A 115,343-nucleotide genomic window follows, 5' to 3' on the forward strand; every position below is an offset into this window, starting at 1 on the left:
CAGGGGAGCATGCCAAGCCAGTAGCATGCGGCGCCATGAGTTCCCCCACCGGACCCGCACCCGGCCTGCCTGTACGAATGCCGCGACCTCGCCAGCCCGGGCGACACCGCCGCCCGGAACCCCTGGCGACTCCCGAGGGCGCGCCCGCGCTCGTCCTCGTGGTGCCGGGCACTCCCAGCGACGCCACGCGCAGCCTGGCCGAGGAGGTCATGAGCATCGCGCGTTCCGAGCTGCCCGGCCTCGACGCCCGGATCGGCTACCTGGACGGGGACGACTCCGAGTACCCCTCGCTGGGCTCCGTTCTGACGCGGACCGCGGAAGAGCGCACCGAGCGCTATGAGCGGGCCGTCGCCGCCGGTGCGGAGGCCAAGAAGCCCGAGGGCCCCGTCGCCGTGGTGGTGCCGCTGCTGGCCGGTCCGGACAGCGCGCTGCTGCGCCGGATCCGCCAGGCCGTCATGGACAGCCGTGTCGCGGCCGAGCTGACCGATGTCCTCGGCCCGCACCCGCTGCTCGCCGAGGCACTGCACGTACGTCTGTCCGAGTCCGGTCTCGCCCGAGCCGACCGGGCCCGCCTGTTCACCGTGGCGACGGCCGCGGACGGCATCATCCTCGCGTCCGTGGGCGGTGACGAGGCCGTCCAGGCGGCCGGGATCACCGGCATGCTGCTGGCCGCGCGCCTCGCCGTGCCGGTGATGGCCGCGGCGCTGGACCAGGAGGGCTCGATCGCCGCCGTCGCCGAGCAACTCCGTTCCTCGGGCTCACAGCAGTTGGCGCTCGCGCCGTACCTGATCGGCCCGGAGCTGGAGCCGGGGCTGCTGGACGCCGCCGCCAAGGAGGCGGACTGCGCCACCGCCGGAGCACTCGGCGCATACCCGGCGATCGGCAAGCTGGCGCTCGCCAAGTACACGACGGCGCTGGGCATCGCCCCGCAGCAGCCGCAGGGCGCCCCGGTCCGCTGAGCCGCGCCGTACCTCGTCCGGCAAGGCGAAGGGCCCGCTCCCGCGGGAGCGGGCCCTTCGCCTTGCCGGGTTCACGCGACGACTCCCCGAACCCTGGATCAGCCGAACACGACACAGGAGGCCGCCGGCGCCTCCACCGAGCCGCCGCGCCGTGGCACGCCCGTCTCCGGGTCCACCGCGAACCAGGTCACATCCCCGGACCTCTCGTTGGCGACGTACAGGTATCCCTCCGACCAGGCGATCGCCCGCGGCCAGATACCGCCGCACGGCACCGTGGTCACCCGCCTCAGCACGTCACCCTCGACGGCGAGCACGGACAGCGTGTCCTGTCCGCGTGTCGCGGTCCACACGAAGCGTCCGTCGGGCGAGGCCACGATCCCCGACGGGTAGGCGTCACCGGCGGGCGCGTCGGGCAGCACGGGCGTCTCGGCGACCGGTTTCAGCACGCCGCCCCTGGCGTCCCAGTGGCAGACGGTGACAGTCGGCGCCAGTTCGTTGAGGACGTACGCGCGCTCCCCGTCCGGATGGAAGGCCAGGTGGCGCGGCCCGGAGCCGGGACGCAGCACGGTCTCCCGGTGCAGCCGCCAGGCACCGCCCTCCAGCGCGCACACTCGGACGGAGTCCGTCCCGAGGTCGACGCTCACGATCCATCGGCCGCTCGGGTCGGCCTGCACCTGGTGGGCGTGCGGCCCCTCCTGCCGCTGCCGAACCGGCCCCGAGCCCTCGTGCCGGAGCACCGTCGGCACGGCCGTCGCCAGGGTGCCGTCGGCGCGCAGCGGGACGGCGGTGACGCTGCCGGAACCGTAGTTGGCGGTCAGGACATGGCCGGCGTGCAGGCTCAGGTGGGTGGGCGCGCTGCCGCCGACGAGGGCGGGCGGACCGGCGAGTGCAGGCCCGTCAGCGTCGAGGCGGTAGGCGGCGACCGCGCCCGCGGTGGCCTCGCTGACCGCGTACAGCATGTCTCCGCAGAGCGCGAGGTACGACGGGTCGGGCACCGCGTCCACCGCGCTCAGGACGGTCAGCGCCCCGCTGTCCGGATGCACGGCGGCCGTGAGGACGCCACGCCCTCCCGCCGCGGTGAAGGAGCCGATGTACGCCCGCCGCCGCCTGTCGTCGTCCACTGTCGTCCCCTCCGTCGACGCTTTACCGGGACGACGGTAGCAGTAGGTCTAGACCAAAATGCCGTATCAGGCCCGGGCCGGCGACGAGGCGTGCAGCGGTGCGGCCAGGGCCACCAGGGACAGTTCCAGGCCGTACAGGTGAGCGAGAGCCCGTTCGGCACCGGGGTGACGGTCCGGGACACCCGAAGGGGCCGCGAGGGGGCGCCCGGGGAGCCCGCCGAGCAGCGCCTCCACCGCGGCCTCGACGCGTCGGCACGCATCCATGAGACGGGCGTCGTGTGAGGCGTCCGGGTCGGCCGCGACAGCGACGAGACCGTGCGTTCGGCGGGCGCAGTCGTCGAGCAGGGCGAGCACCCGAAGGGCCCGGGCCTTGCGGGCCCGCAGCGGGTTCAGCGGATGCACCAGCGGCGCGAGCGCCGACCGTACGCGCCCCAGAAGCGCTTCGAGCTCCGCCGCGTGGGACGCAGGGTCCGCCTCCGGGTCACCCGCGAGCCGCCGCGCCGTCGCGGCGGTGCAACCGTGAACGGCGTGCAGGGCGCGGTGCACCCACTGGTCGGTGACCACGTGCGTGGTGATCGGCAGGACAAGCGCGACGGCGAGCGCGGCACTCAGCGCGCCGACACCCGTCTCCGCGAGGCGCAGAGCGAGCAGCTCCGGGCGCAGAACACCGAGGAGGCCGTAGAGCAGGCTCGCCAGGACGGTGACGAAGAACATCATCCAGCTGTAGGACAGCGCCGCTGTGTAGAAGATCCCGAACACGCAGACAGCGACGAGCGCGGCCGAGGACACCGGGGCACCGTGCAGCGGCACGGCGACCAGCAGCCCGGCAGCGATACCGGTGACCGTGCCGACGACGCGCCGGAAGCCGCGTATCAGCGTCTCACCGCGCGAGGCGGTGTTCACGAAGATCCACCAGACCGTGGCGACGGCCCAGTACCAGCGCTCGTGCGACACAGCCTCGCCCACGATGATCGCGACGGCGCACGCGGCGATCGCCTGGAACGCCTGGCGGGTGGCGGGTCGGGCGAGTCCACGCCCGTCGAGCGGGGCGGGCGCGGCGGGCGACGGCGTACCGCGCTCGACGCACCACACACCGAACCGCACCACCGAGGTGGTGGCAAGCGCCAGCATCACGGCCGCGCACAGCTCCGGCAGCCGGCCGGGGACGACGTGCAGGAGCAGCGCGACGAAGAAGGCCATGAACGCGAAGACGCCGAGCGCATGGCCCCGCGGCCCCCAGCGGCGCGCGTACACGCCGATGAAGACCACCGCCAGCCAGGCCGCGTCCCGCAGCGCCTGCACACCGTGCAGGGTGGCCCCGAGCGCGAGCACGGGGAGACCGACGGCGGGAAGCAGCGCGGTGGTGACCGCCTGCCCCCGCACGGTCGGGTCGGCGACGGTGAACAGCGCGAGAAGGGCGGCCAGCCCGCCGGTGATCGAGGCGGGCCGGGACAGTCCGGCCATCTCGCACACCATTACGGCGAGGCCGATCCCCAGCACCGCGCGCGTCGAGACGCGTAGCCGGAACAGCCCTGGGTCCGTGAGCATCTTCTTCACCGTCGGCTGCCCGCCTCCACTTCGTGATCGGTGCCGTGTCGGACATGGGAATGGCGCCACGGGCAGGGACCCCGGCTTCGTTACCGGTCCCGCGCTGCGCGGCGCCATTGATACATACAAGGAAAGCAAAGGGTTGGCAGTGGCTCAACCGAGGCACCATTCACTGTGCCATTGGTACAGTCAAGGAGATCCACTTGTATGGCACAGGGAGGCCAACGGTCCATGGCGGTGGACGCACTCGACACCCGCATTCTGCGGCTGCTGCTCCAGCAGCCCCGTACCAGTGTCCGTGAGTACGCGCGCATCCTGGGCATCGCGCGAGGCACACTGCAGGCCCGGCTGGACCGGTTGGAGCGCGACGGGGTGATCACCGGTACTGGTCCCGTCCTGTCCCCCGCTGCACTCGGGCACCCCGTACTCGCGTTCGTCCACATCGAGGTCACCCAGGGGCACCTGGACGAGGTGGGCGACGCCCTCTCGGCCGTACCGGAGATCGTCGAGGCGTTCTCGATCACCGGGGGCGGTGACCTGATGACCCGGGTGGTGGCGCGGGACAACGCGCATCTGGAGGACGTCATCCAGGCGCTGATCAGCCTGCCCGGGGTCGTCCGCACCCGAACGGAGGTGGCGCTGCGCGAGCGCGTGCCCCACCGGCTGCTGCCCCTGGTGGAGTCGATCGGCCGCACAGCCGCGAACTGAGTACGCCCCACCGGGCCGGCCGCCGCCCGAGCGGCCGAGGAACCCGCCGGCTACGACCGGCGCCGCGGCCTGCCCCGCCTGCCGCCCTTGGGGCCTCCGGAACCGCTCCGTGGGCTCCGGCCCGTCGGTTTTCCCACCGCGGGCTTCCGTCGGGCGCCGGCCGCGTCGGGGCGTTCGCGCTCCGACTGCTTCGGAGTCCCGGCGGTGCGGCCCCGCCAACTGTTGATCGTCCGTCCACGGACGATCCCGATGAAGTCCTCGACCAGGTCGGTGGTCGCGTCCTCGGGCCACGACAGCGCGACGCTCGACTGCGGCGCGTCCACGACCGTCCGGTATGTGAGGTCCCGGCGATGGTGCAGACGCGCCAGGGACTGCGGGACGAGGAGCAGGCCCACGCCCGCCGCCACGAGTTCGACGGCGTCGGCCGTCGTGGCGGGCCGCTCGAACGCGGGCAGGCCCGGCGGCCCCTCCCAGCCGAGGACGTCGTCGAGGGGGTGGAAGACGACCTCGTCGGCGAGATCCTCGAGGGACACCTCGTCCGCCGCCGTCACGACGTGGTCCTTGGGGACCACGACCACGGTCGTCTCGGTGTAGAGGGGGATCGCACTGAAGACCGTGCGGTCGACCGGCAGCCGTACGAGCCCCGCGTCCGCCTCTCCGCCACGCAACACATCGGACGCTTCGGCGGCTGAGACCTGGACGAGGGCCAAGGGGACATCGGGCAGGCGCTCGTTCCAGGTCCGGACCCACTTGGCGGGTGTCACCCCGGGGACGTACGCGAGCCGGAACGAGGGGGATGCTTCCGTGCCTGTCACCCCGCCAGGTTACCGGGCGTGGTCAGAGGTCTCGCACACGGCCGATAGTCTGGACACCATGAAGTCGCACCAGACCACCCAGACGATGAAGCCCGCGACCGCGGCGAAGAAGCTGGGTGTGTACCTCCCCGCCACCCCCGCCGAGTTCCAGGAGGGTGTCGTCTCGCGCGCCGAGCTGAACGAGCTCCAGGCGAATCCGCCCGAGTGGCTGCGGGAGCTTCGGCACAACGGCCCGCATCCCCGCCCGGTGGTCGCGGCGAAGCTGGGCGTCTCCATCGCGGGCCTCGCGCGCGGCGGGATCGTGGAGCCCCTCACCACCGAGCAGATCGAGGCGCTGAAGCAGGCCCGGCCCGAGTGGCTGGAGAAGGAGCGCGCCACCCAGGCCGAGGTCCGCAAGGAAGCGGCTCGCATCAAGAAGAAGAACGCCGAAAAAGCCGAGCAGGCGCGCGGGCCGCGTCCCTGACCTCTTTCCTCACCTTCCGCGGCCCCTGGACGGGCCCCTGAGGGCGGACACGGCCGCAGACACGCACCGGTGCGGCTTCTTCCCGGGCGATGTCAAGCATCCCGTGCCGCATCGCCCGCGGTCAGGACACGGTCGGGCCGGATGGGCAGGTTCCGGTGGCGAACACCGGTCGCGTGCCAGACCGCGTTGGCGATCGCCGCGGCGGCGCCCACGATGCCGACCTCCCCGATGCCCTTGATCCCGACCGGGTCGTCCGGGTCCGGGTCGTCCACCCAGTCAGCCTCGACGAGCGGTACGTCCGCGTGCGTGGCGACGTGGTAACCCGCGAGATCGGCACCGACATGGCCGCCCGAGGCCTGGTCTCGGACTGCTTCCTCGTGCAGGGCCATGGAGATGCCCCAGATCATTCCGCCGACGAGCTGGTTGCGCGCCGTGAGCGGGTTGACGATCCGGCCCGCCGCGAAGATGGCGAGCATGCGCCGCACTCGCACCTCGCCGGTGGCGACGTCCACGGCGACCTCGGCGAACTGCGCTCCGAAGGAGTGCCGTTCCTTCTGTGCGAGGGCACGGACGGCCTCGGCGGTGTCGGAACGTACCGTGATTCCCTCAGACGGAATCCCGAAGCCCAGGGCGAGCCGTTCGCGCAGCTCCCCGGCGGCGGCCGTGACCGCCCATGCCCAGGAGCGGGTTCCCATCGACCCGCCGGCGATCATCGCCGGTCCGAAGTCGCTGTCCCCGATCCGCACCCGTACACGCTCCGGCGCCACCTCGAGTGCGTCGGCGGCGACCAAGGTGATCGCGGTCCGTGCGCCGGTACCGATGTCCGCCGCCGCGATCCGCACGGTGAAGGTTCCGTCCGGCTTCGCCGTCACGGCAGCCGTGGAGGGCCCGGCTCCGGAGGGGAAGGACGCCGCCGCCGTGCCGGTGCCGAGCAGCCAGCGCCCCTCACGGCGCAGACCGGGCCGCGGATCCCGGTCCGTCCAGCCGAACCTGCGGGCGCCCTCCCGGAAACAGGCGAGCAACCGGCGGCTGCTGAACGGCAGCCCGGAGACGGGCCCCCGCTCGGGCTCGTTGCGCGCACGCAACGCGATCGGGTCGATGCCGCACTTCTCGGCGAGTTCGTCGAACGCCGACTCCAGCGCGAACGACCCCGGCGCCTCGCCCGGAGCGCGCATCCACGTCGGTGTCGGCACATCGAGCCGTACGAACCGGTCGGACGTGCGATGGGCGTCGGCGTCGTACATCACCTGTCCCACCCCGCTGCACGGCTCGATGAACTCGCGCATCGTCGAGGTGAGGTTCATGGAGCGGTGATCCAGCGCGCGCAGCCGCCCGTCGGCGTCGGCACCCAGCCTGATCCGCTGCGTCGTAGGGCTGCGGTAGCCGGTGAGCGAGAACATCTGACGTCGCGTCAAGACGACCCGGACCGGGCGCTGGAGGACGGTGGCGGCCATCACGGCGGCCACCTGATGGGCGCGGGCCTGCTTGCTCCCGAAGGCACCGCCGACGTGTTCGGACCGCACCCGTACCGAGGTCGGGTCGAGCGAGAAGAGTTTCGCGAGTTCCCTCGCGACCCAGGTGGTGCCCTGGTTGGAGTCGACGACCTCGAGTCGGCCACCCTCCCAACGGGCCATCGCCGCATGGGGCTCCATCATGGCGTGGTGTTCTTCCGGGGTGGTGTACTCCGCGTCCACGACGACGGCGGACGCGGCGAGTTCGGACTCCAGGTCGCCCTTCTCCGTCACGGCCGGCGCAGGAGTGTCCGGCGGGTATGACTCCGGCTGTTCGCCGGGGAAGGCGATGTCGTGCGGCTCCTCCTCGTAGTGCACCACGAGCGCTTCCGCGGCCTCCCGGGCCTGCTCGGACGTCTCGGCGACGACCAGCGCCACGGGCCAGCCCACGTGTGGCACCCGGTCGTGCTGGAAGACGGCGACGGTCGGGTCCGGCGGAACTCCCAGCAGGCCGATGAAGTCACTGTCGACACGCGGGGCGTTCTGATGGTGCAGGACCGCGAGGACACCCGGCATCCCGAGGACGGGAGCGGTCTCCATCGAACGGATGCGGCCGCGGGCCACGGTGGACAGCACCAGCCAGCCGTGGGCGAGTTCGGCGAAGGGGATCTCTCCCGCGTAGCGCGCCGCCCCGGTGACCTTGGCCCGGCCCTCCACACGGGTGTGCGCGGTACCGACGGCGCCCTTCCCCGTGGTGGATCCAGCGGTGGCGGTGGTCATCGGGCGGCCTCCTCGGCGAGCTCGGTCAGGACGGCCACCACGAGGTTGCGCGTCAGTGTCACCTTGTATCCGTTGTGGATCAGCGGTTTCGCCGCCGCGAGTTCGGCGTCCGCGGCGGCGGCGAAGCTCTCGCTGTCGGCCCGCGCCCCGGTCAGCACCCGTTCGGCCGCCCGGGCCCGCCACGGCCGCGACGCGACCGCCCCGAACGCCAGACGCACATCACGTACGACGTCGTCCTGGACGTCGAGCGCGGCGGCGACCGACCCGATCGCGAACGCGTACGAGGCTCGCTCGCGCACCTTCCGGTAGCGTGAGCGGGCAGCGACCGGAGCGGGCGGCAGGGTGACACCGGTGATCAGCGCTCCCGGCGGCAGGGCGGTCTCCAGGTGCGGGGTGTCGCCCACCGGCAGATAGAAGTCGGCGAGCCGCAACTCGCCCGGCCCGCCGGTCGTTTCGTACGAGACGACGGCGTCGAAGGCCGCCAGCGCCACGCCCATGTCCGAGGGGTGGACGGCCACGCAGTGGTGAGAGGCGCCCAGGATCGCGTGGTTGCGGTGATCGCCCTCGAGTGCGGAACACCCGCTGCCGGGGACACGCTTGTTGCACGGTCTGGTCACGTCGGCGAAGTAGCCGCAGCGGGTGCGTTGGAGAAGGTTCCCGCCGACCGTGGCCATGTTGCGCAGTTGCCCGGAGGCACCGGCCAGTACCGCCTGCGCCAACGCCGGGTAGCGGCGACGGACTTCGGGGTGGGCGGCGAGAGCGCTGTTCGTGACCGTCGCGCCGATGCGCAGGCCACCGTCCTTCGCCGACTCGATCTGGTCCAAGGGGAGTTCACGCACGTCGATGAGCCGGGCGGGACGCTCGACGCCGGTCTTCATCAGGTCGACGAGATTGGTGCCGCCGCCGAGATAGCGTGCGTCCGCATCGGCATCGAGCAGCGCGACCGCGCCGGCGACGTCGGACGCCCTCTGATAGCCGAACTCCCTCATGCCACCGCCTCCGCGTCCTCAGCCCCGACCGCGGCCGCCCGAGCCACCGCCTGGACGATCGACACATAGGCGCCGCAGCGGCACAGGTTGCCGCTCATGCGCTCCCGGATCTCGTCGGCGGTCAGCAGTGGGGGCCCCGCATCGGGCCGGATGTCGTCGGTCACGGCGCTCGGCCACCCCGCCGCATGCTCCCTGATCACCGCGATGGCCGAGCAGATCTGCCCCGGCGTGCAGTACCCGCACTGGTAGCCGTCAAGGTCGAGGAACGCCTGCTGCACGGGGTGCAGCCGCTCCCCTTCCGACACTCCTTCGATGGTGGTGATCTCGCGCCCCTCGGCCGCCACCGCGAGCTGTAGGCAGGCCACGGCCCGACGCCCGTCGAGCAGGACGGTGCAGGCACCACACTGCCCCTGGTCACAGCCCTTCTTGGTACCGGTCAGATCGAGGCGCTCACGCAGGGCGTCGAGCAGGGTGGTGCGGTGGTCCACGGACAGCGTGTACTTCTCGCCGTTGATGTTCAAGGTGATGGCACTGGACGTCGGTGGAGCCATGATCAACCTTCTTTCGCGTAACCGGAACCTGTCGAGGGGCAGCCCGGGAGACAGACGAATCAGGAGACAGGGAGACGACGTTGTACGTAGCGATGGTGCTTCGGAAACAAGCAGGGTACGGGGAAGGAACGCCGAGTGCAGCGGTCACCGGCTGCTCCCATCGGCCGCAACCACCGCTATGGAGGAGTTGATTGTGCTGTGCGAAGTCCGTCCTGGCCCCCGGGTAGTGTGCTCGGGGCCGGTGGAAGAGAAACACGTGGACAGCCCCCGCCGCTCCCGGCAGAGTGGCCGCTCATGACGAGCAGTGAACTGTGGACGCGTGCCGCCGCCGAACGTTACGACGCCGAGGAGAGCGAGATGTCCTCGGCCGCTGTTCTCGGACCGACTCTCGCCTTCCTCGCCGAACTCGCCGGAGACGGCCGGGCGCTGGAATTCGCCATCGGAACCGGACGAGTGGGTGTCCCGCTACGGGAACGCGGCGTGCCCGTAGCGGGGATCGAACTGTCCGAGCACATGGCAGCGGCCCTGCGACGCAAGATCGACGAGGACACGCTCCCGGTCGCCATCGGGGACATGGCCACGACCGTCGTCCCCGGCGAATTCACCCTGGTCTATCTCGTCTACAACACCATCACGAACCTGCTCACCCAGGACGAGCAGGTCGAGTGTTTCCGCAACGCCGCACGTCACCTGACGCCTGGCGGTCGATTCGTCATCGAGCTGGGCGTGCCGCCCCTGCGGTTCCTGCCGCCCGGGCAGGTCGCGGTGCCGTTCGACGTCTCCGAACGGCACCTCGGCTTCGACACCTTCGACCTGGTCGAACAGATCCTCGTCTCGCACCACCTCACCCGCGACGGTGACGACGGCCGCTACCGCCGCGAGGACTCCCGGCACCGGTACGCGTGGCCGGCGGAACTCGACCTGATGGCACGGATCGCGGGGCTCGAACTGGAACGGCGCGTCGCGGACTGGGACGGGGCGCCGTTCATCCAGGACTCCGCGAAGCACATCTCCGTGTGGCGCAAGCCCGCCTGAGGGATATGCCGGGGTTCCGACGCGGATCGAGGAATGCCGGCGGTATCGAGTGCGGCGAGCAGCTCGACCGGGAGCACGGTCTCACACAGCCGCGTCGTCCGGTCGATGGGTGGAACGCGAAGCGTTCGCTTCACGGGCGAGCGCCCAGGCGTCCGCGACCGGGCCTAGGTGTCGGAGCTTGTCGGGGTTGAGGACGGTGCGGATCGCCTGGATCCGCCCGTCGAGGATGTCGAGCGCCCAGGTGTTGACGACCTTGCCGTCCCGGTCACGGAAGATCGCACCTGACTGGCCGTTCACCTCGTGTCGCTCCACGATGCCGCCGACTTCGACGAACTGCGGGGCGAAGCCGGCGACCCGTCGGATCACGTCGTCGACGCCGAAGACGCCGTGGCTCCACAGCGGGGCCTTGCCTCCGCTGTCGCCCACCAGCTGTACGTCGGCGGCCAGCAGTTCCCGCAGCCCGGCGACGTCACCTTCGCGGAAGGCGTCGAAGAACCGCTCGGCGAGTTCTTCGCGCTCCCTCCGGTCGGCCTCGAAGCGGGGCCGACCCGCGTCCATGTGGCGGCGCGCCCGCACGGCGAGCTGGCGGCATGCTGCCTCGGAGCGGCCTACGGCCGAGGCGATGTCCGGGAAGCCGAACGCGAACACCTCCCGCAGCACGAAGACCGCGCGTTCCAGCGGGGTAAGCCGTTCCAACAGCAGCAAGGCCGCCATGGAAAGCGAGTCGGCCAGCTCCGCCGAGCGCTCGGGGTTCTCGTACGGGTCGGTGAGCAGCGGCTCGGGGAACCACGGCCCGACATACTCCTCGCGTCGGACCCGGGCTGAGCGCAGGGCGTCGATCGAGATACGGGTGACCACGGCCGACAGGAAAGCCTTGGCCGAGACGGGCTGGGTCGCGGAGGCTTCGTAGCGCAGCCAGGTGTCCTGGACGGCGTCCTCGGCCTCGGCCACACTGCCGAGGATTCGGTACGCGATCGAGAACAGCAGCGGCCGCAGCTCCTGGAATTCCTCGGTCCGGGTCACGACAGCTCCGCCTTGAAGCCCTGTCGCCACGAGGGGTAGCGCGGCTCCCAGCCGAGCTCCCGCTTGGCCTTGGCGTTGGAGAACGCGCGCCCCTCCGTCATCATCACCACGGCCACCTCCCCGGCCAGCAGCCGGGCCAGCCACACCGGGACCCGCATCGGCCGCTTCGCCCCCGCACACGCCGCCAAATACGGCAGCCACTCGGCGGCCGGGGCGGGCTCGTCGTCGACGATGTTGAACACGCCCCCCGCCTTCTGCTCCACGGCCAGGACCGTGGCGCTCGCCGCGTCGTCGAGATGCACCCACGAGCTGTAGCCGGTGGCCCGCCCCACCAGCGGGAACTGCCGCTTCCGGATCAACTCGACCTGGTCGTCGGTGGCGCCCGGACCGTAGAGCCCGCCGTAGCGCAGGACCACGCCGCCGGCTCCCACGACCCTCTCCTCGAGGTGGCGGATCGCCGCCATGCCGGGGGCCGCGGACGTGCCCACCATCAGGTCAAGCGGGTCCTCCTCGGTCTTCACCCAGCCGCCCTCGCGGATGCCGTTGCAGTTCGCATACCCCTGCGCGACGAAGTGCGACACGCCGGTCGCCTCAGCGGCGGCAAGCAGGTGGTCCGTCCCCTCGGTACGCAGCCGGTTGGTAGTGGCGAACCAACGGTCCATGTGCTTCATGTCGGGCTTGCCCGCGATGGCGGTCATCTGATGCACGATCGTGTCCGGCCGCGCCTGGGCCACCGCCTCACCGACCGATGCCGCGTCCAGACCGTCCATGACGACGCCGTCCGCGCCCAGCCGGTGCAGCAGGTCCAGCTTGGCCGCGCTCCTGGTCGTCGCCGTCACGTGATGGCCACGGGCCACGAGCTGCGGCACCAGCCGCCTTCCGAGAACTCCGGTTCCCCCTGCCACGAACACCCGCATGACCATCGCCTCTCCGAGTTCAAAGCCTTCTCTGCGACCCGAGACGAGACAGCCCCGTCATCTGTGACATGGGAAGCGAAGACTGAGCACCCGTCACCCCGGGAACCACTCTCCCGAGGCCAGAGCTGGTACTTCGTGTTCCGTACGGCGGGCGAATTCCGTCAGTCCGGCCACCTGGCGCGGCCCGAACGAGTAGTCCAGGGCGCGGCCGAAGTAGCGTTCCAGTGTCGTCGCGTCGAACGGCTCCCAGTAGGCGGTGCGCGCGGCGAGCTCGGAGTTCTCGGCCCGGGCGAGGTCGCGGGCGGCGAGGAGGCCACGGTGCGCGGCTGCCACGGTGTCCGGTCGGCAGTCGGCGAACTCGCGGCGTACCGCCCATACCGCGAAGACGAACGGCAGGCCGGTCCAGTCGCGCCACAGTCCGGCCAGGTCGTAGACCCGCGACCCGGTCGGCGTCCGGTCCTGGTACACCGCGGCGTCCAGCGCCGCGTTCCCGAACAGCACCGCGGCGTCCGCTCCGCGGAGCACGGATGCCGGGTCGGACGAGCCGGGGACGTATCGTGCGACGACCCCGTACCGCTGCTCCAACAGCAGCCGCGCCAGCCGACGGGACGTCGGCCCGGCCGGGGCCAACGCAACGGTGCGGCCGTGCAGTTCGTCCAAACCCACGCTGCTGACCAGCACGGATGACATCATCGGACCGTCACTTCCGGCAGCGATACCGGGCAGTGCGAGCAGTGATCCACTGTGCCGCAGATAGGTGACGGCGGACACCGCGGCGATATCGAGATCGCCCTCCAGCAGACGCTGTGCGAGATGGTCCGGGGTGTCAGTCACCAGGTCGACGTCCAAGAGCGCCGTTGTTCGGGCCAGACCCCAGAACAACGGCACGCTGTCGAGAAACCCGGTGTGCCCCAAGCGTGGACGGCGCTGCCCGACGTCGGCATCCCCTCGAATTGCCACATCGGCATGCTACGCCGCGGCAGTTCGGCTCCCTCGCGTGGGCCGCCCTCTCCCCCCGATCGCTGCTTCCACATGGTCAGGGACCGGTGTGGAGGTATGACGCCCACAGAGCGGGAGCATCAGGGCGAGCGCTTCGGAGTCTACGGACCGCCTTGCGCAGGGCGGAGGCGGCCTGGAGCGTTTCGTCGGCTGTCTGCGGGGCTGCCTGGAGTGCCCGATAGAAGTCCCTGGCGACCTGGGGTGCCCGTAGATCGCTGATGGACCACTGTGTCGCGATCACATGCCTGAAGCCTGCGATGTGGAGCCCACCGGCCAGGTGGGCGAACTCATCTGCCAGGCGGGCGACGCCACTGGCTGTTTCGCAGGCGGAGAGGAAGGCGAGTTCCGCCGCGGTCAGCCGGAGTGCGGTCAGATCACGCAGGTTGATCATGTCGTCCGTGCAGTGCAGTGCGGCACCGCCGGGCGAGTACTGCGCTCCATGGCCGGCGAAGTGCAGCCAGGAGTGGGACTGCAACAGTTCCAGGACGGTGTCACGGTTCGCCCGGGGACCCACGACGGCTGTCATCGCGGGAAACTCTTCACGCAGGGCGCCGATCTCCGCTGTCGCGTGGGCCAGCTCCGACATTCCTGGAGCGTTGGGTACGGCGATGCCCAGCAGCGCGGTCTTGCCGGAGGTTGGGCGGCTGATGGCTTCCAGGAGGGCACGAAGCGTGGGCGCGTACGAGCAGACGGCGCGGTCGAGCAGGTTGGTGCTCGGCGTCGGGCGTGGTACGTCCTCGCCTGGGCGCCGGTTGTCGGGGGCAGGGTAGACGCCCGCCGCGTGCAGCGGGAGCAGGGCCAGCGCGCCGGTGGGGCACCACCAAAGGCGCGGTTCCTGGCCTTCCGCCGGCTTGGCGGGCCAAGCGAGCTTGGTCAGGACTGGGTCCGCGATGTCATTCCAGAGCCAGGCAAGAATGGACCGGAGGGTGTTGTTCCGCTCCTGTGGAGCGGTGGCCTCGCCGCCCCGGACGGTGGTGATCAGCTCACTCGCCCGGGCGTTGACCACACGGCGGGAGATCCGCTCCAGCCGGACGAGCAGAGGGGACTCGCGCGTATCAGCGGTCACCACCAGGGCGTCGCAGCGGTAACGGGCGATGTTGACGATGACGACCGGACCGTTGCGCGCAGCTTCGCGGAGACGGTCGAACGGGCGCGGACGAAGGAAGCCCGGCACCAGGGCTCTGGCTCGCTCCAGGAGGTGGTCCCATTCGGCTGCCGCTTCCCGGCGGCGCTGGGACTCCAGTGCCGTTCGGCGTGCCGAGACGTCACGCACCTCGCGATCGGCTCCGGTGGCGCCGGCTCTGTCGAGTCGGCGCCGAACATCGTCCATCGCTCGTGCCAGGTCACCGTCCAGAGCCCGAAGTTCGTCCAGGTCCGTACGAGCGTCGAAGGCCTGTGCCAGGAGAACACCGCGTCCCTGCTCCAGGAGTTCCACGGCGCGTGCGAGGTCCTCACGCTCGACGGCGACGGCCGCGGCATCCGATGCCAGACCGTTGACCATGGCCAGGAAGTGCTCGCGGTCGTCACGTTCCAGGCCGTGCCAGGCCGCCTGGGGCAGCAGTTCGATTGCGTACTCGTAGCCCCGCTGGGCTTCCTCCCACCGGCCGTCCTCGGCGGCCGTCGCGCCCCAGTTTCCGGCCGCTTGGAGGCGGACGCTCAGCCGACCTGTGGGGAGCCGGGCGGCTTCTCGGAAGGCGTCGATCGCCTCGGTAACGTGCCCCGCGTCTTGGAGAGCATCTCCCAGAAGCACCAGACATCCGCCACGGCTCTCGTGATCGACGGGGCACCGTGCGACGGCCAGACGGCCTACCCGGACGGCCTCGCCGAGATCGCCCTCCTGGCCCAGGAGTTGGTAGCGCCGATGCAGCATCCCGTTGAGGTTGGACAGGAACTTCGCCTGGTCCGGGTGGTCGTGGGAGGCAGCGTCGATGGCCTCGCGGATGGCCGTGATCGCCGCCTCGAGATCGTCGAGGTCTTTCGATTCCGAGAAGCGGTCCAGAGTGACGATCGCCAGATTGCAGAGGTTCATCGGTCGCCGGTGTGATCCTCGCGGCGTCGCTTCGACCGCAAGGCGTGCCGTCATGACTGCCCTGTCGAGATCACCGCGCCTCTCATGACGACCGTAGGAGGTAGCCAGGGCAAGGCTCAGGTTTGCGAGGTACCGATCCTGGCGCGGGTGGTCGGCCTGCACGGTCCCCACGGCTTCCGCGCAGACGTCGATGGCAGCTGTCAGGTCCGCCGCATCCCCGGTGTGGTGGAAGCGGGTCAACAGCGAGTTGCCGAGTCCGCTGAGGCACATCGCCCGTTGGGCAGCGGAGAGTCCGGATGTCTGCGTCGCTGCGCGTTTGGCGTCGATGGCTGCGTGCAGATCGTCGAGCGCACCGCCGTGCTCATAGCGCGCCTGGAGGGCGCTGCCCAGGGCGTTCAGCGCGACAGCCTTGTCAGGCCGGCCCTGCCGGGCGCCCGCTACGCTCTCGCGTGCGAAGTCGACAGCGGCCGTGAAGTAGGCTCGTATACCCGTGTGTTGGGCACGGATCCGCAATACGCCGGAGGCGGCGTTGAGGATCACCGGACGGTGCGGCGCGCCCGCGGGCGTGTCTCGCTCTGCACGCAGAGCCGCATCCGCCGCGGCCTCCAGGTCTGAGGTATCACCGCAGTCCTCGAAGCGGCAGCGCAGGATCTCGCTGAGGGTCGACCGCAGGAGGGCGATCTCGTCGCTGCCCTTGGACGAGAGGGAGATGCCTCGTCGCACGGCCTCGGCCGCCTCGTCGAGGTCTCTCGCTTCTGCGGTGTGTTCGTCGTAGACCGTGTAGAGGGCTATCCCCTGGATGAGCAGCACCCTGGAAAGGAACGCGGAGGAGTCCGGCGAGCTGCGGGCCACGCGACGCATGAGGTCCACGGCGGCACGTAGGTCGCGGGCGTCGTTCGTCAGGTGATGGCGAAACATGAGGCACAACGCCAGGTCCACGTGCGCGGAACGATACTGATCGTGCTCGGGATGCTCCGCGAGGAAGCTCTGGTAGAGGTCGATCGCCTGGCCGAGGTCAGCCTGGTCATCCACCAGTTCACCGCGTCGACGCAGTCCCCCCGCAAGGCAGAGGAGATGGCTGGCGTGATCCGGATCGTTCGGGTCGCCCTCATCGATCGCGTGCCGCGCCGCCTCGATCAGGTCCCCGACATCGGCACTTACCTCGGTGCCTTCCTGCTCCGCCACCAGAACCCTGTGGAACAACCCCTTGGTCAGCCCTCCCCAGGCCACAGCACGCAACGGATCGCTCGGTCGAGACAACGCGACCGCGCTGCGGGCCATGTCGATCGACTCATCGAGAACGGTGGAGACACGCGTCTCTCGATGCGTCTCCCGCAGGAGTTCGGCGAGGTGGAAGCGAGTGATGGCGGCGCTCGGGTGACCGGGGGGCGTGTCCGCCACCGCGTCGCGCGTGGCCTCGAGGGCTTCCGCGCGATGCGCGGGCTTCCCGGTCCACTCGTACCTCTGCACGAGCATCTGGGAGAGGTTGTCACGGCGGAAGGGACGGCGTTCGTGGCCATCGCGGGTGGCGGCAACGCTGCGCCGCCCCGCGGCAATAGCCGCTTCCAGGTCGGGCAGCCGTTGGCTCGTCCGGAAGCGTTCCGAGTGGGCCAGCGCGAGATTGGACAGCAGTTCGTCCAGGAACTCGTCACCGAGCTCCTCGCCTTCCTTCACGGCGGTCGCGCTCACGTCGACGGCCTGGTCGAGCGCGGAGCGGTCTCCGGTGAGTTGGAACCAGCCACGCAGCGACCGGCCCAGCTCGGTGAGGCAGCTCGGCCGATAGGGGGAGTCGGGCGGAAGCGCCTCGACCAGGGTGGACCACAGCCGACAGGACATACGCAGAGCGTGAGGGTCGCGCAGCCTCTCCCATCTCTGGAAACTCGTCAGAGCTTCCTCGAGCATCTGCTGTGCTGTCATCCGACGGCGCTGCGGATGTGCCATGAACAGCCCCTGTCACCGGTACTCAAGTGCACACGACCTGAACCAACTCCCTTATGATTACACGCAGTTCACGGTTCTGGCTCTTGAAGGAGGACCCGCGTGAGCGACTGGCCGGACGCTCTGGAGGAAGCACGATTCCTGCTCGGTGCGGTCTCCGAGACGGCCCTCGCGGAACCCGCGGTCTGGGCTCGGCTGGAGTTGACGCTCGCGGACCTGGAGCGCGCTGTGGACGATGGGGATTCGGACTGCCTCCGGCTCGCCCTGCACACGCTGGAGGACTCCCTCGCGGGCGACAGGATGCGGATGCTCGGCGGGCCGGACGACCGGACGCCGCCTCCTCCTCCGCTGGCGGACCGGCTCGACCGGCTGGTCAACCGGATCCGCCTAGCCGGGGCGGGGAATGCCGGTACCTCTGACTCAGCGCGCTCAAACGACCGTGCGAACTCCACCGGTTCAGCCGGTGCAGCCCGTTCAGCCGGTGCCTCCAATGACGATGCGACGTAGCCGCTTCGAGGGCCACGCCCTGATTGTCCATACCTTCGCCCACCTGGCAAGTGCTGCCGAGGACGAAGAGAACGGCGTCGAATCCGTACGGCAGATGTGGTCACGGCTGCGCGACCGGCTCGGCATGCGTGACCCGATCCCCCACTACGGCTCCGCCGAACTGCCCGCCCTGGCACCGCTCGTGCGGTCCGGCACTGCCCCCGGGTGCCAGCTGCTCGCGGCCTGCGAGCGCACGGGGCAGCGTCCTGCGCAGGCTTTCGCCTACCTACGCAATGACGTCATCGGCGTCACCGTGGTTCTGTTCCCTGCCCGCAACGTCTCCTGGCGCGATCTGCGCTCCCGTTGGGAAGCTGCGGTAACGCCCCTCCCCCACCGGACCGTCCTGGGGACTGTCTACGTTTACCGAGCACTCAGCGGTCGACGTGCCGAGCAAGGCGCCGACGATATGAGCCGACTCCTCGCCTCGGTGCCGTCGCCGACGGCACCGCTGGACGGAACATGGCGACGCACCTCCGACGGCTACCGGATCCTGTACTCCGGCCCTGCCGGGTGGGCGCCATTCGTGTGGGAGGCAGTCACGGTCGGGCCCTCCACACGGGAAGACGCCTTCGACGCCTGGACCTGGCACGTTCACCGTACCGGGGCCCCAGCCCCGTTCACCCGTTATCTGGAGGGTGCAGCACGCCTACGCCGTCAGGCTTCGGTGCACCGCGCACACCAACAGAGTTTCCGTGCCATGTGCCTGCGCCTCTCCGCTGCCTCCCAGCGATTGGCGGAGCTGTGCGGCGAAGCACTCGCCGGCGGCTCGGGAGCGGACGGTCTACTCGCAGCCGAGGCGGCCATCGCCGCCCTGTATGTCGGCGACCAGGGGCTCAACCAGTCTCTGCGGGATCTCCGCGACATGCGCCACTCGGTACGGATCACACTCGACACGATGACCGGGCTCCTACCACCCGATCCTGGCAACGGCATCGGCCCCGACCAGGAGTTGGGCCACGGCCTCCTCGCCCTCCTCGACGACGACATCGACCATGGGGAATCGGTCAAGCAGGAAGCGGACGAGATCTCCCGCACCGCGGCAGTCATAGTGCAGCAGCGCATGCACCTTCGCCAGCAGCGTACGACCATCGTCCAGGGAGCGGTGCTTGGCTCCCTGCTCATGGCACTTGCCGCCATTCAAGCCCTTTCCTACCGGCTGCCGCTGCCAGGTACTCTGCACGCGCCTGTGATCGCCTGGCTTTCCGTCCTGGCTCTCTCGCTGCCTGTGCAGTTGCTGCGCTGGCGCCGCGCGGACGGCGGGGCCCGCAAACCGACCTGGTTCGATCAACTCTCCGTGTTCGGTGTGGGCGCGGCGTCAGGTTGGCTGTGCGCGTCAGCAGCGGCACTGCTCTCGACCCGCGCCCCGGCCCTGCCCGCGGTGAGCGGTAGCTGCGCCATGGCCCTGGGACTAGCCGCACTGCTCGCGGACCGGGTGCGGGCGTCACGCAGTACGTGAGGCTGAGGAGAGCAAGGCACCGGCAAGGCTGCTCGCCGGAGCCACCGTCGGCCACGGCGGCTCCGGCGAGCCGGTGGGCGCAGAACCAGTCACCGCGGGCCGCGGCCTCGCGGAGTATGGCGTCATGCCATGTGCACAGCGTACGAGAGCAGCATTGCCGGCCTATGCGCCACGACGGACCCGGGCGGCCTTGCGGGCCTCGGCAATCTGGCGGGCCTCAGCAGACCGGCGAGACTCGCCACGGCCGCCGGCCCGCCCCGGTCGGGTACCGAGACCACGGAAAGGCTCACCGCCGCGCTTCGGGCGCTCCTCGACCGGCCCGCTGCCGCCGACGGGGACACCGGAGGGAGCCTGGGCACCGGTGATGCGGCTCAGCTCGGCCTCGCCGGAGCGGACCTGCGTGATCTGCGGCCTGATACCTGCGTCGGACATGAGGCGGGCCATGTCCCGGCGCTGACCGGGCAGGACCAGCGTGACGACACTGCCGGACTCGCCTGCGCGGGCAGTTCGACCACCACGGTGCAGGTAGTCCTTGTGGTCGCCCGGCGGGTCGACGTTGACGACGAGATCGAGGTCGTCGACGTGAATGCCCCGAGCGGCGACATTGGTGGCCACCAGCACCGTGATGTCGCCGGCCTTGAACTGCGCAAGGGTGCGGGTGCGCTGGGGCTGCGACTTGCCGCCGTGCAGCGCCGCGGCCTTTACGCCGCTGCTCAGCAAGTGCTTGGTGAACCGGTCGACGGCGTGCTTGGTGTCCAGAAACATGATCACCCGCCCGTCGCGGGCAGCGATTTCGGTGGCGGTGGCGTACTTGTCGGCGCCGTGCACCTGCAGCACGTGATGCTCCATCGTGGTGACCGCGCCCGCCGCCGGGTCGACCGAATGGACGACCGGGTCTTGGAGGTAACGACGGACGAGAAGATCGATGTTGCGGTCCAGCGTGGCCGAGAACAGCATGCGCTGGCCGTCCGGACGTACCTGGTCCAGCAGTTCGATGACCTGCGGCATGAAACCCATGTCCGCCATCTGGTCGGCCTCGTCCAGGACGGTGATGTTCACCCGGTCCAGGCGACAGTCCTTGCGCTCGATGAGATCCGCCAGGCGGCCAGGAGTCGCGACGACCACCTCGACCCCGTCACGCAGCGCGCCGACCTGCCTGCCGATCGACATGCCGCCGACCACAGTGGCCAGCCGCAGCTTCAGCAACCGGGCGTAGGGGGTGAGCACATCGGTGACCTGCTGGGCCAGCTCGCGCGTGGGGACGAGGATCAGGGCCAGTGGCTTCCGCGCCTCGGCACGCTGCCCGCTCGTGCGCACCAGGAGCGCCAGGCCGAAGGCGAGCGTCTTGCCCGATCCGGTGCGCCCGCGGCCCAGGACGTCGCGCCCAGCAAGGGAGTTCGGCAACGTGGCAGCCTGGATCGGGAACGGTTCGTTCAGGCCGAGACTGGTGAGCATCTCCAGCAGCTCGACTGGCATGTCCAGTTCACCGAAGGTCGCGGCCGCGGGCAAGGCCGGGGTGACGGTGTCCGGCAGCGCAAACTCCCCCTGTGGTGCGGAGGGACGGCGCCCCGCATCGTCCGGACTGACGCCGGGGCGCCCCTGATCCTGCGGGTGGGGACGATCATACGTGCGAGCTGAACGACTCATGGAGAACCTTCCTCGACAGGGCGCGCATCGAGGAATCCCCGACAGGAATGAGTCGGATGAATTGCAAGAACGAGCCGAATGTGAGACCAAAAGAATTCCATCGGAATTCAAAAAACAATGAGCTGGGACCCCACCGTAAGACGGGGCCCCAGCTATCTCATGCGCTTCGACGTCAGGCGGGAGTGATGTTCTCTGCTTGCGGACCCTTCTGGCCTTGCGTGATGTCGAAGTTCACCCTCTGGCCTTCCTGGAGCTCACGGTAACCCTGGGTGGCGATGTTCGAGTAGTGGGCGAAGACGTCCGGGCCGCCGCCGTCCTGCTCGATGAAACCGAAGCCCTTTTCCGCGTTGAACCACTTGACGGTGCCAGTAGCCATGTCATATCCCCTTGGGGCAGTGCCCGCGGGCTCACACCGTGTGAACCCCTGCGTTGCCACGATGAACCCCGTCCGGATGAGCACCGGAGATACAAAAATGCCCGACGACATATGGTCGCCGAGGCACTTGAAGTTTCGGGAACCACAACTGCAACTACTGGAATTTTAGCACGGTACGCCCATGCGCACTACTTTTGCCCATCCGGTAAGCCCCGGCCTCGCGGAAGCACCAGATCAGCACGCCAGTCGGCGCCTCCGTCGAATACACAGGGAAGATGAACTTCCAGATTAAACAAGTGCCATCAAGGAGATCAATCCCGATATGTTGCGCGAAAGACAGGCGTGTGCATGAGTCGGCGCTGAACACGACCGCGCTCCCGCCCGGACGTTGTCGCCGGGCGGCAGCGCGATCGGTGCACAGTTGGAGGGGGCGGGTCAGGACCTCTCCGCCTTGACGGTGCCTCGCTCTCCGAGGTCGGGATTCCCGTCCGCAGGCGGGCCCGCGTCGGCGTCGGCGGGGGCATCGGCGGGGGTGTCGGTGCCCGCGACCCGCTGCGGCAGTTTCACCGCGATGGCGATCGTCACCACGGCGAGGGCTGCCGCGACGCCGAAGCCCAGTTTCATACCGCTCACCTGGGCGGGCACGGCGGCGACACCATCGGCGATCTGGCTGGTGGTGCGCGACGACATCACGGTCACCATCAGCGCGGTGCCGAACGCCGCGGCGACCTGCTGCAGCGTTCCCAGAATCGAGCTGCCGTGGGAGTACAGGTGCGGGGGCAGCACGCCCATGCCGAGGGCGAAGATCGGGGTGAACGTCGCCGCCAGGCTCACCATCATCAGCACGTGCAGACCCAGGATCTGCCAGTACGGCGTCGTCATCGCGATCTGCGTGTACCCGGCGAGGGCGAGCGCGATGCCGATCGAGCCGGGCAGCACCAGCGTCCGGCTGCCGAACCGGTCGGATGCCTTTCCGACGGTCGGTCCCAGCAGGCCCATGGCCAGACCACCCGGCATGACCAGCAGACCGGTCTGGAGCGGGCTGAGTCCGCGCACGTTCTGCAGATACAGCGGCAGCAGCATCATCGAGCCGAGCATCGTCATGAAGCCGATGGCCATCAGGGCCAGGGACAGGGTGAAGGTGCCGTACCGGAGGGTGCGCAGGTCCATCAGCGGCGTACCGCCGCGCTGCAGCCGGAACTGGCGGAGCGCGAAGACCGCGATGGCCGCGATACCGGCGGCGGCGAAGCCGATGCCGAGTGTCCTGCGGTCGCTGTCGCCGACCAGGCTCAGGCCGTACACCAGGCCGCCGAAACCGAGCGCGGCGATGCAGACGCTGAACCAGTCGATGGAACTGGCCTGCTGCTCACCGATGTTCTCCAGCTTGCGCAGCCCGAACAGGGTCACCCCTGCCGCGATCGGCAGCACGACCGCGAACAGCAGCCGCCAGGAGCCGGCCTGCAGGATGACCCCGGACACGGCGGGCCCGAGCGCGGGCGCCACCGACATCGCCAGGGTGACGTTGCCCATCACCTTGCCGCGGTTCTGCGCAGGCACCACGGTCATCAACGTGGTCATCAACAGCGGCATCATCACGGCCGTGCCGGTGGCCTGCACGACACGGCCCGCCAGGAGCACCGCGAAGGCCGGGGCGACGGCCGACACGACGGTACCCACGAGGAAGGTGCCCATCGCGAGCGCGTACGCCCGCCGGGTAGTGACCCGCTGCAGGAACCATCCGGTGACCGGAATCACCGCGGCCATGGTGAGCATGAACGCGGTGGACACCCACTGCGCCGACTGCTCGGTGATGTGCAACGAATCCATCAGCCGCGGGATCGCGTTGATCATGATGGTTTCGTTGAGGATCACCACGAACGTGGCCAGCACCAGCAGCCGCACCACAATAGGTGTGCCGTCGCTCGCCTCCGCGGTGGTCGGTCGTTCTGGTATCGCAGCTGACATGGCAGCACCTCACTGGGGTTCCTGGTCGCAGTCGCCCCGTAGCCGAGGGTCGCCGGACTGGATGGTCGGTTGTCGCACCGATACAGACCGGCGGGCACACCAGAACTCATCGGCCGCCTGAGTGTGCCTCATCGGCGAGTGGACCGCCCCCGAATTAAGGTGCGGTGCACATCCTGCCCTGAGGGGGCGGTTCGTGATTCTTCGAGTGGTTCTGTGGTCATCTGATGACTGCTGCGGCCGACCAGCAGGGCGGTGGCCTCCAGCGGGATGCTGTGGTCGCAACCTTTGCAGCGACTGTCCCGAAGCGATCCGGGAACGGTGATCTCCACTGCCCCGCCACTCGTCGAGGAACTCACTCTATGCTCGTGCTCATGAATCACCGGGCTTGTCCAGCAGGGACTGGCGGTGCCGACGGACAGGTGGAGGTGAGGGGGACGCGTTTACGTAGGAGCGGGAGCTTGGCGTGGCCGAGTGGCCGGCGCCGCGCGGGCGGGGAACAGAGAGACCAGATGATCGTCCGCCCCGACGCGATCCGAGGCCCCCGGGTCCGCGGTACGCCTGGTCACCCCGAAATTGGGGCGACCGCTCATACGCCTGCTGCGGACTCGGACCGAGGCTTTTCGCAGAGGAGGACTGTTTCATGAATGACTGGCCCTTGACGCTCATGGCGGTGCACGCCCATCCCGACGATGAGGCTACTGGAACGGGAGGTGTCCTCGCCCGGTACGCGGCGGAGGGCATCCGCACGGTCCTTGTGACGTGTACCGACGGCAGTTGTGGTGATGGTCCGGGGGGTGTCAAGCCGGGTGATCCCAGGCACGATCCGGCAGCCGTCGCCTTGATGCGGCGTCAAGAACTCGAGGCAAGCTGCGACGTCCTGAAAGTCAGTCATCTGGAGATGCTGGGCTACGCCGACTCCGGGATGATGGGCTGGCCGACCAACGACGCCCCCGGATCCTTCTGGCAGACACCCGTGGAGGAGGGCGCTGCCCGACTCGCGGAACTCATGCGCCGACACCAGCCCGACGTGGTCGTCACCTACGACGAGAACGGCTTTTACGGCCACCCCGACCACATCCAGGCGAACCGCATCACGATGGCAGCGCTTGCGATGACCGCGTCGACACCGAAGGTGTACTGGACGACGGCGCCCCGCTCGATGATGCAGCGGTTCGGGGAGGTCATGCGCGAATTCGGTGCGGACTGGCAGGAGCCGGATCCCGCCGAGGCCGCCGCGATGGCCGAGATCGGACTCCCCGACGAGGAGATCACCACCTGGGTGGACACCGCCGCGTTCGGCGGTCAGAAGTTCGACGCGCTGGCCGCGCACGCCAGCCAGGGCGAGAACATCTTCTTCCTCAAGATGGGCCAGAAAAGGTTCACCGAGTTGATGGGCGTCGAGACCTTCGTACGCGTCCAGGACACCACCGGCGCGGCCGTGCCCGAGAACGACCTCTTCGCCGGACTACGCTGATCCGCCCGCCTTCCCGGGCCTGAGAAAGCTCGTGGTCCGTACCGCTCGATCGAGCGTGCTCACACACCTGGAGACTTGTTCACGTGGGGCCCGCTCCGGCGGCCCTTGATCATCACGGTGGCCCTGCTCGGAAGCGCGGCGGTTGCGAGAACGCCAGTCCCCCACCCGGGCAGGGCCGTTGGGCGTGGTCACCACGCCAGCGCTGCTGATCCGTGCAGACCCGCAGCCCGCATCCCCTCCGAGACAGGCTGTACGGGCACGCCCTGCCTTGGAGGGCCTTTCCGTTCGATCAGCGTCGTGGCGTTCCGGTCGTAGGCGGCTGCTCCGTGCCGCAGTACCGACATTTGGCAGCAGCGCCCGGCAGGTCCTCGGACAGGCAGGCCGGGCACGTCTTGACAGGCCCCGGCTCTTCGAAAGCCAACACGCCGCGCCGCGCCGAATAATGCTTGTACGGTACGACGATGAGGAAGTAGACGACGGCCATGAAGATGATGAAGTAGATGACTGCCGAAATGAAAGAGCCAATATCAAGGTACGTGGCCTTGTTGCCCGATTGACCGAGCTGCCACCCCAATCCGACTGACTTGCTCCCCTGGGCACGAGCAATGATGGGATTGATCACAGAATCGGTGAACGTCTTGATCAAGGTGCTGAAAGCCAACGCGACAATAAGGCCTACAGCTACGACGACAACATCGCCGCGCATCAAGAAGTTCTTGAAACCCTTGAGCATTCCCGGCTCCTCACGACAGGGTCCCCAGTCGGGGCCGGGCAGCACGCTACATTCTTCGACACGTCCTGAGCGCTATGGCGCGGACGCGGGAGGCGCTCTTCCCTCGGCTGCCTAACTCCACCGGCCACCGGTACGCCGATCGGACGCGTGGCCACATCCGAGCAACGAATATTTCGCAGAATTCGTCCGATCAACCGAAAGAGTGCGCCTTCCGCTGCCTCCCGCACAGCTCCGGATCGTTCAGAACCCCGCGAACGGCGAACGTTGATTGTGCCGGTCGGGTATGTGCTCGATAGCAGGTGATCGCCTGCCGTGGGGTCGGTTCGGCAGCGAAGCCTGCGGCGGCGGTGCCTGCGTCGGCCCCGACGGCGGTGGTGAGGCAGACCGCGCCCCAGTCGTTGAGCACACCTTCCCTCATGAGCGCGTCAGAAGGGCTTCGGTTACCGGTTGCACCCGTGGCCGCCGACCGACCCAGCCACGTGAGCCGACCGACGTTGCTCAGTTGAACTCGCCGGTGAGGATCCACAGGTGGCCGAACGGGTCACGGACACGGCCCGAGCGCTTGCCGTAGGGACGGTTCTCGATCGGCACGACGACCTCGGCTCCGTTGGCGGACATGCGTGCGCCCACGGCGTCGGGGTCGTCGACCTCCAGCTCGATGAGTACCGGCGATCCCCCGATGTCGGCGGGCGCGAGCCACCCCCACTCCTCAACGGCCGGCGAGACTCTCAGGCACACGCCCTCGATGCGGTGATCGATGACGCTGGGCCGACCGTCGCCGATCGGCGGAGCCCGGAACACCTCCACGGCACCGAGGGATTTGACCGACGGCCCCTCACACTGGTGCGGCCGGACATGGCCCGTACAGTCAGCCCTCGCCGGAACCGCCCAGGAACGACAACCGGACCTGACGGTTGACATTGTCTTTGTTGGTGTCCACCAAACTCCGTTAAGGCAACCCCGAACGTACCCAGGTCCACGGCTCACTTCCACCTGACGACGGACCAGCAGGTCAACCCACCTGGTCCGGCCGTTCCGAGGCCGACGAGCAATCGGTGGCGTCGTGGATCCGTCGCCCTGTCGGGCACGAGCTCAGCCGGACTACGTAGTCGAGGACCACACGCCGAACCACTGCTCGGCGCCGTACTCTTCGAACCGCTCAATCTCAGTGAACCTCAGCTTGTCCGCGAGGCGCATCGAGCGGCTGTTGGCGGTCTCGATGCAGAGCACCACCGGCTCGCTGGGGAGTGCGTCTCAATTCCGAACGTGTACATGGGTGAGTCGCGAGAGGTTATCCTGCGGCGTGCGGCCGCGAATGGAGGCGAGCATGCTGTTTGAAGAGCTGACGGAACTGGCGGCCGAAGGCGGACGGGCAGTGGTCCGAGCCGCGGGTACCGCGTTCTGGCCCGTGACGCAGCGCCGTGCCGCGGAGTTGGTCGGCCGCGGTGACGCCGAGCGCGTGAGGGCGGAGCTCGTGCGGCTCGATCGCACCGCGCAAGCCCTGACGCTCCCGTCGTCAGGCGATGCCAGCGCGGAGCGGGCGCGGCAGGAAGGGCTGTGGGCCGGACGGTTCGAGGCCCTGTTGGACCGCCTCGATGGGACCGAACAGTCTGGTGCGGCGGCAGAGTTGCGCGCGCTCCTTGAGTCCCTCACCGCCTCCGTCGGTGACACGGCCATCGACACTGGCAACGCGACGGCCCGCGACGGCAGCAGCGCGATCACCGGAATCCTGACCTCCGGCGGTAGCCGTCCCGGCCCGTCGAAGGTCGCGCGCACCGGACACGCGGAGGCCATCGGACCTGGCTCCAGCGCCGTCACCGGAATCGTCAACGAATAGTCTCGGGACAGCCAGACGTCTCGTGCAGAGGTTGCACGCACCGCAGATGCCGACGATCGACATCGCACTCCGGAACTCATCACCGAGCCCCGTGATCTGGCAATCGGCAATCGGCAATTTGAGGAACGTGCTGCCTTGCGCACCACGTACCTCTGAAACGTGGTCTGTGTAGCGAGAGCTTCTGGCCACATAGGCGCGTTGGTCGGCCAAACCGAGGGCAGCACCGAAGCCAGTGTCGCCTGAACTTCATACTTCCGGCCTCTTCCTTGTGTACCAAGGGCTGTCCTTCTCGGCCATTGCACATATCCATCGAGCCTTGGGAGTGTTCGAGAAAGTCATGGGCGAGGACCATCGCTAATACGTTGTCCTCGCGCAGCACCCTTACCTACGCCTATCTATGGGTGCGTGATCGGGCACGGACGGTGCCGCTGTTGGAACAGGCGCTGCGGGACAGCTGGCTAGTGCGGGAAAAGTACTATCCGGCCACGGCGAACGTCCGCATAAAACTCGCCGCAGTCACCGATCCCAATGGACAGCGAGGTTCATCATGGCCGGGTGGTCGCATCACCCCCTGCTCGCCGACACCGCCCTGCTCGCCCGCCCACTGCAGCAGTGCTTGAACTTCCGCCCCCGCCGCATCATGCATGGACACGGCGCATTCCTGCGTGGCCGCACCACCGCGATCGGCACGGCGGCTCCAACAGCCTGCCCGAGGAGGATGGCGCGCTCGAGGTACGTGGGGTCGTCCGCCACCATGCCCGGGAGGTTCCGGCCAGCAATGACGAGCAGCGAGCCATGGTGGGCCTGCTCGTACCAGTGAGGAAAGAAGTTGAGTGGCAGCCCCGGCAGAAGGTTGCCGTGGGGGCTGCTGAGGGTGAGTTTGTTGTCGACCAGGCGGGCCTGAAGGTCCCGGCCGGGGACGGGCGGCAGGTCGCGGAGGTCGAGGGGCTTGCCGCCGTTATTGGTGTACAGGGTGCGCAGGTTGGTGAAGCCCGACTCCAGAAAGAGCCGGAGGGTGACGTCCTCGATGCGGCGGCTGCCGTTGATCGCTCCCCAGCCACCGTGGCAGTCGAGGACGATTCCGGCGCGGTCACCACCGAAGAGGATGCACTCGGCGTCGAGGCGATCCGGGGAGCGATCGGGGGCCGGGCCGGTGAGTTCGATCACCTCGGAGAGGTGGCAGTGGGAGTGCGCGAGCCGGAGCATCGGGTGATGGACGTCCGGGTGGCGGAGGTAGAGGAGTTCGGCCTCGCCGGACTCGTCGATGATCAGGTTGCACACCGTGCAGTATTGCCGGGAGTTGGCGAACCGGAGCGTGAGCGACTCCAGGTCGAAGGCGGCGAGCGCCTGCTGCACGGTGTCGGAGATCCGCACGCTGCGCAGCCGGGGCAGGGTGGGGGACGGCACCACGGCATTGTCGCGATCGTCCCGGAGGGCGCGAGCGCGGAGTGATTCGAGAACGCGCAGGTCAACTGGGCTGGCACCCACGAGCTCCACGGGGCTCGGCACAGTGCCATCCGGGTCCGTCTCAACGTGGAGTGCACCCAGGAAGACCAGGGCCTCTCCTGCCTCCGGCCAGTTGCCGAGCTCCTGGTGGAGCGCGAAGGCCTGACGGCCGCGGGAACGCGCGTCCTCCGATGCATGGAGGGCCTTCTCGGCGCGGGCCAGGTTGAGCAGGCAGGTGGCGCGCAGCGGGCCGTCGCCGAGACGTTCGCTGATCTGCAGGGCCGTGCGGAAGGACGCGGCCGCGGCGGGGTGGTCGCCGGCCTTGGCGTGGCAGGCGCCGAGGTTGGTGTGCAGGGATGTCAGCACGCTGTCCATGCCGAGCTTTTCGGCGAGCGGGATGTTCTTGGTCATCAGGGCAACGGCTTCGTCCCGGTTGTCGGTCTCCAGCATGCAGGTCGCGGCCTGCGCGCGGGCGGAGAGGAGGACATGGAGATCTTTGTGCTCGGCAGCGGCTCGCACGGTCTGTTCGTACTGGTCAGCTGCTTCGGCCCATCGCCCGGCCCGTGCGTGGATGTTGCCCAGTGCCATCCGGCAGTGCAGGACGCCATCGAAGTCGTCGTGCCGCTCGCAGTCGTTGAGTGCCGTGGTGATCGCGGACAGGGCTTCGGTGTGCAGGCCGCGTCGCGAGTGGAGGACGGCCAGGGCGCGTGTCGCCCGGGCCCGGGTGCCAGGAGAGGCGGCATCGCTGAAGTCGGAGACTACGGACCGCAGCATGCGGGCGCCGTCCTGCCACTGCCCCGCGACGACCAAGGCTTCGCCCAGTGCCGCCCGCACCTGGGCGAGCGCCCGACTCTCGTCAGTGGCGGCGAGAGACTGCTCCGCTTCGGTTAGCAGGCGGACGGCGTCTCCGATCCGCCCCCGGTGCCACAGCAACTGGGCTCGCTTCCGCAGGACATCTGCTTGAAGAACCGGGCTGCCGGACTCTTGGGCCATGTCCGACGCGACCTTGAACTGCGACTCCGCCGTGTCGTGGTGCCCGATGCCGCCGCTGTACGAGGCGAGATAGGTCAGGGAACGCGCCGCATGCTGATGGTCGCCGATTCCGATGGCGAGCTCGGCGCACTGCGCGAGATAGGTCGCAGCCTGGTCGAGGTCAGCGCGGTGCGCGGCATCCTCACCGAGCCGGAACAACGCCCGGACCTGGCCCTGCACGTCACCCGTCTCCTGATGGATGGACAGGGCGGCCTCGAGCGGCTCGGCCGGAGCCGACTCCGGCCGGGCGCTGGCCGGGACCGCCGCTAGGTCCATCAGCGCCTGCGCCTCCCACTCCCGGCTGCCGATGGCCCGTGCCCGTTCGATGTCCCGGACGGACTCCTCCGCCGCCTCCGCCTCGCGGCCCGTGCTGCTTAGCAATTTGACGATCGACCGGGTGGCGAGCATCTCACCGAAGCCGCTGCTCCGGCTCAGGTCCCGGCTGTTGCGCAGGTAGTTCTCGGCCCGGCGGGTCTGTCCGACCGCCAGGTACGCCTGGCCCAGGTTGCCTAGGGCGAGCCCGAGTGCCTGACGATGCCCGACGGTCCGCCAGTAGTGCAGTCCGCTTCGCAGGTACTTGATGGCGTCGCGGGGCCGGCCCAGGTTGATCAGCAGCGTCCCCAGGCCGAGCTGCGCCATGAAAAGATGCTCGGCATCGTTGGCCGCGCGCGCCGTTTCGGCGCAACGGTGGAATAGATCAGCCGCATCCTGGCTCTCGCCGAGGTGCGCGGCAACGACGGCCCGGTTGTACAGCGCGGTGGCCGTCCAGTTGGCGTGTCCGGCCAGCTCCCCGGCCTCCTGTACACACTGGTAGACGCGGTCCAGCTCCTTCCAGTGGCTAGCAACCCGCAGGTGCTCGGTGAGCGCGAAGGCGAGAAGCAGTAGGTGGTCCCATGCCTCGTACTGCCGGGCCGTCTCGACGAGAGCGACCGCGCCGGGACGGTCCGCGTTCAGCGACCGCAGCGCTTCGGCACTGCTCTCGGCGGGGACAGTCGCCTCTTCGTCCAGGAAGCCGATCGCATCGGTAGACGACCGGACGCGGACGGCTGTGACGAGACAGGCGTGACGAACGACATCCGCCCGTTGCGTCCCCGACCACGGCGCGGATGTCAGCCGTGCGAAGCGGTGCTGAATCTCGTGCATCACGAATCGGTCGTCGTCGAGCTGCTCGATGAGGCTGAGCTCGACCAGCGAGTCGAGGAGCGCGGCCGTGTCCGTGAGGTTGTCGTCGTCGACCTCGTCCAGCGGAGGTTGTGCGATGGCCGCTGCGACGACATCGGTGGTGAACGACATGTGCGGCAGGACGCCAAGCGCGGAGAACACCTGTGCCTGGTCGCGTTCGAGCGCGTCGAAGCTCTGCTGGAACACAGGCTGCAACGCGGTCTGGCCGGCGACGAGGGCCTTGACGCTGCGGTCGGGGTTGATGATCTCGGACAGGTAGCGGTCGGCGTTCACGCGGGGCCGGCGCGCCAGGTGCGCCGCGGCGATGTGCAGGGCGAGTGGGTGACCGGCGCACGCCGCGGACAGCGCGGCCGTCTGCTCGCCGGTCAGTCGGCCGGGGCCGGCGACCGACCGTACGAGCTCCTCGCTGGGCGCGGCCGGCAGTGGACCGAGGTCTATGAGGCGGACCAGGCCGCTGAGCCCGCTGAGCTTGACGCGGCTGGTCCCCACCAGCGCGAACGGGCCGTCGACGGAGAGGATCTCAAGGAGCGCCTCCTCCGAGACGATGTCGTCGACGAGCAGCAGGACGCGCTTGTCGGCGAGCGTCGTCCGTAGCAGCGCCAACTGCTGGTCACGGCGGTCCGGCAGGGGAGGCTCGGGCGGAAAGAGCGCGTGGAGTATCGACGACACGAGGTCCGTGGGGCCGGTCGACAGCGCGAGATTGATGTGGAACTGACCGTCCGGGTACCGCTCCGCGGCCAGCCGGGACATGCGCAGGGCGACGTCGCTCTTCCCGATGCCAGGAGCCCCGGTCACTACAACCGCCGCCCGACCGCCGCCGTCCGCGCGCCGCAGCACGTCGAGGCCGGCGGAGATCTCCGCCTCGCGCCCAAACAGGCGCGGGCGCCGTTCGCCGGGCAGGACGGAGTCCTGCACCGAGCGGGACTGTAGGGACGGCAGCGTCACACGGACGTCGCCCGCCACGTACCCAGTGATTGCCACCCCACCGTGCGAGGCGTACGCCGCCCCGGTCGCCCTGACCGAGACGGAGCCGGGCGCGCCGACCGCCGTCGCCGCGCTGACTCCGGTGATCGCGGTGCCGCCGTCCGTCGCGCGGGCGTCGCCGCTGTCCCGCACCTCGGCGCCCGGCCGTGCGTCGCCGGACCCGTTCTCGTCCCCCATCAACCCGCTCCCCGAGACTAGCTGTAGTCGATCCCGGTACCGGCACTGCTGCCGGACCCGTCAGCCGTCGCGTCACCAGTCCGATCCACCCGCGCCGATCCCGTGCCCGCCCCACCGGGCCTACGGATCCCGGTGTGCGCCGACCCACCACCGGACGCCTTCGCCTGGCCGGTATCCGTGGCCGAGTCCCCCTGCCGGGGCTGCAACCACGCCCACACCAGCGCTGCGACCCCGGTGCCGACCTGTAACGACGCCCCGACCAGCTCCCCGGTCCCCGGACCGTTCAGCAACCACACCATCGGCGTCACCACAATGCAGGCCACTCCGACCACAATCAGCACGAGCTTCCACGGCCGTGTCACGCCGTCCCGCCTTCCCCCTGGCCAGCCTTTCCGCAGGTATAGCAAGGACGTTCATGTCGTTGCCACTGGTTCCAGCGGTCCAGGTTGTCCGTGGTCGTACCTCGAGCGATCCGTGCGACGGTGAACAGGGGGTCGGATCGCTCACCCGTGGCTCACTGTGCAGCGTGCTTACGTGAGCGCAGTCCGGATGGGTCATCCGCTGGAGTGGCGTATCGACGGCCACTCGGTGATCTCGGTGTTGAGGCTATGCGGTGAGTTCGGTGGGCAGGACGGTCTTGTCGGGCGATGCGCGCATCAGCCTGGGCTACTGACCTCTCAGCGCAACCAGAGCCCCTGTCACGACGGCCATCAACGTAAGTGTGGCCGCGAACGCCTTCGCCGACCGACTCAGTGCAGCGGGGTAGGAGGCGCTGTCCCGGCGAGCCAGATAGCCAGCTGCGACCGCGACCAGTACTGCCACCAAGACAAACAGGGCAAAAGCCAGGGCCGTTACGGCACCGTTGTCGTGCATCATGGCATCTCCATACTTCATGCGGGTTGGGTTGGTGCAGCTAAGAATCGAGAAACAATGCATTCACCGTGACATTCGTGAAAAAATACGAAACCGGCGCACAGCACGGCATGTTCGGCGGGGTCCAGATCCGGGATCCAAGGGATTCAGGAAAGCACAAAAGACTGTCGCACCATGAGTAAGAGCGGCGGATCTCCGGAGTACATTTCCCGCCCCAACGTCAATTTTCCCGTTGAACCACGAACGAGCCAACCACGACAGATCCCTGCGATATGCAATGGAGCCTTCTCAAGATCACCCCCTTACCCCATCCCACGACAACCAGAGGGCCAGCCACCCCGATTGACCGCATCAGCATGTAGCCGAAAATCCGTCGACACAAGTCGACTACCAACCAGCGAGAGATCTGTGATAGAGCAACGAACATTTAAGTAGAAACGGTGAAGAATCCCACCACTGCCCACGATCTCCATGTGACACACATACCTTCCACCTGGACAGAAGGGGTGCAAGCAGACCCAAACGCGACTATTAGGAATAAACGCTAGAAACTGCGCAACTTCGCGGCGGCTCAACCCGTTGCAAGCTCATTCCCAGATGCATGCAATACGTCGCCGAAAGTTCTTGCACCGAATTGATGAGCTTCGTTAAGATGCAGCCCTTGGACCCGGTGCATTCGCCGCGGATCCCATAGACCGGGGAAGTCGTCAAGCATGTTGAGCCACGCCATGCCTTCAAGTCGCCACATCAACGACTGAAAATAATTTTTTCGATCAGGTCTTCGACCGAGGATCTCATTGCCCGTACTGAAGACTGCTTTCTTTCGAAGCAATCTGGGGGATGTTCTTTCGTGTCCTTTTCTGCGCCGGAAACGAACAGCGTCGTAAAGATGGTCGAGGACCTGTCACAGCGGGTCCTGAATGTCTACAGAGCCGACCCGGGCCACGTCCTGGAGCACGCGAACAATGAGCGACGCATCACCCAAGGGGGTTACGGTGAGCGACAGATCTACGAGCTCGTCCAGAACGGCGCGGACGAGAACATGGAACGGACGCCCGGAGTCGTGGGCACGATCCACGTGCTCCTCACGGCCACACACCTTTACTGCGCCAACACTGGCACGCCCATAACCCCTGCCGGCGCCGACACGATCCTGCGCATGTCCGTGTCTCGGAAACGGACCGGGAAGATCGGACGCTTCGGGGTGGGCGTCAAGTCGGTGCTGAGCGTGTCGGACACTCCTCGCTTCTACAGCACGACCGGCTCCTTCGGCTTCGACAAGGAGTGGTCGGCCCAGGTCATCCGGGACACGGTCCCCGACCTCTCGGCGCTGGACCCCACCCCGGTGCTGCGGATGGCGCAACCGCTGGACCTGGACTCGGACCGTCGGCTAGACAAGCATCTCGACGAACTCATGACGTGGGCGTCGACGACGGTGGTGCTCCCACTGCACGACGGTGCCGATGACCGGCTGGGGCGGGACATCATCAACTTCCCGGCGCACTTCATGCTCTTCTCCCCCCACATGGACCGCCTCGTTCTGGAGGACACTCGTGCCGGCCACGGGCTGCGCCGGGAAATCACGCAGGAGAGGGAAGGCATCCAACGCCGAGTCGTGGAGCAGCACGATGGTGCCCGCCACAGCAGTGAGCGCTGGTTCGTCTTCAGCGTCGACCACGAGCCGAGCCCAACTGCGGCGCAGACAGCGGGAGAGCTGCATGATCGGCCTGTCGTCACCATTTCCTGGGCGGTTCCCGACAAGGGCGTCCCGCTGCGCCTGAAACGAGGAAACTTCTGGGCCTACTTCCCGACCAACTACGACACGACCCTGACCGGCATCCTCAACGCGCCCTGGAAGACCCCGGAGGATCGCCAGAACCTGACCAAGAGCGACTTCAACGAGGAGTTGGTGACCAGGGCGGCGGAGCTCGTGGTCGACTCGATCCCTCAGCTGTACGAGGAGAAGGATCCGGCGTCCTACCTCACCCTACTCACGGCCCGCGGCCGGGAAGCCTCTCAATGGGGCGACGAGATGCTGAGTCAGAAGGTGTTGCAGGCAGCTGCCCGCAGGCCCTCATTGCCGGACCAGGACGGAACCCTCCGCCTCCCCAAGGAACTGCGCCTGCATCCGGAGAACCTCGCACCGACCTGGCTGGAACAGTGGGCAACCCACCCGGGCCGTCCCAAGAACTGGTGCCACCACAGTGTGGAGAGTCGTGAAAGGCGGTCCCGGGCAAGGGACATCCTCGACCAGGCCGGCGTCGCTCCGTCCTCGCTGCGCGACTGGCTGGAAGCACTCGTCTCCGACCGCAGTGTCGAAGGGGCGAAGTACGCACTGGCCCTTGCAGCCTCCGTCGTGGAGGCCGGCAACCAGCTCCAAGTGGCCGAGGCGCGGGCTGCGCGGCTCCTACTGACCGAGCGGGGTGACTTCCGTTCGTCCTCCGAAGGCACGGTTTTCCGCCGACACGACGGCGTTCGTCTCCCGTACGAGACGACGGTGTACCTGCACGAATCGATCGCAAACGACGTCGAGATGCTCCACGCGCTGAAGGTCCTGGGTGTCGAGGAGGCCAATGCCGCCGGACGGCTGCGGGCCGCCGTGTCGTCGGGCTTCGCCAGGTACAAGAACAACGACTGGGAGGACTTCTGGTCTCTCGCACGCACGGTCGAGCGTGACGAGTTGGTCAGCATCGTCAAGGAGCGTTACCCCGAGCCCGAGAACGTTCTCAAGGTGCACACCGCCACTGGCCAGTACCGGGTCATCCGTGACTGCATCCTGGGGGGCCCCGTTGTGCCCGTGGACGGACAGCGCGATGCCTCGATTCTCGTGGACCCGGTTTTCCATGAAGGCGACGCGGAGGTACTCAAGGCCCTTGGTGCCGTTGATCGACCAGTGACCCGGGTGAATCCTCGCCCGGACTCCTGGTTCAGCGACTACAGCAATGTCATGTACAACGAGTTCTGCGCGACCCTCGGGCCCAACAGCTCCCGCCCACGGGCGTCCTCCGTGAGTCTCATCGGCCAAGATCCCCCCGGACCCCTGCACCTTCTGCGGGAGCTCTCCCCCGAAGGTCGGGCCGCGTTCGCGCGGGAGCTCCCTGATCTCGGGATCGTGCCCGACTGGCGATGCATCCGGACTTCCGGACAGGGTGGGGACCTCCGTGTCGTGTCGCCCCTGGTCTGGCTGCTCCGTCAGCAGGGCATGCTCGGTACCTCGCTCGGAGTGAGGCGGCCAACTGCCGCGGTGAGCCCCGAGCTGGACGTGGACAGCACCCTGCTCCCCGTTGCCGATCTTTCCGGCACGTATGCGCGTGCGCTCGAGCTGCCTTCCAACATCCAGGACGTACCAGCTGCTTTGTGGGCCGAACTGGTCCAACGAGCGGACTCGGGGACGGATACCGAATTCGTCGGAAGGGCCTACGCGTTTCTGGCCCGATCAGCCCCCTCAGGCACTCTGGAGCACGAGGAGCACCTTTTCCGTTGCCGGGTGGGTGACGACTGGGAGGTGCAGCGAAGCAAGAGCATCGCCGTCACATTCGACGAGGCCCAGTACGACGTCCTGCTCCGTGAGCGTGTGCCCGCGCTCCTCGTCCCCACCGACACCGACGCACATTTCCTGGTCGACCGATTCCGTTTCCGGATCCCCTCCGACCTTCTGGTCGAGGAGATCCACTCCGTCCCGCTGGCGGAGCCGGTGTCCCTGACCGACGTCTTCCCACGGTTGCGTCAGGTTCTGCCTCGAGGGTCGGCCTGGAAGCTGGCGCACTGTTCCGACCTGGTCAGGATCATCCGCGGCCCGGAGGGTCGACGGGAGCAGGCACTGACCGAAACTGTCCAAGGGCTCACCGTTCTGCTCTGTGGGGAGCACGACGAGAAGTCGAGCCTGGAAGCGGTGGATCGGCTCCTGGGGCTGCGCCTCGGGGTCGATGGACGCGAAGCGCTCCTCCGCCAGCAGGAACAGGACCAGAACGACAGAAGGTTGCTGAAGGTCCGCCAGGAGAGCGACCCGGCCACCAAGCTCTTGCTCGCCCTCGGCGAGAGTCGACTGATCTCCGAGCTCCCTCCAGGGCTGGCGCTCGCCGACGCGGAGTTGCGCGGAACCGGCATCGACGGCATGCGCGCGGCGCAACTACTGCTCGCCGCTCACGGGGAGGACATCCTACGTGTGCTCGCATCAGCGCTCGCCGAGGCGGGCTTCGAGGTGCCGCAGACCTGGACGGGTGGGTCGGCTGCGCGGAGCTTCGTCCGTGTGTTCGGTTTTCCGGAGTCCTGGGCCGGTGACCCGCAGACTTCCGGCTCCCCCTCTCCTTACGAAACCGTCCCTGGCCCACGCAAGCCTCTGGAGCTGCATGGCTACCAGAAAACACTGGTGCAGCGCATGTACGACCACCTCGCCCAGGACGAGGAGAAGCGGGCGATGCTACAGATCCCCACGGGATCGGGCAAGACGCGGATCGCTGTCGAGGCAGGAGTCCGGGCGATGCGCGACGGCCTCCTCGACCGCCCGATCCTCTGGATCTCCCAGAGCCAGGAACTGGCGGAGCAGGCCATCGAGACCTGGGCCTACGTCTGGCAGACGGAGGGATCGGGGAAACCGCTACGAATCACCCGATTGTGGGGTGGAATGCCGGATGCCGTTCCCGTCTCCGACGGGCCGCAGGTGGTCGTCGCCCTCGACGACACCGCGGTGCTGAGGCTCCCGAAGGAGGACTACGCCTGGCTGCGTGACTGCGCCCTCGTCATCGTCGACGAGGCCCACTTCGCCGTACCGAAGACCTACACGCGCATCCTCGACGCTCTCGGTGTCGACCAGTACCGCACCTCGCGTCATCTGGTCGGTCTGACAGCAACAGCCTTCCGCGGCGACAGCGACGACGAGACGCGGACCCTGGCCTCCCGTTTCGGGCACAAGCGCCTCGACTTCGGCGTGTTCCAGGACGACGACGCCTACGGGCATCTGCAGTCCTTGGAGGTCCTGGCCGAGGTCGAGCACGAGGAGCTGCTCGGCGGCTCCTACGCGCTGGACCCGAAGCAGGTGGCCGAGATGCAGAGCACCCATGCGATGGCCCTGCCTGCGGACGTCGTCAGGCGCCTCGCCCAGGACGTCCCACGCACCCGGCGCATCGTGGACAGGATCGAGGAATTGCCCCCCGACTGGCCTGTCCTCGTCTTCGCCACCTCTGTGGAGCATGCTCAGGTCCTTGCCGCACTGTTGCAGGACCGTGGCATAACAGCGGCCTCGATCGACGGAAGGACACCGCCGAGCATCAGGCGACGCCGCATTGCCGCGTTCAAGGAGAACAGGATCAGGGTCCTGACCAACTACAAGGTACTGACTCAGGGATTCGACGCTCCTGCTGTCCGCGCCGTCGTGGTGGCCCGCCCCACGTTCAGCCCGAACACCTACATCCAGATGATCGGCCGAGGCTTGCGCGGCAAACTCAACGGTGGCAAGGAGTCCTGCCTGATCCTCAACGTGGCCGACAACATCGAGAACTTCGGTCGCGGGCTCGCCTACACGCGTATGGAGCATCTGTGGCACAGGAGGACCCCGTGACCGCATCCGCAGCGGTGGCAGATGAACCGACGGACGGCCAGCGCCGCATCATCGAGGAGCCTGCCGGACGCAAGGTGCTGGTTACCGCGGGCGCCGGAACCGGCAAGACCTTCACATTGGTCAGGAGGATAGAGCACCTCTCCTCGGAAGGTCTGGCCGGCGGAGACCTCCTGGTCCTGACCTTTTCGCGCGCTGCCTCGGCCGAGTTGCGCGAGCGACTGCGGTCCCTCGGCGGCAGGTCGCAACACGTGCGTGTCTCGACATTCGACGCCTGGGCCCTTGCGTTGCTCAGGGAGACCGCGAACGACGAGGCCTGGCACGCCTCTTCCTTCGACGAACGGATTCGTGCGGCCGTTCGACTCATCGAGGACGAGACGACGGCTCCCGAGTCGCTCGACGAGATTCGACACGTCATCGTTGACGAGGTCCAGGACCTTGTCGGCGATCGCCGGCGACTCGTGACGACCTTTCTGGAAGCCTACGAGTGCGGCTTCACCATTGTCGGCGACCCGGCCCAGGCCATCTACGGCTTTCAGGTCAAGGATCCGGAAGAGCGGGCCCACGAAACAGGCAGGTTCTTCTCCTGGCTCCGCACGCGGTTCGAGGGTGAACTCATCGAGTTCACCCTCTCCGAGAACTTCCGGGTCGCTTCCGACGAAGCGGGCTGCGCGCTCCCCTACGAGGCCGCGGTTCGCTCCTGCGTCACCTCCTCGGAAGCCGACACAGTGCACGAGCATCTGCGCACGGAGTTGGCCACCAGGCTGGAGTTCGGCGACCTGGAGGTCCCTTACGTGCGGGCCCACCTCTGCGACTCCGGCGTGACGACCGCCGTCCTGTGCCCCACCAACGGCGATGCGCTGCTGATCTCGCGCTGGTTGGCCGATCTGGGCATCGGCCACCGGGTCCGCAGAGGCGCCGGTGAACATGCCGTTCCCTCATGGGTCGCAGGGGTCGTGTCCCAGCTGTCGGACGCCGTCTCGGTCTCGGAGGACCGGTTCCTCGAAGCATGGGAGGCTCTGCAGCACGCGCCCGGCCCTGACCGAAGCCGAAGCGCGTGGCGGTTGCTTCTGCGGGCCGCGGGCGACCGGAGCGGACGTGTCGTCGAGGTGGGGCGGCTCCACGAAGCCGTCGCCCGTGGGAACCTGCCGGACAGCCTAGTGGCGCAGGAGGACGACGGTCTGCTCGTCTCGACGTTCCACCGCGTCAAGGGTCTCGAGTTCGACCGGGTGCTCGTCGTCGACCCGGGCCCACCGGACGACGGTCGCGAGCAGGTGGCTGCCGATCGCTGCGACACCGCCCGGGCCCTCTACGTGGCGATGACCCGGGCCCGTCACGAGTTCTACCGCCTGCAGCCGCCCGACGCATACCTCACCCGTTCCCGCGGAGTCCGACTGGTACGGAAGGTCAAGGGCACGGATCGATGGGGGCGGTACGGCTACAAGCGGAGTCATCGGTTGGGTCTTTCCGTCCTGGCCGGGGACGTCCATCGTGATCACCCGGCAGGGCTCGAACACGTCATTCGCGACCCCGGGCAGGTGCAGAAGTACCTGTCCTGCAAAGTCTTCCCGGGTGACGAGGTGGTCTGGACACGACTGGACGAGGTGGCCGAGACACACGAGAGCCGAACGGCTCCCGGTTACGCCCTGCTCCACGACGAACAAGTCGTCGGCGTCGCCTCTGAAGCCTTCCGTCGCGACCTCTACCGCTTCATGCAACAAGGGAAGTCACACCAGCCGGCGCAGTGGCCTCGCAACATCACCGGAACCCGGATCGATCTCGTCGAGACCGTTGCCGGCGAGGACGCCGCAGCCGTGCGCGCCGGTCTCGGCGCGCGCGGACTCTGGCTTGCACCGCGGCCGATCGGTATCGGCCGGTTCCACTACGACGGCAGGATCGAGGACGCATGACGGACGACCACGAGCAGCACTACGGCTTCCGCGAGCAGTTGGTCGGGCGATTGAAGTCGGACCTGCTCGGCCCGCACGGAGAACACGGCCAGGACGTCGAGCTCCTCGACGACTGGCCGGTCACCACCTACTCCACCGGGGTACTGTTTCCACGCGTCGTAGGCCCGACAGAATCGGAATGGTCCGATCTGGAAACCGCGGAGCAGGACCTCGACGATGCCGACTCCACTGTGGCGGTGAACGAGTCCCCCGATGCGGACATCGTGCTTACCAAGGTCAAGCGTCCCTCGGCGACCGGTCTCACCTTCGCCGTCGACCCGGCGCGCAGCCGCCACATACTCGTGCACGTGTCCGCGGCCGTGTACGAGCCGGTGGGGCCCTCGGGTGAACCTGTGGTACCCGAACGTGCCGAACAGGGCAGCACCGAAATACCCCAGGTGCGCTGGCGCCGCCGTCCCCTCCAGATCCCCCCTGCACCCGTTGACGTTCAGGGCCCACGCGCAGAAGAGGTGGAACTCGACAACGGCCTGAGCCTGCGCCTGCGCGTTCGTCCTCCTCGCGGGCCCCGAAACACGATCTCCGTGACCACCACCCTCGTGAACACCCACGCCGTGGAGCAGCAGGAGATCAAGGATCCGAAGTGCTTCTTCCAAGTGGGACTGCGGATCACGGTTCCCGACCGAAGCGCAGCGCTCGTGGAACGCCCGACGGTCCGCGAACTCGACGACGAGAGCCGGCTCACCCTGCTCCTTCACCGTCACGCACCCACATTCGCCGTCGGCCACGGCTGTGCGGTGGACTGGTCCTGGACCCCCTCGGCGGTCGGAGAGCCCGCGCGACATGAGACGCCCGCGGGAGTCAGCTCCGTGTGGACGGAACACGTACCCGTGAACGAGGTCTTGCTCGCCGACTCGAACTCCTCCGTACCCGGCACCCTCCTGAGCATGCAGTACCTCGCCACTGCACCGAAGCACGAACTGATCAACTCCCTACGCAAGTTCGTCTCGCTGTACAGGAACTGGATCGACGACCGTGTCGCGGACGCGGAGCTGCTGCGCGACGGAATCTACGGCGATCCCTCCTACGTGCACCTTGCCGAGGAGCAGCTGGAGCGCTGCCGTGTCGCCCAGCGGCGCATGAGCGCCGGTGTGGACCTCTTGGAGCGCGATCCCGATGCATTGGAGGCATTCCGTCTCGCCAACCGCGTCATGGCGCTCCAGCGCGGCAGAGGCCAGTGGATCAAGCGGGAGCGTGTGGGCGAACCCTCGCCCGAGGGCTCGTGGCGGCCGTTCCAGCTCGGGTTCATCCTGCTGTGTCTCAACGGCATGGTGGATCCGGCGCACTCCGACCGATCCGTCGCCGACCTCCTCTGGTTCCCGACCGGTGGTGGCAAGACGGAGGCCTACCTCGGGCTGATCGCCTTCGCCGTCTTCCACCGGCGTCTGCGCCACGGCGCAGCGGGTGGCGGCGTGAGCGTGCTCATGCGGTACACCTTGCGCCTGCTCACCCTCCAGCAGTTCGAGCGGGCAGCCCTGCTTATCTGCGCGATGGAGAGCGTACGTGCCGAGCAACCGAAACGCCTGGGGCAGGAACAGATCTCCATCGGCATGTGGGTGGGGAGGGCTGCCACACCCAACAATCTCAAGGATGCCGAGAAGGCGCTGAAGAAGCTCACGCGCGGGGAGAAGCTCCAGGAGGAGAACCCCGTCCAGCTCAAGGCCTGTCCCTGGTGCGGCACCTCCTTGTTGGTCCGCAACCATGAGGTCGACGTGCCCGGGAACCGCATGGTCATCCGCTGCGACGACCGCGCGTGCGACTTCTCCCCCGGGCTCCCTGTGCACGTCGTCGACACGGAGCTCTACCGAGTCCGACCCACGCTCGTCATCGCCACTGCTGACAAGTTCGCCCGTGTTGCCTGGCGTGAGGACGTCGCGGCGCTCTTCAACCTGGACAAGGGCCGGCTCTGGCAAAGCACCCCACCACCGGAGCTGGTGATTCAGGACGAACTTCACCTGATCTCCGGACCACTCGGAACCCTCGCCGGCCTCTACGAAGCGGCCGTGGACATCGCGTGCGCCCGCCCGAAGATCATCGCCTCCACGGCAACGATCCGGCGCGCCCAGGAGCAGGGACGAGCGCTGTTCGGGAGGGACGTGGCGCAGTTCCCACCGTCCGGCTTGGACGCCCGCGACTCGTGGTTCGCTGTCGAGGCCCCCAGGGAGCGGAAGCCGTCACGGCTCTACGTAGGTCTTCTCGCGCCCGGGCTCTCCCAGGCGACCCTCCTCATCCGCGCCTATGCGTCCCTCCTGCACAACGCAGGGCACCTCCGGTGTCCGGACCATGCGGTACGGGACACCTACTGGACGCTGCTGGGGTACTTCAACAGCCTGCGACTGCTCGGTGCTGCCGAGCTGCAGGTGAACGCGGACGTCAACGAACGCCTCAGGGCACTGGCCGCGCGTGACGATGTGGAACCTCGGCAGGTCGTCCCGACCGAGATCACCAGCCGCGTCCCGTCCAGTGACCTTCCAGGGCTCCTCGGCGCCCTCGGACAATCCCTTGGGACCGGGTCTGCTCTGGACGTGCCGCTGGCAACCAACATCATCTCCGTCGGTGTCGACTTCGACCGCCTCGGCCTGATGGCCGTGACCGGGCAGCCACAGACAACTGCCGAGTACATCCAGGCCACCAGCCGTGTCGGCCGCGCCCACCCCGGTCTCGTCGTGACCCTGTTCAACGCGGCCCGATCCAGGGACCTCTCCCATTACGAGAACTTCGTCGGCTACCACTCGGCTCTCTACCGGCAGGTCGAATCGACCAGCGTTACCCCCTTCGCGGCGCGCGCCCGTGACAAGGCTCTCCATGCCGCGTTCCTCGGACTTGCCCGCCTCCTCCACCCGGAGATCCGCGCGAACGCCGACGCCAAGGACGTGAACAGCTTCGGTCAGCAACTGGCCTCGGCCCGCGAGCAGTTGGTGCACCGTATCCGACAGGTCTCACCTGCCGAGGCCGAGCACGCAGACGCGGAGATCCGTGCTTTCGTCGACCACTGGCATCAACTCGTGGAGACCAACGAGGAGCTGAAGTACGAGGCCGATTTCGAGTTCAAGGCCGACCCTCACCGCAGGCCGGACCTGGCCCTGCTCCGCACCCACGTGGACCACGACCTCACCGAGGCCCGCCCCACCTTGTGGAGCCTGCGCGATGTCGACGTCGAGTCCCACCTGTACCTGGAGAGCTGACATGCCTCGCAGAACCAAATCCGGCACCACCGGGACCGACGACGCCCGCAAACGCCCGTCCGTCGGCTCCGTCCGGCGTGCCCAGCAGATCACCACGTACGGCGTGGGTGGCCTGCTCGCTGTCGCCGACCAGTCGTACATCGTCAGCGGGCTGGACACCTGGGACGTCACGGGCGAGGCCGATCTCCGGGATCAGCGCTTGGAACCGATGCTGCAGGTCAGCGGGTTCCGCCGCCCGCCCGCAGCCCGCGTCCCCACGGGACGCGGCGTCCGCGTGCGTCGTTTTCCCGACACGTACTCGTGCCCTGAATGCAAGGCCCTCAAGGCATTCCGCCACCTCAGCGCAGGGCCGGACAGCAATCGTTGTGCCCGGTGCTCGACCCTGCTGGTGCCCTCGCGCTTCATGGTGGCCTGCGAGGACGGACACCTCGACGAATTTCCCTACTGGGCTTGGGTCCACGCCGACCCGGAGCGCAAGAGCGGTGCCCCCACCTCGTGCTCGCGGGCCACCGCTGAACTGACTCTGGAGACCGACGGCCGCACGTCCAGTCTCCGCAGCGTCGTGATCATCTGCAGCTGTGGGAAGAAGGCATCGATGGACGGTGCCTTCGGTGAGAAGGCCCTCGTCCGCCGGGGCCTTCGCTGCCACGGTACCCGCCCATGGCTGGGGCGCGACGCAGCGGAGCGCGATTGCAGTCGGCCTCCGCAAACCCTCCAGCGAGGATCCTCGGCAGCCTGGTTCGCCGAACTGCGCTCGGCTTTGTCGATCCCCCCGTGGCACACGGAGCTGATGGAGCTCGTCGAGGCAGACCGCAAACACCTCGTCGGCAAGAGCGACGAGCGCATCGCGGAGTTCGCAGAGGACGAAGGCTGGCTGAGGCCCGGCGGATACTCCCTTTCACAGGTGCTGCGCACGGTCCGAACGCTTGAGAACGCAAACCGGCCCGAGCCCACGCCCGACGACGAGGACGAGATCCGGTTCGCCGCCGGCGAGTTGCTCCGGCAGGAGGAGTACGAACAGCTCTGCAAGGTCACCGAGGACACGCCCGAGAACAAGCATTTCGTCTGTGAGCCCCCCAAAGACCGCGGCCTGTCCGACATTCCAGGCGTCGACCATGTGATGCAGGTCAAACGCCTCCGCGAGGTTCGGGCCCTGACCGGCTTCACCCGCATCCGCCCTTCGCAGGGCTCGAAGGCCGACCGGGCTCGTGTTGGCAGTCTGAGCAAGAATCCGGACCTCGGCTGGCTCCCGGCGATCGATGTCGTCGGCGAGGGCGTCTTCCTCACCCTGGAGCAGACGCGACTCCGGCAATGGGAGTCGGCGGTGCACCCCACCGAATCCGACCGGGTCCGGCGCATGCGGGCCGCTCACGAGGCCATGCTCCGGGATCAGGGGTGGGAGAAGCCCCACTCGCCGCTGACGTCACGATTCGTCCTTCTTCACACGCTCGCTCACGTGCTGATCAACGAATGGAGCCTCGACTGCGGCTATCCCGCGGCATCCCTGCGGGAACGGCTGTACGTCAACGACGAGATGTGCGGTGTCCTCCTCTACACCGCGACGAGCGACTCGGCAGGCAGCCTGGGCGGCATCGTCGCGCGAGGGGAGATCGCGCAGCTGTCCAGGAGCCTCTTGTCCGCCCTGGAACGTGCTTCCTGGTGTTCGTCCGACCCACTGTGCATGGAGGCCGACGCCAACGGTGTCAACGGGCTCAACCTTGCGGCGTGTCACGCATGTGTCCTGCTGCCCGAGACCAGCTGCGAGATGAACAACACGTTCCTCGATCGTGCGCACCTTGTCGGGGCGCACGACGAGGGCTTCCCCGGCTATTTCGACCCGTGGTCCACCTTGGGCGGATGAACCCCGCCCTCGCGCTCATCCGCGTCCTGCGCAACGCCGACGGCGCGGGTCCTGCACCCGGACGCATGACGTCGTGGCGCTGCCTACGCGGGTGGAACCACGCAGACGGAGAAGCAGGGCAGGCCTCCCTCTCCGATGGAGAACTAATCCGCCTCTGACCGACGCCAGGTCAGAGGCCTCTCCAGCGCACTGTTCAGTTGGGCGTCGAGGCCCAACGCTGCGGCAAGGATGTGCATGCCGAAGCGCGGCGGAACAGCGTTGCCGATCTGTTGTGCGATGACGCTGCGCGCGCCGGGTGCGCTTCCGTCGTCGCCGTTACGGCGTCGCCACGGATAGTCCGCCGGGAAGGTCTGCAGCTGTCCCAGCTCGGCCAAGCCGAATTCGCCGAGCTTGTGTTCACCCCATACCAGTTTGTTCCGCGACCCCTTGCCAGTGACCGTGGCCGACGGCTGATCGTGACGTCGCCGCCCCCGGGCCTTGGGATCGCCCCCTGTGCCGTAGTTGGACACCACCTCGAACGGACCTCGGCGAGCCAGCACCATGTCCATGGTGACCCATTCCTTGAGCGCCGGATCACCGGCGTCACGAGGAATGCTTCTCCTGTAGGGCCGGTGGGTGGGCTCGGGCAGCTTCGGCTGCTCCGGTAGGAGTGCTCCCGGTCCGTTCCAGCGCGCGATCATGATCGCCCTGCGGCGCGTCTGCGGCACGCCGTACTGCTCGGTTCGCAGTATGTCCGGCTCGGCAACGCTGTAGCCCTTGTCCGAGAGAATACCGGCGAACACCTTCCATACCGGAAGCACGGCCGGTACTTGCTCGAGAACGATCGCCTGGTAGGGCTGCCTGCCTCTGAGCAACGCCTCAAGAACCCACCGAAGGGGCTCGAGCACCAAGCCGGTGCGCTCGTCACTCAGGTGTTTCAGTTCCTCGCCGATCGATGCGAAGTCTTCGACGATCTCGACTTCGGCGTACCGTTCGGCGAACTTCGTCACCTCGTGCAGCGCAGCACGCCCCTCCCCGTTGCCGGCTACAGTGAAGGTCTGGCAGGGCGGGCCGCCGACGAGTACGTTCGCCTCGGAATAGTCCTCGGGCCCGAGTTCCCGCACGTCCCCGCAGTGTGTGGGTAGATCCGCGGCAACGCGAGTGGCGCACGCATCCTGGTCCCACTCGATCCCTTCGACAACCTCGATGCCCAGGTTTCGAGCGGCCACGTCGAATCCGCCTGGGCCGGCGAAGAGATCGAGGATCTTGAAGGTGTCGGACACGCGCAATCCTTGCAGGGCGAGGAGGGGACAGGCTGGCTTTCCTCGCCGCTCCCCAGGTCAGGGCATGGAACAGCCCCCATCGTAGCCGGCAAGGCGCCCCATGAGAGCCGCCTTCGACTGCCTGGCACAAGACGAACCGGTGGCAGCCAGCGGCCCGACACTCTGCGCATGGCCGTGGAGATCGCAGCCCGGCAGAAAATGAGATCGAGTCTCAGCATGCGGACTCTCTTTCTCCACCGGGATCCAGAACATCGGGTCCGCGGTTCTTCACCAGTGGTTTGAGCAGCAGAGTCGCCCTGGCGCTGGGGCGGAGGTCGCTAGTGCCGTATCAGGCAACGTTCGCCCTGCCGTGGTGTGACGCGCCGCCCGGTTCCGTTCTGAGCGACGCGTGACCGTCATTCTGTGTGGGTGGCAGAACGAGTACGTGTGCGTGAAACCAACAATGACGAGGGCAAACGACTGCTGCGGATCATCCGTAGGGGCACCGGGTCGGTGGTGACCTGGCGGCGGGCCCAGATGGTGCTGCTGTCCACACAGGGCATGGCGGTAGCGAAGATCGCTGAGGTGTCGTTCACCAGCGCCGACCGGGTCCGAGACGTGATCCACAACTTCAATGTCGATGGCTTCGACTCGCTGTACCCGAAATACAAGGGCGGCCAGCCCAGGACCTTCACGCTACCCGAGCGCCGCGAGATCAAGAAGATCGCCAAGTCCAAGCCGACCGAGCACGACCTGCCGTTCTCCACCTGGAGCCTGACCAAGCTGGCGGACTTCCTGGTCGCCGAGGGGGTGGTCGACGACATCAGCCACGAGGGCCTTCGGGCCCTGCTCCGCGAGGAGGGCGTCTCCTTTCAACGCCTGAAGACCTGGAAAACCTCCCGTGATCCGGACTACGCGACCAAGAAGGCCCGCGTCGAGCACCTCTATGCGATCGCTGACGGCGAGGTCATACCCGAGGAGGGCGAGCCCGAAATCATCTTCTGCCTGGACGAGTTCGGGCCGCTCAACCTGATCCCCCACCCCGGGCGGCAGTGGGCCGACCGCGGCGGCAGGCACAAGGACCCCGACCGTGAGCCACGCCGACGGCGCAGGGCGACCTACCACCGATACGGCGGAGTACGGCACCTGTTCGCCGCCCTGGACCTGGCCAAGGACAAGCTCTACGGCCACATCAAGCCGGTCAAGAAGCGCACTCAATTCCTGGAGTTCTGCCGCTACCTGCGCACGCTCTACCCAACGGAGGTGCGGATCGCCATCGTCTGTGACAATTTCTCCCCGCACCTGACCACGAAGAAGTGCCAGCGGGTCGGCACCTGGGCGGCGGCGAACAACGTCGAAATCGCCTACACCCCGACGAACTCCTCCTGGTTGCACCGGATCGAGGCCCAGTTCACGGCCCTGCGCTACTTCACGCTCGACGGCACGGACCACGCTGACCACAAGGAACAGGGCAGCATGATCCGCCGCTACGTCATCTGGCGAAACCGCCACGCCGACGACCGGCGCCTACGCGCCGTCGTCGACCAGACACTGCCTGATCCGGAAGCGCTATACGCCGGTGGTGCCGTCGATGCGTTCCCGGATCAGGTCGGCGTGGCCGTTGTGGCGGGCGTACTCCTCGATCATGTGGACGTAGATCCAGCGGAGGCTGACGTCCTGCTCCATGAAGCGGCCGGTGTCGGTCAGAGCGCGGCGCAGTGCTCGCGGGCGCGGGTCGTCGGCGTTCAGGGGCGGCATTCCGTCCCACAGGATGTTGCGTTTCTTGCTGCCCCTCGCCTCGGGGTCATAGGGCGTGACCAGGCGTGTCGCGCCCGGCGGGCGGTCTTTTGGGTCCCGCCGCCGCACCTCGCCCCCGGTCAGGTGGAAGTGCTGGACCCACATCTGCCGCAGGATCTGGACCTGCTCAAGCTCCCGCAGTCCGGCCGGTGCCCCGGGTGAGAAGACGGCCTCAAGCAGCCGCATGCCGTCCGTCCCGATCCGCCGGCCGACCTCCTCCCGTTTGGTGCGGGCCTGCGGGAACCGGGAGTCCTCGGCCCGGGTGGCGTAATGCCTGAACCAGTCCGACTCGGCGACTTCCACCAGCCAGTCGGGGGCGGCCTGTGCGAGCGCGTTCAACGCCGAGCGGAGCGTCTCCGCGACCATCTCCAGCCAGCACAGTTCCCGGGCCGCGGACTGCACATGCGTGGAGTCGGTCCGGGCCCGGCCTGACGTCTTCAGCAGGCCTTTGTCCCGGGCCGCGGCCAGGATGCCGTCCAGCACCATCCGCCCGGCGTCCGCTTCGACGAGGCGGTCCCTGAACTCCGACAGCACCGAGAAGTCGAAGCCCGGATCAGCCAGTTCCAGCGCGAGGGCGTATTTGAAGTCGATCCTTGCCCGCACTGCCTCGGCGGCCTGCCGGTCGGTGAGCCCCTCGACGAACTGCAACACCAGCACCAATGCCAGCCGCCCCGGTGACCAGGCAGGCTTCCCCCGTGCCGGGAACAGTCCCGCGAACTCCTCGTCGCTGAACAACGGCCCCAGCTCGTCCCGCACCCGGATCGCCAGACTCCCTTTCGGGAACGCCGCCCGCGCTACCCGCACCGTCTCCACCGGAATCTCCGCCGGCCCGCTCGGTTGCATAGACATCGACACCCGCCCCATACGACAACGTCGGCTCCCAAGACCACAACCGGGTCTTGGGAGCCGAAGTCACGCACGGCCCCGAATTAACCAACAGCGTCCGGGTAGAGGTCGCCGCCCTGTTCAAGGTGTCGGTCAGGGCCGTGGACAACTGGTGGACGAGGTGGCAGGCCGGCGGCCGGGACGCGCTGTTGTCCCGTCCTCGGGGCCGCCGCGTAGGGGAACACCTGGTCCTGTCCGAGGCCGAGCAGGCCGCTGTGCGGCAGGCCGTTCTCGATCACATGCCCTGTGACCTGGGGCTTTCCGGCCAGCTGTGGACGCGGCGACTGATAGGCGAGCTGATCTTCAAGCTGTACCGGGTCCGGTTCACCGAGCCCGGGGTTGGCAAATACCTCAAGCGGTGGAGGCTGACGTTCCAGCGCCCGGACAAGCGGGCCGTCGAGCAGGACGCGGAAGTGGTCCGCCTCTGGCGCGAGGAGACCTGGCCAGCGATCCGGGCCCGGGCGAAGGCGGACAACGGTGAAGTCCTTTTCGCCGACCAGGTCGGCATCCGCTCGGACCAGGTCACCGGCCGCACCTGGGGTGAGCAGGGGAAGACTCCGGTTGTCCGCCGCACCGGGAACCGGTTCTCCGTGAACGCGATGTCCGCGATCAGCACCAAGGGGCGGATGCACTTCATGGTCTTCACCGAGTCCTTCGACGCGAACGTCATGTGCCGCTTCCTGGACCGGCTCGTCGGGCACTTCGACCGCAAGGTCCACCTGGTCGTCGACCGGCACTCGGCCCACCGTTCGAAGGTCGTCCGGGCCTGGCTCGCCGACCACGCCTACGAGATCGAGCTGCACTTCCTGCCCTCGTACTCACCCGAGCTGAATCCCGACGAGCTGGTCAACGCCGACCTCAAGCGCAGCCTGCCCCACACCCACCGTGCCAGGAACCAGAACGAACTCGCCGCCGAAACCCGCCGGTTCTTCCACCGTCGACAGCGGCAGCCCCACGCCGTCACCGGCTACTTCAAAGCCCCGCACGTCCGCTACATCCTCGACGAGTGAACCCCACGAGTTTCTGATCAATTAAACCTGGACTCGCGGCGGGAAACCATGAGTCCATGGGATCCGCGCGGGCCGGATCGGCTTGTCGGGGAAGCGGAGGAGGCCGTCCATGTCCAGGCGTCGCATACGGATTCCGAGTGGCCGGCTGTGCGCGGGCGTCGTGGTCGGGGTTGCTATGGGGCTGCTGACGCTGTGGCTGCTCATGCTCCTCGGGCGCGCCCTCTACACCAGGAGCGGCGCGTGGGGGTTCCTCCTGGTCGCGGGGGCCGGCATCGTCGTGGGCTGTGCCGTCGCGTTCGCGCGCAGGGGCGCCGAGATCGGGGCCTCGTGGGGACTGCTGGCCGCGATCGCGGCCATGTTCTTCTGCGCGATGCACATGGAGTACCTCGCTTCCAACGCCCTGCACGACCGGGGCCGGGAGGTCTACGGCCTCATACAGAAGGAGACCGGCTACACCATGCCCAACCCGAGCGACGGCAGCCCCGGTGTGTACACCTACGCCGTCTCCTCCCCGGGAAACCCCCGACAGCGTGATCTGTCCGTCACGGCAAGAGAGTTGGAGGTCGGCAAGGAGTACCTGATGACCATCGACCCGCAGAGCAAAGTGCGCCCTGCCCTCGGCCCGAGGCCCGGCACGGACGTCGCTGACCTCGTCTGGCAGATCATCTGCGCGGTCTTCATCATGTTCTTCTGGCTCGCCGCCGCCGTCGTGGGCTTCGAGCCGGACGAATTCGTCTGGTGACGCGCATGGGCACGGGCGGCGAACCGTGGACGCTCGCCCCGGTCGGTCACCCGGTCGTCCCGGCGCTGTCGAGCTGCACTTCCTACCTTCGTACTCGCCCGAGCTCAACCCTGACGAGCTGGTCAACGCGGACCTCAAGCACAGCCTGCCCAGGCAGCACCGAGGCCGCGATCAGGTCGAACTCGCCGCCGAGACCTGTCGATTCTTCCGCCGACGCCGGCGCCGGCCCCACATCGTCCGCAACTACTTCGGCGGCCCGCACGTCCGCTACGTCCTGGACGAGAACCCCATGAGTTTCTGATCAATAAGCCTAGCTAGATCCCGAATGTGGTCTAACATCGAGGCATGTCACAAGAGGCGCTGGCGATTATTCTACGTTCGGTCGCTAAGCGAATGAGGGCCGATTTCGACCAGTCGAAAGTTTTCAACCACAACGGTGAAGCAGGAACTTCGAGAGAGGTTTTGGTTCGCGACTTTCTTTCATCCTGCTTGCCAGCGCACGTGCAAGCAATCCATAACGCGGAGATCATTGCAAGCGACGGTGGCGTGTCGCGACAGTGTGACGTTGTAATTGTTAATCGGGAGACGCCCCCTCTCACGTCGCTGGATGGATATCGAGTAATTCCCAACGAGTGCATCTACGGGCTGGTCGAAGTGAAGACCAACTTGACCCGCAAAGATCTTCTAGACTCCTGCGAAAAGATCGGAAATGCTCGGCGACTGAGCAAGACCGCATATCGTAGGGTGCCGGGCCCTATCACGCGAACAACAAGCGCCTATGGCCGCACTTACGACCATTTCCCAACTTCCGGAATCGTGGTCGCATTTGACGGGTTGAATCTGCGAACCCTGGGTGATCACCTTGTTGAGTGGTGCAAGGGACGCCCTGTTTGGGAGTGGCCAGACAGTATCTGGGTCCTTGGGAAGGGGGCGCTTCAGTGGAGGAATGCAATGAGTGGGTTGCTGGATCGGACGCCTTCACCCGGGGCTAACCTAGTACAGGTAGACGCCCCAGAGGGTGAAGATGTCCTACTGTCTCTTGCGCTCCATCTGAACATCCACTTTTCCGAAGCGTGGATGCATCCGCTTGACCTGGTGCCCTACGCTGGTAAGTCTGTGCTGGGCACAGCGGTTAGGGAATGGACTGTCCTGTAATGGGTCGGTTCTCGTGAAGACAGCGACTCGCTTATAGCGATCTCTCGAAATCTCCATTCTTAGTGCGATAGACCAGCGACGTCTCATGGTCCTTCAGTAGTGCCTCGATGTCCCTATCAGGGCGTCCAGGCAGAAGGACTACGGTGGCGGGCCCATGTTGACGGTCGCGCTGCCTGACATACCTGCGATAGTCCAGGAGTCGCCCAAGGGCTGTCCTCACAGAATCACGGTCGCTCGCTCCTTGTGCCTCGTACAGAACGTGGTCTGTTGCATCGAACAGGTCAGTTCGTAGTGTCGAAGTCTTTCCTCTAAGTTTGATTTGAAAAGATCCGACTGTGTGGCCCCGTGATTCGAGATGGGCCGCGTAGGACTCGATGAGTAGCGCCTTCTTCTGGCGAACGGTAGTTGCCGCTGATGCCGTCCTCGGGAACTCAGGCGTGTGCACCTTGCCGACTTGTACGAGTTTTCCTTTTGCTGCCGCGGTCAGCATCGCCGATGTATTAGCGCTCCACAGGTCAGGGGCCACGAAAGTACTCTTTGTGACTGCCGCACTTTGCAGCATGTCAATCGTCACAGCGCGCGGAACGAATTCCGCTGTGGTGTCGGGGGCGGGAGTGAGTACGTCAGTCTGTGATCTCTCGAATTGCCCGTAAGGTCGCAGGCGGAAGACGATGGTGGTGCGCTTCTTGCCATTTACATCGAGACCCTGGCGAGGGACGAACGGTAGTTCGTCATCCACGGCAAACATCCCAATATAGCGATGGGTCTTTGTGTTGGTCCCGGAGACTTTTCCTACGCGAACGAAGAGGTGAAGCATGCGCCCTTGCTGAGAATGGCGAAGTACGGCTCGGTTTCCGCTCCCTCGAGCCCCCGCGAAAGTCTGGTCTCCATTTGATCCGGCGCCCGTGTATTCATAGATCGGCCCCTGACTGTCTTCTTCGACAAGCCACCCATCCTGGTAACCCCAGACTGCCGCCTCTTCTGGATCAGAGAAGAGGGTCACACTTCGTTTTTCGATAGAGGGAGCAATCCCGCGTTGCGGACTTCCGCCGAAAACCGCGTGAATCTCGGCGCGAGTTCGGATTTGTCCGGGAAGGATCACGTGACCGTCAGTCATCCCGCCAGCTTAGATCTTGGCAGTGACAGCCTGCCTGCGTTTGCGATGGTGGCAGGTTGCTAGCGCAGTTCGCCTCTCGCGCAGGCCAGCGCGCGGGACTGCTGCATGATTCCGTGAGCCACAGCCGGGTCGACCCGTCCGCGGTGAAGGTCAGCCGCACCAGGTCATCGTGGACCGGCTGTCCGGCCTTGGCGTTCTCGCCACGACCCCTTCGCTTGCCGAAGGCACTGCATCAGCCGTTGTCCCGGCAGATCCGCCAGGCGGACCGCTCGGCCATCACCTCACCGGCCGCGCGGGCCTCGTCGAGAAGGAAGCGGTGTCCGAACTCGGGGTCGTCGCGGTGCACGTCGAACAGAGCGTTGGCCCGGTGGGCCTCGGTCAGCTCCGCGTCGGTGACCGGAGAGGCCAGCCACCGGTAGCAGGGCTGGCGCGCTAGCCCGAGCACCCGGCACGTCACCGCCACCGGCGCCCCGTCAAGGGGCATCGGTGGCGGCCAGCTCGCGGACGAGCGGGTACATCATTTTGCCAGCAGGTTCGCCTGCGACAAATACGCCGCAGCCCTGCGCAGCACCTCGTTCTCCTGCTCCAGCAGCCGGATCCGCTTGCCGGCCTCGCGCAGCTCGGCCGATTCACCCGACGCCGTCGCGGGCCTGGCGCCCTCATCAGTCTCGGAGCGGCGTATCCACTTCGACAACGTGATCGGATGGACGCCGAAGTCAGCGGCGATCTGTTCCAGCGTGACGCCGGGCTCGCGGTTGCGCGTGACCCGCACGACATCCTCGCGGAACTCCTTTACGGCTGAACAGAATTCCCGCCTCGAAACACTAGCTGCGCAACGCCGCCGCGATGGCCCTTCCCACTGCAGCGGCCAGGGGCGGGGGCATGGCGTGACCGACCTGACGGTATCTGGAGGTCTTGCCACCGAAGAAGCGCCAGTCCTCCGGGATCGCCTGGATCAGCGCAGCCTGGTCGACCGTGAGCTTCGGTTGTTCATCGGCGGGGAAGCCGATATCCGGTGGGGCGTCGGCGAGGCTGTTGCCGTTCACACCGAGCGCGGCCCACGCCTTCTTGCTTCCGGTCGGCCCCAGGTCGGCCCCACCGCGCCGGTCGGAGCCTCCGACGAGAGCGGGACCAATGCGGTCGGCTCCCTTGATCCAGTGTTCTGCACCGGTCCAGCCGTTTGCGGACATGGAAGGGCCGAGTACCTGACCGACGGTGGGTGGCGGCAGCTTCTCGGGCTCGGGCCAGGAGAAGCGGGAGAAGTAAGGTTCCCGGAGGGCGACGAGGAAGCCGCTCCTGCGGTTCTGGGGTACGCCGAAGTCCGCCGCGTTCAGCACCTTCCAGGCCGAGCGGAACCCCGCTTCCCGGAGCTCGACCTCGATCCACGAGCGGTCGGCGTCGAAGTCCGGGCTCTCGACAAGGTCAGGGACGTTCTCCAGCAGCACTGCCTTGGGCTTGATGTCCCGTGCCAGGGCTATCGCGGCCCTGAGGACCTTGCGCTCCTCCGTGTCCTCGGCCCGAGCGACGGTCGCCATGGACTTCACACGTGGGAGGCCGGCGCTGAGAAGGTCGACTCCGATCGTCTCCGGACGCTGGTCGGGCCGGAACTGCACGATGTCCATGCAAACGACGTCCCATCCCGGCCGGTTGAGGTCAATGGTGAAGCAGGCATCAGCCTTGCTGTCGATGAGCAATACCGGGTTGAAGCCGGCCCGCTCGAGGCCCAAGGCCTGCGCTCCTGCGCCGGCACAGATCTCGAGCGATGTGAACTGCCTTGCGTCGAGCGGTAGTACAGATGGAGCAGTGCGGAGGGTGAGTTGCTCGGCCTCCTGTCGCGTGGATGCTGACGGTTCGCGGGCAGCAGCGGGGCGGACCGTTCCCTGCCCGAGGAGAGCGCCCTCGGCGAGGCGTTGAACGTCGACGGATTCCTGGGCGACGGCGCGCAGTTCGTCGTCCAGGGCGTCCTCCTCGATGCCGTCGAAGAGGACGAAGGGGGCGAGGCGGAGCAGTCGTTTGAGGAAGTCGCGAAGGGTCTCACGTTCGCTGAGTCCAGTGAGGTCGAGATCCTTCCAGACACGGAGGATGGCCCGGACCAGGTGGGGGCTGCCGCCGAGGGCGGCCCGACGGGCGTAGATCTGGTCGAAGGCGGCCTCACCGAGGATCTTGAGGGCGCTGTAGGGCTCGGGGTCGTCGGAGGACCGTACGAGCTGGGCGCGCCACCACAGTCGGCCGAAGACGTGGCGGGTGAGGTCGGTGCCGAGGATACGGTCCTTGGGCGGTCGGGGGTAGCGCCAGAAGGCGACGTCCGGGATCAGGACGAGGGCGAGGAAGGCCCAGACGTCGCGGGAGGCGGCCTCGGCCGGCACCATACCCATCTCGGCATGCAGCAGGGCGGCGACCTGGAGGTCGAACTCGGCGTTGCGGGCGCGGTCGGAGTCGTCGGGGAATCCTGCGCGCTCGGCGAGGTCGACGACGCCGGTGCGCAGTTCCCGGAGCTGCTGGGCAGAAACCCGGTCCCCGCCGGTGGCCACGTAGACCGCCGATTCGTGGGACAGGGCGACGCGACCGGCAAGCTCGGCGACGGCGAGGTGTCGGTACTCCTCGAAGAGTGGTCTCGCCTGCTCGGCGAGCAGGCGCGGATAGAGAAAGCTCATCGGGACACCTCGAAGATCTTGACCGCTGCCTGCACATCGGAGGCGAACAGAGCGGGTGACCTACGTTGGCGCAGGCGGATGTCGGTGATCGGCTGTCCCGGGAACAGCTGATGGAAGAGATTCAGCAGGGTGGCGCCGAGTGAACCGTCGGGGAAGTCGGCGTCCTCCGTGAAGTCGTCGTGACCGAGGGCGTGTTCGACCATGATCCGGGCGGCGTCGGCGTACACCGCGGAGAGCACGAGTCGGTCGATCGGACGGGGCTTGGCCGCGTTCTCGAATGCAGTGGCGGTCACAGAGTTCCGCTCGTTGACCAGCAGGAGCAGGGATCCCATGGTGGCGCTGTCCAGACCGCCACTGATCTGCAGGTGCCAAGCAGCGTTGTCGGGGAAGGAGGTCAGAGCGAAGTCGATCACGGCCATGGGGAACTGGGGTGCGTCCCCCTGGAGACGCAGCGACTCCCGGTCGCTCCAAAGCACGGAGCCGGCCCGACGGGGTGAGGACGGGCGGGCGTCGCGGCGGCGCTCGGCCAGGACGAGAGCGGTGTCGAGGAGGAGGAGACCGCCCAGGTCGGCTCCGCGCAGCAGGACGTCGATTTCCGCGGTGATCGTGCCATCGTCGGTCAGGCGTGCGTGGTTCGCCGGCCCACTGAGGTTGGACCCGGTGGCTGTCCACACGACGGCAAGGGCGAGTGCCGCGTCCGCTGGGAGGCCGGACTGCGCGCGGGCCCGGTCCAGGTCGACGCGGACGGTCCTGCGTAGATGCAGGTCCATGTGGTAGTCCCAGTCCGGCAGGGCCCCGGGCATGGCGACCTCGCCGTCCTCGGTCACGAGCAGCCATGGCTCGGCGGCAACGACGTCCTCGGAAGGGGAGCGGTACGGAAGTACGCGCCGGGTCACTGGCTGCTCACCGTCCCGACCTTGATGTCGATCTCGGTCATGGTGTCCGGTGCCGGACGTACGAGGACGCGCCAGAGGGAATCCCCGCCCTCGATCTCGCACGACTCGGTCGTGTGGAGGTCACCGGCATCGTCCTCCCAGCCGACGAGAGCGGGCATGCTCGCGCCCATGGGTGGATCCGTCTCGCGGCCGTTGGCACCGGGGAGTGTTACAGCGAGTTCGATCCGGACTCGCTGAGGTCCGGGGACGGGGAGCCGGAATTCCTGGACGAGCACCGTGTCGTCGTCCCGGTCGTCGTAGTAGGGCTCTCCGACGTACTGGACGCGTGGCCGTCGACGTGCCGTGCGGGCGGCACCGTTCGTCCATGCATCGGTGAACGAGTGCTGGTCGTCGGTGGAATCACCAGGCCTGGTTGTTTCAGCGCCGGCGGTCCGATCGGTAGCCAGTGCACCGTTCGCCGTGGGCCGGCCCGAGGTGGCGCCGCCTGAGCTCTGCTGCTCGTCGTTGAGGTCCTGAGGGCGGGCACGTACGGCCGTGCTGCCGGGCTTGGCGTAGGCGGTGGCCCCGCCGATTCCCCAGGCTCCGCCCACAAGCCCGGAGAAGAGGGAGCTGGCCGCGCCGAGCGCCACGTGGCTGGCGCCGGGACGAGCGACACCCCCGAGCGAGAGCAAACCTTCCAGCGCTTCGTCGATGCGCCGGAATGTCGTGTGCACGAAGGTGCTCTCCGGCCTGTCGAGTGACTGCGGGTGCCAGGCGTCGTGCGTGGGCGGCTCGGCCTTGGCGTAGATCTCGTCCATGGCCTCGTCCGCGCGGAAGACTCCGGCGTAGCCCTGACTGGCGCTCGGCGGCTTCGGTCCGGGCCGGTAGGTGACGACGAGCTCCGCGGGGCGCATCAGGCACACGTGATGGACGAGGTCCTCGATGTCGAGGATCCGCGAGGCGCGGGTCGGTTCCAAGGGCGGCATGATCCGCCTGACCAGTCCGAGGCGCCCGAGATGGCGCTTCGGCTTGAAGCACTGGAGGTCGCTGCCGGCCGGCCCGGTCATCGTCTCGTAGGCCGCGACGAACATGTTGAGCGGCCGGGTCTCCCTGGGGTCCGGCACGTGGTGTTCGATGCCGTCACAGGTAACGGTGAAGCGCATGGCGGGAGGCTTGCCGTCAGTGGAGATCATCTTGGGCCAGAGGTGCCAGGCAATGGTCTCGGCCAGGTAGTCGGCTGCCGCGGCGGGCTCGAGTTCGTCCAGGTTCGGGTCGACGACGGCGATGGTCGTCCCGGTCTCGTCGGGTCCGAAGGGCCTGAGTCCCAGGCGCCGCGCTGCGGTCTCCGCCTGCTGGCCGACCAAGGGTTCGACGACGTTGCCGGAGGTGTCACCCCACCAGTGGCGGCCGGTGTAGCGGCGATCGCCCTGCGGCTCAGCGGCAACATAGCTCTTCCAGAGGGTGCAGCCGATGAGCCGGGTCTCGTGGCCGCCCTGCGGCGTCCGGCAGCGGGAGTGCACGAGGATCGTTCCGGGCCTGGACAGAAGGTAGAAGATGCCCTTGCCGAAGCCGTAGGTTCCGCCGCCCATCGCAGTGTCGCGCGGTTCTCCGATGTTTCGGATGAAGGACACGAAGTCGCGGTCGGGGCCAAGGGCGTTGTCCGCGCGGGTGGGACCTCCCAGTCCTCGGGTGCCGCGGTCGGAAACGGCCAGGACCCGGACCGGGCCTCGCTTGAGCGTCTCGCGCAGCGGAAAGTGCTCCGGCCCCGCGGGGGCGCCCTCGAGGAGCGGTTCGCGCCATGCGGCGGCGTGTGCCGGGCCGACCGTCCACAAATCCATGCGGTAGTCGATCGGGCCGGGTGATGGCGTGAGTCGGGCATCCCAGCTGTTCTGGGCGGACTCGCGCACCAGAATGGTGAGCAGGTCGAGCTCGGGGCGTCCGAGCTGGTTGCGGATGCCCTCGGCCGCGCTCGCGCCTTCCGGCGGATAGGGCTGGGAGAACCAGCGGGGCTCCGTCACACGGGCTCCTGGATCATGCTGTCGATCATCTGGGAAACCTGGTCGGGCGGAAGGGGGGCGGGGATCTCGCCGGACAGGTCGATGGTGTAGTCGACGTCCAGTACCGACACCGGGATGCCTGCCGCGGTGAGGGCCCGGGCCGTCAGTCCGGGGAAGTGGGCGTCGACGCCGTACCACCTCTCCTCGGCGATCGCGAACCGCACGTCCTGGTAGTGGTCGGCATCGGCAGGGTGGTAGCCGGCCCGCGCGAGCAGGTCGAGCAGCGCGCTCTCGTCGTCGCAGAGCCGAAGTGCCTCTCCGACCGCTTCCGTGAAAGCGGTGCCGACACCGTTCGCGCCGGCGCGGTCCAGGCGGAACCAGACCAGGCAGAGTGTCCCGTGCTCTGGTGCCTCGAGTTGGTCGAGGCCGTGGATCCGTGGCCTTCGCCCTTCACTGCTGGTAGTCGTCTTCACCTCGACGGCACGTGTCCCGGCGAAGAAGTCGTGGCGGTACCCCTCGGGCCCGTACCAGAGCCGGTGGGCGCTCGGATCCTCGCGGAGAAGCCGATTGAGTACCGTCAGCTCGCCGAAGAGCCCTGCGAGTTCGTCGGGTCCCAGTGGCTTGCCCTGTGTTCGGAACAGGGCCTTCCACCGATCGAGCACACGGTAGAGCGCCTTGACGGGGTTGTCGGGCAACTCTCCGGCCGCGCCAAGCACATCGACGCACAGCTCCGTGAACAGGTCGTCGAGGTCGTGCCGCAGGCAGGCGAGGTCGGCGTAGGTCTGGTAGGTCTTGGCGTCCTCCAGGGAGCGCTTGCGCAAACGGAGCACTGGTCCGTCCAGCCCCTGGCGGACCTTGCGGTGTGTGGCTATCGGAAGGAGGACGTGACGGGATCCCTCGTGGTCGACAGCCAACGCCAACGGCCCGCAGTCGACGTCGACGGGCAGGTCGCAAACCCGCAGGCGTCGTTCCCCTGTGGCCGCCTCGGCCTCCAGCGCTGACCACTGCTCCTCTACGAGACTGCGCAGCTCGTCGTCGTTCATGCGTCCTCGCCGTCGAGGAGGCTGTAGTCCTCGTCCTCGATCCCAACCCTGGACAGGTCAGCGGAGATGTAACTCTCCACAATGCTGTCCCGGTGCCGGGGTTCGGGGAAGACCAGGCCTACGCCGATGACGTGCTCCTCTGCATTCAGGGGTGCACGCAACTTCTTCGCTGGGCCTGGCTCGGAAACCTTGTCGATCGGGTAGAGGACCAGTAGGCCGGTGTCGGGGAGCTGCTTCCGACGCTCGTCCATGATGCCCTTCTCGGTCAGGTTGCCCACTTCCCCGGCCATGTCCACAGCGGCGTCCCGACGGCTCATCAGGGTCTTGATGTCGGCAAAGTCCGGGGTGGGGTTGGGGAGCTCGAGGCGGGCACGGTTGTTCCGCCCGACGCACACTCCGGGGGCGAAGGTGAAGTCGTCCCCCTTGGGGTTGCCGACGATCGCGACGTTCCATCGGCGCAGCGATTCGGCTGCGGTGACTCGCTTCCGGATGTACTGGATGATCAAGTCTGCGTCGTTCTCCGGCGACTTCTCGTGGAACTTGTAGCTCGACAGGAAGTCGATCACGATGTCGTGCGGCACGTCGCGGAAGACGTATCGACCCTCGGCCGCCCGTTCCTCGGCCCTGACCGCGTTCGCGGCAGCGGACACGACCAGATCGCGTGCGGCGGTGATGTTGTCGCTCAGCCAGTCGGCGTTCGTGTGGAAGTAGTGGGTCTGGACTCGCTTGCCGCCGTAGGACGAGGCCGCCACGACCGCATCACGCATCTTGGCTGCAGCGGTGACACGCAGGGCCGGGTGCGTACGTAGGCGCACGGCGAAGGTCAGTGGGGTCTCGGACTCGGTCATGTAGATCTCGATGTCCCGACGCATCTCGGTCTCGACCGTGGCCAGGTGCCGGAACCACTCGGCCAGCTCGTCCGTCATCCAGATCCGCGGCAGGTCGGCGTAACCGTTGCGGAAGCCGAACCAACGCCCCATCTGCAGCAGCGTGTCGTACGCCGATACAGAGCGGACGAAATAGCTGACCGACAGACCTTCGAGAGTCAGCCCTCGCGAAAGGGTGTTGCCGCCCACGGCGATGGCCACGACCGGCCCGTTCTCGTAGTCGAGGCGGTCCTCGCTGCTGGAGTTGTCCATGATGATGCGGCAACTGTCGAGCACCCCGGGCAGCTCAGGCAGCAATTCCTCGAACTGCACCTTCGTCTCGCCGAAGTCTGCGGCCGGCACGCGCCCGGTCTCCTCGTTCCACAGATCGCGCAGCCGCGAGAGGAAGTCGGCGTCCGCCGAGGACAAAGACCGCGTGGACCGGTCGCGCAGATGCTCCAGGGGTCTCTTGAAGCTGTTGTGCACGGCGGTGTTGACGCTGGTATGGATCAGCATCGTGTTGTGCGGGTTGCCCGTCCCGCGTACCCGTCGGGCAGCGGTGACCAGCCAGAAGTAGTCGACCGCCCGGCGCAGGGTGTCGGTGATGACAGGTTCGAAGCCTTCGACGTCGGCCCTGGTCTCGGGGCGCACGGCCGGCACGTCGGCCTCGGGCACCGACCGGATCATGTCGTAGCCGTCGTCGACCTGCTCGGGGTCCTCGCCGTCAAGGGCATAGCGGCCGAAGAGGACCTCGGTGCCGAAGTGCCCTGCAGGCTTCGGGAGATTGACGACGAAGTCCTTGGGATACAGATCCTGCGCGCTCGGGTCGATCAACAGGTTCGCGAAGGGGGAAGCCGTGTATCCGACGTAGGCGGATCTCGGCAGGTGGCTCATGATCTCGAGAATGAGCGGGTTGATCGACTTCGTCGCCACAGTGGCCTGGTCGGCTTCGTCGTCAATGATCAGTGCGGGGCAGTCCTGGAGGTAGTCCGACGCCTTCTGGAGCCAGCCGGCCAGCTTGCGCAGCACCGTCGCGTTCTTCTTCACCACACACAGCACGTGCGTCCGGTTGCTGCGCCCGAAGTACGAAGCCGGGTTCTCCTGCGGCGTGAAGTCCCTGTCGAGTCCGGTGAGCTGGGACCACCGCGAGGGGTTGGGTTCCACCAACTGCTGCACAAGTCGGGCCTGAGTCTGGCGCCTGAGCCCGTTATGGATTCCTGCCAGAACGATGAACAGCTTGTAGCCGCGGTCGGCCGCCTTTGCCATGACCGAGGTGAAGTTGGTCGTCTTGCCTGACTGAACGTAGCCAACGACCAGGCCACGCGTGGAGAACGCCTTCTCCTTCGGGTGGTTCAGCAGCGAGACGACGCGGGTGGAGGAGTCGTCGAGGCTCCGGATCGCCGGCTCCTCGGGCCAGCCGTCCTTGCGCAACAGGTCCACAATCGCGGGCCAACACTTGTCCTTGGGCTGTGGCCCCGTGTACCAGGTGTCGCGACCGTCCAGAACAACGGCGTGCGGCTCCTCGAGCTCCCTGATCCGGATCGTCTGCTGCTCGTGCCGCTCCCGGATCCGTTCCACGATGCCCGGGCTGATGCCCAACTGCTCCAGCCGCTTGACCGCTTCCGAAGGGGGGAACGCATCCAGGAGCGCCTTGAACGTGTCGTACATTCCGTCGAGATCATCGGTCATGGCAGTCGACCGTTCCCCGCTTCCACTCTATGCACACAGCCGGACCATCGAGGGCGCCCCGCCTCGGAGTACGGCTCACAGACGGCAAGGGCACCCCCAGGCACGCACGCGCTTCCTCGCACAATTCCCACACACTAGCCGTCGCGCTCGGGACACAAGAGCAGAACAAGGTCACGATCTACTTTCGCACGCTCCGCGGGAGCATTTCGGCCCGCATGCCCCACGGGTCAGCGCATTTCGGACCGCCTCGCCCGCACCTCGGCGGCGATCCGCTGCGCGATCCCCTCGGGCGCCTCGTGCTCCCAGAACCTCAGCACCGACCAGCCTGCCGAAGTCAGGTGTTCCGTCGTCTCACGGTCACGGGCGATGTTGCGGTCGAGCTTGGTGCGCCACCACTCCGCGTTCGCTCGGGGACTCGTCGCGTGGTCGGGGCAGCCGTGCCAGAAACAGCCGTCGAGGAACACGGCGATCCTCAGCCTGCCGAACAGGATATCCACCGTCCGGCGGGGCATACCGGGCACAGGGACGTGCACGCGGTACCTCAGCCCGCTGCTGTGCAGCAGGCGACGTACGGCCAGCTCCTGCGTGGTGTCGCGGGATGCTTGGCGACTCATGCGCGCGGCAACAGAGGCCGACGATGCGATTGGCGGCATATGACCAGTCTCCCGCACTCGCGGGTGATCGGACTGCGGCGTCTATCGGATCGCCGAGCTTGCCGCGGTCTTCGGGCGGGCAGCGACCATCCGTTGCCCGGTGGGCGACAGGCAGTGACTGGGTGGATGAATGGCCTACCGGACAGGCCTCTGCCGTCGCCCCCGGGACAGCCGAGGCATGCAGCAGTGGCGCTGTGGAAGACTGCACGCGTGTCCCGAACCCCTGTAGAGCTGACCATCGACGCCGACGGGCGAGTCTCACTCCCTCTCGGGCTTCTCGCCGAGGCAGGACTCGACCCTGGGAGCCGCATCCTCGCCTACAGTGAGGGCGACGGACGCTTGGTACTCCGCCGCGAGGAGGACGCGGTGCGCGACCTGTTGGAGCGAGGCACCCTGTAGGCCCTGCCCGGTGTCCCGACAGCCAGGTGCTCCGAGACGGTTTCTCCGGCGACATAAAGAGAATCGGCCACCTCGGGATGGGCAATTTGGACAAGGCGGGGCCGCCGATCCGGCGGGCAATCGAGGCGGTCTGACGCAAGAGGAAGGGCGCCTGGTGCATCGGCTTCTCGATGCACCAGCCACCCTCTTGCGTCTGCGGTCCCTTGGCCCCGGCCTGGTCGGTCTCATGTTCACGCCTCCAGTCCTGCCAGGACGAAGTCGTCCTGGGTCAGCTCCGCTCGGAGTCTGCGTTCAACTGGTGCAGTGGGTTTTTCGGGGTGGGGAGTAATACCTTGAGGTCCATGCCGACTTCGACCTGACGGGCGACTCCCGGTGTTGGGGGTGGTCGACGCATCGTTAGGGCAACCCCCAAGGCGGCACCACCGAAGGCTTTCCTGGCGTTCGTCAGGAATCACCGGGACCTGCAAGAACGAAGTCCTCACGAGTGCGAGTCTGTTGCACCGCCTGCAACAGCCTCTGCTCGGCGATGTCGGCGTAGTGCTCGGAGAGTTCGACGCCGATGAACCTGCGGCCTTCGCGCAGGGCGGCGACGCCGGTCGTGCCGGAGCCGGTGAAGGGGTCGAGGACCGTTCCGCCAGGCGGGCAGATCTTCACCAGCTCCTGCATCACTTCCACGGGCTTCTGCGTAATGTGCATGCGGTCCTTCCTGGGCTGGCTCGCGGTGTAGAGGCCGGGCAGGTAGACGGGGTTCCGGTCGGAGTCGACCGGGCCCTTGGTGCCCCAGACGATGTACTCGCAGGACTGCTTGAGACGTCCCTTCTGCGGTCGCGAGACCGGCTTGTGCCACGCGGCGATGCCTCGCCAGGTCCAGCCAGCGGCCTGCAATGCGTCGGTCGTGGTGGGCAGTTGCCTCCAGTCGGTGAAGACAAGCGCGGCGCCCGACTCGACAGTTGCCCTATAGGACTCCGTGAGGAGGAGGGTGAGCCAGAAGTCGTACGAACGCTGATCGCGGTTCTCGCCGGGAAAGTTGGCGAGGTCGTGCTCGGCGTCGCCCGAGGTGTACTTCGCGCGGGCACTGCGGCCGGTTCGTTCGCTGCTGGTTCGGCCACCGCTGTTGTAGGGCGGGTCGGTGATGACGGCATCAACGCTGTTGTCCGGGATGCCGGCGAGGGCGGTCAGCGCGTCGCCTCGGTGCAGGGTGTACGGCATTGTGCGGTTCTCTCTTTCCGCGGGGATGGTCGTGCGCCTGATTCCGTGCTCCGGGAATTCTGCACACGTCGGCACGAGTCGCACCCGGAGGCCGCAGAAGCAACCTCCTGGGGAGAGCGATGGGCTGGAGAGTAACCGCCTTTTCCGGCCGCACCCAGTGATGCCCGGCCTCGATGTGACGGGTCCCGACTGTCAGGCAAGGCGTCGTTTGGTGCGGCCGGAGTTCGTCTCTACAGTCTCGCCGTGTTCGACGGACGGGACTCAGCTCCTGCCTTGTTGAGCTGTGTTGATGCGTGTTGTCTCGTCCAGGAGACGGCACGGGCAGCACTCACGAGGCAGCTTGAAATTTCAGCCAGGGAGTTTTTTCTGTGTGGCGTGTGAGATTACGAGCGCGGCTGGCTGCCGTTCTCCAGTCAACGGGGTCGCCAGAGGTCGGGAGTTAGCGACCCCCGACCTCTGGAGTCTCCATTCCCTGATCTCAGGTGATGTGAATTCCCGACCAATGCGGCGCCAGTGACCTTTTCGACGAGAACGCTGGTGCTGCGCTGCCTACGAGTAAGGAGCTGCTGATGCAGCATGCCCAGGCACGCCCTTCCCCGGAGTCCTCCGGCTCCTGCACCCGCCGCTCGGCGGACGGCTCGCGACCGTGAAGGCAGGGGCGGCGATAGTCGGGGCCGTGGCTCTCGGCCCGCTGCTGCTGATCGCCCCACTCGCAGTGGTTCTGGCTGGCGCGAACGGCGCGCAGGCCGCCTGCAAGGGCAGCGACGCCCAGGCTGTGGATTCCGCAGCGGTCTCCAAGCAGGTCGAGTCGATCCTCAAGGGCGGCAACAAAGCCGCGGTGTCGGTCCCAGGGCTGGACGATCCCGCGGAACAGATCCCGAACGCCGAGACGATCCAGGCCACCGGCGTCGCCATGAAGGTGCCGGCCCGGGGACAGATCGTTGCTCTGGCCACAGCCCTGCAGGAGTCGGGGCTGCGGAATCTGGGCTACGGCGACCGGGATTCACTTGGTCTCTTCCAGCAGCGCCCCAGCCAGGGCTGGGGAACGTCCCAGCAGGTCCGTGATCCGGTGCACGCCTCGACGAAGTTCTACGAGGCGCTGCTGAAGGTCTCTGGCTGGCAGTCCATGACCGTCACGCAGGCCGCGCAGGCGGTACAGAACAGCGGCTTCCCCGACGCCTACGCCAAGTGGGAGCCGCTGGCCACAGCCCTGCAGAAGGCCATCGCCAAGTCACCGCCACCGGGGTCCAGTTCGACCACAGGCAATAAGGGTGAGCAGGCGGATTCGTCGCCTGGCCGGTGCGCCACCGGTGAGGACGGGGCCAAGTTCGGTCCGATCCCCCCTGGCTCCGTCCCCGAGGGCTACAAGATCCCGGCCGACGCACCCAAGTCGATCCGTACGGCCATCCGTTGGGGGCTCGGTCAGCTCGGCACTCCGTATCAGTGGGGTGGCGCGTGCACCGATGCGCACGGCCAGGACCCGATGGGCCGCTGCGACTGCTCGTCCCTGATGCAGGCGTCGTACAAGGCTGGTGGCATCTCGATCTCCCGGACCACGTACACACAGGTGAAGGAGGGCAAGGCAGTCAGTGTCGACGCTCTCAAGCCGGGTGATCTCCTCTTCACTCGCGGCACGGCTGAAGTTCCGGAGCATGTCGGGATGTTCGTCGGTGACGGCCTGATCCTGCATGCGCCGCGCACCGGTGACGTGGTCAAGATCTCGACCCTCGCCGAGTGGCGTCCGAACGTCGTCGCCGCCCGCCGGATCGTCTGACCGGCCCATCCACTCCCCTCTCGCTCCGCCTCTTCCGGGCCTTCACGCGCCCGAAATCGCTTTGGAGTTCCAATGAAACTCATTCAGCACGCCCAGATCCTGGCGTACAACCCCGGCGTCACGCCGAGCGAGGGCGGCCTGCCCGGCCTCGACGTCCTCAAGAAGGTCGTGGGCAGCATCAACCTGTTCGGCATCATCGCCGTGGTCGGCGCCCTCGCCATCTCCGCCCTCGTTTGGGCCTGGGGACACCACAGCGGCGGCCACCAGGCGGAGGCCAACGGTAAGAAGGGCACGGTCGTCGCCGCTGGCTGCGCTCTGCTGCTCGGCGCGGCCAACGGCATCGTCGCGTTCTTCTCGGCGATGGGGACGCAGGTTCACTGATGTCGAACGAACGTTTCCCGTCCGCCAGGGAGCGGAGGTACGGAGCCCCGTCCTCTGTTCTGCGTCGCGCCTCGATCGGCGGCACCGTCCTCGCTGCTCTGCTGGCCATCGCCGGTCTGCTCGCGTATTTCACTCGTACGGAGAACCCGGCCCCGGCGAAGCCCGCCCCGGCACCAGCGGACCCCTCGGCGTCGCCCTCCCCGGCTGTCACAGCGCACGCCGGGGAAGTGGTGGCCGCGCCGCCCAAGACGGCCGATCCGATCGAGTTCGCCAAGGCCGCCACCAAGGCCCTGTGGACCTATGACACCCGGTCCTTCTCGCAGGCCGAGCACCTGGCCGGCCTCAAGCAGTGGATGACCGAGGAGAAGAAGTACGCCGACTGGAAGTCGGTCACAAACCAGGTGCCCAGCCCGGTGCTGTGGTCGCGGATGCGTGACAACGGGCAGCATGCCAGCGCCACGATCGGCGAGGGCCACTTCCCGCAGGCGTTCAGGACCGCCCTGGCCCAGGACCCCGGCGCGATCACTGAGGCGTACGCCTACGCGGTCACGGTCTCCGGCAAGCAGTCCATCGTCTGGAAGGGCTCGGGTACCGGAGCGGAGTCGCGCTCCGTGACCCTCGCCGTTCAGTGCCAGCCCCAGCGCAACTGCGCTCTCGTCGGCGTGCTGCCGAGCGTGGCGCCGTGATCACCACCGATTCCCGAAAGGAGGTGCCCTGATGGGGGCTTGCGACCTGCCCGTGATGCAGACGGTCTGTAACACCATCGGTGGCGTCGTCGGGTCTACCGGTGAGGCGGTCACCGATGGCATCGGCGCTTGGATCGCCAAATCGATGGGCGAGTTGGCCCAGGCCGCCGCGGACCTGGCTTCGAAGGCCGTGGACAAAACCACGGCCATTGACCTGAATGCCGAGTGGTTCCGGAGTAACTACGAGCTGATACTGCCCATCGGCCTCGTCCTGACCGTCGGCACCTTCTGTCTGCAGCTCACCCGCGCCGCTTGGCGCCGGGACGAGCGTGCTCTCGTTCAGGCGGTGTACGGCACTGTGGCCGGAGTTCTGTTCGCCTTTGCCGCCATCGCCTGCACCACCGTCGCGCTGACCGTGGTCGACGCGCTCAGTGCCGGCTTGTTCAAGGCTGCGAACAGTTCGGTGGACGACGCAATTCGTCGCATCATCGAGGTCAACAACCTTGGTCCGATGTATGTGTTGGGCTGGGCGATCCCCGCCATGGTCGGCCTCGGGTGCGCTGTCGGCGCGTTCCTGTACTGGGCCGTGATGGTCGCCCGCAAGGTCGGCATCCTGATCCTGGTGACGCTGGCCGTGTTCGCCGGGGCCGGCGGCGGCTGGGAGGTTGCCCGGCGCTGGCGGCGCGGCTGGATCGAGGCGACTGCGACCCTGGTCGTCAGCAAGCTGTTGATGACGACCGTGTTCCTGCTGGGCGTTTCGGCCATGGGCAAGACCGACGCTTCCGACGGGCTCAGCGCTCTGGCGGATGCCATGGCGGGAATCGTCGTGATGGTGCTGGTGATGCTGTGCCCGTACGCGACCTACAGGTTCGTGCACTGGGCCGCCGACGGCTCGGGCCATGACGACCTGCACCGTACGGGCGTTGCGGGGATGGCGGTGACGGCCGGTGCGGCGAAGACCGCGGGACAGTTGGCGGTCCAGGCCGGCACGGGGATGCGGGCTCCGCAGGGGCCGGCAAAGGTGCCGGGCCAGGGCTGGGGCGGTGTCGCCTCCGGGATCGATCCGACCGGCGGATCCGGTGGTGATGCCAAGCCGAAGCAAACCCACTTCCGCTTCGGCGAGGACCCGGGCGCGACCGGCGACAAGGGCCGGGCGTTGATCCGTCGTCCTCCGACGGACGGTGACCGCGGTGTCCCGCTCATCCGGCGCCCCGACGAGAGCCCGGAGGCCGACTCGACACCGGCGGCGTCCGGACCGACGCCACAGAGCGCCTCGGTCACGGCCCCGCAGGTCACGCACCTGGACCCGCCAGCACCACGGCAAAGCGGTCCGTCTCCACAGGGTGGCGCCACCCCGCAGCGGTGGATCTATCCCGGAACAGCGGATCGACCGGGCACATAGCCCACAGCTGACGGGGCGGGCCGAGACCTCACCCGACCCGCCCCGTCTACCTCTTCTTCCTTCTCTTCACGCTCCAAGGACGGCTTCGCCATGCTCTCTGACGCTCCACACTCCGATGGTCCGCCCACCGTCAGGTTCCCTCACCGCTCGCGCCGGGGCGTGCTGCTCGGTCTCTCGGCCCCTCAACTGATCGTCGTCGCCGTCTGCGGCCTGCTCCTGCTCGGGGTGTTGCTCACCTCCGGCGTGGGCGGAGCGCTCAAGCTCGTACCGTTGTGGGCTCTCGTCCTCGCGGCGGTCTTCATCCGCCATCGCGGGCGCGCGCTTGCCGACTGGGCTCCGATCGCAGCCCGATACGCGCTCCGCCGCTTCCGGGGCCAGCTGATCTGGCTCGCCCGGCCGTCCACCCGGCCGCAGCGAGAGGGCCTGCTCCACCTGCCCGGCACAGCCGCGTCCCTGCGGGTGATCACCTCGCCGGACGGCCGCCTGTGCGCGGTACACGATCCGCACCACGGCACCCTCACCGCCGTGGTGAAGGTCTCCTCCCGTGCCTTCGCCCTGCTCGACCCCGCCACCCAGAGCGGCAACGTCTCCGGCTGGGGCCGCACCCTGGCCGCGCTCGCGCGCACCGGGCACATCGCCCGAGTCCAGGTGCTGGAGCGCACCGTCCCCGACTCAGGCGACGCGCTCAACCGCTACTGGCACGAGCACGGCAACGCCCAGACCCCGCTCGCCGGACCGCTCTACAGCGACCTGCTGGCAGCCGCCGGCCCCGCCGCCGCACCCCACGAGGCGTACGTCGCCCTCGCCCTCGACCTCAAGGCGGCCAGGCGCCTGATCAACCAGGCGGGCGGCGGACTCACCGGAGCTTTCGCCGTCCTGGCCCAGCTCGCCTCGACCTTCGACCAGTCCGCCCGTACTTCCGGCCTCATGCCCGGGGGCTGGCTGCCCGCGCGCGAGATCGCCGCCGTGGTCCGCACCGCCTACGACCCCAAGGCGTCGGCCGCCCTCGACCGGTGGTCCGACGCGGACCGCCCGCAGGCCGATCCCGCTGCCGCCGGGCCGGTCGTCCTGGTCGAGAAGGCGGACCGTATCCAGACCGACTCGGCCCACCACGCCACGTTCTGGATCGAGAACTGGCCGCGTATCGAGACCAACCCCGGTTTCCTCCACCAGCTCCTGTTCACCACCGGCGTGGGCCGCACCCTCTCGCTGACCTACGAACCCAAGGGACTGGACGCCGCCCTCAAGGACGTACAGCGCAAGAAGGCCACCGTGATCGCGGACGCCACCGAGCGGGCCCGCAAAGGCCAGGTCGACTCCGAGGAGGACTCGGTCGAGTACGCCGACATCAAGCAGCGCGAGCGCCAGCTCATCGCCGGACACTCCGACGTCGCACTCACCGGACTGCTCACCGTGAGCGCGGACACCAGCGAGGAGCTCAACGCCGCCTGCGCCGCCATCGAGACCGCGGCCGTCGCCGCCCTCGTCGACCTGCGTCTGCTGACCTGGCAGCAGGCCGAAGCCTTCACCAACGCCGCTCTGCCGCTCGCCCGCCCGTAGCGCAGCCCAGCACCACCGACCGCGCTCTACCGAAGGGCACCCCATGCCAACCGAGCCCCTGCCCGAACTGGCGCCGGACTTCGTCCCGTTCGCCTCCGCCGCGCTGGACTTCCACCGGGCCATCAACATGCCCGTCGCCCCGGTCGCCGCCAGCCGCACCGAACTGGACACCCTGCACGCCCACCTGGTCGCCCTGTACGGGCTGCTGGACGCGCACACCGCGCGGACCTCTCCCGTGGCCACCATCGAAGGCGACCGTCTGAGGGCCTGCCGCGTCCGGCTGTGGCAGGCAGCCGAGCACCTTCACGCCGCGTACCACGCGGCCCCGCAGCGACTCACCGGCCGTCTCCCTTCCCGGACGGAGTGCCGAGCCCGCCTTCCTGAGGGCGCCCCCGACCTCACCGTGTGCCAGCGCCACCTCGCCACCGCCGCCCGCGTCCGCCGTGACCACACCCCGGCCGACCTGCGCGACCCGTTCACCGGCCTCACCCGCCACTGACCACCGGAGCACCATCGCCATGCCCGCCCGAACCACCCGCGCCAGCGCCAGTCCGCTGTTCGTCCCCCGTAAGACCGACCGTCGCACCGCCCGCGCCGCTCGCGACCAGTTCGCCGCCGCTCGCGACAAGGCCCGCCACGCGGCCCGGCCCGAAGCCCGCCGCGCCGAGACCAACATCGACCGCGAGCTGCGCGCCACCTACCCGTCCACCGGACGCCCCGGTCCCGCCTCCGCCCGTGGCGGCCGTCTCAAGCTCCCCGCCCACCGGATGACCACCGCCACCGCGTCCGGCGCCTACCCCTTCCTCGCCGAGGGCGGCCTGGGAGCCCAGGGCATCTACGTGGGCCGCGACGTGCACGCGGAGGCCGCCTTCACCTACGACCCGTTCGCGCTGTACGGACGCCTCGACGGCTTCACGAATCCCAACATCCTGCTCGCCGGGATCATCGGCATGGGCAAGTCCGCCCTGGCCAAGTCCCTCGCCGTACGCGCCGTAGCCTTCGGCTACCGCATCTACGTGCCGTGCGATCCCAAGGGCGAATGGACCGTCGTAGCCCAGGCGTTGGGCGGGCAGACCATCGCTCTTGGCCCCGGCCTTCCCGGTCGGTTGAATCCGCTGGATGCCCCCGCCAGGCCGTTCGGCGTCAGCGAGGAGGACTGGGCGGGCGAGGTCCGCAAGCGGCGTCTGCTTCTGCTCGGCTCGCTCGCGAAGACGGTTCTGCGGCGTGACCTGCACCCGATGGAGCACACCGCCCTGGACGTGGCACTCGACCAGGCGGTCGTACGCGCCGAAGCCACCGGGACCACCCCGCTGCTCGGTGACGTGGCGTACGTGCTGGGCTCGCCCGAGCGGCTCGACGCCGCACTCGGTGACCTGTCCGGACGCCTGGGACGGGCGGCGGAGGACCTAGCCCACGCGCTGCGGCGCCTCGTGCACGGCGACCTGGCCGGCATGTTCGACGCGCCGAGCACCCTGGCCTTCGATCCGACCGCGCCGATGCTCTCCATCGACCTGTCCCGGCTCGGCGGTGCCGGCGACGACACCGCACTCGTCCTTGCGATGACCTGCGCCTCCGCATGGATGGAATCCGCACTCGCCGACCCCACCGGCGGACGGCGCTGGGTGATCTACGACGAGGCATGGCGCGTGATGCGGCACGTAGCTCTGCTGGAACGCATGCAGAGCCAGTGGAAACTCAGCCGAGGGCTCGGCATCGCCAACATGATGGTCATCCACCGCCTCAGCGACCTGCTCACCGCGGGCGACGCCGGCTCGCGGGGCCGCGCCTTGGCCGAGGGCCTGCTCACCGACTGCTCCACCCGCATCATCTACCGCCAGGAAGCCGACCAACTCGCCTCCGCGGCTGCCCTGCTGGGCCTCACCGGCGTCGAGACCCAGGCCGTCTCCGCCCTCACCAAGGGGCGCGGCCTGTGGAAGGTCGCAGGCCGGTCCTTCATCACTCAACATCTGCTCCACCCGCACGAGCACGAGTTGTTCGACACCGACGCCCGGATGCACGCCTGAGCGATCCGTTCGCGATCGAGGCCCTGGTCCTGGGGGGCCGACGCATCGCCTCGGCTTCCCTGTCCCCGCTCCTCTACAGGAAGTCACGTCCATGCACGTGAAGCGCATGATCCGCCGCGGCCTGCGCCGCCTCACCCAGCTCTATGCCGACACCGCACACGACCAAACCCGCATGGCTACAGGCCGTTTCGGTCCACAGAAGACGAGCCCACAAGCGTCGGCACGACATCCCGCCGCCGCAGACGAGTACCGCCCAGTTCCCACCGCCCCACAGCCAGTCCGCACCCGCCAGACCGCACACGCCAAGGAGCCCTCGCGATGACTCTGCAAGACGAACCGGACGTCGCCTTCGGAATGCACCCCGACTCCGGGGTGGCCGCCGCCGTCGCGGACGCCCGCCCGTTCCTGGACGAAGTCCTGCGCAAGCACCACTTCCGCCACAGCCAGTACCTCGACGTCTACCTGCTGCCGGTCGACACTCCCCACAACACGGCGGTGCGTACCGTGGCCAGCGCGACCCGCGAATTCCACGATGCCGGTTACTCCGTCGCAGCCGATCCCAGGATCATGATTCCGCCACCGGTCCCGACGCCGAACGGAGTCCCGGCGCGGGCGCCCCAACCCGGCCAGTCTCTGACCGCGTTGACCAGGCAACTACACGAGCTGCGCCGCGCGGCGGACGTCTCCGAGGTCCTGGGCGAGATCCTCGACGAACACCACGGTGTCGTGCCCGACCTGGAGGAGTTCATCGACACGGCCGCCACCTGGTGCGAGCGACTCAGCACGCCCAACGGGCAGGAGCTGGGCCTTCACCTGCGCAACATCGCTCATCACGTCGCCTTCCTCGGTGACCAACCCGACGAAGCGCAGCTTGAGCTGGCGGTCATGCCTGACACGACTCCCGAGAACGACCCACCCCTGGCCGACGTGCCGTTGCCGGATCGGCAGGAATGGCTCCGGGTCACGAACACCGCACGAACGCGCGCCGCCGTGGCATCGTCCCCCAACCGCCCGGCCACCTCCCCGAAGCATCAGGACAACGACACAGTGCCGCGTCCCCAGAACGCCTCAGCCAGCCCAAGTCGCACCCGCTAATCCCCCTTTCCTCGACGTTCAAGGAGTCCGTCGCATGGCCGTGAAGAAGCTCTGGACCATTGACCACGCCTGTGGCCACACCAACGAGGCAGACTTCTCCGACCGTCCGACCGTCCGGCCGACCGGCGTGCCGGGTACGCCCGCTGGCTCGCCGACCGTGACTGCACCGGCTGCTGGCGGGCCTCCCGCAGGGAGGACACCGAGGCCAAGGCTGAGTGGCTCGCGAAGCAGAGGGCGACCGAGCAGGCCGAGGCCGAGGCGTGGTCCGAGCAGTACCGCGTGCCCCCGCTGGACGGCACCGACCGCGCGGTCGCCTGGGCCACCCGCTGTCGCCACCAGCTCCTCTCCGCCGCGTACACCGCACTCGTCGTCGAAGGAACGACGAGCGAGGCGGAGTGGGCGGCCGTCGAAGACGCCGCCCGGCCCCTGACCCGTGCCGGCTGGTGGATCGACCAGCGCGACGCCGACCCAGCGGACCTGCCCGAACTGCTGGAGGCCGCATCCGCGGGCGACCGGCCGACCGAGAACCCCCACTTCTGAACGGAACCCCCACGATGCCCACCCCGCCCGACGTCGTCATCACACGCCACCCGACCGGCGATGTCACCGCCGAAGGCGGAGACGAACTCGCCACCGCTCTCCTCAAGCGCGCGGGCTTCGTCATCGAGACGACGCCCCTGTCCTTCTGGTACCGCCTGCCCTGGGACATGGGTGAAGTCCGCGAAAACCAGATGGCCAGCCACGCAGCCCATATGCTCACCACCGCCGGCTACCGCGTCGACCTCGGCCGCGATCTGCGCGTCGGCGCTCTCACCACGCCCTCCGCCCCCCGGGGCGAGCACGTCCAGGGCCAGCAGATCCTGCATCTGACCGACGAACTCAACGGCGCTGAGACGTATGAGACCGCCGCTGATCTCACCCAGCACATCCTCCATCCCAACGACGGCGTACTCGTACGCCTCAGCGAGTTCTTCGAAGCCGCCGCCGAGCAGGCCAAGGCATCCGAGACCGACGCCGGTTGGGACCTTTCGTACGACTTCGCGGAAGCCGCCGCGACGCTCACCTCCCTCGGCGAGGACCTCCGCGAAGCCTCCGGCCAGCTGCGGGAACTCGGTCGGCCGGCGAAGCCGAGCTGGCAAACGCAGGTCGCCAACTACTACGCGACCGCCCCGGCCACCAGGCGCACGGGAACGACCACCACCGCGCCCGAGGCGTCCGCTGCCGCTCCGCCGCCCACGCCCAGGCCGAACCGGACACGCTGACCACCACCCCCACCGGCGTACCCGGACAACGCGCCCCCGGCCGTGCACAGCTCCCTCCTCTTCCACCCGCCACGGCCGCCAGGAGGCCCCCTCGTGATCGCCAGAAGAACCCGCCGCCCTCAGCACACCGCCCAGCTCGCACCATGTAACGGGACCGCGCTTTGTCTCCTGCACGTACCAGCACACCCTCGACCACCACCGGCACCGACTTCCTGCTGTACCTGATGTTGTCCGTCGCCGCCCTCGGTATGGGTGCCGGGACGTTGGCTTGGTTGTTTGCCAACAGCGTCAACGCCCTCACCAGGTCCGCCTCTTGGACCCCATACGAGCCGACGGCGGCGCTTCTGCACCCCCATGCGGTCTGGCCGGACCTCCCGCAGCCCGTCCTCTTCAGCGCCTGCTACGTCCTGCCCACACTCGTCCTCCTGGCCGCCGCGCTGCTCGGTGTGAAGGTGTGGCTGCGTCTGCGCGGCAACCCCAAGGGGCTGGCCGACCAGCGCGATCTGGCCGACCTGATGCCGAAGAAGATCGCGGCCAAGGCGACCGACCTGCGCCCCAGCCTCAAGGGCACCAAGCCCAAGAACGTCGCACCCGACGACCGCGGCGTTCTGCTCGGCACGCTCGCGCCCGGCGCGCGCGAGGTCCGCTCCTCGTGGGAGGACGTGATCCTGGCGATCATGGCGCCCCGGTCCGGCAAGACCTCCGGTCTTGCGATCCCGGCGATCCTGCGCGCTCCCGGACCCGTGCTGCTGACCTCCAACAAGGCCGCGCGTGACGCCTACACCGCCACGCTCGTAGCCCGCGCCGAAGCTGGCACGGTGTGGACGCTCGATCCGCAGCAGATCGCCCACGCACCCCGGACGATGTGGTGGGACATCCTGGCCGACGCCCACGATCTCGCCGGGGCCCGCCGCTTGGCCGGGCACTTCGTGACCGCCTCGGTGGACGAGTCGAGCGCGGGCGACTTCTGGTCCACCGCCGCCGCGAACACACTCACCGCGCTGTTCCTCGCCGCCGCCCGTGACCGGCGGCCGATCACCGACGTCCTGGCCTGGCTCGCCTCCCCGGCCGACCGCACTCCCATCGACCTGCTCCAGGACGCCGGAATCGAGGCGGTCGCCGCCCAGCTCCAGGGCACCGTGGCCGGCGCCGTCGAGACCCGCGACGGCATCTTCGAGACCGCCCGCCAGTACGCCAGCTGCCTGCTCGATCCGGCCATCGCCGCCTGGGTCACGCCGCCCAGCGGCCTCGGCAAGATCCGCGAGTTCAAGCCCGAGACGTTCGCCACCAGCAAGGACACCCTGTTCCTGCTGTCGAAGGACGGCGGAGGCTCCGCCTCGGCGATCATCGCAGCCGCCGCTGACGCGGTGATGCGCGCGGCTGTCATCCAGGCCGAGCGCGACGGCGGGCGGCTCGACGCCCCGCTGCTCGCGATCCTCGACGAGGCCGCCAACGTGTGCAAGATCGCCGACCTGCCGGATCTGTACTCGCACCTCGGCTCCCGGGGCGTTACCCCGATCACGATCCTGCAGTCCTACCGCCAAGGCGTCCGGGTCTGGGGCGAGGCCGGGATGGACGCCCTGTGGTCCGCCGCGACGATCAAGCTCATCGGTTCGGGCATCGACGACGCCGACTTCGCGGACAAGCTCAGCCGCCTGGTGGGCGATCACGACGTCCGTACGGTCTCGGTGTCCACCAGCGAGTCAGGCAAGTCCACGTCGGTCTCCATGCGCCAGGAACGCGTGCTGCCGGCTGACGCGATCCGCGCTCTGCCCAAGGGCTCCGCCCTCCTGTTGGCCACCGGCATCCGCCCTGCGCTCCTCGACCTCAAGCCCTGGTACCGGGAGCCGGACGCCGACCGGCATGGTGCCGCGTCCGCCAAGGAGACCGCAGCGATCACCGAGCGAGCGCTGACCAAGAACCTGCGTCGCGACGACTTCGGTCCGGCCGCATGACCAGGGTGCTGCCAGGCCCCCGGCTGACAAGACGCGATGAAGCACGCCTCATCCGCCTCGTGTCCCCGGGCCTTCGCCCTCGTCTTCTTGAGGTACTCCCATGTCCCACCCAGCCCCGTCCTGGGCTTTGGCCCGCCGTTCCGAGCGCCTCGCCGGCGCACCCGTCGTACGGCGCGGCACCGACTGGTGGCTCGTGTCCGCATCCGGGTCCGTGCTGGCCTCGGACCCCGTCTTCACAGATGAGCTGGACCGCTTCGCCGCCGACCTGGCCGCAGCCGACAGCGTCGTCGCCGAGATCCGCGCCCAGAGCAAGGCCGAGGCACGGCCGTGACCCCACTCGTCCACGCCGAGCAGGCCGTGCTGGGCGCGATCTTCCTGGAGCCCGGCCAGCTCGACCAGCTCTCACCCTGGCTGCGACCGGAGCACTTCTCCCGTCCCGCGCACGCGGCGATCTACGCCACGATGCTCAAGCTCAAGGCCGACCGTCACCCAGCGGCGGCCACGACGGCTCGCGACCCCGTCCCGCTGGCCTGGGTGAACGACACCCTGCGGGAGGCAAGTACGCGGACCCGCGGGCTCACCGCCTCGTATATTCACTCCCTCGTATCGGCGTGTCCGCGCCCCGACCACGCCCCGGTGTACGGACGGATGGTGCTGGAGGGGGCCATCCACCGCAGTGTTGCCCAGCATGCCGCCCGCCTCCACCAGGCCGCGCTCGACGACGGACGGACCGGCGCGGTGGAAGAGACGCTGCACCACGCTCAAGTCCTGACGGACGTACTCGCCGAACTGGCTCGCGGCTGGGGCGCCGAGGCTCGGCCCGTGAAGCCGCCTGTCGCGTACGAGTCCCAGGCCGAGCGCCCTCAGCCGGTGGGCGAGCAGGTCTTCGCCGACGAGGAGGTCCTGCTCGGCTGTCTCGCTTCCTGCCCCGAGCAGTTGCTCGACCTGGTGCGATGGCTTCGCCCCGGTGACTTCGCCGACCCGGGCCACCAGCAGATCTACCGGGCGCTGGGGGCCCTGCACCATCGCGGCGAGCCGATCGACCAGCTGACCGTGCTCTGGGAAGTCCAGCGTCGCGGTGCTCTGGCCGACGGGACGCTCGACGCCGAGCGTGTGCGACGGGTGTGCGATCCGCTCGTGGGCCTGGCCGCCGATCACTTCGGCGAGCAGGTCGTCCAAGCCTCTCTCATCCGGACCGCCGCCTTGACGGCCCGACAGGTTGGAGCCCTGGCCGACCGCGACGCGCTCGCACCCGGCCAACTCATCGGCTACGCCCTGCACGCGCTCGGCCCACTGGACGACGTTCGCCGCCGCCTACGCGTCGCCCACGAAACCGAACCTACGCCGCGGCAGCCGCCCAGCCAACCCGGTGCGACGCCACCCGCCGCCCGCATCGACGCCGCCCGCGCCCGCAGCCGCCTCGCGGCCACAGCGACCCCCTCGGCACCGGTCCCGGCCTCCTGCGCCCCACTTCCCGACCGACACAACAATCGGAGTCCGTCATGACCGAACTCACCGGCCGCTCGGACCTTAAGGGAGGAGGAACTGTACCCAGTGGCCCGGGAGCTCCACCTGTGGTTGCACATCGTCCACGCCATCGAAGCCCTCAACCCGTGCCTGATGGTGTGTTCACGAGTTCCTTTGATCAGGCGCGGGTGAAGCTCCTGAAGAGAGCTTCCCGCCGCGTGGTTGATCGTTCCCAGGTGGCGGATGCGTCAGTCCCACCAGAAGTCCCAGTTGTGCGCACCGGTGATCCGCTCTGCGTATGCAGCCAGTGTGTACGGTCGGCTGTCTTGCCAGATGTTGTCGGGGCAGAATGCGAAGTGCTCGGCCGCAACCCGGAGGGCGTCCTCCCCAGTCGTCGGTGGCGCTGCGACGCTGAGATGCAGGGTGGAGAAGCCAACCGCGACGACACGGACGTCGAATCGGTGCTCCCAGTCGCCGACGACTGCGGCAAACTTCCCCGTGTCGTTGTCGTAGTTGGCGGGACCGGACCATCCCGCGGTTGTGAGGGCTTCGGCGCCAGATGCGGCGGCGACCAGCCCCAGACGCGACTGGGGACGGTCGGCAAGGAACGCCTGGGCATAATCGGCGGCCAGCTGGTCGGCGTTCGTCACGGCCTCTCGGCTGGGTGCGCGTCCGGGCCAGCTTTGTCCGAAGGGGGCGGTGACGGCGAGGCGCCGCTCAGCCGAGAGCATGTCGTCTTCGTCGACGGCGGTGTACGTTGCCCACCACTTCGCGAGAAGGGCAGCCGGGTCGTGGCTCGCAGCAGCGGACATCTGCTCCGGGAAGACCTCGCCCGATCCCCAGGGCCGGAACTCGGCGTCGGCCGGATCCAGTGAGTCGAGCAGCAGCGGCCACAGGCCGGAGTGGCCGTGTTCGGCGTGCTGCCGAGCCCACAGCCCGGCCGTGGCCGGCCCGTCACTGAGCCATAGGGGTTGTCTATCCCCCTTGCCTTCACAGGACGTGATCATCCGGCCGGCGGGCATCACCGAGCGGACCCGATCACACGGTCACGGAACTGCTGGAAGGTATGCCAGCCGGACGTCTGCCCCGGCGTGATCAGGTCCCCTTCTGCGCAGTCGAAGACCTTGCAACACAGTGCTTCGGCAAGACGGAAGACGGTGGTGAGTACGTCGTCGCCAGAACCGCGAATGTGGAGCATGACTGAGTCCACCGGGTCCTCTGAGCCGATGTTGAGTTCCATGGACCAGGTGGGTCCGAGGATTTCCCCCCAGGTGGGGTCGGAAAGGTCGGCTTCGGGGACGGCGCGGGTGACAGTCGCAAGGATGTCGTCCCGGCGGCCGAGCGGAGTCGGCTCGTATTCATCGGGGAGGCACTGCATCGAGGTGACGTCGTCGGGCAGGCGTAGCAGGAGCACGTCCCAGCTCATCGCGTCCTTCCAGTGGGGCGAGCGGTTTCGGCAGGCTGTTCAGACCGGTTTGAGCTGTTCTCCGAGAGGTTGCGGCAGGAGCACGTTCTGCAGCCGGTGGATCTCCGCGCGCCAAGAGCTGCCCTGTGATCCGTCCCAGAGTTTGAGCAGTTCGAACGGCTCGGTCATGACACGGTCGAGTGCCTGGAGGGTGAGATCATGCAGGCCGACGAGGTCGGGAAGGGGCTCCTTTGGCCCATAGACGGAATCGGCCGGCGGGCCCTCTGGGCATTGCGCGGCGACGAGGGCAGCCGCGGCCACCGCTGCCTCGGATTCGGGTGCTTCGAGGTAGCCCTCGGTATCGATCACACGGGTGAGAGTGCTGCGGATGATGCCCTCTCGTTCGTTTGTGTCTGCCTCATCAAGGTCTTAGCAGAGGTCCGCTGCGGTGTCATTGTCGAAGGGGCCGACGTCCCAAGTGCCATAGTCTCTCCAGCTGGTGGTGTTGACCGAGGCATCCTGACAGAGGCCACTGACAACGTCCGCGCGCTCCGGGTGATGTCCACGAGCATCTCTGATAAGGCGGCCCAGGAGGGAAGAAGAACGCTTCCCGAACTGGCGGATGCCGTTCCCCGTCCCGTCAGAGGCCCCAGCCTCCTTCGGCTGTCAGTCGCAGGGGCCAGGATGGGTGGCATGATGAAAACCGGGGCGGACTACGCGTGGTTCGAGAACGACTTTCCAGACCTCTCCGAGGCGTACTGCTTCACCCTGGTGAGGGGCCCGTCTCCAACTGAGGTGATGTCTCGACTCGGAGGGCGTCCCGAGCCACCCTTGCACGGTATAGCGCCAGTAGTTGATGCCGCCTTCGCCCAGTTCGACCTCGCGGAGGGTGACCGTCAGTTGGTCGCCATGACGGCGGTGGGTGCTTGGAGCTGCTGATCGAGCCCAACGGCTACCTGGGGGTCTCCGAAGATCGAGCGCTACCGGCCTCCGCGGGGGCGAGTTGGGTCTCTCACTTCGTCAACGTCAACGCCGTCGGTACGTTCCTCTGGGCTGAGGACCAGGTGCTACGGCTGCGCTTCGACCCCATGTTCCCGGAGGACCGGTGGGGCACCGCTCCCGATGAACTCCTCGACGTCTTGCAGCGAACCGGCTTCCATTTTGGCGAGGAGACTCCCGAGACAGAACTGTCCTCACCTGCAGCGTTCGCGCTTGCGGAGCATCTGACCGGCGTCGCCATCACCCCAGAGCTACTCGAGGAGACCACGTTCACCTGCGCCACGGTGCGGATTCGGTGACGCCGTTCGTGCGTAGTCCCAAGGCCAGCCGTACAGACGGGATGTGGATGATGTTGTGGTGACGGACATCAGAGGCGACCGCGTGAAGGTCCACTTCCGGCTGGAGACAGACGAGGACGGCTGGCCGCCGGCGAGCGCGGAGAGCTTGTGGGCGGTGGACCTCGGCGACGGGACTGTGCGGTTGGACAACACTCCGTGGTTCGTACGCGGAGTCGCCAGTGACGACATCATCCGGGTGAAGGTCGACGATGAAGGTGTCCGCTGGGCTGGCGAGACGCTGCGGGCTTCAGGGAACTGCACCATCCGGCTGATCGTCCTGAGGGATGGCGCTCGGGGGCTGCCCGGCAGACCGTGCTGGAGACGTTCCACCGCCTCGGCACGACCGGTGAGGGGATCGAGCAGTTCCGGATGGTGGCTCTCGATGTTCCACCGGATGCGGACCTGCCTCGGATCCCGAAGCTCTTGGAGCATGGAGAGGCCAAGGGGTGGTGGCACTGGGAGGAAGGGTGTGTCACCGGCTCGTGGCGGGCCACGGCAGCGGCGTGACTGTCATAGAAGCTCGCCCCTCACGGTACGGAGGCGAGGAGGCAACGAGATGAGCACCCTTCGCTGCGTCAGATGCCAGCAGCCCCTGACGAGCGAGGTGGTGCCGGGGGAACCGCTCAGAGGGCCTGAGCGGCCGGCGGTCCACAAGGTCGTCTCTCCCCGGATGGCTCCGGCGATCTTCAAGGTCAATTTCGATGTCAGTCTGCTGACCTTTCACCCGGATGACGTTCCGGGGACTGCGCTGCACTCCGATTCTCGGCGTCTGGCTGGTTGCTGCGGGGTCGCCGGCCAGGATGGCCCCAACCTTGTGTGCAGCGGCTGTGGTGTCGAAGTCGGGACCAAGGAGTCTGACTGCTGGACCGACAACCTCGTGGCGTTGATCACCGCCGTTACGGATGAGCCCAAGGCGCGTTGCTGAAAACACCGACGGGCAACTTGGCGACGAACGGCGGCAGTCAGCACCTGATCAAGCGGAAGGTGGGCGGCGGCCACGGCCCGAACCTGGCGGACGAGGTGGAGTGGCTGCTGCCGACGCCGAAGGCGTCCGACGGGACCAAGGGATCGCCGAACCAGCGCCACGGCAACGGGGACTTGACCTTGCCCTCGGCGGCAGCCCGCTTGCGGCATGCCCCGGACACGGAGTCCGCGCCCACGACCGGTCGGCACGCGGTGGCCCGTCCCAGGACGCGTACGACGCAGGCACTGGCGCTGTTCGAGGCGGACGGCCCCAGACGTGGGGTCCGTACGCGGCGGCCATCTCCCGGTGGGAGCGGGTAACGCGCCCTGCACCCCCGCCCACCGACAGGGCGGGGCGTCTCAGTCCGCTGTTCGTGGAGTGGATGCAGGGGCTTGAACCCGGCTGGGTGACGGCAACGCCGGGACTGGGTCGTCCCGCCCAACTGGCCGCTTTGGGCAACGGGGTTGTGCCGCAGCAGGCCGCTCAAGCGCTGGAGATCCTCGCTCCTCCCGTCCCGGTCTGCTGCCATCACGGTTCGCGGTGAACGGCGGTTTCTACACCGGATTCCCGGCCGGGCCAAACCCGGATTTCTCCGGATCCTCGCCACCCCAACCACTCGACCTTGCGGAGGGGCAGCGATGACCGAATCACCTCAGGGGAGCAAGCCGATACGCGTGCCAGACCACGATCTGGACGACCTGGTCTCCACGGTCGCGAGGCTGGTCACGGAGAGCCGCAAACAGGGCGAGACGCTCGCCCGGCTCACCGACGACTTCCCGCCTTCGGATGAGGACGAGGGCACCGGGGCCGAGCACGGTGACGGCGAGGGCTTGGTCGCCGCGTCGGCGGCGGCCGAGCCGGGCGGCTCACCGGAAGGCCCAGCTTCGATCTTCATCCTGGCGCTCGCCGGCAACGCATACGTCGAGGAGCTTGCGGCGCTGGCCGGTTGGGTGCACGACCTGCTGCTTCCGGTCTACGGGCGAGAGATCACCACCGGTCGCCCCTGGTGCCGGCAGTGGCAGGAGCACCCCGAGGCCGTCGCCCGCCTGCATGCCCTGTGGCTGGCCTGGCAGCAGCTCACCGACGTCGAGGCCGGGCTCACCGGCCCCTCGACGTGGCACCGCGACCACCTCGACCCGACCTTGCTCCAACTCCGAGCGCCGGACGGCCCGTTCGGCGCATGCACCACCAGCCCGACCCGTCCCAACCACCGGCTCCTGGCCTCGCCCGAGCCCGCGGGAGCCTGACATGGCCGACACGTACGAACCTCCGATGCCGGACTACCGCATCGACGGCTTCGAAGCAGCCAACGAGGAGGTCGAGCGGCGCTCAGGCTGCCCGCACCCGCTCGCCGGAATCGCCGGTCTCGCAGTCCCCGCGGCGCCTGTCGTCGCTCCTCGCCCCGTACTCCTCGCCGTACCGCGCTCTCGTCGGGGTGCGCGGTGAGCCGGGCGCGCTACGCCTTCGCGGCGCGTCCCGAGGCTCTGGCCGACCTGCGCTCGGTCCCGGAGAACATCCGCGACCTGGCCCTGCTGGAGCTCCAGCACCTGGTCCACGGCAACGAACGCGGCGCGGCGCTGACCCGCGAGCTCGCGGGCTGCCACAAGATCTACGTCGATCCGGAGACCCGCTGGCGCATGGTCGTCCAGTACCGTGACGCTCCGTCATCCTCGCAGCACCGCCGGGAGATTTATCTCCTGGCGGTCGGCGAACGCCAGGACCAGAGCGCGTACCGCACCGCGGCTCGTCGGCTGGACCGCGAACGCGAGGCATCCGCCAAGACCACCCCGCTGCACGGCCGTCGTGCCCAGACGGCACGGTCCCGGTCCCCGCACGGGAGCGCAGCTCCGGCACACACCAGTTCGCCAGCCCCCGCCACCTCCACGGCTCCGCCACGAGCACGCCGCCGGCCGTGACGCCCAGCCCCTCATCCGCCGCCACCGCCCGGAGGTACTTCCCCATGCCACCTCTCGACCTCGGCGAACTCGCCCCGACCACCGAGGTCCGCGTTGCACCCGTCCACCTCGCAGGCCCCGGAACGAAGGAGGCCGTCTTCAGCATCCTCGACAAAGCTGCCGGGTGGTCGAAGACCGTCGCCTTCGGCGCGGACACGTACTACGCCAGCCCGTGCCAGCGAGTCCGTATCGCCAACCCCGTGGAGAGCCAGTACGGCGGACGGACGATCACCTATGCCGAGGACCAGCTCGGCGTACCGGACTGGATCACCACCTTCGACCGCAACACGCCCCAGGAGATCGTCGCCGCCTTCACCGAGACGCTCGTCCACAGCCTGCCCAACCACTTCCGGGACTACCTCAGCGGCGGCAAGCACCACACCGGCCTCAGCCCGGAGGGCGTACTGCGTCGCAACAAGTGGCAGTCGGTTCACGGAAGTCGGCCGCACTGGATCGTCTCCCCCGACAACCACGCGGCCTTGCGCACGCGCAGCGGGTGGCTCCACGAGTACACCGAGCTGCTGACACCAGAGAAGTCCATGTGGCGGCTGTCCGGAGGCGTCGATCCCGTCCGCGCTCCCAGTTGGAGGGCCTTCTTCAGCGGCAGCACCCCGCAGCACCTGCGTACCGCTGCTGCGGTTGCTCTTACCAGCTCTGACCCTGTGCCGCGTCTCGTCGGCGACATCCCCGACCGCCACCGCGACTTGGTGCACGTGCGCCTCGCCAAGCCGACCGCCGCCGTCCCCAGGGCTCAGGCGGCCCTGGCGCGCCGGCCGCACGCCGCCCACCTGCCCGCTCCCGGGGCGGAGGCCGCAACCCCGCCCGCATCCCTTGTCACGCATGGTCGTTCACGCCGTCAGCGCTGACGGCCCGCCGCTCGCCCCCGGAGATCCCGCATGCCCTCACACACGCCCGACGGCGACGTCTACATATCCCCCCTGTACCTCGCCGGTTCCACCGCCATCGGCGACCCAGCGCTGCAACCTCTCGTCGACCACGGTTTCACCCTGCAGAGCGACGAACTGGCGAACGTCTACGTCTCCTCCCCCGACCAGCATGTACGACTCGGATTCCTCCCCGAAGGCATCGACAGCACCTTGTGGAAGGTCGCCGCCCACAGCGACCCGTTCGGTCCCCCCGACTGGCTGTGCACCTTCGACGCCAACACGCCAACAGAGTTGGTGACCGCCTTCACCTCCGCCCTCGCCACCAGCTACGCCAAGGATCCGGACGCTGTCCTGACCGGCCCTCGCGGCCCGGCCGAGGAAGGCTTTCGTCCCCTGGACGACGCTGGATGGCAGCGAGGGAACTACCAGCTCACCACCCTCTTCACCGCCCCCGCCGGACTCGCCGGCCTCACCTACAGTGGCCGAGCCCTGAACCGACATGCCGAACTCCGCGGCGACCAGTACCGCTGGCTGCTCTGGGGTGGCCAGGACGGCTTCAGCTCACGCTGGTACGTCACGTTCACCTCCGCAGTCCCCATCGACCTGATCGCGGCGACCACCGCCCGCTTGGCCGACCCCAGCCCTGTGCTCCGCTACGAGCTCGAGGTCCCGGAACGAAACCGCAGTGCCGCACGCATACGACCTGTGTCTCCCCCGGTACCGACTCCGCTGGACGTCCGGCGTGCCGCAGCCGCACGCGCGCGTTCCCACGCAGGTCGCCTTGTCGGCCGCGCCCCCACAGCGTCCACAACCACGGGCAGTCCCAGTGCCGTCCTGCCAGCACGCCCCGCCCACAACAGGTGTGTTGCGGCGGCACGCTCATGACGAGAGTCGCCGTAGGCTTCCGTAGGCCCCATGACGCTCCTGGCTGGGTTCCCGCGCGGCGCCCACCGCCAAGCCCAGCTCCTCCACGCTCAGCTCGATCCGTCTACCATCTGCCATGCGGGATCGGCCCAGGGCCGCCGCCGCCACGTCGTCCACGGCCTCGTCGTACGTACGCATCGCCCTGTCCAGCGCGCTGCCCTTCCCTCTTCCATCGGTCGCCCCGGGAACAGCTCCCGGGGCGACCGATCCATTCCCCTACGGCTCACCAGCGGTCGCCGCCGCAGCCAGTTCGCCCACGGCAGACGCCTATCCCCCGGAAGGGACTGGAGACCTGTCCGTCGACCATGTCAACGTACGACCGCTTCGAAAAACCCCAGGTCAACGAAGGGTCTTCTACTCGTGACGCTTACCGCCACCACGCCGCTCCCGGTCCCCGCCGAACCTCCTCACGGCCCGCTCGGCAACCGTGAATGGCTGCTCGACTGCCACTGTGCGGGCCCGGTCGTCGACCTCCTCCAGGGCCAGGGTTGGGACGTCATCTCCGACCCGTACGCCAACGTTCACTGCTCCAGCCCCGACCAGCGTGTGTACGTCGGGTTCCTCCCCGAAACCGAGGAGGCCGCGCGCGGCGAGCTGTGACGCATCCAGGTCAGAAACACCGACGGCGAGGTGGCGTGGAGCCAGACATTCGGGGCGGGTGTCCCGGCCCGAGCCGTGGCCGGCTTCCTCGCCGCGCTCATCGCCTTCCCCAACCGCTACTGCGCCTGCGTCTGACCCTCGCCGACCGCCCTGCTCCACCAGCCAAGGACTTCTCTCTTGTCACACGAGACCACCGTTCGCCAGCTGATCCACCAGCTCCAGGCCGTCGACCCGGATCTGCCCGCGTACTTCGCCGTCAACCCAGACTGGCCCCAGGCCCACCGCATCGGTCACGTCATTGAGATCAGCGGCCCGGACGGTGCCGTCTACCTCGCTGAGAACGGTCAAGAGGGCGTACTGCCGCCCGAGGTCCGCGCTCACCTCGACTGGGCCGACGTGTGAACCGCCGGTCACGCTCGCCGCTCGCGGTGAGCGCGAAACCCCCTCCGTAACCACCTGGTGCTTGGCGATCTGACTCAACGCCCCAATGCCTCGTGATGTACTGGGGTACGGATCGGCCGTCCGCTCCGTACCAGTACGTCACCGATCCGACTTCCACGACCTGAGTGCCCGTACAAGACCGCACTCCCCTTCGTCCGGGCTCCGTTCTGCTGGGCTGGGAGCGGCGACATCGGATCACCCCGCTCATCCGGCTCGACCAGCGACAGCAGAGCGGGCCACAGCCCCGGATCGGTCTCGGTGGCCCGCTTACGGCCCCCGCCCGGCCGCCACACCCGGCCCAACGGCTCCTTTCCGGTTTCCAGCTCGAACACGACCCTGCGGACCGTGGTTTCGCTTGCTGCGACCGCCTGCGCGGCGGCCCGAATACCGCCACGTCCCAACAGCCGGGCCTCGACCCCATGAGCAGCCGCCGCTGTCGCTCATCCAGGTGCCGGAACAACACCGCTATCTTCACGGCGGGTTGATCACGGGTCTACGCCAGGGATGCGCATACCACACCAACGAGCCCCAGAACAGGAAGCAACACTTTGATGATCTCGTAAGCCCCCTTGGTTGACGTCCAACGTCGCCCGCCTCGCAGGCCACAGCATCGCCGCACTCTTCCCTTCTCCGCGGAGGCACCTCCGCGATGACCTTCCCGATGTTCACCAAACTCTTCGTGCGCTGAGCCATGGCCCTCACCCCGCCCCTGTCCATCGCCCCGGGGAAGGTCAGCCAATGACTACCGCCCGGCGCCGCCATGAACGCCGAGCACGCCGCCATCTACTTCCCCGGCCGCCAGCGCGGCTTCCCCTACCTCATCCTCGCCGGCTGGTCCCTGACCTCCTACGCGGTCTTCTGGACGTAGCGACACCGCCACCCCAGCGGACGCTCACGCACACAACTGCAGCGGAACCGCCGCGATCTGGCACGCAACCTGCAGATCGCGCAGGCGGTCAGCCGATTACCGACCCCCATAGCCACTAAACGTGGTCACGTGAACTCGTTTCGTGAAAAAGATCACGACCCTACTTGACGGAGCAAGATCCCTTTTGCTCACCGCTTGCCATCTTTGCTCTTTTTTTACTTCGGCTATCTTCGCAGCGACGTCACAAATGTGGCGGGTTCGTGAGTGAAAGGTCCGGAGAAACCGAATGATTCGAAACCATGCGTCACATCGGCGCAGACTTACTTGGCTTGGGGGGAGCACTCGCTGGATAGCGGGAAGCCTGTCCCTGGCTCTTGCCGTCACACTGCTTGACGGCGCGTACTCCACGGCCGACGCGACTCCGCAAGCACCCATGGAGGCGAAGAGCGCGGCCGTCACCGCAGCGGCGGACATACCGTCGGCGCGCGTGGCCGCCCGGCTGTCGGGTAAACGCGTGGAGGCGCTGTCGGAGCGTACCGAGACCTCGACGACCTGGGCGAACAAGGACGGTTCGCTCACCACGGAACTTTCCGCCGGCCCCGTTCGGTTCACGGACGAGGCCACGGGGAAGTGGCGTGAAGTCGACCTGGATCTCGTCCAGGGCTCCGACGGGACGGTGGAGCCCAAGGCCCACCCGGGCGGGCTGCGGCTGGCCGGCAGGTCCGGGACCCCGGCGACTTCGCTGAAAGCTGCTCAGCAGGCCAAAGCCACCGACTTGGTGACCTTAGGCGAGGGTGATCAGCAGATCACACTGCAGTGGAAGGGCGGCCTGCCGCAGCCGAAGCTGGATGGCACGCGGGCGGAGTACGTCAACGCCGTACCGGGCGCGGACGTGGTCGTGGAGGCCACCCGGACCGGCTTCGAGCAGTACGTCGAGCTCAAACAGCGCCCCGGAACCGGTGCCGAGAGCGGCTACTCCTACACGCTGCCGCTTAAGGCCAAGGGCCTGAAGGCGAAGCAACTCGCCGATGGCAGTGTGCTCTTCACCGACAAGAAGAACAAGAAGCGGGCCGTGATGCCCGCGCCGGTGATGTGGGACGCCACCGTGGATGAGCGATCCGGTGAGCACACCCGCAAGGCCAGAGTCGGTCTGAAGGTGGTCCAGAAGGGGTCGTCCGTCGACCTGGTGATCGCCCCGGACGCGGACTTCCTCGCCGACAAGGCGACGAAGTTCCCGGTCACGATCGACCCGTCCACCTCTTCGCTGTCGAACGTCTTCGATACCTATGTACAGCAGGGGGTGACGGTCGACCAGTCGACCGATGTCGAGCTGGACTGGGGCAACCCGGGCACCAAGAACGCGGACGGCACCCCGCGCACCGCGCAGACCTTCATCTCCTGGAACACCACGCCGATCCAGGACGCGCTGGTGCTCGACGCGAAGCTGTCGCTGTACAACTTCCATTCGGGCAACACCGACTGCAAGGCGTACCCGTGGGAGGTGTGGTCCTCCCCTGCGGCCTCCACCTCCAGCCGGTGGACCAACCGCCCGACGATGACGGCGAAGAAGGCCACCTCCACCGAGACCCGCGGCAACACGTCGTGCACCAGCACCCAGCCCAAGGGCTGGATCAACGCCGACGTCACCACACTGGCCCAGGAGTGGGCCTCGGCGAAGACCACCCGCGGCCACATGGGCATCCGCGCCACGGACGAGTCGGTGGTGGCGCAGTGGAAGCGGGTCAACTCCGCCAACGCGGCCTCGAACCCGCCGAAGCTGGTGGTCAACTACAACTACCGGCCGCGCACCGGCACCAAGCAGGAAGCCGGCCCGCCGTACTTCTCCTACAACGGCGACTACGTGGTCAACACCACCACGCCCACGCTGCGGGACACCTTCGTCGACGCCGACGGAGACAAGGTCAACGGCACCTTCCAGATCTTCGACTCCGCCACCAACGCCCAGGTCGGCAACGTCCTGGTGTCCAAGTTCGTGCCGTCGGGGCAAGTGGCCTCGGTGACCGTGCCCTCCGGCGTGCTCGCGGACGGCAAGACGTACAAGTTCCGCACCAGCCCGTACGACGGCACGCACTACAACACCGGCTGGTCGGCCTGGAAGACGTTCACCGTCGACACCAAGGCGCCTTCTGCGCCGACGAAGGTCGTCTCCACGGACTACCCGTCGGACAAGTGGGTCAAGGGCGCAGGTCAGGCCGGTACCTTCACGGTCACCCCGCCGGCCGGAGGTGACCACAACTGGCTGGAGTGGTCGCTGGACGCCGTGACCTGGACCAAGGTGACCACCAGCGGTTCCAGCGCGAACAAGGCCATCAGCGTCGCCCCGCCCAAGGACGGAACCCACACCCTGCAGGTGCGGGCCGTGGACAAGGCGGACAACAAGTCTGACTCCGTCGAGTACACGTTCCACGCGGGCCCCGGCGGCTTCGTCCAGCCCAACGACGGTGAACGCACCGCACGCCGACTTCCGCTCGTGGCGGAGGCCGAGAGCGCGAAGTACAACGCGGTGTCCTTCTCCTGGCGCCGCTCCGAGGCTGACAAGTGGGTGGCGATCCCCGCCGGCCACGTGACCTCCGGCGGTACCCCGCTGACGGCATGGCCCGTAGCGCTGACCAGCGGCAAGAACGCCCCGCTGGTGTGGAACGCCCCTGACACCGTTGACCCCGACGGCACGGTGCAGATCAAGGCCGACTTCACCGGACCGAACAGCGCCTCGGGCAGCACCGAGCCGCTTACCGTGGTCGTCGATCGCAATGCCGACGGCGCCACCACCCAGGAGGTGGGCCCCGGTACGGTGAACATGCTGACCGGCGACTTCGGCCTGTCGGCCACCGACGCCAACGCGTTCGACATGACCGTCACGCGTACGGCCTCGTCCCGCACACCGGACAAGGGCGCCACCCAGGAGGGACAGGCCCCGATCTTCGGCAAGGAGTGGGTGTCGGGCGCGACCGCCGAGCTGACGGACTCCGACTACTCCCACATCCGCAGGATCTCCGACACGGCCGTGGCCCTGGTCGACAACGACGGTGAGGAGACCCACTTCACCGCGAACGCGGCCAAGACGGGCTGGATTCCGGAACCGGGTTCGGAGGACCTCACCCTCAAGGGAAGCGTGAGCAGCACCTTCACGCTCTCCGACACCGACGGCACGGTCACGCAGTTCACCAAGCCCGATCCGGCCGTGCCGACCTGGCAGGTCTCCAGCACACTGCTGGACGGGCTGTCCAACTCCACGACCACGGTGATCTCGCAGAAGACCACCTACAACGGCAAGGACGTCGCTCGGCCCAAGTGGGTCATCGCACCCACTTCGGCCGCGACCGCTGCGGAGTGCGCCGCCGATCCGTCCACCAAGGGCTGCCGGGTCCTGGAATACCTGTACCCCTTGACCACCACCGCCACGGACACCGAGTTCGGTGACGTGGTGGGCCGGGTCAAGAACATCCGGCTGTGGGCCACCGAGCCGGGGGCTGACAGCTCCAAGGTCCTCTCGATCGCGTCGTACGCGTACGACACGCAGGGGCGGCTCCGCGAGACGTGGAACCCTCGCATCTCACCTGCGCTGAAGACGCAGTACGAGTACGACAGCGCGGGGCGGGTCGTCAAGTTCACCCCGCCCGGCGAACTGCCCTGGACCTTCACCTACGGCAAGGCGGGCAACGCCGCCACCGCCGGTGACGGCATGCTACTCAAGGCCACCCGCGCGGGGCTGAAGCAGGGCACCGCCGATGTCGAGGAGGGCACGGCCGCCACCAGCATCGTCTACGACGTGCCGCTGACCGGCACCGCCGCACCGAACAAGATGGGTGCCTCGGATGTGAAGGCATGGGGCCAGCTCGACGCACCGACGGACGCGACCGCGGTCTTCCCGGCCGATGTCGTGCCGTCCTCGCACTCCGGCGGCTCGCTGACCGCGGCCGCCTACAAGCGGGCCGACGTGCACTACCTGGGCGTATCCGGCCGTGAGGTCAACTCCGCCACCCCCGGCGGCCATATCTCCACCACCGAATACGACCGCTTCGGCAACACCGTCCGTGGACTGACCGCCGCCAACCGCGCCGTCGCCCTCGGGCTGACCGCCGACGACAAGGCCACCCAGGCCGACCTCGGCATCACCCAGCTCCCCAGCGCCGAGCGTGGCGACCTGCTGGCGACCCGGTCTGTCTACAACGAGACCGGAACCCGCGTACTGGAGGAGTTCGGCCCGCTGCGCAGGGTCGACCTCACCGCCGATCTCAAGCAGGGCACCACCTCGCTGGCGTCTACGGGCACTTCGGTCACCGCGCGTCCGTGGACGGTCAACGAGTACGACGCGGGCCGGCCCACGGACGGCACCGCCAAGGTCAAGGACCAGATCACCAAGGTCACCGTTGGCGCCCAGGTGCGCGAGCACCCCTCCGTCCAGGGCGAGGCCCGGGTCACCCAGACCGTCTACGACTGGGCCAAGGGCCTGCCGACCAAGACGATCAAGGACCCGGGTGGTCTGGCGATCACCGAGACCACGGAGTACGACGCCCAAGGCCGCACTGTCAAGCAGCTGCTGCCTGGTGCGACAGGCACGGACGCGGCGACCCGCGTGACCACGTACTGGTCCGCGACCGGGACCGGCGCCTGCGCCGGCCGACCGGAGTGGGCCGACCTGGTCTGCTCGGTCGGACCCGCCGGCGCGATCACCGGTGGCGGCTCCAACCCGACGGGGCTGCCGAGCAGCACCACCGAGTACGACTGGTGGGGCAACACGGCCAAGGTCATCGAGACCGCCAACGGCAGCACCCGTACGACGACCACGATGTACGACGGCGCGGGCCGGTCGATCAAGACCGTCGTCAGCGGCGGGCTCGGCCAGGCGGTGCCGGAGGCCACCACGGAGTACGACCCGCTCAACGGCAAGGTGGCCAAGACCACCTCGCCTACCGGCGGCACGATCACCAAGGCGTACGACAGGCTCGGCCGCCAGATCGCATACACCGACGCGGACGGCGGCAAGACCACGACCGAGTACGACCTGCTCGACCGGCAGGTCAAGGCGACGGACACGGTGCCGTCGACGGTCACGTACACCTACGACACGGCCATCGAACCGCGCGGCCTGGCCACAAAGACCACCGACTCGATCGCCGGTACGTTCCAGGCAACGTACGACGCGGGCGGGGCGGTGGTGACCGAGAAGCTGCCCGGCGGCTACACCGTCAAGCAGACCAACGACCCGTCGGGTTCCGCCGTCGACCGTACGTACACCCGTGACAACGACGGCACCATCGTCTACTCGGACACGGTGACCGAGTCCATCCACGGCCAGGTCACCAGCCATGCCGGCTGGTCCGACCAGGCTTACGGCTACGACGTCACGGGCCGCCTCACCACGGTCGAGGACACCAACGAGACGGTCTGCACGCGCCGCAGCTACGCCTTCGACGCGCGCACCAACCGCAAGTCCCTGACCACGGCGACAGGAGCGCCCGGCACCGACTGCCCCACCAACGGAGGCACCGCCGCCAACTCCACGTACGACAGCGCCGACCGGCTAGTGACCTCCGGGTACACCTACGACGCGTTCGGCCGTACGACCGCCCTGCCGGACAGCACCATCGGCTACTACGCCAACGATCTTGCGTACCAGCTGACCTCCGGCGGAAAGCGCCAGACGTGGCAGCTCGACGCGGCCCTGCGCTTCCGCTCCTGGAAGGTGGAGACGGGCAGTGGATCGACCTGGACGCAGACCGCGTCCAAGCTCAACCACTACGACGGCGACGGCGACAACCCGCGCTGGATCGTGGAGGACACCACCACGGGAGCCCTGACCCGCAACGTCGACGGGACCTCCGGCGACCTGGCGGCGATCACCACCAAGACCGGCGACACGGTGCTGCAGCTCACCACCATCCACGGTGATGTGGCACTCCAGCTCCCGCTGGACGCGAGCAAGGCCCCGGTCGCCCTGGACTCGGACGAGTACGGCAACCCGAGGAGCGGCCAGGAACCGACCCGCTACAACTGGCTCGGCGCCAAGCAGCGCTCCGCGGAGACCCTGACCGGCCTGACCCTGATGGGTGTCCGCCTCTACAACCCCCAGACCGGCCGCTTCCTCTCCCTCGACCCGGTCTACGGCGGCAACGCCAACGCCTACGACTACGTTCATGCCGATCCCATCAACCGCCTGGACCTCGATGGAAAGTGGGGAATCTCCAAGAGATGGAAGCGTAGGCTGCTGCGAGGTGCGGTCTATGCAGGAGCCGCGTTCGCCACAGCGGGCGTCTGCGCCGCCACCGGAGTAGTCGGATGCATCGTTGCCGGCGCCGCGATCGGCGCGGCCGGTGGCGCGGGAGACTACTGGGCCAAGCGACGATTCGGAAATCGCGCCAAGTTCAAGCGCCGGGACTTCTGGGGAAGCGTGGGCACGGGCGCCGGTTTCGGTCTCGCCGGCGGAGTCGGTGGTGCTGCCTGGAAAGGTGTCGGCAGGGGTCTCAAATATGTAGCGAAGACGAAATACAAGCCCAGGCACGCCGTGCCACGCGGCAGGCATCGCAGGCACTGACGGCCGGAGAAGAAAAAGAACAATGAAATTGTCTGATCTGCTCATCCTCATGGGCGTCCTGGCCGTAGGAGGGGCTCTGGCCCTCCTGTTCGGCGGTGGCATTCCGAGTCAGGCCGTGCTGGCGCTGACAGTCGGCGGAGGCGGAGCCTACGTCGGCACGAGAATCAGGAACCGGAAGAACCCCAGAGGGTGACAATCGCAGGGCCCACGCCACGTGCTCAGATGAGCTACGTGGCGTGGGGCCTGCAGGCCGCGTCGGCGAGACCCGGCGGCTACACCGTCAAGCAGACCAACGACCCCTCGGGTTCCGCCGTCGACCGTACGTACACCCGTGACAACGACGGCACCATCGTCTACTCGGACACGGTGACCGAGTCCATCCACGGCCAGGTCACCAGCCATGCCGGCTGGTCCGACCAGGCTTACGGCTACGACGTCACGGGCCGCCTCACCACGGTCGAGGACACCAACGAGACGGTCTGCACGCGCCGCAGCTACGCCTTCGACGCGCGCACCAACCGCAAGTCCCTGACCACGGCGACAGGAGCGCCCGGCACCGACTGCCCCACCAACGGAGGCACCACCGCCAACTCCACGTACGACAGCGCCGACCGGCTGGTGAACTCCGGTTACACCTACGATGCGTTCGGCCGTACGACCGCCCTGCCGGACAGCACCATCGGCTACTACGCCAACGACCGCCGAGCCGCGCTCAGTTCCTGTCCATGAACTGAGCGTCGAGGCTGCGGAGCGGAAGCGGTCGAGTCGTCCGGACCAGCAGGACCTCTTGGTAACAACAGCGGTGTCAAAGCCGGCCGCTGCTCCAAGAGGTCCTGTCATGCCGTTGTACGCCACCACGCCGCCCCGTGTGTCTCTGCTCGGCTGTTCCTACGCGGCGTGCCAGTTCGGCCACGGCGCCGACCGACCTGTCCGTCCGTGCCGCTACAGCACGGACATGACGGACGCGGAGTGGTAGGCCATCGCGTCGCTGCTGCCTTGGCCGACCTGGCTGGACGGCAACGGCCGGCGCCCGGCCAGGGTGGGTGGTGGCGCGGAGACGGATGATGCCATCGCCGAGCCGCGTCTCCTTCTGCAGCCTCAGCAAGGGGTCGTCGGCTGCCGTCTCCGGCAGCACGCTTCTCAGGGGCCGCAGGTCTTCGGTGCGCATTGACGTCGTCTCCTTGTCCTATTGTTCACCAGCCGTAACAGCGCCAGCCGTGGGCGTCCAGCCCTTTGAGGTGCTGGTCAGCGACGTGGGCCCGGCCTGCGGGAGCTGTTCGTGTCGGTGCGAACCGCGGACTCGGCTGCGTGCGGCTTCGGGGGCCGGGACTGCGGAGCAGGTGTCCGCCGGTGCACTCGCGTGCGGGGCAGGTCTGCTGTGGCCGGCAGTTTCCCGATACGCCGCAGGCGCCAGACGAGTACGTCCGTGACGCTGTCAGCGGTCTCCAACTCGCGCCACCCGATCGCCTGCTGGAGCAAGGCGCCCGGGTCGTGTCCCCCCCGTTCGGCTTGGGCGAGGGTGGCGGCGAGCGCATCCCAGCCTGGCTCGCGCAGGATGTGGTCGGCCTGCCCAGGCAGTGCGGCTTCCACAGTGTGTGCGTAGCGGTCGCGTACGGGGGCGGGGAGTTGGCGTCCCTGCTCGCGCATCGCCTTCATGGGTGTGGTGGCTGCGGACTGGTAGGCGGCGCGCAGGTGTTGTGTGGCTTGTCGAGCGGCGGCGGCCTGCTGGGCGTGACCGCGGGCGGAGTGCCAGTGGATGGTGGCGATCGTGACGAGGACCATGGTGGACAGGAGCATCGCCGTGGTGCCGCCGTCCTCGCCTTTGCCGAGGGCGTTGCCGGCTCGGACGATGCCGCGTGCGGCGGAGCGGAGGGCGCGGTGGTCGGTGTGCTCGGCGAGGATGTGGGAGCGGGTGGCGCGTTCGAAGGCACGGGCGGCCTGGGCGAGTTCCCTGCGTGTGGAGGCTGGGGCGGTCTGGGCGACGGCGTCGAGGAGTTCGCCGACGCCGACGAGTTGCGCGGCACCTGCTGCGTCGTCGTCCCCGGCAAGTACGGTGACGGCCTCCTCGGCGACACGCGTGGCGTCGCGGCGCGCACTGGCCGGGCGAGCTGCCCGTTGGGCTGGGCCTGCGGCAGACGTCGGCTCGTCCTCGGGCTGTCCGGCCGCGAGGCGTTGACGGATCCTGGGGAGGGAGAGGTCGGGGGCGAGCCGGGAGCCGGGGAACCAGATGGGCTCGCCGTCACGGTTGCGGTCGCCCGGCAGGGCGACCTTGTAGCCGAGGACATCGCCGGACGGGGCGAGGCGCTTTTCGAGGCGTAGGCCGGCTTCGACGAGGCGGCGGAAGAACTCGTCCTCGTCGTCGGCGCCGGCCAGCGCCTGGCGGACGTGTTCACGCAGCGTTTCGCGGGGCGGCTCGGCACGGCCGGTGCGCTCCGCCTTGGCGCGTTCGGCGCTGGTGGGGCGTTGGGCGGCGGTGCCGTCGCCCTCGTTGAGGATCTGCAGGCCCCACTCCTTTTCGATCTTGCGGCATTCGGCCTGGGCGCGCATGCCGTCCTGGTGGCGGCGGGGGCTTCGTCCGTCCTCGCGCTTGAGCGTGGCGACGATGTGGATGTGGTCGTCGGCGTGGCGTACGGCGATCCAGCGGCACGCCTTGTCGTCGCCTTCCTCGGCGATGCCGGTGGCGTGGACGATGCGGCGGGCGACCTCGGCCCATTCGGCGTCGGTGAGGTGCCGGTCACCCGGGGCGGTGCGGACAGGGCAGTGCCAGACGTGCTGGGCCGGGCGGCGGTCCTTCGGGAGGGCGAGGACGGGGAGGTCGAGCCGGTCGGCGAGCTGCTTGAGGGTGGCGGTCGGGTCGCGACCTGGGTCGGGTGCGAGTTCCGGCGTCCAGGCGGTGACGAGGTGCGGGTCGGTGTGTTCGTCCCGGCGGCCTGGTCCGTAGAGGTAGGCGAGGAGTCCGTACGTGCGGCTGCCGGTGGAGATGTCCGGGACCACGGTGTCAGCGCCTCGCCATCTCGATGGCTGCGGCCTCGACCCTGGCTGCGGCACGCAGGACGCGGGCGACGGCGTCGTTGGCGTACTCGGCCCGGCCGCCGGAGTTGAGGACGCGGGCCACCTGGTTGAGGTTGTTGCCGACGCGGGCGAGCTGGGCGCTGGCGGACATCAGCTCCTCGACGCGTCCACGCTGGTCCAACAGCAGTGCCCGGGGACCGCCTTGGGCGACCGCGACCGCGGCGTCGGCGAGGAACCCGGCGGTCTTCAGACCGACGGCTTCGGCGGCGCGCTTGACGATGTCGAGTTCGTCGCGGGTCAGGCGGACGCTGCGGACTTGGTCGCGGTGCACGCTCTGGCGCAGGCGTGAGCGCGTACGCGGCGCGGAATGCGCGGCTTCTTCTCCCCCCGGCTGCGATCCGCCCTCGGTCGCGGCCCCGGAGTCCGGCGCCCACTGGTACCGGGCCTCCCCCGCCCCCTCGGGGGTGGGGGCATGCGCTTCCGAAACTCCTCCGCGGCCCGTGGCTGCGGAGGAGTTTCGGAAGCTACAGCTTGCTCGGCCTCGCGCCGGGCAGTGGCCTTCGCTCGGGTCAGGGGGTGTGCCGAGCGGATCGGGGAGCGTCATCGGGGCAGTCCGGGGATGTCGCGGCGTACGTCGCGCAGGACTTCGGCGACGAAGTCGAGGGCGAGGACGGGGTGGTGGAGGGTGCGGGGTGTGCTCGTGGCTGTTCGCTGGACGGTCCAGGCTCCGTCGGGGCCGGGGTCGGCTTGATGGAGGTGTCCGTACCGGCTGAGCACGGTGATCCAGGCGTCGGCTTCGGCTCGGGTGGCCGAGGTGGTGCGCATGGTGACGGCTCCGGTGCGTGTGCGGGGTGGGCGGGGGCGTGTGCTCGGCGGGCGCACCGGTCCGGGTGTCCGGGCCAGGGCGCCCACCGGGCAGGCTGTCCGGTCAGCCGGTCTGGGTGTCCGGGGTGTCCGGGGTGTCCGGAGCTTGTTCCGCCTCCTTGCGGAGGTGCTGCATCAGGACGGTCAGCCGGTCATTGCCGAGGCCGTGTCCGTGACCGCGGATGGAGTCGGCGACGACCTTCCGGGTCAGGTCGCCGGCCTCGGTGACCGCCTGGCGGGCGATCACGAGAAGCTGCTCGTCGGTGACCGGGGCCGGCTTGCGGGCGCCGGTGTCCGGACGGGCGGTGGGACTGGTCTCCCGGGCCGCGACCGAAGTGATGTCCGGACGCTTGGCCAGTTCGGGGCGGGTGACCGGGCGGGGTCTGGGGGCGGGGTGTCCGCCCTGGTCAGCGTCGCGGCCACCGTGCTCGGGCTCCGGCTCGACCAGCTTCTCCTGCTGTCCGGACAGGGTGTCCGAGGTGTGGGTCGCCGGGGTGTCCGGCCCCTTGGTGACCGCGGGGCGGCCGGTGTCCGGGCTGGGCAACTCGGCGTGGTGTCCGGAGGTGACCGGGGCTGGTCCGTGTCCGCCCCTTGTCGGGTAGGTGTCCGGACGGTCACCGGTGACCCGGTCCGTCCGGACGCTCTCCGGGTGTCCGGACGGGCTGGCCTCGGTGGCCCGGCGGGCGATCAGGATGTACAGGTGGACGGCTCCGGCCAGGGCGAGCGGAGCCAGGGTGGACAGGACGCCGACGGTGAGGTCGCCGAGCCGGAGGCCCGCACCGTCGTGCTGCTGCTGGTTGAGGCGTACGGCGTGCAGGGCGTTGGCCCAGATGCTGGCGGCGGTCGCAGTACCGAACAGCGTCCACACGTAGCAGCGAGCGGCCAGCGGGGCTGTGCGCAGGACCAGGAGGGCTCGCACCCCGTAGGCGATGAATCCGTCGATGACCAGGGGGAAGACGAAGGTCAGGAGTCCTCGGACGTGGATTGCGGTGGCCATCTGCTGCAGGGCGTCGTACGACAGGGCGCATCCCGCGCCGCCGAGGGCGACGACCGCGGCCCGGTCCCAGCCGTTGATCCGCGCCGGTATCGGCGCGACATGGCTCACGCCGCCTTCCCGAGGTCGTCGCGGCCCGGGAGCTTGGCCGTGGGGTTCTTCAGCTTGCGGGGTCGGCTCCTTGACGTCTTCTCGGCCTTCTCCTGCTGTTCGACGGCCCGATTGCGGATCTCGCGACGGGTTCGCCGGTAGAGCTTCCCGGCATGCTCCTCGCTGATCTTCAACAGCCAGGCGAGCCGTGAGGCGGGCAGCTCGGCCTGGTAGGCCGCGCGGGCGACGGCGCGGCGCTCGGCCTTGGTGAGGTGGATGTCGCGTCCGGCCAGGACCTCGTTGACGCGGCCGTAGTCGAGACGGTGCTCCAACTTCTTGTGCAGGGGCTCACGCTCCTCTTCGGTCATCCCGCCCCGGATACCGGCGCTGTCGCCGTTCTCGAGGGCGGCGTCGAGGCAGACCCTGCGGACGGGGCACTGGGTGCACAGGGCCTTGGCCGCGCGGATGCGGTCGACCTCGTCGGGCTCGGGGAAGAAGAGTTCGGGGTCGACCTTGTGATGGGGCGTCGAGCCGCAGGCGGCTCGGTCGCGCCAGGTGTGGTCGCCGAGGATGCGGGGCTGCGGGGTCTTGGTGCGGTGCATGGGGATGTCTCCGTATCCCCCGGGGCGCGTTCGGGCAGGAGCGACCAGGGGGTTGGTGCGGGAAGGAGGCGGGCTGTGTCGGCCGCCCGTGGGGCAGGGTCAGACACGGGCGGCGGCGAGAGCGTGTCGCTCGGCCGCGAGGGCGCGTCTGCGGTCGAGGCCGTCGAGGATGACCCGGTCGGTCATCTCGGTGAGCCGCGAGGCGACGCGGTCGCCGATATGGGCCCGCAGGTCGGCCATGCCGAGGTTGGTGGTGATCAGGGTCGGGAGCATCGCGTTGTAGCGGCGGTTGATGAGCCGCATCGTGATCTCCTCGGTCCACTCGCTGCTCTTCGCGGCACCGAGGTCGTCGATGATCAGCAGCGGGCAGCGGGCCAGGTCCATCAGCTCGCGTTCGCCGTCGTGCCCGGGGCGGGGGCGCAGCTCCGCGTACAGGTCGGCGGCCGTGACCGCCTTCCAGCGCAGCCGGACCCCGGCGATCAGGAGCGAGCGGACCGCTCCGTACGCCTGGTAGGTCTTGCCGGTCCCGGTGGTGCCGACGATCAGCAGCGAGCGTCCCTCGGCGAGTCCCGGGGCGCCCTCGGGCCCGGGGCGTCCGCCCTGGGCGACCTCGCGGACCCAGGCGGCGACGGCCGGATGGTCGGCGACAGCGCCTCGGTAGCGGGCCGGGATGCGGGCCTGTGCCGCCTGGAGGGCGGGGATGGGCTCGACAGGGTCCGTGAGCCTGGTGTTCGGGTCGATGCCCCGGGAGGTGAGGATCTGGGCCAGGCGACGGGCGATGCCACCGACGGGCTGGGCGTCGTAGTCGCGCATCACAGCTCCTCGGCGTAGGCGGCGGCAGGGTCGGCCGGGTTGGCCCAGGCCCGGTGGGCAGGCACGTTAGGCCGGGATTCCGGCCGGCCCAAACCAGCGCGGGTGGCGTTCATCGCCTCGTGGACGAGGCTCGGCAGGGTGCTGGGATGCAGGCCCTTGGCGCGGTGGAGAGCCAGACCGGCGCGGATGTGGCCGGGCTCGATGCCCTCCGCGAGGAGCCTGGCCGTCTCGCGGCCAAGGTGACCGAGGATGCCGCTGGGTGGGCGGTGTGCGCAGGCGGCGGCGTACTCGGCAATGAGCTGCTGGGCCGGGGTGGTCTCCGGCGCGGGGGCGCTTGCGCCCCCCGAAGGGGAAGTTCCTTGATCCAGGTTCCTAGGTCCAAGATCCAGGACGTGAGGGCTCACGGAGGGTTCAGTGCCCCCTCCGCGAGGGTTCACTGAGGACTCACTGAATGCCTCGCGACCTGCGGTTTCGTGCGCTACGGAGGATGCGGGGGAAGTTCGTGCGTCCTCAGTGAACCCTCCGTGAGCCTTCACTGAGGGTTCCGGGACGACTCCGTGAGCCTGCGTCGCAACCGCCTTCGGCGTCGCTGCACCGTGCTTCGGGCACTCGGGGAGTCGGCTGCGGCTCGCGCGGTTGATCTTCTGGTGCTGGTACCAGGTGACGATGTGCAGGTACCGCTTGCCTCCGTCGTCCTCGTAGCGACAGATCAGGTTGGCGTCAGCGAGCTGGATCAGGTCGTCCTCCACGTCGACCGGCGTGCGCCCGCCGCGCACGGCCCAGAGCTCTCCGCAGAGTGCGGCAGGCTGGTCGCGGACGCGGCCGTGGTCGTCGGCCCGGCTGATCAGGCCGAAGAAGGTCCGCTCCGCATAGACGCTCACCTGCGCCAGGGACTCGGAGGTGAAGGTTTCGGGCTTGAAGGTTCGGATCCTCGCCACGGTCAGCGCCTCCCGTCCGCGACCGCGTGCGTCTCGGCGGCGGGGCGCAGGACACCGGTGGCGAGGTCGAGGTCGTGTGCCTCGCTCCAGTTCGCCCAGGGGTGGGCGCGCATCACCCAGCGTGCGGCCGTCAGCCCCTGAGCCCGGTTGAGGGCGACAACCCTCCCCTGCGCGTTGTAGGCGCGGGCGTACGGGCTGGGCCAGGTCCGGTCGGGTTCGCGCTGCGAGACGCGGATGGTGCGGGCGCTGGGCACCATGTCCGCGAGGAGGGTGGCCAGGCGACGCTGGCGGGAGCCGGTAGCAGGATCGAGGGCCTTGACGGGCTGGGCGGTACGCGCCCTTCCGTTCCGGGACTCGGGCATGCGAGAATTCCTCACTCGTAGGTGGAGTGGGTCGGCCGTTCTCGTCGAAAAGGTCAGTCGACCCGCCCCGGTTATGAATCCGCGCCCCTCAGGGGTGGCGGGACTGGCGCCTGGAAGCTGCTACTTCTGGGCGCCGTTTTCGTTTGCTTCTCGCGTGCGACCTCACGGCCCTCTGAGCGGCGGCGTTCGCACCCGTTCCCCCCTTCCGCCTCGGCCTGGCCCTCGGAAGCCACAGCCACGTTTATTCACACCAGTTGATGTCGACGCGACGACACTAGACCAGCAAATATGGATCACGTCAACTGATGAGAACGGCTCAGCTCGCTCAGGCCGTGTATCGTTCACACCAGTCGATACGACCGGATCGAGCGAGCAACGAAGGACGTCATGAGCGAAGGAGCGCCCGCCGAGCAGCGCACCCTCGCGCAGAAGCTCGACCATCTCTTCACGACGGTCCACCCGAAGAACCGCGGCCCGTACAGCTACGAAGAGGTGGCATCAGGCATCGAGCGATCCGGGGGACCCACCATCTCGGCGAGTTACATCTGGAGCTTGCGGACGGGCAAGAAGGACAACCCGACCATGAAGCACCTGGAAGCCCTCGCAGGCTTCTTCGGCGTCTCCCCCGCCTACTTCTTCAGCGACGAGTCCGCCGAGCGGATCGCCGCCGAGTTGTCACTACTCGCCTCCATGCGGGACAACCAAGTAAGGGATGTCGCCCTCAGAGCCTCAGGACTCTCGACGGAAACCCTTCAGACGATCAAGGGATTCATCGAGCGGGCCCGCACCCTGGAAGGACTCCAGGACGGCGGGGAATCCGACACATAGGTAGAAATCCCCCTGTCGGCACGACTTCGACCTGGCCGCGATTGTGGCGTGACACACAAACCCCTATGGGTCGGCCTCGCACCTCCACAGCAACACCACCCCGTCAAGAGGCTTCACATGCCCCTGATAGAGCCATGATCAATTGACGCGGAATCAGTCATAGCGCTTGATCATTGACGATCCCGGCGCATGGCCGACAAATACCTCCGTGACGCTTGTCGTATCTTTGCGAGGCCGGAATGCGATCTTCCGGTTGCCTCACAACAGCGACACCTGCAGAGCGGAGTTGGCCTTGCGTAGCCGGCGCGAGCAACCTGGAACCGGCCGTAACGGCCGCCCGGACCTCGAGAACCTGCTCGCTTCGATCGATATCCCAGAGCCGTTCGACGTTCAGGTCCTCTGCAACCGGATCGCGGCACAGCGTGGTCGCGCGCTGCACCTGCACAGCGTCCCAGGGATCTCCGGCACCGACGCCCCCTGCGGCGTCTGGATCGCGACGGAGAAAGCGGACCACATCTTCCACGAAGCAGCGACCAGTCCGATGCACCGGGACCACATCGTCCTGCACGAGATCGGTCACATGGTCCTGGGTCACACATCGATCATCGACGGCGTCCGGCCGGGGAGCGGAGATCTGTTCGCCGACATCGACCCCGCCACCGTCGTCAGCTTCCTCACCAGAGCCAGCTACGGAACCGAGGACGAACGGGACGCCGAGCGGTTCGCAGGCATGATCGCCGGCAAGGCCGCCGCCTCTTCCTCCCGCAACAGCAAGACCGCAGGCAGTAGTGTCCTCCAGCGCCTGGATGACGCGCTCAGCGACTCGTAAGAACACGGTGCGATGATCAACGTACTTCCCGCGGCCATGCTGTGGCTGGTCACCGCGTGGCGCGCGCCGGCCGCATGGCGCGATCCCGGCAAAAGAGTCCTGTGGACCGCCTTCCTCGCCCTGGCTGTCGCGATGACGATCAGACCGCACATCGTCGCCGCCCCCATGGACGCCCGCCTCCGGGTCAACAACCTCAGCGCACTGTGCAAACACCTGAGTGGCATCGTGGCTGCGCACTCGGTGCTGACCTTTGTACACAGAATGGCGGAGGAGAAGGCGGCAGGGCTCAAGACATCCCGCCTGCACGTCGTCTTCCCTGTCGCCGCCGCAGTCGTCATCGTGGGGTTGTTCTTCGCTACTCCTCAGCCGCACGAAGCTGTCGACCTGCTCACCGAGTACGCCACCGACTGGCGCATCGCTGTCTATGGAGTGCTCTTCACGGCATACCTCGGGACTGCGTTGTTCAGTGCCTCTCGCCTGTGCTGGCGCTGGGGCAGGCAGCCCGACACCGGCCTTCTCGGCCGTGGCCTGCGCCTGACGGGAATCGGCACCACCATCGGAATCGCCTACGCCGTACATCGTTTCCTCACCGTGACCCTGCGCTTCCTGGGCCGCAGCCCCGTTGCGACCAGCACGAGCGAGGCGATCAGCAGCCTTCTGCTCTTCAGCGCGTTGGTCTTCATCGTGAGTGGCAGCACGCTGCCAGCCCTCGGACGACTGCACCGCTGGAGTCGCGAATTCCGCGACCTGCTGCAGCTGTACCCACTCTGGCTCAGCCTCACGGAGGCCGTACCTGCCGTCCGCCTCGACCCGCCCCAGGGCAGAACCTCCGAAACACTCCACCCCCGCCACGTCCACGACCGGCTGTACCGCCGGACAATAGAGATCCGGGACGCTGTACTCGTCCTGAGCGACCATGCCTCCGCCAGCCTGCGTGACCAGGCTCATGCCCATGTCGCGGCATCCGGCCTCATCGGCGCCCAGGCCGACGTCGCCGCAGAAGCCTGCTGGATCATCGGCGCCAAGAAGTCCCGCCAGCGCAACGAGCCCTCGTCCGGCGAGCCTCTCCCACCCGCCAGCGGCGGCCGGGATCTGCCCAGCGAGATCCACGCGCTGAAACAACTCGCCAGGGCCTACAGCTCCGACCTCACCCGCACCTTCGCCGCCAAGCTCGACCGTGCCCAAACGCTGGAGACGACACAGTGACCCTGTCCCGCACAGCCCGCCTCATCACCGATACCCTCGCGCCGGCCAACCTCGTCATCGCAATACTCCTGATCATCGGCTGGCACAGCACGAGCAGCGTCACGGGACTCGGATGGGGCGTGCTGGCAGCCCTGTTCTGCGGCGGTATCCCGTTCGCCGTCATCATGCTCGGCGTGAAGCGCGGCAACTGGACCGACAAGCACATACGAGTCCGCGAGCAGCGAGCCGTCCCTCTGCTCGCCACGGCGGCATCGGTACTCGTCGGCATCTCGCTTCTTGTCGCCTTCCGCGCTCCTCGTGAGGTCTTCGCCCTGGTCGTCGCCATGCTCGTCGGCCTCATCGTGACCATGATCGTGACTGTCTGGTGGAAGGTCTCGGTGCATACTGCCGTTGCCAGCGGAGTAGTCGTGATCTTGTTGCTCGCGTACGGCGCACGCATGGTGCCGCTGGTGTTGGCGATCGCAGCCATCGGCTGGTCCCGCGTCGCCCTGCGCGATCACACCCCCGCCCAGACCGTCGTTGGCGCCCTGCTCGGCGGGCTGGCAGCAGCCGTTGTGTTCAGCCTCTTGCGCTGAAGCAGCCCCTGGCCAGCTTTGGCTACCACCGCCGGCGGCTGAACCGCCGACGAACTCCGTCCTTCCTCTTGCCAGGATCCGCCCCTATCAGGCGGCGCCGATACGACGGTCACCGTGGTCATCTGGCGATGGGAACGCGAAGGACGGTCCCGGAAGCCATCTCGGTCAGGGCCTCGTCGAGCACTTCGTGGCTCCAGCCGAGCTTCACGAGGTGCGGGTCGTTCTCGGCCTGAACCCGCTCCCGCAAGGCCCTGACCCGTTTCAAGGCGTTGTCACGGCTGATGCGGGCCCGCTCCGCGAACTCCTGTGACGTAGCGCCGATCGCGACCATCCGCCATGTCTCGGTCTCCGTTTCCGAGAAGGTCTCCGGAGCAGCGGTCCTCTCGGGACGGGGAAGTTGCCCGGTGACCAGGCAGGCGTGGACGACTGCCGCCCGCCCCCTCACGCCGAGCTTCTGTCCGCAGTGCTGGATCTGAGCAGTGATCGTGCCTGTTGTGATGGACAGCTGGGCGGCGATCGTGTCGGTGCTCTCACCGTCCGCGACTTTCTGAACGATCCGAAGCTGTGCGGGAGTCAGCGGAAGGAGCGCGGGTATGCGTGCCAGCCGGGCACTCACAGCTGTCGTCCTTTCTGGGAGGATGGCGTGTCAGGCACGGGCCAGCCACCGTCGCCGCTCGGCGTCGGTGACGGTCCGCTCGTCGTGAGCGAGTTCCAACCGGGCGAGACAGGCGTAGTGCTCGACCGCCTCGACGCCGAAGGCTTCCTGCGCGAGCGCGCTGTTCTGGAAGGCGGTCAGCGCGTGGCCGAGGGTGGGTGGCACGGGGGTCGCAGCCAGGTTGTAGGCGTTGCCGGTCGCTTTGGGTCCCAGGGTGAGCTTCCGCTCAAGACCGTGGTCGATGGCCGCGAGTACCGCCGACAGCGCCAAGTGCGGGTTGACGTCCGCGCCCGGCACGCGGATCTCCAAGTGCAGCCCTTCGCCGCGTCCGACGACGCGGACCGCGCAGGTGCGGTTGTCGCGGCCCCAGGTGAAGGTGGTAGGCGCGAACGAGCCGTGTGTGAAGCGCTTGTAGGAGTTGACGTTGGGCGCGTAGAACGGCCCCAACTCGGGCAGGCCGGCGAGCAGGCCCGCAATGGCATGCTGACCGATCGGGGACAGTTCGTGCTCGCTACCGGGCGCGTTGAGTTGGCTGACGGTCTTCGACCACAGCGACACGTGCACGTGCAGGCCGTTGGCCCGGCCGGTTTCCGGGGCTGCCATGAACGTGGGTGCCAGGCGAGCGTGCAGTCCCAGGGTGCGCACGGCGTGCTTGAAGAGAGGGTGCTGGTCGCAGGCGGCGAGTGCGTCCCCGTAGGGGAACGTCACTTCGACCTGGCCGGGGCCGGCCTCGGTCTTGATCGCTTCCACGGGCATCCCCGCGCCGGAAAGGGCCCTCTGAAGGCGCCGCAGGAACCGGTCGGACATGGGGTCGTGATCGAGCGCGTAGTCGAGGTTCTCTGTCGTCAACGGAAGCAGGCCCTGATAGGCAGCCTGTTCCGCGTCCGTGTACGTGCCCTTGTACAGAACGAACTCGGTCTCCATTCCCACCTTGGCGTGCAGACCGTGGCGCGACAGCCGGGTCAACTGCTGGTGGAGGATCCGGCGAGGTGCAACGCCTATCGGCGCACCGTCATGATGGACTGCGTCGCCGAGCACCACGACGGTGCGCGGCAACCACGGCACGACACGCAGGGTCGACAGGTCCGGTCGCACGGACAGGTCCTGGTAGCCGGTCTCCCACGAAGTCAGGGCGAAGCCGTCCGCCGGACTCATGTCGGCGTCGGTGGCAAGGACGTAAGCGCACACCTCGGCGCCGTGATGCACGACGCGCTTGAGGAAGTGGTTCGCGTCGTAGCGCTTCCCCTTCAGCCTGCCCTGCAGGTCCGGGATGGCGAGCAGCACCGTGTCGATCGCACCCGCTTTGACCAGGTTGCGAAAGTCAGACAGGGAAAGCGGCTTCTCGGAGCGCACACCCCGCTCGGGTCGGGACGCGGCAGCAAGGCGCGCCACAGTGCTCTTGCTGCTCGTGTCGCTCGTGTTTCTGGTCATCAGACGACCTCGTCTTCGTACGTGCTCGCCGAGCGGTCGAAGTGCTGGGCCGGCACTTCGTAGGAGCTGCCCTTCGCCCGCCACCACCCCCAGGCCAGGGCGAGGACGACGAGCAGAGCGATCGGCGCGTAGTTGAAGGTCTCCACGGACACCAGGCCGCCGGCGGGGCGGGTCTGCGGCAGACAGAACAGCACCGTCACGAACATCACCCAGCAAACCGCGATGATGCCCACGGTCACGCCCCAGTTGCCGAGGTTCCACGGGCCTGGTCGGAACCGGCGGCGGTTCCTGACTCGCAGGTAGATCGGGATCGCGTAGGCCGGGGTGATGCCGATGACGTTGATGCTGGTGATCGCCGCGTAGGCGACCGGGCTGTACAGGCTCGGAAGGGCCAGCACGGCGGCGCACACCACGGCGAGCAGCACCGCCATACGCGGGGTGCCGGTGCGGCGGTCGACCTGCCGCCACAGGTGCGAGCCCGGCAGCGCCCCGTCACGCGAGAACGCGAACACCATCCGGCTGGCCGCGGCGGTCTCGGCGTTGCCACAGCACAGCTGGGCGATGATCACCATCAGGAGCAGTGCCTTCGCCCCCGCCCCGCCCAGGGCGTCCAGGAAGATCTGCGCCGGTGGTACCCCGGTAGCGGTGCCCACGGTGCCCGCGTAGTCCTGGATGGCGAAGGTCAGTCCTGCCAGCAGGACGAAGCCGGCCAGCCACGACCAGCCGATCGCGTGGATGATCCCGCGGGATGCCGACACCTGGGCGTCGGTCGTCTCCTCGGACAGGTGGGCGGAAGCGTCGTAACCGCAGAACGTGTACTGGGCCAGGAGCAGACCCAACACCGCCACGTAGAGGGGGCTCGACCAGCCGGTGTTGTTGACGAACTCACCGAACACGAAGTCGGGAGACCGGTGGTGGGAGGGCACGACCGCCAGTGCACCGACAATCACCGTGACACCGCCGAGGTGCCACCAGACGCTGATGCTGTTGAGGATGCTGACCAGCCGGACCCCGAACAGGTTCAGAGTCAGATGCAGGGCGAGAATGCACAGGAAGATCACCATGATCCTGCCCGGTGTCGGCTCGAACCCCCACTGCAGGTTGAACAGGGCGCCCGTGAACAGCGCGGCCCCGTAGTCGATGCCGGCGATCGCACCAAGCAGACCCAGCAGGTTCAACCAGCCTGTGTACCAACCCCACTTCCGCCCACCGAGCTGCTCCGCCTGGTAGTACAGGGCCCCGGAGGTCGGATAGGCGGAGGTCACCTCGGCGAGTGCGGCGCCGATGAACATCACCATGGCGCCGACAACCACCCAGCCCCACAGCATCACCGACGGACCGCCGGTGTTCAGGCCGAAGCCGTACAGGGTCATGCAGCCGGACAGAACGCTGATGACGCTGAAGGAGATCGCGAAGTTCCCGAACGGCCCCATGCGTCGGGTGAGGACGGGCTCGTAGCCCAGCTCGCGTAAGTACGCGTCATCGGACTTCCGTGGCGTCACATGGCGGTTCGAATTCAAGCGGGTCACGGGTCAGCCTCCAATGTTCGAAGAAGCAGGCGAACTGAACGTTCGTGCCAGTCCGCTACGGATGATGGATGTCGATCACGGCTGCAGCCCGGCACGCGGACTACGGGTACTGGCGTACGAAAGGGACTCAGCGCGCGCCCGAAGGAGCAGCGCCTCGCCGGAATCCGGCCCTGCGGCCCCATCGTGCGCCGATGCCCACGGCTCACGAGCCGCGTACGGGCCCATCGCCTCGAACACCTCGGCGGCCTCCAGATACCGGTGGCCCGCCCACAACGCGTACGCGAGCAGGTTCAGATCGGCCACCGAACGCTCCCCGACGGGCACCTTGTGGAACCAGTCGTGGAAGGCGGTCAGCGTGTAGTCGACCATCGGCTCCTGCGCCCACTGCAGCCGCCACAGCGGACCGACGCGCGACCGTCGTCGCTGTTCGATCTGTGCGTACGCCGGCAGAAGCAGCAGCGGCGATCCGACGGGTCGCTGCGAGGCCACCGACCGGCCGAAGTCGAAGACCGCTGCCAGGGAAGCTCCTGACAGCCGCTCAAGAGCGAGCAGGAACTGCAGCACGCGGTGGTAGGCCTCGCGGTTGTAGGGATCACGCTGGTTGACCTCGTAAAGCAACCCCCACGGACCACTCGGCAGCATCGGTTCAGCGGACCTCATACGGTGCTCTTGCCGCAGCTGGCGGGTGTCGACCTGAGCCAGAGCGACAAGGCACACCCACGGAACGGGATCGTGGGCCGCACGACGAGCCACCAGCAGCGCCGCATGCCGCGCCCGCATCTCGAGTTCCAGGGTCTGCGAATGCCCTTGGCGGTGAGCACGCAGCGCCCTCTCGACAGCGACGCGCACCGCCATCACCTGCGCGTCGTAGCTGTCGGGCTCCTCGGCAAGCCACACGTCGACGACGTCCGACCGGGCAGCTGCCACGGCCAGCAGCTGGGTGCGGGCCGTTCGCAGTGTCCAGTGCGTGCCCGTCTTCCACAGCAGCTCCCGTGCCTCCTTCCAGCGCCCTGCCTGCAGCTCGACCAAGGCCACGCGGAGGTCGTCGTCATGACCGGCCGGGTGGTAGACGAGACGCATCAGAGTCCTTCGGAGGGGATCGTGCGCCGCCGGCGAACCGGATCGGGACAGCTCGTCCGATGCAGATGGAATGTGCAGGTTGATGCGCTCTCCGAGCTGGACGGGAATGTCATCGGGGGCCTCAGGCAGGTTGGGGGGAGGGCCGTGAAATGGATGGGCGAACCGTCGATCGAGCAGGGAGGAGACTCGGGCGCCGCCTCGTTGGCTGATCCCCAAGACTGTTTACCGAAAGGCGATTACGCACATTCCGAGGGTGATATCACTGAAGTGATTCCGGCTCCGGAAAGGCCAGGAACCACATGCACTCGGCCAGAGGAGGAAAAGAGCCTCGACGGGTTCCTTCACACGGAGATCGGCGGATATTCCTCGGACGACGACCACCGCCCCGCTCTCGTCGCCATCGCACAGAAGCGCACCCAGGCGAAGTACGGAACCTCACCTTCAGCCGCTCCAACACGGTCATCATCGGAGATTCCCTCGAAGACGTCCGTACTGGGCTTGAAGGAGGCGCTCCTGTGATTGGAGTCGCGTCCGGCAAGACCCCACCGCCGCCGAACTCTCCACGGCCGGAGCCGACGTGGTCCTCGACGACCTCGTAGACGTCCCACGGCTCCTGGACGCGATCGCCAAGACGACCCTCGGCCGCGCCTGATGGTGGCTGCTCTCCAAGCTGCCTCAACTGCCCGTATCACATGAGTGATACCGGCACTCTCGTACCCGCCCTACGCTGTCGGGCGCAGATGAGAAACGGGGATGCGATGCCAAGGCACGCTCGCGTATGCGCTGACTGCGGATGCCGTTTAAGCCAGTACAACGATGAGGACCGGTGTTCCGCGTGCGCACGCGGCAGGCGTCTCGACGCAGGCCTTCAACGTCGCGTTCCAGACACCGTCTGGCAGCATCAGGAAGTCAAATCCGCCATCGCTGCATGGGACTTCGGTCGGGCAAGCCGTCTCATCCGCGAGCGGGCGAAGCTCCGCCAGGACGACATGGCCCACATGACGGGGCTCAGCCAGGGTTTCCTGTCTATGCTCGAAGCAGGAAACCGTCGGCTGACGAACCTCGACAAGGTAGCGAGGTTCCTCAACGGCATCGAAACACCCGACGCCTTACTCCCCCCACCGTTCCGTGAGCACCACTCAGTCCTCACGCCACTACCGTTGCCGCCCGCAGGACGGCCTGCCGCCGATCTCCAGGTCGCGACCGGCGAGCAAGCAGCGGACCTTTATGAGCTCGCGACACAAGCCGCAGCCCAGTCGCTGCAGTTCGCGGAATTGGTCACGAAGAGCAACGTGAGCGACGTCGAGCTTGAGGGGCTGGAGTCCACGATCACCCGGATCGCGACGGACTACGTCCACGCTCCGCTGTACCCGCTCTTCCACGACCTGCTTTCGACGAGAGACCAACTCTTCTCGCTGCTGAGCGGCAACCAACCCCCGGGCCAAACTCGCGAGCTGTACCTCCTCGCCGGCACAAGCTGCCTGCTCCTCGCCCACGCGTCGCAGAACCTCGGCGACCCGGACTCCGCCGTCGCCCAACTCCAGACGGCCGGGACCCTCGCCGAGCATGCCGACCACGACGATCTCCGGGCGTGGGTCAAGGGCACGGCCGCACTGATCGCAGAGTGGTCAACCCACCGGCACACAGCCATCGAGTACACGCAACAGGCGATCCGTTTCGCCCCCGTCGGCGAGACCCGGGTCAGGACCGCGGCGATCGCGGCCAGGGCGGCGGCACGTGTCGGAGACCGAAACACGGCACTGGCAGCGCTCAAGGAACTCGAGCATGCCCGCGAGCAGCAGACAGCCCCCAACGGCCTCACCGGATTCGGAGGGTTGCTCACCTTTCCGGAAGCCAAGCAGGAGTACTACATCGGCGGAGCATACGCTCTTCTCGGCGAGCACAATAGGGCCGAGCAGCACGCCGCCGCCGCGATCGATCTGTACGAGAAGGGCCCCAAAGAGCAGCGATCGTACGGCGACGAAGCCCTGGCACGCCTCGACATCGTCACAGCGCGCATCGCCGCCGGCGAGATCGAGGGAGCTGGCGAGCAACTCCAACCCATCCTGGAGCTGCCGGTCGACCGCCGCATCCGACAGCTCGGCGACGCCGTGCAGGGAGTCGCTAGGCTTCTTGAAGAACCACGGTTCGCCCGGAGCCCGGTTGCTCGCGAGCTCGCCAACGCCACTCGCGGCTACCAGGTGATCGACACGAGAGCGAAGGCCCTCACCTCATGACAATGACGGTCTCCCCCGAGTCCGCCGCCCGTAAGGCCTGCCAGGCCTCAGGTCTGACAGACCGCTCCCTCGTCCCGCTTCACCACCACGCCACGTCCGTGTTCCTGCTTGCCACGGAAGGCGTTGTGGTGCGTGTCAGTCCCTCCTCGCGGCAGCAGCGCCTCGCGACCGCCGTTTCCCTTACGCGCTGGCTCGTCGCGAACCACTTCCCAGCGACAGAGCCTGTGGATGTGCACCAGCCAGTGGCATACGAGCCATATGTCGCCACGTTCTGGCGGCACTACCCGCAACCTGACCTCGGGGCGCCACCACCCGGACGGTTGGGTGATCTGCTGAGAGCTCTGCATTCCCTACCGTCCCCGCCGGTGTCACTGCCGCAGTACCAACCGCTTGCCTCGCTCAAGCCCACCTTGGAAGCCAGCACCTATCTGACACCCAACCAACGGGCGTGGCTTATGGAGTGCAGACAGAAACTTCTCCACGCTTACGAACAGCTGGAATTTCCCTTGGGGCACGGGCACATCCATGGCGACGCATATCCGGGCAACACGCTCTGGGACGGCGAGGACGTCAGGCTCGGAGACTGGGACGAGGCAGCATTCGGCCCGCGAGAGATCGACTTGGCTAATACATTCCAAGGAGTCCGCTTCGGGCGAACCGTCGGACAACTGGACAATTTCAGCAAACGGTACGACTACGACATCCGGCAGTGGTCTGGCCTCTCGGTTCTCTGTGACATCCGAGACCTTCACACACTCGGGTCCTTCATTCGGCGTGCGGACCAAGGAGATACTGCTGCCGCCCAGCAGTTGTCATACCGTATCGAGACGCTCAGAAACATGGATGCCCAAGCTCAATGGGGCGCCGCCTGAAAGAGCTCAGAACGGACGGGGTGGACCGAAGCTCAGGCCCGTTCCGCCTCTTCCGGTACGAGTCGGCTCGTAAAACCTTCGCTACGCAACCGTTCGAAAGACGCCACCACGTCCTCGGGAATCTCCTGCTCGATCATGAACCCTTGCTGCGGGTACACCATGAGCCGCTGCTGGGCCCCGACCAGCATGTCGATGACCAGACGGGCATCCTGGATCGAATCGACGTACTCGGAGAGCGTCATGGATGTGGAGGCGCTCACCCACTCGACATCCGGCCAGAGCTTTCGCGCCGTCGCATAGGCCCGTCGCTCCTCGTACGGCTTGCTGACCAGCAGGACCGACGAGACGGGAACACGCTGTTCTTCGAGTTGAGCACGGGAGAAGCGGATGTTCTGGCCCGTGTTCCGGGCCTTCGGCTCGACAATGATGGCGCTCTCAGGAACCCCGAGTGCCACCGCACGGTCCCGATAGTGTTCCGCCTCGCCGCGGGGCATCCGTTCACGCGTCGTACGGCTGGTTGCTCCGGTGAAGACGATGAGCGGCGCCATGCCACGGTGATAGAGGTCCGCAGTTGTGTCGGCCACTCCCAGGTCGTGGCTGCCGAGTCCGATCGCCACGGAGCAAGGGCGCAGCTCGTGGCCCATCTGCTGGAAGTCCCACAGTCGCCGAGCATCCGCCCATGCCTGCGCTGAGATCACTTGCTCTCGCCCTCCATGTTCGCCGAGGACAGCTCCCCGCCATGGAAAACGTACAAGACCTTTCCTCCCCCGCGTCACTCGGAACCCGGCCCGCGACGAGCACCCCTCCGAGGGGGTCAGCCTACGTTCCAGGTCAGACGCGCCCCCAGTCGATGATTCTCCTGTCACGGGCGCTCACGCCGTGTGAAACTCGATCGAGCAGGCAGAGGGGAGCGCGTCAATGCGGGGAATGACCGACCATCTTCCGTTCGGCAAGCGGGTCCGGTTCTATCGGAAACGCCGGGGCCTGAGCCAGCTGCAGCTCGGCGAACTTCTGGGACGCTCCGAGGACTGGGTGTACCGGGTCGAGTCCGAACGCATACCGGTGAACAACGTGAAGATGCTCGCAGACCTGGCACATGCCCTGCGAGTGCATGTTGAAGACCTTCAGGGCACCCCGACACTCTTGGACGACCGCGGTCGTCACGCGGCCAGCATCCCGGCGATTCGTACCGCACTCATGCAGTCACGGCGGCTGGCGGGCTCGCTGTACGACGGCCGTGAAACCGTGCGCCTCGAACGTCTCTCCTTCGCAGTCGACGAAGCTTGGCAGCTCTATCAGAACTGCCAGTTCGCACGCCTTGGAGAGTGCCTGCCCGGGCTACTCGCGGATGCCCGGCTGGCAACACAGGAGCACGCAGCCGGCGCCGAACACGTAGAAGCGCTCAGGTTATTCGCACTGGCCTGCCACGTGACAGCAGTACTTCTGCGAAAGTTAGGTGAGACCAACCTGGCCTGGACCGCTGTGGACCAAGGCGATCTGGCAGCCTCGGAGTCCGGCGACCCCGCCACGGTGCTCGCTCTGCGCCGCGGCATCGCGCATGTTCAACTCGGCGCCGGCATGCCGGCTGAGGCAGTGAACGTCACCCTTGACGCGGCAGACGACCTCGAACCCGGTTGGTGGCGCTCCACGCCGGCTTCCCTCTCCCTGTACGGAACCCTGTTCCTCAACGGAGCTGTCGCAGCAGCCCGAATGCGGAACCGGGCACTGGCAGATCACATGATGGGTAAGGCCCAAGAAGCAGCACACCTGCTCGGCGGCGACTCCAACGCAATGTGGACCTCCTTCGGTCCCGGCAACGTGGAAATCCACCGGCTGGCGCTCGCCCTGGAGTTCGAGGACGTCCAACTGGCCGTGGACATTGCGCCGAGAGCCAGAGCGGCAGGGTTGCCGGTAGAGCGACGGGGACGGG

Annotated in this window: 95 protein-coding genes and 10 pseudogenes (1 of these 105 only partly in view); 56 read left to right on the forward strand and 49 right to left on the reverse strand. The window is 68.0% G+C overall.

Going from position 1 to position 115,343, the window contains the following annotated elements:
• Window positions 1-35 precede the first annotated feature (35 nt).
• Window positions 36-959 carry a sirohydrochlorin chelatase gene (locus tag ACWDEX_RS04840; RefSeq protein WP_450461760.1) on the forward strand — a complete coding sequence of 308 codons (924 nt, stop codon included), beginning with the start codon at window positions 36-38 and terminating at the stop codon, window positions 957-959.
• A gap of 98 nt (window positions 960-1,057) precedes the next feature.
• On the opposite strand, the gene ACWDEX_RS04845 is transcribed toward ACWDEX_RS04840, so the two are convergent.
• Together ACWDEX_RS04845 and ACWDEX_RS04850 are read right to left on the reverse strand one after the other, a co-directional pair.
• Window positions 1,058-2,080, reverse strand: coding sequence for a lactonase family protein (locus ACWDEX_RS04845; RefSeq protein WP_450461761.1), 1,023 nt, complete (start codon window positions 2,078-2,080; stop codon window positions 1,058-1,060).
• 66 nt (window positions 2,081-2,146) lie between these two features.
• The gene (locus tag ACWDEX_RS04850; RefSeq protein ID WP_450461762.1) at window positions 2,147-3,628 is read right to left on the reverse strand and encodes an FUSC family protein; all 1,482 of its coding nucleotides are present in this window, start codon (window positions 3,626-3,628) and stop codon (window positions 2,147-2,149) included.
• A gap of 231 nt (window positions 3,629-3,859) precedes the next feature.
• Here ACWDEX_RS04850 and ACWDEX_RS04855 point away from each other — a divergent pair, with 231 nt between their 5' ends.
• A complete protein-coding gene (locus ACWDEX_RS04855; protein WP_450461904.1) occupies window positions 3,860-4,336 on the forward strand; it encodes an Lrp/AsnC family transcriptional regulator in 477 nt (158 codons plus the stop codon).
• Between the two features lie 50 nt (window positions 4,337-4,386).
• Here the strand turns inward: ACWDEX_RS04855 and ACWDEX_RS04860 are convergent, their stop codons facing one another.
• Window positions 4,387-5,151: a LysR substrate-binding domain-containing protein gene (locus ACWDEX_RS04860; protein ID WP_450461763.1), complete on the reverse strand. Its 765-nt coding sequence runs from the start codon at window positions 5,149-5,151 to the stop codon at window positions 4,387-4,389.
• Window positions 5,152-5,209: 58 nt separating this feature from the next.
• On the opposite strand from ACWDEX_RS04860, the gene ACWDEX_RS04865 reads away from it, so the two are divergent.
• Window positions 5,210-5,614, forward strand: coding sequence for a DUF5997 family protein (locus tag ACWDEX_RS04865; RefSeq protein ID WP_450461765.1), 405 nt, complete (start codon window positions 5,210-5,212; stop codon window positions 5,612-5,614).
• A gap of 92 nt (window positions 5,615-5,706) precedes the next feature.
• On the opposite strand, the gene ACWDEX_RS04870 is transcribed toward ACWDEX_RS04865, so the two are convergent.
• From ACWDEX_RS04870 to ACWDEX_RS04880, 3 genes are read right to left on the reverse strand one after another with little or no spacing between them, the layout of a single operon-like run.
• Entirely contained in the window at window positions 5,707-7,845 is a 2,139-nt protein-coding gene (locus ACWDEX_RS04870) for a xanthine dehydrogenase family protein molybdopterin-binding subunit (RefSeq protein ID WP_450461766.1), read from the reverse strand.
• Window positions 7,842-8,834, reverse strand: coding sequence for an FAD binding domain-containing protein (locus tag ACWDEX_RS04875; protein ID WP_450461767.1), 993 nt, complete (start codon window positions 8,832-8,834; stop codon window positions 7,842-7,844). Before ACWDEX_RS04875 ends, ACWDEX_RS04870 begins: the two co-directional genes overlap by 4 nt.
• Entirely contained in the window at window positions 8,831-9,385 is a 555-nt protein-coding gene (locus ACWDEX_RS04880) for a 2Fe-2S iron-sulfur cluster-binding protein (RefSeq protein WP_450461768.1), read from the reverse strand. The genes ACWDEX_RS04875 and ACWDEX_RS04880 overlap by 4 nt, the downstream gene beginning before the upstream one ends.
• 294 nt (window positions 9,386-9,679) lie before the next feature.
• Between ACWDEX_RS04880 and ACWDEX_RS04885 the strand changes: the two genes are divergently transcribed.
• Window positions 9,680-10,420 carry a class I SAM-dependent DNA methyltransferase gene (locus tag ACWDEX_RS04885; RefSeq protein ID WP_450461769.1) on the forward strand — a complete coding sequence of 247 codons (741 nt, stop codon included), beginning with the start codon at window positions 9,680-9,682 and terminating at the stop codon, window positions 10,418-10,420.
• An 81-nt stretch (window positions 10,421-10,501) separates the two neighbouring features.
• On the opposite strand, the gene ACWDEX_RS04890 is transcribed toward ACWDEX_RS04885, so the two are convergent.
• The 4 genes from ACWDEX_RS04890 to ACWDEX_RS04905 form a co-directional block, all read right to left on the reverse strand.
• Window positions 10,502-11,443, reverse strand: coding sequence for an RNA polymerase sigma-70 factor (locus tag ACWDEX_RS04890; protein ID WP_450461770.1), 942 nt, complete (start codon window positions 11,441-11,443; stop codon window positions 10,502-10,504).
• Complete coding sequence (locus ACWDEX_RS04895; protein ID WP_450461771.1) at window positions 11,440-12,366, reverse strand: NAD-dependent epimerase/dehydratase family protein; 927 nt, start codon at window positions 12,364-12,366, stop codon at window positions 11,440-11,442. Before ACWDEX_RS04895 ends, ACWDEX_RS04890 begins: the two co-directional genes overlap by 4 nt.
• Before the next feature lie 87 nt (window positions 12,367-12,453).
• Window positions 12,454-13,320 carry a menaquinone biosynthetic enzyme MqnA/MqnD family protein gene (locus ACWDEX_RS04900; RefSeq protein WP_450461772.1) on the reverse strand — a complete coding sequence of 289 codons (867 nt, stop codon included), beginning with the start codon at window positions 13,318-13,320 and terminating at the stop codon, window positions 12,454-12,456.
• Window positions 13,321-13,396: 76 nt separating this feature from the next.
• A complete protein-coding gene (locus ACWDEX_RS04905) occupies window positions 13,397-17,224 on the reverse strand; it encodes a CHAT domain-containing protein (RefSeq protein WP_450461773.1) in 3,828 nt (1,275 codons plus the stop codon).
• 204 nt (window positions 17,225-17,428) lie between these two features.
• Here ACWDEX_RS04905 and ACWDEX_RS04910 point away from each other — a divergent pair, with 204 nt between their 5' ends.
• Both ACWDEX_RS04910 and ACWDEX_RS04915 read left to right on the forward strand, forming a co-directional pair.
• Entirely contained in the window at window positions 17,429-17,833 is a 405-nt protein-coding gene (locus ACWDEX_RS04910; RefSeq protein ID WP_450461774.1) for a CATRA system-associated protein, read from the forward strand.
• Window positions 17,817-19,328: a CATRA conflict system CASPASE/TPR repeat-associated protein gene (locus tag ACWDEX_RS04915; protein ID WP_450461775.1), complete on the forward strand. Its 1,512-nt coding sequence runs from the start codon at window positions 17,817-17,819 to the stop codon at window positions 19,326-19,328. Before ACWDEX_RS04910 ends, ACWDEX_RS04915 begins: the two co-directional genes overlap by 17 nt.
• A 162-nt stretch (window positions 19,329-19,490) precedes the next feature.
• Here the strand turns inward: ACWDEX_RS04915 and ACWDEX_RS04920 are convergent, their stop codons facing one another.
• The 3 genes from ACWDEX_RS04920 to ACWDEX_RS04930 all read right to left on the reverse strand — a co-directional run bounded on the left by ACWDEX_RS04920 (window position 19,491) and on the right by ACWDEX_RS04930 (window position 23,316).
• Complete coding sequence (locus ACWDEX_RS04920; RefSeq protein WP_450461776.1) at window positions 19,491-20,975, reverse strand: DEAD/DEAH box helicase; 1,485 nt, start codon at window positions 20,973-20,975, stop codon at window positions 19,491-19,493.
• A gap of 172 nt (window positions 20,976-21,147) precedes the next feature.
• Window positions 21,148-21,351 carry a cold-shock protein gene (locus ACWDEX_RS04925; protein WP_376408233.1) on the reverse strand — a complete coding sequence of 68 codons (204 nt, stop codon included), beginning with the start codon at window positions 21,349-21,351 and terminating at the stop codon, window positions 21,148-21,150.
• 435 nt (window positions 21,352-21,786) lie between these two features.
• Window positions 21,787-23,316, reverse strand: a complete 1,530-nt coding sequence (locus ACWDEX_RS04930) for an MDR family MFS transporter (protein ID WP_450461777.1) — start codon at window positions 23,314-23,316, stop codon at window positions 21,787-21,789.
• A gap of 640 nt (window positions 23,317-23,956) precedes the next feature.
• On the opposite strand from ACWDEX_RS04930, the gene ACWDEX_RS04935 reads away from it, so the two are divergent.
• A complete protein-coding gene (locus ACWDEX_RS04935) occupies window positions 23,957-24,790 on the forward strand; it encodes a PIG-L family deacetylase (protein WP_450461778.1) in 834 nt (277 codons plus the stop codon).
• 289 nt (window positions 24,791-25,079) lie between these two features.
• Here the strand turns inward: ACWDEX_RS04935 and ACWDEX_RS04940 are convergent, their stop codons facing one another.
• The 3 genes and pseudogenes from ACWDEX_RS04940 to ACWDEX_RS04950 form a co-directional block, all read right to left on the reverse strand.
• Window positions 25,080-25,523, reverse strand: coding sequence for a large conductance mechanosensitive channel protein MscL (locus ACWDEX_RS04940; protein WP_450461779.1), 444 nt, complete (start codon window positions 25,521-25,523; stop codon window positions 25,080-25,082).
• A 498-nt stretch (window positions 25,524-26,021) separates the two neighbouring features.
• On the reverse strand, window positions 26,022-26,330 hold the full coding sequence (locus ACWDEX_RS04945; RefSeq protein ID WP_450461780.1) for a VOC family protein: 309 nt from the start codon (window positions 26,328-26,330) through the stop codon (window positions 26,022-26,024).
• A gap of 294 nt (window positions 26,331-26,624) precedes the next feature.
• Window positions 26,625-26,777: pseudogene (locus ACWDEX_RS04950) on the reverse strand (GNAT family N-acetyltransferase); the annotation flags it as partial.
• Window positions 26,778-26,850: 73 nt separating this feature from the next.
• On the opposite strand from ACWDEX_RS04950, the gene ACWDEX_RS04955 reads away from it, so the two are divergent.
• Window positions 26,851-27,360: a hypothetical protein gene (locus ACWDEX_RS04955; RefSeq protein WP_450461781.1), complete on the forward strand. Its 510-nt coding sequence runs from the start codon at window positions 26,851-26,853 to the stop codon at window positions 27,358-27,360.
• 564 nt (window positions 27,361-27,924) lie between these two features.
• Here the strand turns inward: ACWDEX_RS04955 and ACWDEX_RS04960 are convergent.
• On the reverse strand, window positions 27,925-32,181 hold the full coding sequence (locus ACWDEX_RS04960) for a tetratricopeptide repeat protein (RefSeq protein WP_450461782.1): 4,257 nt from the start codon (window positions 32,179-32,181) through the stop codon (window positions 27,925-27,927).
• Window positions 32,182-33,943: 1,762 nt separating this feature from the next.
• Here ACWDEX_RS04960 and ACWDEX_RS04965 point away from each other — a divergent pair.
• Genes ACWDEX_RS04965 through drmB form a run of 4 tightly spaced genes read left to right on the forward strand, consistent with a single transcriptional unit; the run spans window position 33,944 to window position 45,621 of the window.
• Window positions 33,944-38,611: a helicase-related protein gene (locus ACWDEX_RS04965; RefSeq protein ID WP_450461783.1), complete on the forward strand. Its 4,668-nt coding sequence runs from the start codon at window positions 33,944-33,946 to the stop codon at window positions 38,609-38,611.
• A complete protein-coding gene (locus ACWDEX_RS04970) occupies window positions 38,608-40,518 on the forward strand; it encodes a UvrD-helicase domain-containing protein (protein WP_450461784.1) in 1,911 nt (636 codons plus the stop codon). Before ACWDEX_RS04965 ends, ACWDEX_RS04970 begins: the two co-directional genes overlap by 4 nt.
• A complete protein-coding gene (locus tag ACWDEX_RS04975) occupies window positions 40,515-43,760 on the forward strand; it encodes a helicase-related protein (RefSeq protein WP_450461786.1) in 3,246 nt (1,081 codons plus the stop codon). Before ACWDEX_RS04970 ends, ACWDEX_RS04975 begins: the two co-directional genes overlap by 4 nt.
• Before the next feature lies 1 nt (window position 43,761).
• A complete protein-coding gene (drmB, locus tag ACWDEX_RS04980) occupies window positions 43,762-45,621 on the forward strand; it encodes a DrmB family protein (RefSeq protein WP_450461787.1) in 1,860 nt (619 codons plus the stop codon).
• 143 nt (window positions 45,622-45,764) lie between these two features.
• On the opposite strand, the gene ACWDEX_RS04985 is transcribed toward drmB, so the two are convergent.
• The gene (locus tag ACWDEX_RS04985) at window positions 45,765-46,883 is read right to left on the reverse strand and encodes a DNA cytosine methyltransferase (RefSeq protein WP_450461789.1); all 1,119 of its coding nucleotides are present in this window, start codon (window positions 46,881-46,883) and stop codon (window positions 45,765-45,767) included.
• A gap of 408 nt (window positions 46,884-47,291) precedes the next feature.
• On the opposite strand from ACWDEX_RS04985, the pseudogene ACWDEX_RS04990 reads away from it, so the two are divergent.
• Window positions 47,292-48,410, forward strand: a pseudogene (locus ACWDEX_RS04990) (IS630 family transposase); the annotation flags it as partial.
• 21 nt (window positions 48,411-48,431) lie between these two features.
• Here ACWDEX_RS04990 and ACWDEX_RS04995 read toward each other — a convergent pair.
• Together ACWDEX_RS04995 and ACWDEX_RS05000 are read right to left on the reverse strand one after the other, a co-directional pair.
• A pseudogene (locus ACWDEX_RS04995) lies at window positions 48,432-48,578 on the reverse strand (mycothiol transferase); the annotation flags it as partial.
• Between the two features lie 42 nt (window positions 48,579-48,620).
• Window positions 48,621-49,508 (reverse strand): annotated as a pseudogene (locus tag ACWDEX_RS05000) (transposase); the annotation flags it as partial.
• Between the two features lie 50 nt (window positions 49,509-49,558).
• Between ACWDEX_RS05000 and ACWDEX_RS05005 the strand changes: the two are divergent.
• The 4 genes from ACWDEX_RS05005 to ACWDEX_RS05020 all read left to right on the forward strand — a co-directional run bounded on the left by ACWDEX_RS05005 (window position 49,559) and on the right by ACWDEX_RS05020 (window position 52,451).
• Window positions 49,559-50,554: an IS630 family transposase gene (locus ACWDEX_RS05005; protein WP_450461790.1), complete on the forward strand. Its 996-nt coding sequence runs from the start codon at window positions 49,559-49,561 to the stop codon at window positions 50,552-50,554.
• 109 nt (window positions 50,555-50,663) lie between these two features.
• Complete coding sequence (locus tag ACWDEX_RS05010) at window positions 50,664-51,296, forward strand: hypothetical protein (protein WP_450461791.1); 633 nt, start codon at window positions 50,664-50,666, stop codon at window positions 51,294-51,296.
• 25 nt (window positions 51,297-51,321) lie between these two features.
• Entirely contained in the window at window positions 51,322-51,597 is a 276-nt protein-coding gene (locus ACWDEX_RS05015; protein WP_376366620.1) for a transposase, read from the forward strand.
• Window positions 51,598-51,689: 92 nt separating this feature from the next.
• Window positions 51,690-52,451: a DUF6602 domain-containing protein gene (locus ACWDEX_RS05020; RefSeq protein ID WP_450461905.1), complete on the forward strand. Its 762-nt coding sequence runs from the start codon at window positions 51,690-51,692 to the stop codon at window positions 52,449-52,451.
• A gap of 31 nt (window positions 52,452-52,482) precedes the next feature.
• On the opposite strand, the gene ACWDEX_RS05025 is transcribed toward ACWDEX_RS05020, so the two are convergent.
• The 9 genes from ACWDEX_RS05025 to ACWDEX_RS05065 form a co-directional block, all read right to left on the reverse strand.
• On the reverse strand, window positions 52,483-53,568 hold the full coding sequence (locus ACWDEX_RS05025) for a hypothetical protein (RefSeq protein ID WP_450461792.1): 1,086 nt from the start codon (window positions 53,566-53,568) through the stop codon (window positions 52,483-52,485).
• A 232-nt stretch (window positions 53,569-53,800) separates the two neighbouring features.
• Window positions 53,801-54,052 carry a hypothetical protein gene (locus ACWDEX_RS05030; protein WP_450461793.1) on the reverse strand — a complete coding sequence of 84 codons (252 nt, stop codon included), beginning with the start codon at window positions 54,050-54,052 and terminating at the stop codon, window positions 53,801-53,803.
• 33 nt (window positions 54,053-54,085) lie between these two features.
• Window positions 54,086-54,490, reverse strand: coding sequence for a transposase (locus ACWDEX_RS05035; RefSeq protein WP_450461795.1), 405 nt, complete (start codon window positions 54,488-54,490; stop codon window positions 54,086-54,088).
• A complete protein-coding gene (locus ACWDEX_RS05040; protein ID WP_450461796.1) occupies window positions 54,393-56,222 on the reverse strand; it encodes a DUF6339 family protein in 1,830 nt (609 codons plus the stop codon). The genes ACWDEX_RS05035 and ACWDEX_RS05040 overlap by 98 nt, the downstream gene beginning before the upstream one ends.
• Window positions 56,219-57,118: a hypothetical protein gene (locus ACWDEX_RS05045; protein ID WP_450461797.1), complete on the reverse strand. Its 900-nt coding sequence runs from the start codon at window positions 57,116-57,118 to the stop codon at window positions 56,219-56,221. The genes ACWDEX_RS05040 and ACWDEX_RS05045 overlap by 4 nt, the downstream gene beginning before the upstream one ends.
• Complete coding sequence (locus ACWDEX_RS05050) at window positions 57,115-59,115, reverse strand: hypothetical protein (protein WP_450461798.1); 2,001 nt, start codon at window positions 59,113-59,115, stop codon at window positions 57,115-57,117. The genes ACWDEX_RS05045 and ACWDEX_RS05050 overlap by 4 nt, the downstream gene beginning before the upstream one ends.
• The gene (locus ACWDEX_RS05055) at window positions 59,112-60,137 is read right to left on the reverse strand and encodes a PD-(D/E)XK motif protein (RefSeq protein ID WP_450461799.1); all 1,026 of its coding nucleotides are present in this window, start codon (window positions 60,135-60,137) and stop codon (window positions 59,112-59,114) included. The genes ACWDEX_RS05050 and ACWDEX_RS05055 overlap by 4 nt, the downstream gene beginning before the upstream one ends.
• The gene (locus tag ACWDEX_RS05060; protein WP_450461800.1) at window positions 60,134-62,692 is read right to left on the reverse strand and encodes a Z1 domain-containing protein; all 2,559 of its coding nucleotides are present in this window, start codon (window positions 62,690-62,692) and stop codon (window positions 60,134-60,136) included. Before ACWDEX_RS05060 ends, ACWDEX_RS05055 begins: the two co-directional genes overlap by 4 nt.
• Window positions 62,693-62,919: 227 nt before the next feature.
• Window positions 62,920-63,306, reverse strand: coding sequence for a very short patch repair endonuclease (locus tag ACWDEX_RS05065; protein ID WP_450461801.1), 387 nt, complete (start codon window positions 63,304-63,306; stop codon window positions 62,920-62,922).
• 249 nt (window positions 63,307-63,555) lie between these two features.
• Here ACWDEX_RS05065 and ACWDEX_RS05070 point away from each other — a divergent pair, with 249 nt between their 5' ends.
• Complete coding sequence (locus ACWDEX_RS05070; RefSeq protein ID WP_329510005.1) at window positions 63,556-63,744, forward strand: AbrB/MazE/SpoVT family DNA-binding domain-containing protein; 189 nt, start codon at window positions 63,556-63,558, stop codon at window positions 63,742-63,744.
• 444 nt (window positions 63,745-64,188) lie between these two features.
• Here ACWDEX_RS05070 and ACWDEX_RS05075 read toward each other — a convergent pair whose 3' ends face one another.
• Complete coding sequence (locus ACWDEX_RS05075) at window positions 64,189-64,953, reverse strand: DNA-methyltransferase (RefSeq protein WP_450461803.1); 765 nt, start codon at window positions 64,951-64,953, stop codon at window positions 64,189-64,191.
• A 646-nt stretch (window positions 64,954-65,599) separates the two neighbouring features.
• Between ACWDEX_RS05075 and ACWDEX_RS05080 the strand changes: the two genes are divergently transcribed.
• From ACWDEX_RS05080 to ACWDEX_RS05140, 13 genes and pseudogenes are all read left to right on the forward strand, one after another.
• Window positions 65,600-66,727, forward strand: a complete 1,128-nt coding sequence (locus ACWDEX_RS05080; protein WP_450461804.1) for a C40 family peptidase — start codon at window positions 65,600-65,602, stop codon at window positions 66,725-66,727.
• 72 nt (window positions 66,728-66,799) lie between these two features.
• Window positions 66,800-67,108: a DUF6112 family protein gene (locus tag ACWDEX_RS05085; RefSeq protein WP_450461805.1), complete on the forward strand. Its 309-nt coding sequence runs from the start codon at window positions 66,800-66,802 to the stop codon at window positions 67,106-67,108.
• Window positions 67,108-67,794: a hypothetical protein gene (locus ACWDEX_RS05090; RefSeq protein ID WP_450461806.1), complete on the forward strand. Its 687-nt coding sequence runs from the start codon at window positions 67,108-67,110 to the stop codon at window positions 67,792-67,794. The genes ACWDEX_RS05085 and ACWDEX_RS05090 overlap by 1 nt, the downstream gene beginning before the upstream one ends.
• A gap of 31 nt (window positions 67,795-67,825) precedes the next feature.
• Complete coding sequence (locus ACWDEX_RS05095; RefSeq protein WP_450461807.1) at window positions 67,826-69,196, forward strand: SCO6881 family protein; 1,371 nt, start codon at window positions 67,826-67,828, stop codon at window positions 69,194-69,196.
• A 90-nt stretch (window positions 69,197-69,286) separates the two neighbouring features.
• Window positions 69,287-70,756 carry an SCO6880 family protein gene (locus ACWDEX_RS05100; protein ID WP_450461808.1) on the forward strand — a complete coding sequence of 490 codons (1,470 nt, stop codon included), beginning with the start codon at window positions 69,287-69,289 and terminating at the stop codon, window positions 70,754-70,756.
• Window positions 70,757-70,799: 43 nt separating this feature from the next.
• Complete coding sequence (locus ACWDEX_RS05105; protein WP_450461809.1) at window positions 70,800-71,255, forward strand: DUF6238 family protein; 456 nt, start codon at window positions 70,800-70,802, stop codon at window positions 71,253-71,255.
• A 19-nt stretch (window positions 71,256-71,274) separates the two neighbouring features.
• Window positions 71,275-72,780, forward strand: coding sequence for an ATP-binding protein (locus ACWDEX_RS05110; protein WP_450461810.1), 1,506 nt, complete (start codon window positions 71,275-71,277; stop codon window positions 72,778-72,780).
• Between the two features lie 318 nt (window positions 72,781-73,098).
• A complete protein-coding gene (locus ACWDEX_RS05115; protein WP_450461811.1) occupies window positions 73,099-73,875 on the forward strand; it encodes a hypothetical protein in 777 nt (258 codons plus the stop codon).
• 34 nt (window positions 73,876-73,909) lie between these two features.
• A pseudogene (locus ACWDEX_RS05120) lies at window positions 73,910-74,415 on the forward strand (hypothetical protein).
• Between the two features lie 14 nt (window positions 74,416-74,429).
• A complete protein-coding gene (locus ACWDEX_RS05125; protein ID WP_450461812.1) occupies window positions 74,430-75,137 on the forward strand; it encodes a hypothetical protein in 708 nt (235 codons plus the stop codon).
• 161 nt (window positions 75,138-75,298) lie between these two features.
• Window positions 75,299-77,092 (forward strand): type IV secretory system conjugative DNA transfer family protein, encoded by a 1,794-nt coding sequence (locus ACWDEX_RS05130; protein WP_450461813.1) that lies wholly within the window; start codon window positions 75,299-75,301, stop codon window positions 77,090-77,092.
• Window positions 77,093-77,192: 100 nt separating this feature from the next.
• Entirely contained in the window at window positions 77,193-77,423 is a 231-nt protein-coding gene (locus tag ACWDEX_RS05135; protein WP_450461814.1) for a hypothetical protein, read from the forward strand.
• Window positions 77,420-78,598 carry a DnaB-like helicase N-terminal domain-containing protein gene (locus ACWDEX_RS05140; RefSeq protein ID WP_450461815.1) on the forward strand — a complete coding sequence of 393 codons (1,179 nt, stop codon included), beginning with the start codon at window positions 77,420-77,422 and terminating at the stop codon, window positions 78,596-78,598. Before ACWDEX_RS05135 ends, ACWDEX_RS05140 begins: the two co-directional genes overlap by 4 nt.
• 209 nt (window positions 78,599-78,807) lie before the next feature.
• On the opposite strand, the gene ACWDEX_RS05145 is transcribed toward ACWDEX_RS05140, so the two are convergent.
• From ACWDEX_RS05145 to ACWDEX_RS05155, 3 genes and pseudogenes are all read right to left on the reverse strand, one after another.
• On the reverse strand, window positions 78,808-79,566 hold the full coding sequence (locus ACWDEX_RS05145) for a DUF4253 domain-containing protein (protein ID WP_450461816.1): 759 nt from the start codon (window positions 79,564-79,566) through the stop codon (window positions 78,808-78,810).
• Between the two features lie 14 nt (window positions 79,567-79,580).
• Window positions 79,581-79,985 (reverse strand): hypothetical protein, encoded by a 405-nt coding sequence (locus ACWDEX_RS05150; RefSeq protein ID WP_450461817.1) that lies wholly within the window; start codon window positions 79,983-79,985, stop codon window positions 79,581-79,583.
• Window positions 79,986-80,024: 39 nt separating this feature from the next.
• Window positions 80,025-80,543 (reverse strand): annotated as a pseudogene (locus tag ACWDEX_RS05155) (DUF4259 domain-containing protein).
• Between the two features lie 117 nt (window positions 80,544-80,660).
• Between ACWDEX_RS05155 and ACWDEX_RS05160 the strand changes: the two are divergent.
• The 11 genes and pseudogenes from ACWDEX_RS05160 (at window position 80,661) to ACWDEX_RS05210 (ending at window position 85,992) form a co-directional block, all read left to right on the forward strand.
• Window positions 80,661-80,903 carry a DUF6461 domain-containing protein gene (locus tag ACWDEX_RS05160; protein ID WP_450461906.1) on the forward strand — a complete coding sequence of 81 codons (243 nt, stop codon included), beginning with the start codon at window positions 80,661-80,663 and terminating at the stop codon, window positions 80,901-80,903.
• The gene (locus tag ACWDEX_RS05165) at window positions 80,891-81,262 is read left to right on the forward strand and encodes a DUF6461 domain-containing protein (RefSeq protein WP_450461818.1); all 372 of its coding nucleotides are present in this window, start codon (window positions 80,891-80,893) and stop codon (window positions 81,260-81,262) included. The genes ACWDEX_RS05160 and ACWDEX_RS05165 overlap by 13 nt, the downstream gene beginning before the upstream one ends.
• 175 nt (window positions 81,263-81,437) lie before the next feature.
• Window positions 81,438-81,530: pseudogene (locus ACWDEX_RS05170) on the forward strand (DUF4265 domain-containing protein); the annotation flags it as partial.
• 83 nt (window positions 81,531-81,613) lie between these two features.
• A complete protein-coding gene (locus ACWDEX_RS05175) occupies window positions 81,614-81,808 on the forward strand; it encodes a DUF4265 domain-containing protein (protein ID WP_450461819.1) in 195 nt (64 codons plus the stop codon).
• Between the two features lie 49 nt (window positions 81,809-81,857).
• Window positions 81,858-82,226 (forward strand): hypothetical protein, encoded by a 369-nt coding sequence (locus tag ACWDEX_RS05180; protein ID WP_450461911.1) that lies wholly within the window; start codon window positions 81,858-81,860, stop codon window positions 82,224-82,226.
• Window positions 82,220-82,585 carry a hypothetical protein gene (locus ACWDEX_RS05185; RefSeq protein ID WP_450461820.1) on the forward strand — a complete coding sequence of 122 codons (366 nt, stop codon included), beginning with the start codon at window positions 82,220-82,222 and terminating at the stop codon, window positions 82,583-82,585. Before ACWDEX_RS05180 ends, ACWDEX_RS05185 begins: the two co-directional genes overlap by 7 nt.
• Window positions 82,586-82,903: 318 nt before the next feature.
• On the forward strand, window positions 82,904-83,512 hold the full coding sequence (locus tag ACWDEX_RS05190; protein ID WP_450461821.1) for a DUF4913 domain-containing protein: 609 nt from the start codon (window positions 82,904-82,906) through the stop codon (window positions 83,510-83,512).
• A gap of 1 nt (window position 83,513) precedes the next feature.
• The gene (locus ACWDEX_RS05195) at window positions 83,514-83,711 is read left to right on the forward strand and encodes a hypothetical protein (protein ID WP_450461822.1); all 198 of its coding nucleotides are present in this window, start codon (window positions 83,514-83,516) and stop codon (window positions 83,709-83,711) included.
• A complete protein-coding gene (locus ACWDEX_RS05200; RefSeq protein WP_450461823.1) occupies window positions 83,708-84,181 on the forward strand; it encodes a hypothetical protein in 474 nt (157 codons plus the stop codon). The genes ACWDEX_RS05195 and ACWDEX_RS05200 overlap by 4 nt, the downstream gene beginning before the upstream one ends.
• Window positions 84,182-84,225: 44 nt before the next feature.
• Entirely contained in the window at window positions 84,226-85,086 is an 861-nt protein-coding gene (locus tag ACWDEX_RS05205; protein WP_450461824.1) for a DUF317 domain-containing protein, read from the forward strand.
• Window positions 85,087-85,116: 30 nt separating this feature from the next.
• Complete coding sequence (locus ACWDEX_RS05210; RefSeq protein WP_450461825.1) at window positions 85,117-85,992, forward strand: DUF317 domain-containing protein; 876 nt, start codon at window positions 85,117-85,119, stop codon at window positions 85,990-85,992.
• On the opposite strand, the gene ACWDEX_RS05215 is transcribed toward ACWDEX_RS05210, so the two are convergent.
• Window positions 85,987-86,169 carry a hypothetical protein gene (locus ACWDEX_RS05215; protein ID WP_450461826.1) on the reverse strand — a complete coding sequence of 61 codons (183 nt, stop codon included), beginning with the start codon at window positions 86,167-86,169 and terminating at the stop codon, window positions 85,987-85,989. The two genes, ACWDEX_RS05210 and ACWDEX_RS05215, sit on opposite strands and share 6 nt — an antisense overlap.
• A gap of 222 nt (window positions 86,170-86,391) precedes the next feature.
• Between ACWDEX_RS05215 and ACWDEX_RS05220 the strand changes: the two genes are divergently transcribed.
• From ACWDEX_RS05220 to ACWDEX_RS05230, 3 genes are read left to right on the forward strand one after another with little or no spacing between them, the layout of a single operon-like run.
• Complete coding sequence (locus ACWDEX_RS05220; protein ID WP_450461827.1) at window positions 86,392-86,631, forward strand: hypothetical protein; 240 nt, start codon at window positions 86,392-86,394, stop codon at window positions 86,629-86,631.
• Between the two features lie 30 nt (window positions 86,632-86,661).
• On the forward strand, window positions 86,662-86,766 hold the full coding sequence (locus tag ACWDEX_RS05225) for a DUF317 domain-containing protein (protein ID WP_450461828.1): 105 nt from the start codon (window positions 86,662-86,664) through the stop codon (window positions 86,764-86,766).
• A 42-nt stretch (window positions 86,767-86,808) separates the two neighbouring features.
• The gene (locus ACWDEX_RS05230) at window positions 86,809-87,033 is read left to right on the forward strand and encodes a hypothetical protein (protein ID WP_450461829.1); all 225 of its coding nucleotides are present in this window, start codon (window positions 86,809-86,811) and stop codon (window positions 87,031-87,033) included.
• Between the two features lie 214 nt (window positions 87,034-87,247).
• Here the strand turns inward: ACWDEX_RS05230 and ACWDEX_RS05235 are convergent.
• Window positions 87,248-87,547, reverse strand: a pseudogene (locus tag ACWDEX_RS05235) (ISAzo13 family transposase); the annotation flags it as partial.
• Between the two features lie 267 nt (window positions 87,548-87,814).
• Here ACWDEX_RS05235 and ACWDEX_RS05240 point away from each other — a divergent pair.
• The 3 genes and pseudogenes from ACWDEX_RS05240 to ACWDEX_RS05250 all read left to right on the forward strand — a co-directional run.
• Window positions 87,815-87,940, forward strand: a pseudogene (locus tag ACWDEX_RS05240) (ABC transporter permease); the annotation flags it as partial.
• Between the two features lie 433 nt (window positions 87,941-88,373).
• The gene (locus tag ACWDEX_RS05245; RefSeq protein ID WP_450461830.1) at window positions 88,374-94,496 is read left to right on the forward strand and encodes a DNRLRE domain-containing protein; all 6,123 of its coding nucleotides are present in this window, start codon (window positions 88,374-88,376) and stop codon (window positions 94,494-94,496) included.
• A 225-nt stretch (window positions 94,497-94,721) separates the two neighbouring features.
• Window positions 94,722-95,195, forward strand: a pseudogene (locus ACWDEX_RS05250) (hypothetical protein); the annotation flags it as partial.
• Between the two features lie 243 nt (window positions 95,196-95,438).
• Here the strand turns inward: ACWDEX_RS05250 and ACWDEX_RS05255 are convergent.
• The 9 genes from ACWDEX_RS05255 to ACWDEX_RS05295 all read right to left on the reverse strand — a co-directional run bounded on the left by ACWDEX_RS05255 (window position 95,439) and on the right by ACWDEX_RS05295 (window position 102,171).
• On the reverse strand, window positions 95,439-95,567 hold the full coding sequence (locus tag ACWDEX_RS05255; protein WP_450461831.1) for a hypothetical protein: 129 nt from the start codon (window positions 95,565-95,567) through the stop codon (window positions 95,439-95,441).
• A 174-nt stretch (window positions 95,568-95,741) separates the two neighbouring features.
• Window positions 95,742-97,490, reverse strand: a complete 1,749-nt coding sequence (locus ACWDEX_RS05260; RefSeq protein WP_450461833.1) for a relaxase/mobilization nuclease domain-containing protein — start codon at window positions 97,488-97,490, stop codon at window positions 95,742-95,744.
• A gap of 4 nt (window positions 97,491-97,494) precedes the next feature.
• Window positions 97,495-97,839, reverse strand: coding sequence for a plasmid mobilization protein (locus tag ACWDEX_RS05265; RefSeq protein WP_450461834.1), 345 nt, complete (start codon window positions 97,837-97,839; stop codon window positions 97,495-97,497).
• Between the two features lie 269 nt (window positions 97,840-98,108).
• Window positions 98,109-98,333: a hypothetical protein gene (locus ACWDEX_RS05270; protein WP_450461835.1), complete on the reverse strand. Its 225-nt coding sequence runs from the start codon at window positions 98,331-98,333 to the stop codon at window positions 98,109-98,111.
• Between the two features lie 103 nt (window positions 98,334-98,436).
• On the reverse strand, window positions 98,437-99,477 hold the full coding sequence (locus tag ACWDEX_RS05275; RefSeq protein ID WP_450461836.1) for a DUF2637 domain-containing protein: 1,041 nt from the start codon (window positions 99,475-99,477) through the stop codon (window positions 98,437-98,439).
• Entirely contained in the window at window positions 99,474-100,058 is a 585-nt protein-coding gene (locus ACWDEX_RS05280; protein WP_450461837.1) for a WhiB family transcriptional regulator, read from the reverse strand. Before ACWDEX_RS05280 ends, ACWDEX_RS05275 begins: the two co-directional genes overlap by 4 nt.
• Window positions 100,059-100,157: 99 nt before the next feature.
• On the reverse strand, window positions 100,158-100,871 hold the full coding sequence (locus tag ACWDEX_RS05285) for an ATP-binding protein (RefSeq protein ID WP_450461838.1): 714 nt from the start codon (window positions 100,869-100,871) through the stop codon (window positions 100,158-100,160).
• Window positions 100,871-101,809, reverse strand: a complete 939-nt coding sequence (locus tag ACWDEX_RS05290) for a hypothetical protein (protein WP_450461839.1) — start codon at window positions 101,807-101,809, stop codon at window positions 100,871-100,873. The genes ACWDEX_RS05285 and ACWDEX_RS05290 overlap by 1 nt, the downstream gene beginning before the upstream one ends.
• Window positions 101,810-101,811: 2 nt before the next feature.
• Complete coding sequence (locus ACWDEX_RS05295; RefSeq protein WP_450461840.1) at window positions 101,812-102,171, reverse strand: hypothetical protein; 360 nt, start codon at window positions 102,169-102,171, stop codon at window positions 101,812-101,814.
• Window positions 102,172-102,558: 387 nt separating this feature from the next.
• Here ACWDEX_RS05295 and ACWDEX_RS05300 point away from each other — a divergent pair, with 387 nt between their 5' ends.
• From ACWDEX_RS05300 to ACWDEX_RS05315, 4 genes are all read left to right on the forward strand, one after another.
• The gene (locus ACWDEX_RS05300; protein ID WP_450461841.1) at window positions 102,559-102,999 is read left to right on the forward strand and encodes a helix-turn-helix domain-containing protein; all 441 of its coding nucleotides are present in this window, start codon (window positions 102,559-102,561) and stop codon (window positions 102,997-102,999) included.
• Between the two features lie 166 nt (window positions 103,000-103,165).
• Window positions 103,166-103,828, forward strand: a complete 663-nt coding sequence (locus tag ACWDEX_RS05305; RefSeq protein WP_450461842.1) for a hypothetical protein — start codon at window positions 103,166-103,168, stop codon at window positions 103,826-103,828.
• Window positions 103,829-103,840: 12 nt separating this feature from the next.
• Entirely contained in the window at window positions 103,841-105,034 is a 1,194-nt protein-coding gene (locus ACWDEX_RS05310; RefSeq protein ID WP_450461843.1) for an MAB_1171c family putative transporter, read from the forward strand.
• Window positions 105,031-105,609, forward strand: a complete 579-nt coding sequence (locus ACWDEX_RS05315; protein WP_450461844.1) for a phosphatase PAP2 family protein — start codon at window positions 105,031-105,033, stop codon at window positions 105,607-105,609. The genes ACWDEX_RS05310 and ACWDEX_RS05315 overlap by 4 nt, the downstream gene beginning before the upstream one ends.
• Before the next feature lie 118 nt (window positions 105,610-105,727).
• On the opposite strand, the gene ACWDEX_RS05320 is transcribed toward ACWDEX_RS05315, so the two are convergent.
• From ACWDEX_RS05320 to ACWDEX_RS05335, 4 genes are all read right to left on the reverse strand, one after another.
• A complete protein-coding gene (locus ACWDEX_RS05320; RefSeq protein ID WP_450461845.1) occupies window positions 105,728-106,225 on the reverse strand; it encodes a LuxR C-terminal-related transcriptional regulator in 498 nt (165 codons plus the stop codon).
• Between the two features lie 30 nt (window positions 106,226-106,255).
• Window positions 106,256-107,695 carry a glutamine synthetase family protein gene (locus ACWDEX_RS05325; protein ID WP_450461846.1) on the reverse strand — a complete coding sequence of 480 codons (1,440 nt, stop codon included), beginning with the start codon at window positions 107,693-107,695 and terminating at the stop codon, window positions 106,256-106,258.
• Complete coding sequence (locus tag ACWDEX_RS05330; protein WP_450461847.1) at window positions 107,695-109,224, reverse strand: amino acid permease; 1,530 nt, start codon at window positions 109,222-109,224, stop codon at window positions 107,695-107,697. Before ACWDEX_RS05330 ends, ACWDEX_RS05325 begins: the two co-directional genes overlap by 1 nt.
• Before the next feature lie 75 nt (window positions 109,225-109,299).
• The gene (locus ACWDEX_RS05335; protein ID WP_450461848.1) at window positions 109,300-110,304 is read right to left on the reverse strand and encodes a hypothetical protein; all 1,005 of its coding nucleotides are present in this window, start codon (window positions 110,302-110,304) and stop codon (window positions 109,300-109,302) included.
• Window positions 110,305-110,603: 299 nt separating this feature from the next.
• On the opposite strand from ACWDEX_RS05335, the gene ACWDEX_RS05340 reads away from it, so the two are divergent.
• The 3 genes from ACWDEX_RS05340 (at window position 110,604) to ACWDEX_RS05350 (ending at window position 113,413) form a co-directional block, all read left to right on the forward strand.
• On the forward strand, window positions 110,604-110,903 hold the full coding sequence (locus ACWDEX_RS05340) for an HAD hydrolase-like protein (protein ID WP_450461849.1): 300 nt from the start codon (window positions 110,604-110,606) through the stop codon (window positions 110,901-110,903).
• Window positions 110,904-111,293: 390 nt separating this feature from the next.
• Window positions 111,294-112,541: a helix-turn-helix domain-containing protein gene (locus tag ACWDEX_RS05345; RefSeq protein WP_450461850.1), complete on the forward strand. Its 1,248-nt coding sequence runs from the start codon at window positions 111,294-111,296 to the stop codon at window positions 112,539-112,541.
• Between the two features lie 2 nt (window positions 112,542-112,543).
• On the forward strand, window positions 112,544-113,413 hold the full coding sequence (locus tag ACWDEX_RS05350) for a phosphotransferase (protein WP_450461851.1): 870 nt from the start codon (window positions 112,544-112,546) through the stop codon (window positions 113,411-113,413).
• 32 nt (window positions 113,414-113,445) lie between these two features.
• Here ACWDEX_RS05350 and ACWDEX_RS05355 read toward each other — a convergent pair whose 3' ends face one another.
• Window positions 113,446-114,111: a YdcF family protein gene (locus ACWDEX_RS05355; RefSeq protein WP_450461852.1), complete on the reverse strand. Its 666-nt coding sequence runs from the start codon at window positions 114,109-114,111 to the stop codon at window positions 113,446-113,448.
• Between the two features lie 229 nt (window positions 114,112-114,340).
• Here ACWDEX_RS05355 and ACWDEX_RS05360 point away from each other — a divergent pair, with 229 nt between their 5' ends.
• Window positions 114,341-115,343: the 5' portion of a helix-turn-helix domain-containing protein gene (locus ACWDEX_RS05360; RefSeq protein WP_450461853.1), read on the forward strand. 200 nt of this gene lie beyond the right edge of the window; only the first 1,003 of its 1,203 coding nucleotides appear in the window; the start codon lies at window positions 114,341-114,343; the stop codon falls past the right edge of the window.

The sequence above is a fragment of the Streptomyces sp. NPDC001020 genome (assembly GCF_053599115.1).

What these genes read in the sequence shown, in the direction of transcription:
- ACWDEX_RS04840 (WP_450461760.1), top strand. Translation starts at nt 36, where the DNA reads ATGAGTTCCCCCACCGGACCCGCACCCGGCCTGCCTGTACGAATGCCG.
- ACWDEX_RS04850 (WP_450461762.1), bottom strand. Translation starts at nt 3,628, where the DNA reads ATGCTCACGGACCCAGGGCTGTTCCGGCTACGCGTCTCGACGCGCGCG.
- ACWDEX_RS04855 (WP_450461904.1), top strand. Translation starts at nt 3,860, where the DNA reads ATGGCGGTGGACGCACTCGACACCCGCATTCTGCGGCTGCTGCTCCAG.
- ACWDEX_RS04865 (WP_450461765.1), top strand. Translation starts at nt 5,210, where the DNA reads ATGAAGTCGCACCAGACCACCCAGACGATGAAGCCCGCGACCGCGGCG.
- ACWDEX_RS04870 (WP_450461766.1), bottom strand. Translation starts at nt 7,845, where the DNA reads ATGACCACCGCCACCGCTGGATCCACCACGGGGAAGGGCGCCGTCGGT.
- ACWDEX_RS04875 (WP_450461767.1), bottom strand. Translation starts at nt 8,834, where the DNA reads ATGAGGGAGTTCGGCTATCAGAGGGCGTCCGACGTCGCCGGCGCGGTC.
- ACWDEX_RS04880 (WP_450461768.1), bottom strand. Translation starts at nt 9,385, where the DNA reads ATGGCTCCACCGACGTCCAGTGCCATCACCTTGAACATCAACGGCGAG.
- ACWDEX_RS04885 (WP_450461769.1), top strand. Translation starts at nt 9,680, where the DNA reads ATGACGAGCAGTGAACTGTGGACGCGTGCCGCCGCCGAACGTTACGAC.
- ACWDEX_RS04895 (WP_450461771.1), bottom strand. Translation starts at nt 12,366, where the DNA reads ATGGTCATGCGGGTGTTCGTGGCAGGGGGAACCGGAGTTCTCGGAAGG.
- ACWDEX_RS04905 (WP_450461773.1), bottom strand. Translation starts at nt 17,224, where the DNA reads ATGTCCTGTCGGCTGTGGTCCACCCTGGTCGAGGCGCTTCCGCCCGAC.
- ACWDEX_RS04915 (WP_450461775.1), top strand. Translation starts at nt 17,817, where the DNA reads ATGACGATGCGACGTAGCCGCTTCGAGGGCCACGCCCTGATTGTCCAT.
- ACWDEX_RS04920 (WP_450461776.1), bottom strand. Translation starts at nt 20,975, where the DNA reads ATGAGTCGTTCAGCTCGCACGTATGATCGTCCCCACCCGCAGGATCAG.
- ACWDEX_RS04925 (WP_376408233.1), bottom strand. Translation starts at nt 21,351, where the DNA reads ATGGCTACTGGCACCGTCAAGTGGTTCAACGCGGAAAAGGGCTTCGGT.
- ACWDEX_RS04930 (WP_450461777.1), bottom strand. Translation starts at nt 23,316, where the DNA reads ATGTCAGCTGCGATACCAGAACGACCGACCACCGCGGAGGCGAGCGAC.
- ACWDEX_RS04935 (WP_450461778.1), top strand. Translation starts at nt 23,957, where the DNA reads ATGAATGACTGGCCCTTGACGCTCATGGCGGTGCACGCCCATCCCGAC.
- ACWDEX_RS04940 (WP_450461779.1), bottom strand. Translation starts at nt 25,523, where the DNA reads ATGCTCAAGGGTTTCAAGAACTTCTTGATGCGCGGCGATGTTGTCGTC.
- ACWDEX_RS04955 (WP_450461781.1), top strand. Translation starts at nt 26,851, where the DNA reads ATGCTGTTTGAAGAGCTGACGGAACTGGCGGCCGAAGGCGGACGGGCA.
- ACWDEX_RS04960 (WP_450461782.1), bottom strand. Translation starts at nt 32,181, where the DNA reads ATGGGGGACGAGAACGGGTCCGGCGACGCACGGCCGGGCGCCGAGGTG.
- ACWDEX_RS04965 (WP_450461783.1), top strand. Translation starts at nt 33,944, where the DNA reads ATGGTCGAGGACCTGTCACAGCGGGTCCTGAATGTCTACAGAGCCGAC.
- ACWDEX_RS04975 (WP_450461786.1), top strand. Translation starts at nt 40,515, where the DNA reads ATGACGGACGACCACGAGCAGCACTACGGCTTCCGCGAGCAGTTGGTC.
- drmB (WP_450461787.1), top strand. Translation starts at nt 43,762, where the DNA reads ATGCCTCGCAGAACCAAATCCGGCACCACCGGGACCGACGACGCCCGC.
- ACWDEX_RS05010 (WP_450461791.1), top strand. Translation starts at nt 50,664, where the DNA reads ATGTCCAGGCGTCGCATACGGATTCCGAGTGGCCGGCTGTGCGCGGGC.
- ACWDEX_RS05020 (WP_450461905.1), top strand. Translation starts at nt 51,690, where the DNA reads ATGAGGGCCGATTTCGACCAGTCGAAAGTTTTCAACCACAACGGTGAA.
- ACWDEX_RS05025 (WP_450461792.1), bottom strand. Translation starts at nt 53,568, where the DNA reads ATGACTGACGGTCACGTGATCCTTCCCGGACAAATCCGAACTCGCGCC.
- ACWDEX_RS05030 (WP_450461793.1), bottom strand. Translation starts at nt 54,052, where the DNA reads ATGCCCCTTGACGGGGCGCCGGTGGCGGTGACGTGCCGGGTGCTCGGG.
- ACWDEX_RS05040 (WP_450461796.1), bottom strand. Translation starts at nt 56,222, where the DNA reads ATGAGCTTTCTCTATCCGCGCCTGCTCGCCGAGCAGGCGAGACCACTC.
- ACWDEX_RS05055 (WP_450461799.1), bottom strand. Translation starts at nt 60,137, where the DNA reads ATGAACGACGACGAGCTGCGCAGTCTCGTAGAGGAGCAGTGGTCAGCG.
- ACWDEX_RS05060 (WP_450461800.1), bottom strand. Translation starts at nt 62,692, where the DNA reads ATGACCGATGATCTCGACGGAATGTACGACACGTTCAAGGCGCTCCTG.
- ACWDEX_RS05065 (WP_450461801.1), bottom strand. Translation starts at nt 63,306, where the DNA reads ATGAGTCGCCAAGCATCCCGCGACACCACGCAGGAGCTGGCCGTACGT.
- ACWDEX_RS05075 (WP_450461803.1), bottom strand. Translation starts at nt 64,953, where the DNA reads ATGCCGTACACCCTGCACCGAGGCGACGCGCTGACCGCCCTCGCCGGC.
- ACWDEX_RS05085 (WP_450461805.1), top strand. Translation starts at nt 66,800, where the DNA reads ATGAAACTCATTCAGCACGCCCAGATCCTGGCGTACAACCCCGGCGTC.
- ACWDEX_RS05090 (WP_450461806.1), top strand. Translation starts at nt 67,108, where the DNA reads ATGTCGAACGAACGTTTCCCGTCCGCCAGGGAGCGGAGGTACGGAGCC.
- ACWDEX_RS05095 (WP_450461807.1), top strand. Translation starts at nt 67,826, where the DNA reads ATGGGGGCTTGCGACCTGCCCGTGATGCAGACGGTCTGTAACACCATC.
- ACWDEX_RS05100 (WP_450461808.1), top strand. Translation starts at nt 69,287, where the DNA reads ATGCTCTCTGACGCTCCACACTCCGATGGTCCGCCCACCGTCAGGTTC.
- ACWDEX_RS05105 (WP_450461809.1), top strand. Translation starts at nt 70,800, where the DNA reads ATGCCAACCGAGCCCCTGCCCGAACTGGCGCCGGACTTCGTCCCGTTC.
- ACWDEX_RS05110 (WP_450461810.1), top strand. Translation starts at nt 71,275, where the DNA reads ATGCCCGCCCGAACCACCCGCGCCAGCGCCAGTCCGCTGTTCGTCCCC.
- ACWDEX_RS05115 (WP_450461811.1), top strand. Translation starts at nt 73,099, where the DNA reads ATGACTCTGCAAGACGAACCGGACGTCGCCTTCGGAATGCACCCCGAC.
- ACWDEX_RS05125 (WP_450461812.1), top strand. Translation starts at nt 74,430, where the DNA reads ATGCCCACCCCGCCCGACGTCGTCATCACACGCCACCCGACCGGCGAT.
- ACWDEX_RS05135 (WP_450461814.1), top strand. Translation starts at nt 77,193, where the DNA reads ATGTCCCACCCAGCCCCGTCCTGGGCTTTGGCCCGCCGTTCCGAGCGC.
- ACWDEX_RS05145 (WP_450461816.1), bottom strand. Translation starts at nt 79,566, where the DNA reads ATGATCACGTCCTGTGAAGGCAAGGGGGATAGACAACCCCTATGGCTC.
- ACWDEX_RS05150 (WP_450461817.1), bottom strand. Translation starts at nt 79,985, where the DNA reads ATGAGCTGGGACGTGCTCCTGCTACGCCTGCCCGACGACGTCACCTCG.
- ACWDEX_RS05160 (WP_450461906.1), top strand. Translation starts at nt 80,661, where the DNA reads ATGAAAACCGGGGCGGACTACGCGTGGTTCGAGAACGACTTTCCAGAC.
- ACWDEX_RS05180 (WP_450461911.1), top strand. Translation starts at nt 81,858, where the DNA reads ATGAGCACCCTTCGCTGCGTCAGATGCCAGCAGCCCCTGACGAGCGAG.
- ACWDEX_RS05190 (WP_450461821.1), top strand. Translation starts at nt 82,904, where the DNA reads ATGACCGAATCACCTCAGGGGAGCAAGCCGATACGCGTGCCAGACCAC.
- ACWDEX_RS05195 (WP_450461822.1), top strand. Translation starts at nt 83,514, where the DNA reads ATGGCCGACACGTACGAACCTCCGATGCCGGACTACCGCATCGACGGC.
- ACWDEX_RS05205 (WP_450461824.1), top strand. Translation starts at nt 84,226, where the DNA reads ATGCCACCTCTCGACCTCGGCGAACTCGCCCCGACCACCGAGGTCCGC.
- ACWDEX_RS05210 (WP_450461825.1), top strand. Translation starts at nt 85,117, where the DNA reads ATGCCCTCACACACGCCCGACGGCGACGTCTACATATCCCCCCTGTAC.
- ACWDEX_RS05215 (WP_450461826.1), bottom strand. Translation starts at nt 86,169, where the DNA reads ATGCGTACGTACGACGAGGCCGTGGACGACGTGGCGGCGGCGGCCCTG.
- ACWDEX_RS05245 (WP_450461830.1), top strand. Translation starts at nt 88,374, where the DNA reads ATGGAGGCGAAGAGCGCGGCCGTCACCGCAGCGGCGGACATACCGTCG.
- ACWDEX_RS05255 (WP_450461831.1), bottom strand. Translation starts at nt 95,567, where the DNA reads ATGGCATCATCCGTCTCCGCGCCACCACCCACCCTGGCCGGGCGCCGG.
- ACWDEX_RS05270 (WP_450461835.1), bottom strand. Translation starts at nt 98,333, where the DNA reads ATGCGCACCACCTCGGCCACCCGAGCCGAAGCCGACGCCTGGATCACC.
- ACWDEX_RS05280 (WP_450461837.1), bottom strand. Translation starts at nt 100,058, where the DNA reads ATGCACCGCACCAAGACCCCGCAGCCCCGCATCCTCGGCGACCACACC.
- ACWDEX_RS05285 (WP_450461838.1), bottom strand. Translation starts at nt 100,871, where the DNA reads ATGCGCGACTACGACGCCCAGCCCGTCGGTGGCATCGCCCGTCGCCTG.
- ACWDEX_RS05295 (WP_450461840.1), bottom strand. Translation starts at nt 102,171, where the DNA reads ATGCCCGAGTCCCGGAACGGAAGGGCGCGTACCGCCCAGCCCGTCAAG.
- ACWDEX_RS05300 (WP_450461841.1), top strand. Translation starts at nt 102,559, where the DNA reads ATGAGCGAAGGAGCGCCCGCCGAGCAGCGCACCCTCGCGCAGAAGCTC.
- ACWDEX_RS05310 (WP_450461843.1), top strand. Translation starts at nt 103,841, where the DNA reads ATGATCAACGTACTTCCCGCGGCCATGCTGTGGCTGGTCACCGCGTGG.
- ACWDEX_RS05325 (WP_450461846.1), bottom strand. Translation starts at nt 107,695, where the DNA reads ATGACCAGAAACACGAGCGACACGAGCAGCAAGAGCACTGTGGCGCGC.
- ACWDEX_RS05335 (WP_450461848.1), bottom strand. Translation starts at nt 110,304, where the DNA reads ATGCGTCTCGTCTACCACCCGGCCGGTCATGACGACGACCTCCGCGTG.
- ACWDEX_RS05340 (WP_450461849.1), top strand. Translation starts at nt 110,604, where the DNA reads ATGCACTCGGCCAGAGGAGGAAAAGAGCCTCGACGGGTTCCTTCACAC.
- ACWDEX_RS05345 (WP_450461850.1), top strand. Translation starts at nt 111,294, where the DNA reads ATGGCCCACATGACGGGGCTCAGCCAGGGTTTCCTGTCTATGCTCGAA.
- ACWDEX_RS05350 (WP_450461851.1), top strand. Translation starts at nt 112,544, where the DNA reads ATGACGGTCTCCCCCGAGTCCGCCGCCCGTAAGGCCTGCCAGGCCTCA.